Consider the following 101,396-nt stretch of genomic DNA (forward strand, 5'->3'; position numbering starts at 1 on the left):
TTTTAAGCCCCAGCTCATTGGCCGCGCGGAAGACGCGGATGGCGATTTCGGAACGGTTGGCAACAAGGATCTTCGATATGGACAAGTCGGACTCCTCATAGACTTGGAAACGCGGGAATGCTGCACCCGCGAAAAGAACTATTAGCGAGTCAAGGAATGAAGTGCAATTTCAGATGCGACACGAAGCCTAACCCATTGGGTCATGGGTGAGCTCCGGGTCGTCTCGTCTGTTACAGAAGGAGTCTGGCGCGGCGTTTTTTGGGTTAAGCTAGGAAATCAGCCCGAGCCGGAAGGCGATGGCAACCGCGTGATGGCGGTTCTTCGCCTTCAGCTTTTCCTGGATGCCGTTCATGTACCAGTCGACCGTGTGGCTGGAAATGTCGAGCACCTTGCCGATGTCGTTGGAGGTCATGCCATCGGCGAGATAATTGAGCGCCTCCATTTCGCGCCGGGTCATCTGCACTTCGACGCGCGAGACGAGCTCCGCCATGATCTCCGGATCGGTGAGCTCGAGCAGTTTCCAGAACAGCCGCTTGGCGATCGCATCGAAGAGGCTCAATTCCACCGGGCTCAGATCGACCACCCGGCCGCCGACCGTCAGGTTGCCCATCAGTCCGCGCCGGCCGTGTACGGGGAAGATGTAGCCGTCGAAAAGCCCGTGATTGCGCGCCTCGACCATCATGCTTTCCATGCGCTTGCGGTGCGGGTCGGAGCGGAAGGCAACGAGCGTGTCGCGCCAGCGGAAGCCGCGCTGGGCGTGGCCGAGATAGCGGATCGTCGGGTCGATGACGACGTATTTCTTGCGGATGTAGATCTGCGGCCAGCCCTCGGGCCACCGGCCGGCGAGCAGCAACCGCAGCGGGTTCTCGTGCGGTTTGGGCTGGCGCACCACGCCGTAGAAATCGAAGCCGCAGCGATCGAGCAGCCGTTCGAACTCGGGGAGGATTTCCTCGCGTGTCTTCATCTCCTCCAGAAGCGCCAGAAACTGTACGAGCAACGTTATATTCATGGAACACCTTGTGGTCGGATCGGACAGCGAGCGCTTGCGAATTCTTCTATGAACGCGCCGTTCAGAAGCCATTCATGTTGCAACCGCGATAATTCTTCTTATCACGCCCGGTCCTGTACGAAACCTGCAAAAAATCGGAGTCGTGGCAAGAGATTGCGAACGATGGATCGTCCACCAATTCCTCCCTTGGAAGCGGATGATCAAGCCGTCTGAATTGCCCGCTCCGCGTTTTCCGCAGGTTTTTATCAGGGCCGTCTCGCGCGGCTTTGTCGGTCTAACAGGGCAATCCTGCGTTGATCGGCAAGGGCGCAACGCATTGCCGCAGGACTGTTGCGGCAGAAAATCCGATGCCCAGAAGGGGTGAGACAGTGTCTTTATTCCAGGTGTATGCAAGAGCGCTTCAGTATCTTGCTGTCCACAAATTTCGTGTCGGGGCGATTGTCATCGCCAATATCGTCTTGGCTGTCATCACGATCGCCGAACCTATCCTCTTCGGCCGCATCATCGACGCGATCTCCACGCAGAAGGACGTCGCGCCGATGCTGCTCATGTGGGCCGGCTTCGGCGTCTTCAACACGATCGCCTTCGTGCTCGTCTCCCGCGAGGCCGACCGCCTTGCCCATGGCCGCCGGGCGACGCTGCTGACGGAAGCCTTCGGCCGGATCGTCTCCATGCCGCTCTCATGGCATAGCCAGCGCGGCACCTCCAATGCGCTGCACACGCTGCTGCGTGCCTGCGAGACTCTCTTCGGCCTGTGGCTCGAATTCATGCGCCAGCACCTTGCGACCGCGGTGGCGCTCGTCCTGCTGGTGCCGACCGCCTTCGCCATGGACGTCCGCCTGTCGATGGTCCTCGTCGTGCTCGGCGCCGCCTATGTGCTGATCAGCAAGGCCGTGATGAACCGGACGAAGGACGGTCAGGCGTCTGTCGAGAACCACTATCACACCGTCTTCTCGCACGTCTCCGACTCGATCAGCAACGTCTCGGTGGTTCACAGCTACAACCGTATCGAAGCGGAAACGCGCGAACTGAAGAAGTTCGCCGAGCGGCTGCTCTCTGCGCAGTATCCGGTGCTCGACTGGTGGGCGCTGGCAAGTGCGCTCAACCGCATCGCCTCGACCATCTCCATGATGGCGATCCTGGTCATCGGCACCATCCTGGTGCAGCGCGGCGAACTCGGCGTCGGCCAGGTTATTGCCTTCATCGGCTTCGCCAACCTGCTGATCGGCCGTCTCGACCAGATGAAAGCCTTCGTGACGCAGATCTTCGAGGCGCGCGCCAAGCTCGAGGACTTCTACAAGCTCGAAGATTCGGTGCGCGAACGCGATGAACCGGCCGGCGCCAAGGAACTCACCCGCGTCGTCGGCGAAGTCGAGTTCCGCGACATCTCCTTCGACTTCGCCAATTCCGCTCAAGGCGTGCGCAACGTCTCGTTCACGGCCAAGGCCGGCCAGACGGTGGCGATCGTCGGCCCGACCGGTGCCGGCAAGACGACGCTCGTCAACCTGCTGCAGCGGATCCATGAGCCGAAGCACGGTCAGATCCTGATCGACGGCGTCGACATCTCGACGGTGACGCGCAAGTCGCTGCGCCGCTCGATCGCCACCGTCTTCCAGGATGCCGGCCTGATGAACCGCTCGATCGGCGACAACATCCGGCTCGGCCGTGAAGACGCCACGCTGGAAGAGATCATGGCCGCCGCCGAGGCTGCCGCCGCGAGCGACTTCATCGAAGACCGCCTCAACGGCTACGACACGCTCGTCGGCGAGCGCGGCAACCGGCTTTCGGGCGGCGAACGCCAGCGGATCGCCATTGCCCGCGCCATCCTCAAGAACGCACCGATCCTGGTGCTCGACGAGGCGACCAGCGCGCTCGACGTGGAAACCGAGGCGCGCGTCAAGGAAGCGATCGATGCGCTGCGCAAGGACCGCACGACCTTCATCATCGCCCACCGGCTGTCGACGGTGCGCGAGGCCGACCTGGTGATCTTCATGGATCACGGCCGGATCGTCGAGATGGGCGGCTTCAGCGAACTCAGCCAGAGCAACGGCCGTTTCGCCGCCCTGCTGCGCGCCAGCGGCATCCTGACGGACGAGGATGTCCGCAAGAGCCTGACGGCGGCGTGACCTTACTGCCTTCCACGAACAGATGCCCCGGAGCTTTCCGGGGCATTTTCATTTGAGCGTCGCGGGAGGCGACGTGCTTCTCGCCCGCGCGAGGTTAATAGCCGCTCCTGTCGACACTTCGCGGGTCGTCCACCAGCTTTTCCCGGTAAATGTCTCCCTGCCTTGCTTTGGCACGCCAGGGACGGGCCCTTTGAAGCGGAATTTCGTAAGCAGGATCTGCCCGATCGAGCATTGCTACCGCGAGGCTCGGCTCAAGCGCCTCCGAGCCTCGACTGATCCATCGCCCATCGGGGCCGATCACCCCACCGGCGCCCTCGTGGGCAGCTTGCGCTGGCGTCGCCGCTGCTACCCAAACGCAGTTCAGCCCCGCATGCGCCTGCAGCGCGATCTGAAAGTGTGGGGGAATGCCATAGGAGGAAAATAGAACCGCATCGACACCAAGACGCTCGTACTCGGCGAATATCTCCGGAAATTGCGACTCGATGCACACCGCGCAGCCGAAACGATAATCATCGACCTGGAACGTGACCGGCTGCAGTCCTGGCGTATACCAGCCGCCAAGCTCACTGCTCGACAGATATCTCTTATCGTATCTCGTCAGCAGCTTCCCATCGTCCGCAAACACGTAGAGGCTGTTGTGCGGTGGGTAGCTTCCGGAGAGCCGATGCGCAGCACCGACGACAGCAAAGATGCGGACTTGCCTGCAGACTTCGGCGATGCTCCGAAGCTCGATTTCCTGTCGATCCCAATCGAAGTCCCGCCATCGACCCGGACTTCCTATTTGGGCCTTCCCGTAGCCCGACAGCGCGCCTTCGCAGAAGCTGATCAGCCGCGCGCCTTGGAGCGCCGCGCTCCTGATCATCTCGCCTATTGCAGTTGCGTTTAGCGAAATCGCCGCCGACACGGGCGTCTGCGCCGTGGCCACTTTCAAGGAATGAGCCCTCCACATCCGCGAACCGATGAATCCTCGGACGCATCTTAAGTCACATCGAACTCATGCAAATCGGCCCGATCCGGAGGCGCGCTTATGCTGCCCTCAGCGGCTTCGCCACGGCCACCTCCTTCAGCCAGTCGAGGTAGTAGGCATAGACGAAGTGCAGCCCGACGCCGGCGACGACGAAGAGGGAGCCGATGACCGGGTTCTTGCCGGTGACGAAGAGCAGCACCTGTCCCGCCATGGCGAGGATCGTTCCGAAGATGAAGACCGGCAGGGAATTGCGGCCGATCATCACCAGCGGATGATTGGCATCGAGCCGCGTCAGCCGGCTGACGAGCGGAGTGATTGCCAGTAGATAGGCGAGCGCCAGCACGTGCAGCAGCCGCGTCAGCGACAGGAAGGTCTTGTCGAAGCCGGTCAGCACCGCCGGCAAGCCGAAGGAAAAGTCGATGTTCCACCAGGAAAACAGCACCCAGGCGGCCGATATCAGCAGATAGGCGGCGGAAGGCGCGATCAGCCACCAGCTTCGCGGCAGGCTGCCGCCGCGGCGCACATGAGTCATCGCGATGATGCCGATCACGAACAGGAACTGCCAGGACCACGGATTGAGGAACCAGTAGCCCTCGTCGAGGAAATTGTAAGGCACCAGCTTGAAGCAGCCGGCGGCCAGCCAAAGTGTTGCCGAGAGGCCGAACAGCAATCGCGGGCTGACGGCATTCAGCCAGAGCATCCCGGGCAGCATCAGGAACAGCACCGCATACATCGACAGGATGTTGTTGTAGCCGAGCTGGTGGCCGAGCAGCACCATGGCGACGATGCCCTGCTCTGCTTGGTCGACGATCGGACGGATGTTGATCTCGCCGATCAGGTCCTGACGGCCAAAATAAAGGGCGCCACCGGCGAAGATCGCCAGCGTCACCACGCTCGTCATGATATGCGCGACGTAGAGCGTCAGCGCCCGCCGCCACACCTTCAAGGTCAGGGCCAACCGCGCGCCCGCCACGAACCGGCCGCCATAGGCGACATCGACCGAGAGGCCGGAGATCAGAACGAAGGCCTCTGCCGAGTCGGAAAAGCCGATGTTCTTGTGGGTGAGGTATTCGAGATACTGGCCCGGAACGTGGTTGATGAAGATCGTCAACAGGCAGAGCGCTCTAAAGACGTCGAGGCGTGTGTCGCGCCCTGTCGTGACCGGGGCGGTTCCGATCCGGTCTATGCCGCCCCAAGAAGTCTTTTGCAGCATGCGGTCCTTATCCGGAATTTGGCGCCCCGCCCCACCCCTTGTTGAAACCGGACGCCGCCACCCTCAAAGGGTGCTCTGCAGCGTCGATGAAAACCGCGCTCCAAAATTCGGCGCGCGCGCGCGCTTCGAAATTGGCGCAAAGAAAAACCGGCCTCGCACGTTCGGTACAAAGCCGGTTCCTCTTCGATTCAATTCCGGCGCTTACAGCAAAATGCCTTCATGCGCGTTTTTTGTGACACTATTATTGACGCTGACGGTCAACTCACCGGTTTTTTTGTCGCGGCTGACGGAAATCCGGTGCGTGGCGCCATTCAACCGGACCTCGGCGGAATAGCCATCCCACTCAACCGGCAGCACCGGCTGGATCGCCAGCCTTTCGCCGCGCTGGCGAATGCCGAGGATGCCTTCGACGCCGGCGCGGTAGAGCCAGCCGGCAGAACCCGTATACCAGGTCCAGCCGCCGCGGCCGGCAATCGCGCCCTCGCCATAGATGTCGGCGGCGACGACATAGGGTTCGACGCGGTAATGTTCGGCGTCGTCGCGACTGCGCGCATGCGATATCGGGTTCAGCATCTGGAAGGCACGCCAGGCTTCCTCCGGCCGCCCCTGGGCGGCGAAGGCCAGCACGACCCAGGTGGCCGCATGGGTATATTGGCCGCCATTCTCGCGCACGCCGGGTGGATAGGACTTGATGTAGCCGGGATCCTGCTTGGTCTTTTCGAGCGGCGGCGTGAACAGCCGGACGACGCGCTTTTCCGGATCGACGAGTTCCGCCAACACCGCGTCCATGGCGCGCCTGGAGCGCTCCGCATCACCCTCGCCCGAAAGCGTGCTCCACGATTGTGCGATCGAATCGATCCGGCACTCGTTGTTTTCCGCGGAGCCGAGCGGCGTGCCGTCGTCATAATAGCCGCGGCGATAATAGTCGCCGTCCCAGCCGGCCTCCTCCAGCGACCGCTTGACGATCTCGAGATGCGTCTCCCAGCGCGCCATTCGGGCTTCGTCCTTGCGCTCGCGCGCATGGGGCAGGAAGGCGCGCAGGGCGCCCGCGAGGAACCAGCCGAGCCAGACGCTCGTACCCTCGCCGGCCTCGCCGACGCGGTTCATGCCGTCATTCCAGTCGCCGCCAAGGATCAGCGGCAGGCCGTTGGCTCCGGTCCGCTTGATGGCGAGATCGAGCGCGCGAGCGCAATGCTCGTAAATGTCGGCAACCTCGTCGGCGATTTCCGGCGTGTAGAAGCTGTCGTGCTGTCCCTCCTCGAGCGCCGGCCCGACAATGAAGGGCAGTCTCTCGTCGAGAATGTCCTTCGTGCCGGTGACAGTGCAGTAATGCGCGACTGCATAGGCGAGCCAGACGACGTCGTCCGAAATCATCGTGCGGACGCCGGCGCCGGAGCCCGGCAGCCACCAATGCTGCACGTCGCCTTCGACGAACTGCCGGGAGGCGGCGTTCAGCACTTGCGCCCGCGCCAGTTCCGGCCGGTGCGTGAGGAAGGCGAGCGTATCCTGCAATTGATCGCGGAAGCCGAAGGCGCCGCTCGCCTGGTAGAAGGCCGAGCGTGCCATGATCCGGCAGCCGAGGCTCTGGTACGGGAGCCAATAATTGACCATATGGTTGAAGGCCCGGTCAGGTGTCTCCACCTTCACGACGCCGGTGAACTCGCTCCAAAAGGCCTTTGACACCTCCAGCGCCGGGTCGAAGGAACCGGCACGCAATTCTCCGAGAATTCCGTCCACCTGGTCTTTGCTGTCGGCATCGCCGAGGAAGAAGGTGATCTGCCGCTCGGCGCCCGGCTCGATGGTGAGATCCGTCGCAAGCGCGGCGCAGGGATCGCCGTCCACCTCCGTCGCCCCGGAAAGCTCGGCGCCAGAGAGCACGGCCTGCGCGGCAAGGATTGCGCCGCTCCGGCCGAGGAACTCGCGGCGGCTCGCCGTATAGCTCGCCGTCACGCCGTCTATGGCGAAGAATGCCGTTCGACCGGCAAAATCAATGCTGTAGGGATTGGTCGCGAGAAGCGCCTTCGAAGCATCCTGCCATTCGCTGAGCACGAAAGGCGCGGTGCGGCTGCGATTGTTGCCGAGCACCCACTCGGCATAGCCGTAGATGCGCAGCTTGCGGGTTGCCGAACCGCGGTTCACGATCGACAGCCGGACGAGCTTGGCCGGCAGCGACCGGTGCACGGTGTGCGCCGCTTCGATCTCGAGGTCATCCTGCTTGCTTCTGAAGAGCGTATAGCCAAGGCCATGGCGCGCCTCGAAAATCGCCGACTTGCGCCGCGAGAGCGAAGCGTAGGGCGTCAGCACCGAACCGCTGGACATATCGCGGATGAAGATCGCCTCGCCCGGACGGTTGACGACGGCGTCGTTGGTCCAGGGGGTCAGCTGGTAATCGCGCGAGTTTCGGCTCCAGGAGAAGCTTGCCCCTTCGGCCGAGACGTGGAAACCGAAGACCTCGTTGGAAATGACGTTGATCCACGGATGAGGTGTCGCTTCGCCGCCGCGCAGCCGCACGACATATTCGCGGCCGTCGTCCGCAAAGCCGCCGAAGCCGTTCCAGAATTCGAGATCGTCGCCCGAGACGACCGCCTCCCGTTCCCCGACTCCATCCTGAATCACCGGCAGCAGCATGTGCGGCTGCTCCTTCGCCTCTTCCACAGGCCTTGCGTAGAGGGAGGCGGCCCGGGCGATCTGGTCGGTGATCGTGCCGTTTCGGGCGTGGAAGACGGCGCGCGACGCCGAGATCAGCGTCGACCAGGTCTCCGGCTCCATCAGGTCGCGCCTGACCGCGAAGATGTGCTGGCGCGGGCCGTCCGAGAGGCCGCGCAGCCTCAGGTTCTCGCACATCGAATCGAGCGTATGCTGCAGGTCCTGCGCATAGGAGGAGGCGCGCTCGTTGATCACCACCAGATCTGCGGTGATGCCGCGGGCCCGTAAATATTCCTGCGCGCGAAGCGCCTCACGGGCGATGCCGAGGTCACCGTCGTCATTGATCCTCAGGCAGAAGATCGGGAAATCGCCGGAGATCGCCAGCGGCCAGAGCGCCGCCTGGGAGGCGAGGCCGCCCTTGACGCTCGCCGAGTCGGCGCGAAGGTGCATGTCCGGATAGACGAGATAGCGGCCGAGCATCTGGAAGCTCGCCGCCTCCTTCGAGCTGATCCCGACATGGCGCATCTGCACCTGGCTGCGGGTCCAGGCATGGATGAGTTCGTGATTGAAGGTTTCCGGGTGGCGATAGCGGTCGATCGCCCGGTCGACCGCTTCCCGGTCCGGGGCGGCGATCGTCCAGAAGATGACGCTCACCTTCTTGCCGGCCGGAACCCTGACGATGCGCCGGAGCGCCACGATCGGATCGAGCGTATAGCCGTCCGTGCCAGACAGGCTCACGCCCGGGTCGAAGGCAGCGGCCTCCGACAAAGTGCGGCCCTGGCCGAGGAAGCGGCGACGGTCGGTTTCCGCTTGGGTGTGGCGCTCGCTGCCGGCATTGTCGGTGATGAGATGGGCGACCTCGATATCGGGATCGCCGGGACCGCGCTTGTTGCGCGAAATCCGGATGACGTCGCCCTGCCGGCTGATCTCGGTGCGGATGAACATCTTAGAGAAGGCCGGATGCGAGCTGTCGGCGTCGTCAAACGCCAGCACCGGCTCGGCATAGGAGGTGACCTCGATGAACCGGTCTTCCGTGCCGGTGTTGAGCAGGATTACCCGGCGGCCTTCCGCATCGTGTTCGGTGGCGACGATGCATTCCACCTCGCTCGTCAGATCGCCGACGGTCTTGACGAATTCGGCCTTGTCGTCGCCGAAGCGAGTCAGCGTCTTCTCGCCCTCGATGCGGCGCGGCTCGGCAGTGGCCGACCACCACTCCCCGGACACCGTATCGCGCAGGAAAATGAACGTTCCAGTCCTGTCTTCCACCGGATCCGGTCTCCAACGGGTGACGGCCTGGCCGTTCCAGCGTGCATAGCCGGCGCCGTTCGCCGTCAGCATGATCGAATAGTGGCCGTTCGAAAGGAAAACCGTCTCGCGGTCCTGCGACAGCGGGTCCTCGATGACCCGGACTTCCGGACGCAGCAGGTCGGCCTGGCCCTTGCCGAGCGATTCCGGCTCGCGCTTGGCAGCCATCACCGGAATGTCGCGCGGCGCCTTCTCCTGCAGCAGCAGTTCGGCCGCCTCGATGACCGGATCGGCGTGGAACCATTCGCGCAACTGTCCAGTGAAGACGACGTTCGCGACCGCGGCGATCGACATGCCATGGTGGTGGGCATAGTAGTTGCGCACGACGGCGCATTTCTGCCCTTCGGGCACCCGCGTCGGCGTGAAATCCACCGCATCATGGTAGCCATAGGCGCCCAGCGCCCCGACTTCCCGCAGTCTCTGCAGATTGGCGAGCGCCGACTTCGGATCATACATGCAGGCGAGAATCGACGCATAGGGCGCGATCACGGCGTTCTGGCCGAGACCGCGTTTGAGACCAAGCGTCGGCACCCCGAAATTGGTGTACTGGTAGGTCAGCTCGTGGTCGCGCGCGTTGAACGCAGCCTCGGAGATGCCCCAGGGGGTTCCGAGGCGCCGGCCATGGTTGATCTGCTCCTGCACCACCAGATTGTTCGTCTGGTTGAGGATGCCGCCTTGGCGCTCCTGCATGACCAGCGGCGGCATCAGATATTCGAACATCGAGCCGGACCAGGAGACGAGCGCGCCGCGCGCACCAATCGGCACGATCGGGCGTCCGAGCTTGTACCAGTGCTCGGTCGGCAGGTCGCCCTTGGCGATCGCAAACAGGCTGGTCAGCCGCGCTTCCGAGGCCAAAAGGTCGTAGCAGGCCTCGTCGAGCTCGTTGGCGTTCACCCGGTAACCGATCGACAGCAGCCGCCGCTCCGGCCGGAACAGGAAGCTGAAATCCATCGAGAAGGCGATGTCGCGGGCCCGGTCCTTCAGCACCAGCAGGCGCTGGCGCAGCGAATCGATCGCACCGAGATCGAAGACGCCGTCTGCAATGTGCGCCTCACAGGTGGCCACCAGCGAACCCGCCCATTTTGTCACTTCGCCGCTTTGGGCGCTGCGCACCTCATGGTCGAGATTGAGGGTGAGCTTGTGCATGTCGCGGGCAAGCACCGCCAGGTTGATGACCCGGATCGAGGCGAACTCGTGCTCGCGTTTGACCGCGGCAAGCGCGTTCTGGAAACCGGCGATGCGCTCTTCGATCAGCCGCCTGAGGGGACGCACGGTCTTACGGTCGTCCGGCAGCTCGTTCAGCACTTCGGCGAGAATCGCGGCGACGTCGCCGATCCCGTCGAGATTGCCCTGGACATGGGCGGACGGCGCCTCGGCCCACTCGCGGCACATGGACGAGACCGCGATCAGGTGACCGGCGAGATTGCCGCTGTCGACCGACGAGATATAGCGCGGCTCCATCGTTTCGAGTCCGCGCGTCCGGTACCAGTTGAAGAGGTGGCCGCGGTATTTGGGCATGCGATCGATCGTCGCGATCGTCTGCTCAAGCCGGGTGATAGTCTCCTCGAAGCCGATCCAGCCGAAGGAGCGCGCCGACATGGCCGAGAGCAGATAGACGCCGATATTCGTCGGCGAGGTGCGTTCCGCCAGAACCGGTTGCGGTGTTTCCTGGAAATTATCCGGCGGCAAAAAATTCTGCTCGGCGGTGACGAAGCTCTCGAAATAGCGCCAGGTGCGCCGGGCGATCTTGCGCATCTCGTCGATCGCCTCGTCGGAGACGACGAGCTGGTCTTCGGTTTCCGCCGACTGGCTGACGAACCAAGCGACCGCCGGCGACGCCGCCCAGACGAGGGCAAAGGGAATGCCAATGAAGGGCAGCCCGGTGTCGGAAATGGCGGCGAGCGCCAGCGAGACGAGGGAGAGTGCCGGCGCCGTCCACATGGCGCGGAAATAGTCGCCGATCGAGCCATGGCCGGCGCTCTGGACCTGCGCGGCCGTGCGCCACTCGAGCATCAGCTTGCGACTGAGGAAGGTGCGGTAGAGCGAGCGGACGATCGCGTCCGCCATCATCGCCGCATTGTGGGCGATGAAGACGATGCGCAGGGCAACCTGAGCATTGGCGGCACGGATGTCGGAAAGCACCGTGTGGATGTGGGCGCGGGCGACGATATCGTTGCGGCGCGGCATGATGCCGTTGATGAGCGACAGCGTCGGCGCGACGAAAAGGCTGAAGATCAGCACGATCTGCCAGATCAGCGCATCCGCCGGCTCCATGTAGTACCAGCCCATAACGGAGGCGGCGAGCCAGGCGACGGGGATCAGCGACCGGCGCAGGTTGTCGTACATCTTCCAACGGCCGAGCATGGAGAGCCCGTTCGCCAGGCTGAAGATGTAAGGCAGGAGCTGCCAGTCGCCACGTGCCCAGCGGTGCTGGCGCGACATTTCCACCTCGTAACGGGTCGGAAAGTCCTCGACGAGCTCGATATCCGTCACCAGAGCGCAGCGCGCATAGGAACCCTCGAGCAGGTCGTGGCTGAGCACCGCATTTTCCTCGATGCGGCCCTTGAGCGCGGCTTCGAACGCATCAACGTGGTAGAGGCCCTTGCCGGTGAAGCTGCCTTCATCGGTGATGTCCTGGTAGACGTCGGAGACGGTGAAGATATAGGGATCGATGCCGCGGTTGATCGAGTAGATGCGCTGGAAGGCCGAGGCCTCGCTGCCCGTCGTCAGCGACGGCGTCACGCGTGGCTGCAGCAGGCTGTAACCGGCGACGACCTTCTGGCTATGGGGATCCACGACCGGCCGGTTGATCGGGTGGTAGAGTTTGCCGACCAGCTTCGTCACCGCGTCGCGCATCAGGCGTGTGTCGGAATCGAGGGTCATGACATATTGCACGCCCTCCGGCACGGCGTTGGCGCCCTGAAGGAACGAGGTGTCGCGGTCGCCGCGCAATAGCAGGTTGAGCTCGTGCAGCTTGCCGCGCTTGCGCTCCCAGCCCATCCAGGCGCCTTCGGCCCCGTTGTAGAGCCGGCGGCGGTGCAGGAGGAAGAAGCGGGTCCTGCCGTCATAGGCGTAGCGGGCCGAGAGCGCCGCGACCTCGCGCTTGGCATATTCCAGCACGTCCGAATCGGCGGGCGTCTCCTCGAACTTGCTGTCGGCCCAGTCGCTCAACAGCGCGAAATAGATTTCGCCGCGCGGGTTGGCGAGATAGTGGACCTCGAGATTGCGCACCAGTTCATCGACATGGTCGCGCTTGGCAATCAGGCACGGTACCACGACGAGCGTGCGGGCGTCCTCGGGTATGCCGTCGAGGAATTCGTAGCCGACGAGCCGCGACGGTTTGACGAAGAGCGTGACGAGCGTGTTGAACAGGCCCATCGCGCCCTCGGAGGCCGGCAGCGCGAAAAGCAGCAGCATGATCAGCTTGGCGCCGCTCGGAATGTCCATCGGGCTGACAAAGGAATAGACGGCGATCATCGCCAGGATGGTCAGAAGAATGTTCGGGCCGGCGATCGCAAACCAGTCCAGCTTGCGCACCAGACGGATCATCCGCTGCAGCACCGACGGCGAATAGCCGATCCGCCTCTCGAGATCCTTGCGGCGTTTGCCGACCAGGAACGCACCGACATTCGGCTCATGCAGCGGCGCCTCGACCGCGGCGGCGGCCCTCGCCTCCTCGACCATCTCGATCGCGGTCTCGGTGACCTCGTGCTCGCTGTAGCCGGACCGGCGGGCGAGCTTTTCAATCGTATCGCGATACTTGTTGCGCGAGCCGAAATCGAGCGCCGAATAGTCGGAACCTTCGCGCAGCGTCGCGTCGATCTTGCTGACGCTCTCGAACCAGACAGCCCAGTCGGTGTCGTCGATTTCGCGCAGGCCACGAATGATGTTGCTCATCGTCGCATTGCCCGACGAGAGGCGGTTCTGCTCGGCGACCAGCGCCTCCTCGACGTCGGTGCCGCGGCGCTCCAGCCGCTCCTCGATCCAGGCGATGACCGCGCCCGAGGTCTGCGACCCATCGCGCATGCGGTAGAGGAGCTGGGCGATGAACGTATTGTCGGCGGCGAGCGCTTCCGAGTCCGCCAGCAGCGCCCGGCATCGATCCGGATCGCCGAGACGGATGATCTGGTCGGCCACCTCGTTCGCCTTCCGCCGCATGCCGCGTGAGCGTTCGACGCGGATCGCGATGCGTCTGAGGTTTTCGATGAGCACGAAGCGAAGGATCGAGGGCAACGCCCACAACTCGCCGATCTTTAAGGTCTCATGCTCCTGGAAGCCTTCCACCATCGCGGTGACGGTCTCCCGCGAAACCGTGCTGTGCGTGTGGGCTACAAAGAGCCAGGCAAGCGCCATGGTGCGCGGTATGGTCGTGCCGGAAACCGACAGCGTCGGCAATTGGCGGTAGAATTTGCGCGGAAAGTCGCGTCGGACCTCCTGGATCGCTTCCTCGACGACGTGGTGATTGTCGAGCAGCCATTCGGCGGCAGGCGTGATCGAGGCGCCGGCTTCGACATCAGCCGCCGTCGCCCGGTAGACGCGGAAGATTTCCTTTTCATTCTCCCGGTGCCTGGTGCGGAACTCGAAGGGAAAGAACCCCGGCAGGGAGGAAACGCCGCTCAACGCAAGCTCGGCCCCGCATGCCCTGAGGTCGTCGATCGAGAAATAGGTCGAACGGATCGAATCGTTGTAATCGATTTGCTTCGCTTCCGGTTCGCGCGGTGTGTTGGACGACGTGGTTTGTTGCAGCATGGGAATGGATTCTTGTTCCAACCGGGGTTGATGGGCCCGGTTCTCGTTGATCTGCCGAATTGGCTGCGGCCCTGAAGATGCAGGCGGCGCCGGCGCGTTTCTAGACACGGTCATGTGCCCCCCCATCCGCCCTCGTCATCCCGGGGCCGGGTACCCGCGGAAGCAGGCGCCGGCCGGGGCCTGGGGCTTAGAGATCGCGCCGACGGCGCGTTGGATGTCACGGCCGCGTGATGCATGAAAGTGGCATTTTTTAGCCGTAGTACCAGCGGCTTGCAAGGATTGCGAGCACCGCCTCGGACGATTTGCGCGGGACGGCCGCGGCAACAATGCGGCGCGGCGGCGCGCTTCCGCTGGCTCGATGAATACCTCCCTCAAGTCCGGCCCCTTCCTGGTATGTGGCAGCGCGCAATCCCAAGTAGGAGCGACGGAAAGGCTGCCTTCCACCCTCCCGGCTGCGTCAGGCGACCTGCTCGCTGATCCATTCCCGGAAGGCGCGGCTGATCGGGTTTTCCAGTTTGCCTTCCGGCACGACGAGATAATAGCTGTTTTCCGTCTGCATCGGTCGATCGAGTACAATCCGCAGCGTGCCTGCGGCGAGTTCCTGCTCGATCAGATAACGGGGCAAAAGGGCAAAACCGAGACCTGCGGTCGCTGCTTCGATGACCATCGAGAATTGGTCGAAGCGGTTGCCCCGATAGGCACCGTGACTGTCGATGCCGTTCGCATCGAACCATTGCGCCCAGAGCTTCGGCCGTGTCGCCAGATGAAGCAGCGGGCCGCCGCCGATGTCTTCCGGCGCCTCGACCGAATTCGCGGCGAGAAGCGTCGGATTTGCGACCGGCACGATGACCTCGCTGCAGAGATAGCTGCAGGTGGCCCGCGCCCAGACCGGCTGGCCGTAGTGGATCGCCAGGTCGAAATTCTGCTCGTCGAAATCGAACGGCGCCGAGCGCGAGGCGATGTTCAGGACCGTGCCGGGGTAGCGCCTCAGGAAATCGGGCAGGCGCGGCACCAGCCAGCGGCTCCCGAAGGTCGGCAGCGAGGCGACCGAAAGGCTCGAATCGGCCCGCGCCGAGGCCATGGCGCGCACCATCAACTCCTCGGTCTGGTGAAGCAGGCGGCGAACCTCCGGCAGGAATTTCTGGCCTGCATCCGAGAGAATGACCCGCTGGCGGACGCGCTCGAAGAGCAGCACGCCCAGCTGTGTTTCGAGATCCTTGATCTGCCGGCTGACGGCGCTTTGGGTGAGATTGAGCTCGGCCGCGGCCTGGGTGAAGCTGCCGTGGCGCGCGGCGCATTCGAAGGCCTGCAGCGTCGTCACGTCGGGAACCAGTCGTCGGCTTAACTTCATTCCGGCCTCGCATCAACATAGTCGGAAGCAACGCGATCAAAGCCCGTCATCTTCCGATATGATCAGAATTAAGAATGATCTTGTCCGTCACCCTTAGCGCGAGGCGAGCCCCAGTGAAAGAGAATAGTTTCGTGTCCGCCGACGACATCCGCTCGGCCTTTTCCGCCGCGATGTCGGCGATGTACCGCGACGAGGTTCCCGCCTACGGGACGCTGATGGAGCTGGTGGCGAAGGTCAATGCCGACACGCTCTCGGCCGATGCGGTCCTCAAGGAGCGCCTGAAAGTGACCGATACGCTCGACCGCATCTCCGAGGAGCGCCACGGGGCGATCCGCCTCGGGACCTCGGCGGAGCTCTCGATGATGCGCCGCGTCTTCGCAGTGATGGGTATGTATCCGGTCGGTTACTACGACCTTTCCACCGCCGGTGTTCCGGTGCACTCGACCGCCTTCCGCCCGGTCGGCGAGGCATCGTTGAAGCGCAATCCGTTCCGTGTCTTCACCTCGCTGCTGCGGCTGGACCTGATCGCCGACGAGAGGCTGCGCGCCGAGGCGGCCGCGATCCTCAAGGAGCGCCGGATCTTCACACCCACTGCGGTGGAACTCACCGAAAAGGCCGAGCGCGACGGCGGGCTCGACAAGGCGGATGCCGAGCGTTTCGTGGCGCAAGTGCTGGAGACCTTCCGCTGGCACGACAGGGCCAATGTCGGCGCCGACATGTACAAGCGCCTGCATGACGCCCACCGGCTGATTGCCGACGTCGTCTCCTTCAAGGGGCCACATATCAACCACCTGACGCCGCGCACCCTCGACATCGACCGCGTGCAGGCGCTGATGCCGGAATACAGCATTGCCCCGAAGGCCGTCGTCGAAGGGCCGCCGACCCGCCATTGCCCGATCCTGCTCCGCCAGACCTCCTTCAAGGCACTCGAGGAAGCGGTTTCCTTCCGCGACGCCGACGGCGGCTGGAAAGCCGGCTCCCATACCGCCCGCTTCGGCGAGATAGAACAGCGCGGCATCGCCCTGACCCCCAAGGGCCGCGGCCTCTACGACCGGCTGCTCGACGAATCGCGTCGCATCGTGCGCCCCGCCGCTGACGGCTCTAACGCCCGGGATTATGAAGTGGCGCTCGCCAGCGCATTCAAGGGCTTTCCGGACAACTGGGCGGAAATCCGTGAGGCAGGGCTCGGCTATTTCAGCTATTCTCTGACCGAGAAGGGCCGGCGGACGACGCTTCCCGGCCGCCGCGACCTCGACGGACTCATCGCCGACGGCCTCGTCCAGTTCGATCCGATCGTCTACGAGGACTTCCTTCCGGTCAGCGCCGCCGGTATCTTCCAGTCGAACCTCGGCGACGGCGGGCAGCAGGAATTCGTCGCAAGCCCGAACCAGAAGCGCTTCGAGACGGATCTCGGCGCCGCCGTCCTCGATGAGTTCGCTCACTATGCCGGCATTGAAAAGGCATCGATCGAGGCCTGCCTCAAGGCCCTGACCGCCGCCGTGGCCGCCGAATGACGATAGGTCGAGGATGATTGAACGGGACCAGATAGACGCACTCGTGCACCTCCTCGGTGACAAGGGCGTCGTTGCGCGCCAGCAGGACATGCAAGGTTACGAGCTAGGTGCGCGCTACGACCGAGGTCGCGCCGCCGCCGTTTTGCGTCCAACGACGACGGCCGAGGTTTCCGCCGTCGTCTCCTATTGCGTGCGCAACGGCATCGCCCTCGTCCCGCAAGCCGGCAATACCGGCCTCGTCTCCGGCTCGACACCCGACGGTTCCGGCACTGAAATGGTGCTCAGCCTCGATCGGCTGACCCGCCGTTTCGAGCTCGACCTCGACAATCGCTCGGTCCGTGTCGATGCCGGCTTCCGTCTTTCCGATCTCAACAGGAAGCTCGAGGAGCACGACCTGTTCTTCCCGATCGACCTCGGCGCCGATCCGCGTCTCGGCGGCATGATCGCCACCAACACCGGCGGTTCGCGTTTCCTGAAATATGGCGACGTCCGCCGCAACACACTGGGGCTGAAAGTTGTGCTTGCCGACGGGGCCGGCACGGTGCTCGACCTCGACTCGGACCTGCGCAAGAACAATACCGGCGTCGACTGGAAACAGATCTTCATCGGCACCTCCGGCGCCTTCGGCATCGTCACCGAATGCGTGCTCAATCTCGAACGGCTGCCGAAGCAGGCGGCGACCGCCTTCCTGGTGCCGGCGAGCGGCGCGCAGGTGCTGCCGCTCTTGAACGCGATGGAGGAGCGGCTCGGCGCCTACCTCTCGGCATTCGAGGGCATGTCGGAAAACGCCATCGCCGCCGCTTTCGCGCATGTGCCGTCGCTCAAGAATCCGTTCCAGGGCGGCAAAATTCCCGACTACGTCATCCTTGCGGAAATCTCCCGCACCTGGGCGCCGCGCGAGGGCGAGCAACCGCTCGATGCAGTTCTCGAAACTGCGCTGGCGGAAATATGGGAGCTGGAGGAAGCGCCGCTCGCCGACGCCTTGATCGGGCCGCCGCACGAGACCTGGGCTCTGCGCCACGCGCTTTCGGAGGGGGTAAAGCACCTCGGCAAGCTGATCGCCTTCGATCTGTCCTTCCGCCGGGGTGACATCATGGCCTTCTGCGACCATATGAAGGCGGAAATGCCGGAGAAATTTGCCGGCGTGACGGTCTGCGACTTCGGCCATATCGGCGACGGCGGCGTCCACTTCAACCTGGTCGTCGCGAAAGATAGCCCGCTATTGGCTGATCCGAACTTCGAGCAGCGCCTGCGCGAATGGGTCTTCACCGTCGCGGTCGAACAGTACCGAGGCAGCTTCAGCGCAGAGCATGCGATCGGCCGCCGCAACCAGGCAATTTACGATTTCTACACGCCGGAAAAACTGAAAGAGATGGCCGCTGGCCTGAAGACGATCACTTCGCCGGGCAAGCTCGGCAGCGTGCGCTTCGGCTAGGTCGCCGCGCAGCCCGCGCCAACAAGGAAAACACGGGAGTTAGACAGATGAACATTGCAGCAAAGAACACCGACGTCGCAAAGGAGGCAGCCGCCCTCCTCGACAAGATGGGCGTCGCGAAAGAACTGTATACCGGCGGTGACATGCCCTCCTACAGCCCGGTCACCGGCGAGCAGATCGCCAGCCTCAAGACCGTTTCGGCCGCCGAAGCCGCCCGCAAGATCGAGAAGGCCGACGAGGCCTTCCGTGCCTGGCGCCTGGTGCCGGCGCCGAAGCGCGGCGAGCTCGTTCGTCTGCTCGGTGAGGAGCTGCGCGCCTTCAAGGCCGACCTCGGCCGCCTCGTCTCGCTCGAGGCCGGCAAGATCCCGTCGGAAGGTCTCGGCGAAGTGCAGGAGATGATCGACATCTGCGATTTCGCCGTCGGCCTTTCCCGCCAGCTCTACGGCCTGACGATCGCCACCGAGCGTCCGGGCCACCGCATGATGGAAACCTGGCATCCGCTCGGTGTCGTCGGCATCATCTCGGCCTTCAACTTCCCGGTCGCCGTCTGGTCGTGGAATGCCGCACTGGCGCTCGTCTGCGGCAACGCCGTCGTCTGGAAGCCGTCCGAAAAGACGCCACTCACCGCCCTTGCATCGCAAGCTATTCTCGAACGCGCCCTCGCCCGCTTCGGCGATGCGCCGGAGGGCCTCTCGGAGGTGCTGATCGGCGACCGTTCGATCGGCGAGGTACTCGTCGACCATCCGAAGGTGCCGCTGGTCTCGGCAACCGGCTCCACCCGCATGGGCCGTGAGGTCGGTCCGCGGCTTGCCAAGCGCTTCGCCCGCTCGATCCTCGAGCTCGGCGGCAACAATGGCGGCATCGTCTGCCCCTCAGCCGATCTCGACATGGCGCTGCGCGCCATCGCCTTCGGCGCCATGGGCACCGCCGGCCAGCGCTGCACGACACTGCGCCGCCTCTTCGTGCATGAGAGCGTCTATGACGAGCTCGTGCCGCGGCTGAAGAAGGCCTACGCGTCGGTCTCCGTCGGCAACCCGCTGGAATCGACCGCGCTGGTCGGCCCGCTCGTCGACAGGGCCGCCTTCGATAACATGCAGAAGGCGATTGCCGAGGCGAGGGCCGAGGGCGGCGCGGTAACCGGCGGCGAACGCGTCGAGCTTGGCTACGAGAACGGCTACTACGTCAAGCCGGCGCTCGTCGAAATGCCGAAGCAGGCGGGCCCCGTGCTCGAAGAGACCTTCGCGCCGATCCTCTATGTCATGAAGTACAGCGACTTCGACGCGGCGATCGCCGATCACAATTCGGTCGCGGCAGGCCTCTCGTCGTCGGTCTTCACCCGCGACATGCAGGAATCCGAGCGCTTCCTCGCGGCCGACGGCTCCGACTGCGGCATCGCCAATGTGAATATCGGCACGTCCGGCGCGGAAATCGGCGGCGCCTTTGGCGGCGAGAAGGAAACCGGCGGCGGCCGCGAATCCGGCTCCGACGCCTGGAAGGCCTATATGCGCCGCGCCACCAACACGGTGAACTATTCGAAGGCTCTGCCGCTGGCGCAGGGCGTGTCGTTTGACATCGAATAATCATCGCACAGGATCGGTCATGACCATCAATGCAACGGTCAAGGAGGCGGGCTTTCTGCCCGCCTCGCGGATTGCCTCGATCGGCGTTTCGGAAATCCTGAAGATCGGCGCGCGTGCCAGCGCCATGAAACGTGAAGGCAAGCCGGTGATCATCCTCGGCGCCGGCGAGCCCGATTTCGACACGCCGGACCACGTGAAAGAAGCTGCCTCAGAAGCGATCCGGCGCGGCGAGACGAAATACACGGCCCTCGACGGCTCGCCGCAATTGAAGAAGGCGATCCGCGAAAAGTTCCAGCGCGAGAACGGCCTCGTCTACGAGCTCGACGAGATCACGGTTGCGACCGGCGCTAAGCAGATCCTCTTCAACGCCATGATGGCGTCGATCAACCCCGGCGACGAGGTGATCATCCCGACGCCCTACTGGACCTCCTATTCGGACATCGTGCAGATCTGCGAGGGCAAGCCGGTGTCGATCGCCTGCGATCAATCGTCGGGTTTCCGCCTGACAGCGGAAAAGCTCGAAGCGGCGATCACGCCGAAGACCCGCTGGGTACTGCTCAACTCGCCTTCGAACCCGTCCGGTGCCGCTTACAGCGCAGCCGACTACCGGCCGCTGCTCGACGTTCTGCTCAAGCACCCGCATGTCTGGCTGCTCGTCGACGACATGTACGAGCACATCGTCTATGACGGCTTCCGCTTCGTCACCCCCGCCCAACTCGAACCTCGGCTGAAAGACCGCACGCTGACCGTCAACGGGGTGTCAAAGGCCTATGCGATGACCGGCTGGCGGATCGGCTATGCCGGCGGCCCGCCCGCCCTCATCAAGGCGATGGCCGTCGTCCAGAGCCAGGCGACCTCCTGCCCGTCCTCCGTGAGCCAGGCGGCCTCCGTTGCGGCGCTGACCGGTCCACAGGATTTCCTGAAGGAACGCACCGCGAGCTTTCAGCGCCGCCGCGATCTCGTCGTCAGCGGTCTGAACGCCATCGACGGCCTCGATTGCCGCGTGCCGGAAGGCGCCTTCTACACCTTCGCCGGCTGCGCCGGCATGCTCGGCCGGGTGACGCCCTCCGGTAAGCGGATCGAGACCGATGGGGATTTCTGCGCCTATCTGCTCGACGACGCCCACGTCGCCGTGGTCCCCGGCTCGGCCTTCGGCCTCTCGCCCTTCTTCCGCATCTCCTACGCGACCTCGGAGGCGGAGCTGAAGGCGGCACTCACCCGCATTGCCGCTGCCTGTGCGCGGCTTTCTTAAGTCTGGTGAGTACGGGTCGTAAGACCCCTCCCCAACCCCTCCCCACAGGTGGGAGGGGCTTAACCTGCGGCACTCACTTCGCCTCGCTTGCATCGTTGCAGCAGGGTCGAGCTTAGGAAAATGGCAGCCCGGGCGCCGCGCGCACCAAAGCCCCTCCCACCTGTGGGGAGGGGTTGGGGAGGGGCATTCTCGCGCTGTCGTCACCGCGGCCTTCTTTGCTCTCAAAACGTCGGCGGCGTGCAGGCGCTGATCACCTCGCAGGGCACCGGCCCGACGCAGCGGAAGCGGTGCGGGCGCCGGCTTTCGAAATAATAGGCATCTCCCGGCCCGAGGATGCGGCGCTCGTGGTCGACGGTGACCTCCAGACGTCCGGAAAGCACGATCCCGCCCTCCTCGCCTTCATGCACTAGCGGCACCTTGCCGGTGTCTGCCCCCGGCTGATAGCACTCCTTCAGGATCTGCAGGCCGCGGCCGAAGAGATTGTCGCCGATCTGGCGATAGGAAATCGGCCCCTTGCCGATCTCCACCAGCTCGTCGGCCGCATAGAAGGCCTTGCGCGGCTTTTCCGGCTCGAAGGAGAAGAACTCGGCAAGCCCGATCGGAATGCCGTCGAGAATCCGCTTCAGCGCACCGACCGAAGGGTTCGAGGCGTTCGATTCGATCAGCGAAATGGTCGAGTTGGTGACGCCCGCTCGCTTCGCCAATTCGCGCTGGGAGAGATTGTGCATCAGCCGCACATGCCGCAGGCGGCTGCCGATATCGACGTTCACTCGCAGATCCCCTGTTGACGTTGTTCGGAATATCGAAACTCTATCAAACAGAGGCTAGGAAATCCAATGGCTTAGTTCAATGAAGAAAAGGACTTGTTTGCCAATCCAAATCATGGCGTCAATCCCCCACCTGACAGGAGGATGCCATGAACGCCCACAACAAGCCCAATACCCCGGTTCTCGACAGCTACTGGATGCCCTTTACCGCCAATCGCCAGTTCAAGGCGGCGCCGCGCCTGCTCGCCTCGGCCGAGGGCATGCATTACACCAGCGTCGACGGACGCAGGATTCTCGACGGCACCGCCGGCCTCTGGTGCGTCAATGCCGGCCATGGCCGCCGGCAGATCGCCGCCGCCGTCGAGCGGCAGCTTTCGACCATGGACTTCGCCCCGTCCTTCCAGATGGGCCATCCGATCGCCTTCGACTTTGCCGAGCGGCTGGCCGAAATTGCCCCGGGCCCGGCGGGCGCCAAGCTCGATCGGGTGTTCTTCACCGGCTCCGGCTCGGAATCGGTCGACACGGCGCTGAAGATCGCGCTCGCCTATCAGCGCGCGATCGGCCAAGGCACCCGCACCCGTTTGATCGGCCGCGAGCGTGGCTATCACGGGGTCGGCTTCGGCGGCATCTCGGTCGGCGGCATCCTCAACAATCGCCGCGTCTTTCCGCAACTTCCGGGCTCCGACCATCTCCGCCACACCCATGACCTTGCCAGGAACGCCTTCGTCAAGGGCCAGCCGGAACATGGCGCCGACCTTGCCGATGACCTCGAAAGGCTGGTGGCGCTGCATGGCGCCGAGACGATCGCTGCCTGTATCGTCGAGCCCGTCGCCGGCTCGACCGGTGTGCTGATCCCGCCGAAGGGCTATCTCGAGCGGCTCCGCGCCATCTGCGACAAGCACGGCATCCTGTTGATCTTCGACGAGGTGATCACCGGCTTCGGCCGCCTCGGTGCCGCCTTCGCGACCGACTATTTCGGCGTCACGCCAGACCTCGTCACCACTGCCAAGGGGCTGACCAACGGCGCCATTCCGATGGGCGCGGTCTTTGCCAGCCGCAAGGTGCACGACGCGATGATGCAGGGGCCGGAAAGCCAGATCGAACTCTTCCACGGCTACACCTATTCCGGCCACCCGGCCGCCTGCGCCGCCGGCATCGCCACCCTCGACATCTATCGCGACGAGGGGCTAATGACCCGCGCCGCCGAGCTGCAGGAGGACTGGCACGAGGCGATGCATTCGCTGCGGGGCCTGCCGCATGTCATCGACATCCGCACCATCGGCCTCATCGCCGGCATCGAGCTCAAATCCCGCGACGGCGCACCCGGCGCCCGCGCCTACGATGTCTTCGTCGATTGCTTCGAAAAGGGTCTGTTGATCCGCGTCACCGGCGACATCATCGCCTTCTCGCCGCCGCTGATTGTCGAGAAGCAGCAATTCGGCGAGATCGTCTCAATCCTCGGCGATGCCCTGAAACGGGTGCAGTAACGGCCCCGGTGCGCTTGCACACGGCCCCTCCCCCGGAAAAGGAGGGGCCAGCCCCCTTTTCAAGCCGCCTGCTCTACCCCCAGAACTGCCAGCAGTCTGCGCATCCGCGCAGCCGCCAGTTCCGGCCTGTCAAGCACATTGGCCCGGTCGGCGAGGCGGAAGATCTCCGCATAGTGCAGCAACCCACGGGCCGACTGCAGCCCGGCCGGCAGGGTGAAATGGCGCTGGTGGCCGTTCAGCCAGGCAAGAAACACGACGCCGGCCTTGTAATATTGGGTCGGCGCCTCGAATATCTTGCGGGACAGCGGCACCGTGGGCTCGATGACGCCGCGGAAGGTGGCGAGATCGCCGGCCGCGAGTGCCGCAAGCGCCTTCGAGGCGGACGGCGCGACGGCGTCGAAGATGCCAAGCAGCGCATGGCTGTATTTCGTACCGTCGCCCTCGATCAGCTCGGCATAATTGAAGTCGTCGCCGGTGAAGCAGAGCACGCCATCCGGCAGCCGGTCGCGCAACGCCACTTCCTTGGCGTTGTCGAGCAGCGAGATCTTGATGCCTTCGACCTTGGCGCTGTTCTCTTCGATGATCGACAGAACCGTTTCGAGCGCCTCCCCGAAATTCTCGGAGCCCCAGTAGCCTCTCAGCTGCGGGTCGAACATGTCGCCGAGCCAGTGCAGCACGATTTTGTCCTTTGCCTGGGCGAGGATATGGCCGTAGACGCGCCGGTAGTCGTCCCCGGAGCGCGCGACGCGCGCCAGCGCCCGGCTTGCCATCATGATCGCACGCCCGCCCTCCCCCTCGACGAAACCGACCTGCTCCTCATAGGCGGCGATGACATCCTCGATCGACCGCGCGTCCGCGGCAGCGAGATGGTCGGTGCCGGCGCCGCAGGCGAGATCCGCACCCGGCACGCTGCGCGCTTCGGCAAGCGAACGGCGAATCAGTTCCTGGGCGCCCGCCCAGGAAAGCCCCATACCGCGCTGGGCGGTGTCCATCGCCTCGGCGATCTTGAAGCCGAGGCTCCACAGATGATGGCGGAAGGCCATCGTCGCCTCCCAGTCGATCGCCGGATTGCCCCAGGGATCGGCGTCGTGCAGCGGATCGGAAACGACATGTGCGGCCGCATAGGCGATGCGGTTGAAGGTGGGCACCGAAGCCGGCCGGGTATTCGGCGATCCCTGGAGCCGGTATTCTTCGAGCGAGCCGTCCTGGCGCGGCAGCAAAAGGCTGGTCATCGGGCTTGATCCTCCTCAGATTTGTGGCAACGAGTAATTTAGATCGTTCCAAATTGCAAGGCGGAAAATTGTGTCCTTCGCGAGAGGCTATGGCGTGCGGCACGGCGCATCTATCGGTCTAAACCTACAAAAGCCTTGCAATGTAGGTGCATATCGCCTCTCTGCATGGAGGAAGAAGCCTCGCCGCCGCACGCAGAGCCCCCAAAAATGTGAATGAAAGCCTCTTGACGAGATTGGAACGTTCCAATTATTAAGGGCGGGACAGATCAAATGCCAATGGGAGAACGAGATGGCGAAGGAGCGGGTGACGGTCGTCGACATAGCGCGCGCCGCCGGCGTGTCGAAGTCGACCGTGTCTCTCGTCCTGCAGGGAAGCGCGCTCGTCAACGAGGCGACGCGCGCCAAGGTGAATGTGGCGATCCGCGAGCTCGGCTATGTCTATAATCGCAGCGCCGCCAATCTGCGCCAGGCGAAGTCGAAGATCATCGGCATCGTCGTCAACGACCTGACGAACAGCTTCTTCGCGGAGCTCGCCGTCGGAGTCGATGCGGTGGTGCAGTCGGCCGGCTTCGTGCAGTTCCTTGCCAATACGAGCGAGAAGATCGAGCGCCAGCGCGAGGTCATCGCCTCGATGCGCGAACATGGCGTCTCCGGACTGATCATCTCGCCGGCGCGCGGCACGGAAGCCGCCGATCTTGCGCCGCTCGTCGCCAGCGGCATTCCGGTCGTCCTCGTCGTGCGCGACATTGCGGATGCGGGTGTGTCGTCGCTGATCTCCGATAATCATGCCGGGGCCGTGGCTGCCGTGCGGCATCTCGTCGAGCGTGGTCATCGCCGCATCGCCTTTCTCGGTGGTTTCCCGGACACTGCGGTCTTCGAGGCGCGCATGCGCGGCTATCGCGATGCGCTGCGCGAGGCGGGAATGTCGACCCCAGACGAACTCATCATCGGTTCGGCGCCATCGCGTGCGGGCGGCGTCACGGCGATCGAGCAGGCAATGATGCTGAAGGAGAGGCCGACAGCGGCGCTCTGCTTCAACGATGCCGTCGCCTTCGGCGTCTGCGATGGATTGCGTGCGCGGCGGCTGGAGCCGGGGGCAGATTTCGCGGTGATCGGTTTCGACGATGTGATCGAGGCCAAGACCGCGGTGCCGGCGCTGACGACGGTTTCGGTCGATCCGCAGGGCATGGGCGATCGTGCGGCGCAATTGCTGCTGAAGCAGATCAATGCCGGGCGTGCCGAGCCTGAAGCGATCATCAGCCCGGTGCGGCTCGTCGTTCGCCAGAGTTGCGGCGGCCTCGTCGAGCGCAGAGTGAAGGAGATATCGTCATGATCCGATGGGGATTGATCGGCGCGAGCACGATCGCGCGCGAATGGGTGATCGGGGCGATCCGCGCCGCCGGCGGCGAGGTCGTTTCCGTGATGAGCTCGAGCGAGGAGCGTGGGCAGGCCTATGCCGCTGAAAACGGCATCGCCAAGGCCGTTACCAGCATCGACGACCTGGTCGGCGATCCGGAGGTCGATGCCGTCTATATCTCGACGACCAACGAGCTGCATCATGACCAGGCGCTCGCGGCGATTCACGCTGGCAAGCATGTTCTCTGCGAGAAGCCGCTGGCGATGAATCTCAACGACGGCTGCGAAATGGTGCTGAAGGCCTGCGAGGCCGGCGTCCAGCTCGGCACGAACCATCACCTGCGCAACGCCGCCACGCATCGGGCGATGCGCGAGGCGATCGCCGCCGGCCGGATCGGTAGACCGATTGCGGCGCGCGTATTTCACGCCGTCTATCTGCCGCCGCACCTCCAGGGCTGGCGGCTCGACAAGCCGGAAGCGGGCGGCGGCGTCATCCTCGACATCACCGTTCACGATGCCGATACGCTGCGCTTCATCCTCAACGACGATCCGATCGAGGCGGTGGCGATCAGCCACGCCGCCGGCATGGGCAAGGAGGGGCTCGAAGACGGCGTCATGGGGACTTTACGCTTCCGCTCCGGCGTCATCGCGCAGTTCCACGATGCCTTCACGACAAAATATGCCGAGACCGGGCTTGAAGTGCACGGCACCGACGGTTCGCTGATCGGCCGCAACGTCATGACCCAGCGTCCGGTCGGCACCGTGACGCTCAGGAACGAAGAGGGCGAGGTCGAACTGCCGCTCGACCACCGCAATCTCTACGAGACGGCGCTCAACGCCTTCCATGCCGCTATCGAAGGAAACGGCCGGCCGTCGGCGACGGGCGAGGACGGCGTCTGGTCGCTCGCCACCGGTCTTGCCGTCGTCAAGGCGGCGGCCACCGGCGTCGCCGCCCAGATCGAAACGGGACTTTGATGTCGATGAGCAAGCATATTTCGCCGGCAGAAGCGGCTGCAATGATCCCGGACGGAGCCGTCGTTTCGGTCTCCTCCTCCAGCGGTCTCGGCTGCCCGGACCTGATGCTGAAGGCGATCGGCGAGCGCTTCGAGGCGACCGGCCACCCGCGCGATCTGACGACCCTGCACCCGATCGCCGCCGGCGACATGAGCGGCATCAAGGGGGTCGATTACATCGCCAGGAAGGGTCTGCTGAAGAGGATCATCGGCGGCTCCTATCCCTCCGGACCGTCGAGCGCCGAGCCGCCTTTGATCTGGCAGATGATCGGCGCCGATGAAGTCGCGGCCTACAACATCCCCTCCGGGATTCTCTTCGACATGCATCGCGAGGCGGCGGCGAAGCGTCCGGGCGTGATGACCAAGGTCGGGCTTGATACTTTCGTCGACCCGTCGCGCGAAGGCTGCGCCATGAACGCCTCCGCGGCGAGCGAACCGGTGGTGAAGAAGATTTCCTTCGAGGGCGAGGACTGGCTCTATTTCAAGGCGATCGCCCCTGAGGTGGCGATCATCCGGGCGACGACGGCGGACGAGCGCGGCAATCTGACCTACGAGCATGAAGGCGCCTATCTGGGCGGCCTCGACCAGGCGCTCGCCGCCCGCAACAATGGCGGCATCGTCATCGCCCAGGTGAAGCGCATTGCCAAGGAAGGTTCGTTCAAACCCCACGACGTGCGGGTGCCGGGCGTCCTCGTCGATTATGTCATCGTCGATCCGGATCAAAGGCAGACGACCCAGACGCTCTACGATCCGGCGATCTCCGGCGAGATCTTCCGGCCGCTCGACAGTTTCCGCGTCCCGGAATTCAACATCCAGAAGGTGATCGCCCGCCGCGTCGCGCAGGAGCTCGAAGCGGGCAGCGCCGTCAATCTCGGCTTCGGCATTTCCGCCAACGTGCCCCGTATCCTGCTGGAAGAGGGGCTGCATGGTGCCGTCACCTGGGTGATCGAGCAGGGCGCGGTCGGCGGCGTGCCGCTCCTGGACTTCGCCTTCGGGTGTGCCTCCAATGCCGACGCCTTCATGCCGTCGCCCTATCAGTTCACCTATTTCCAGGGTGCAGGCTTCGACGCGTCGCTGCTCTCCTTCCTGGAGATCGACCGCAGCGGCTCGGTCAACGTGTCGAAGCTCAGCTTCCGCCCGCATGTGACGGCCGGCGCCGGCGGCTTCGTCGACATCACCGCGCGGGCTAAGAAGATCGTATTTTCCGGCATGTTCAATGCCGGCGCGAAACTCGGCGTGGCCGACGGCCGGCTGGTCATCGAGAAGGAAGGCAAGCTCAAGAAGCTCGTCAACAAGGTCGAGCACGTCACCTTCTCCGGCCGCCGGGCCATCGAGCAGGGGCAGGACATCACCTATGTCACCGAACGCAGCGTCATGAAGCTGAGGCCGGAGGGCCTCGTGCTCACCGAGATCGCGCCGGGCGTCGACCTTGAGGCGCATATCCTCGACCAATCTGAATTCCCGCTGATGGTCTCCGACAGGCTGAAGGTGATGGACGCGGCGCTGTTTCATGAAGCGCCGATCGGCCTGACGTTGCCGGCGAAGCCGCGGCGCGAGATCACGGGAGGCGTCAATGGCTGACGAACGCATCCGCGTCGAGATCGACGGCGCGATCGCGACGATGACCGTCGCGCGACCGGAAAAACTCAACGCCTTCGACATCGACATGTTGAAGGCGCTGGCCTCGGTCTGTGACACGGTCGAAGCCAATCGGGACGTGCGCGTCGCGATTCTCACCGGCGAGGGCAAGGCCTTTTCCGCCGGCGGCGACATCAAGGCCTGGGGCGGCATGGAGCCTGCCGCCTTCGGCCATGACTGGGTGCGCTTCGGTCACCGCGTCTTCGAACGGCTGGCGACGCTGCGCATGCCGGTGATTGCGGCGCTCAACGGCCATGCGCTCGGTGGCGGTCTCGAACTCGCGGCGGCGGCGGATATCCGCATCGCTGAAAAACAGGTGAAGATCGGCCTGCCCGAAACGAGTCTTGGCATGGTGCCCGGCTGGTCCGGCACGCAGCGCCTCATCTCGCGCTTCGGCGCGCAGATCGTGCGGCGCATGGTGCTCGGCGGCGAGATGTTCACGGCGGAGGAGGCGAGGGCCGAAGGCCTCGTCGATGCCGTGGTCGAGACCGGCACTGTCATGGCCGCGGCGCGGGATTATGCCGCGCGGATCGCAAGTCGCGGTCCGGCGGCGCTCGAAATATCGAAACTGATGATCGCCTCGGCGAACGGCGAGGACAGGGGCGCGGCGGTCGAGGCGCTGGGCTCGATCCTCGTCGCCAAGACCGGCGACCTGAAGGAAGGCGTGGCCGCCTTCAGCGAAAAACGCGAAGCGCGCTTCAAGGGAGAATGGTGATGACGGTTCTGCTGAGGCCGAAGCCGCTTGGCGACTACAAGGTCCGCGAATTCCGCATGCTGATCGACGGCCAATGGGTGGCCGGTGCCGAGGGCCGGACGATCGAGCGGGTCGCACCCGGTCACGGCGTCGTCGTCAGCCGCTACCAGGCTGCGGCGAAGGCGGATGCCGAGCGGGCGATCGCCGCGGCGCGGCGCGCCTTCGACGGCGGCCCCTGGCCGCGCATGACGGCGTCCGAGCGGTCGCTCGTCCTTCTGCGCGCCGCCGACATGATTGCGGCGCGCGCCGACGAGCTCGCCTTTCTCGACGCGATCGAATCGGGCAAGCCGATCAGCCAGGCCAAGGGCGAGCTGGCGGGTGCCGCCGATATCTGGCGCTATGCGGCCGCCCTTGCCCGCGATCTTTCCGGCGATAGCTACAATACGCTCGGCGAGGGCACGCTCGGCGTCGTGCTGCGCGAGGCGATCGGTGTCGTGTCGATCATCACACCCTGGAACTTCCCGTTCCTGATCGTCAGCCAGAAGCTGCCCTTCGCGCTTGCTGCCGGCTGCACGACGGTGGTCAAGCCGTCGGAGCTCACCTCCGCCTCGACGCTCGTCCTCGGCGAGATCCTCGAAGCGGCGGGCGTGCCGGCGGGCGCCGTCAACATCATTGTCGGCACCGGGCCGGAGGCCGGCGCGCCGCTCACCACCCATCCGGATGTCGATATGGTCTCCTTTACCGGCTCGACCGGGGTCGGACGGCTCACCATGGCGAATGCGGCACAGACCCTGAAGAAGGTGTCGCTCGAACTTGGCGGCAAGAACCCACAGATCGTCTTCCCGGACGCCAATCTCGACGAGTTCATCGATGCCGCCGTCTTCGGCGCCTATTTCAATGCCGGCGAATGCTGCAATGCCGGCTCGCGGCTGATCCTGCATCGCGACATCGCCGAGGAAGTGACGGCGCGCATTGCCAGCCTCTCCGCCAAGGTCAAGGTCGGCGATCCGCTCGACCCGGAGACGCAGGTCGGCGCGATCATCACGCCGCAGCATCTCGAAAAGATCGCCGGCTATGTAACTGCTGCCACAGGCGAGGGCGCCGCCGTCAGCCATGGCGGTGCGGCGCTCGATCTCGGCATCGGCCAGTTCATGGCGCCGACCGTTCTTTCGGCCGTGCGGCCGGAGATGGCGGTGGCGCGCGAGGAGGTTTTCGGACCGGTGCTCTCGGTGCTCACCTTCGAAACGGCCGAGGAGGCGATTCGCATCGCCAATTCGATCGACTACGGCCTTTCGGCCGGGGTCTGGAGCCGCGATTTCGATACGTGCCTGACAATCGGGCGGCGCGTGCGCGCCGGCACGATCTGGATGAACACCTTCATGGACGGCGCCTCCGAACTGCCCTTCGGCGGCTATCGGCAGTCGGGGCTGGGCCGCGAGCTCGGGCGGCATGCGGTCGAGGACTATACTGAGACGAAGACGCTCAACATGCATCTCGGCCAGCGCACCAGCTGGTGGATGCCGCGCTGAGATCAGGATCGGGAGGCACTTCGGAGATGGGTTCGTTGGCCGGGTTCGCAGGGACGATGAAGTGGGAGGGGCTGATGCCGTGCCTTCTCGCTTCGGCCGCGCGCGAGTCAGGCCGCGCCGTCTCAGGGCACCTCGGCCGGCTTGAAGCGAAGCTCGGGGTCGAGCAGCAATTGCAACTCGCCGATATCGGTGCTGCCGCCGATGCGGCGCAGCAGGATGCGCCCCATGTGTTCGCCGGTTTCGGTCAGGTCCTCGTAGATCGTGTCGACCCGTGGCTGGATGGCGCCGAGCAGCGGCGACGTCTGCTTGGCGACGATGTCGTATTCGAGCCCGAGCGTCAGGCCGCAATCGCTCATGCCGGTGATCGTCGCCAGGGCGCAGACCTCGCCGCCACAGGTGAAGCCGTCCGGCGGATCCCCGTCGGCCTGGCGCTGGCGGATCCGATCGCGGATCGCGCCGGCCGGGCTGTCGAGATCAATGTCGGAAAGGATCTCGTAGGCGCAACCCGCCTCGCGTACAGCCGTCATGAAGCCGTGCAGGATGTGGCTGCTGAAGGTGAACCCGGCCGGACCGCTGATCAGCGCCGGCTTGCGTCGTCCCTTGGCGATCAACCGCCTCGTCGCCTCGTACGTGAAGGTGAAGTTGTCGTAGTCGACGAAGGGATGCGCCGTAGCGAGCTCGGTGCGGCCATGCGTGACGAAGGGAAAGCCGGTCTCCGAAAGCAGCTTGACGCGCGGGTCGAGCGGTTCGGTGCGCGAGAAGATCAACCCGTCGGCCATGCCGTTGCGGATGATGTAGTTCACCGCCTCGATATTCGCCGTGTCGTGGAAATTCGGCATGACAATCAGGTGGTAGGCGGTGCCCTGCAAGGCCCGGGCGATGCCGGCCATGACGGAAGTGCCGTAGCCGAGGATCTCCTCGTGCGGCTCGAGCAGCACGGCAATCACATTGGTGCGTCCGGTCTTCAGGCGCTGGGCAGCGCGGTCCGGCGAGTAGCCGATGTCGAGCGCCACCTGACGCACCCGCTGGCGCGTCTCGAGCGAGATCTGCGGCGCATCGGCAAGCGCCCGCGAGACCGTGGTGACGGCGAGACCGGTGATGTCGGCGATGGTGCGCAGGGTCGGCTTACCGCGTTTTTCCGTGGCACTTCCGGGGCGGACGAGTTTCGAAGGATCGGCCAAACGGATGCTTTCCTGCAAGCGGTCAAGAGCGGCATTTGTAACGTGACGCGAACCAATAGGCAATCGTATCATGCAAACGTTTTAAATCGCTGTGTCGCTCGCGTGTTGCTGCGGTGCAGCATCGCCGACATGGCCTATAATGCAGGGAAATCAGTCGGTTTTGGTGGGAAGAGGGCGGAACAGGGCCCTCCGCTTGACTTGTGGTGATTTGTAACGTTTTAAATTGTGCGGCGGCGCATGCCGCAAGCCCAGGCTGCCCGAGGGAGTGGGCAGGCAATCCAAAAAGGCGGAAGGAATTTCCGCTTCGGTAACTTGCAAACGGGAGGAAAACGATGCGCAAGTTGATGACGACGACGGCTGTTGCAGCATTGATGTTGGCGGCAACCGCCGCGCGTGCAGCAGAGAATGTGGAAGTGTTGCACTGGTGGACGTCAGGGGCCGAGGCCGGCGCACTTGATGTCCTGAAAAAGGACCTGGAAGGCAAGGGCATCGGCTGGACCGATATGCCGGTCGCCGGCGGCGGCGGCACCGAAGCGATGACGGTGCTTCGCGCCCGCGTCACCTCCGGCAACGCGCCGACGGCGGTGCAGATGCTCGGCTTCGACATCCTCGACTGGGCCAAGGAAGGCGCGCTCGGTAACCTTGACGACATTGCCGCCAAGGAAGGCTGGGACAAGGTGGTTCCGACCGCGCTGCAGCAGTTCTCGAAATATGACGGCCACTGGATCGCCGCGCCGGTCAACGTCCATTCGACCAACTGGGTCTGGATCAACAAGGCCGCTCTCGACAAGGCCGGCGGCAAGGAGCCGGCGAACTGGGATGAACTGATCGCGTTGCTCGATAAGTTCAAGGAGCAGGGAATCACCCCGATCGCCCACGGCGGGCAGGCGTGGCAGGATGCGACGATCTTCGACGCGGTCGTGCTTTCGCTTGGCAACGACGTCTACAAGAAGGCCTTTATCGACCTCGATCCGGCGACGCTCGGCGGCGACAAGATGAAGGAAGCCTTCGACCGGATGACGAAGCTTCGCTCCTATGTCGACGACAACTTCTCCGGCCGCGACTGGAATCTTGCTTCCGCGATGGTCATCGAGAACAAGGCCGGCCTGCAGTTCATGGGCGACTGGGCGAAGGGCGAGTTCCTGAAGGCGAAGAAGGTGCCCGGCACAGATTTCGTCTGCATGCGCTTCCCGGGAACACAGGGCTCCGTCACCTTCAACTCCGACCAGTTCGTCATGTTCAAGGTTTCCGACGACAAGGTTCCGGCGCAGATGCAGATGGCCTCCGCCATCGAAAGCCCGACCTTCCAGTCGGCCTTTAACGTGGTGAAGGGATCCGTTCCGGCCCGCACCGACGTTCCGGACACGGACTTCGACGCCTGCGGCAAGAAGGGCATGAAGGACCTTGCCGAAGCCAATGCCAACGGCACGCTCATGGGTTCCATGGCGCATGGCCACGCCAACCCGGCCGCCGTCAAGAACGCCATCTATGACGTGGTGACCCGCCAGTTCAACGGCGAGCTCAGCTCCGAAGAGGCGGTCAAGGAACTCGCCGCGGCGGTCGAGGCTGCGAAGTAAACGAAAGCAGGGCCTGCCCCTCATCCGGCCTGCCGGCCACCTTCTCCCCGCGCGCGGGGAGAAGGGACAAGTGGCGAAGTCCGGCGCCCTCTGGCCTTTTGTGGTGGGGCGAGCCGCTACGCCCCGTCCCCTCTCCCCGCCTGCGGGGAGAGGGCTAGGGTGAGGGGCAGTCACGCGGCACGAACGAAACGATACGGTGGTAACAAACATGGATAGCCGCACCCGGCTGCAGGAGCTTCTGCCAAAGCTCGTGCTCGCCCCCAGCTTTCTCATAGTTCTGGTGTTCGTCTACGGCTTCATCGTCTATACGGGCTTCCTGTCGCTGACGGACAGCAAGATGCTGCCGTCCTACAATTTCGTCGGCTTCTTGAACTACAGCAGGCTGTGGGCCCTGCCGCACTGGTGGCGGGCGGTCAGCAACCTGGCGATCTTCGCGACGCTCTATATCGTCATCTGCTCGGTGCTCGGCCTGGCGCTGGCGATCCTGCTCGACCAGAAGATCCGCGCCGAAGGGTTTCTCCGGCCGATCTATCTCTATCCGATGGCGCTCTCCTTCATCGTCACCGGCACCGCCTGGAAGTGGTTCCTCGACCCCGGCATCGGGCTTGAAAACACCATGCATCTCTGGGGCTGGGAGAGCTTCTCCTTCAACTGGATCAAGGACCGCAACTACGCCATCTATTGCGTCGTCATCGCCGCCGTCTGGCAGTCGACCGGCTTCATCATGGCGATGTTCCTCGCGGGCCTTCGCGGCGTCGACAACGAGATCATCAAGGCGGCTCAGATCGACGGGGCAACGACGCCGACCATTTACCGGCGGATCATCATTCCGCTGATGCGGCCGGTGTTCCTTTCCGCTTTCGTGGTGCTCGCCCACCTCGCCATCAAGGCCTACGACCTGATCATTGCCTTGACCGGCGGCGGACCGGGGCAGGCGACGGAGCTGCCGGCAACCTTCATGTATTCCTACACCTTCACGCGCAACCAGATGGCGATCGGCGCCTCGTCGGCGATCATCATGCTGGTGATGATCTTCTCGATCATCGTTCCCTATCTCTATTCCGAAATCCGGGGAGGAAAACGCTGATGGGCGCTCCCAGTCCTGAGAACGTCATCTCGCACAACCACCTGACCCGGGCGCTGATCTACCTGGCGCTGATCCTCTTCGCGCTCTACTCGCTGCTGCCGCTCTACGTGATGCTGGTCAACTCGCTAAAACCGCTCGATGAAATTCGCCAGGGCGGCATGCTTAACCTGCCGCAAACCTGGACGATCGAGCCCTGGCTTTCGGCCTGGTCGACGGCGCAGATCGGCGTGCAGCCGACCGGCCTTCGGCCCTTCTTTATCAATTCGATCCTGATGGTCGTTCCAGCCGTCGCGATCTCGACGATCATCGGGGCGCTGAACGGCTACGTGCTGACGAAGTGGCGGTTCCCGGGGGCGAACATCTTCTTCGGCATGCTGCTCCTGTCCTGCTTCATCCCCTTCCAGATCGTGCTGATCCCGATGGCGCGCATTCTGGGCATTCTTGGTATTGCGGGGTCGATCTGGGGGCTGATCCTCGTCCATGTCGTCTACGGCATCGGCTTCACGACGCTCTATTTCCGCAACTACTACGAGGCCTTCCCGACCGAGCTGGTGCGTGCCGCGCAGATCGACGGGGCGAGCTTCTTCCAGATCTTCCGGCGGATTATGCTGCCGTCCTCCGGGCCGATCATCGTCGTCTCGGTGATCTGGCAGTTCACCAATATCTGGAACGACTTCCTGTTCGGCGCCTCGTTCTCCGGCCCCTATTCGACGCCGATGACGGTGGCGCTCAACAACCTGGTGAGCTCGTCGACAGGCGTCAAGGAATACAACGTCCACTTCGCGGGTGCGATCCTCGCCGCCCTGCCAACGCTCATCGTCTATATCGTGTCCGGCCGCTACTTCGTCCGCGGGCTGATGTCCGGCGCCGTGAAAGGATAAGCCCATGTCATTCCTGAAAATCAGCAATCTGCGCAAATCATACGGCTCGCTGGAGATCCTGAAGGACATCAACATCGAGATCGAACAGGGCGGCTTCCTCGTGCTCGTCGGTCCCTCCGGCTGCGGCAAGTCCACGTTGCTCAACACGATCGCCGGGCTAGAGCCGATCACCTCGGGCGACATCGCTATCGATGGCCGCTCGGTTTCGGGGCTTCACCCGTCCAAGCGCGATATCGCCATGGTGTTCCAGTCCTATGCGCTCTATCCGAACATGACGGTCGCCGGGAACATCGCCTTCGGTATGGAAATCCGCGGCGTGCCGAAGGAGGAGCGCGACAAGGCGATCAAGCAGGTTGCCGACATGCTGCAGATCGGCCATCTGCTCGAGCGCAAGCCCGGCCAGCTTTCCGGCGGCCAGCGCCAGCGCGTCGCCATGGGCCGGGCCCTGGTGCGCGACCCGAAACTCTTCCTGTTCGACGAGCCGCTGTCGAACCTCGATGCGAAGCTGCGCGTCGACATGCGGACGGAAATCAAGCGCCTGCACCACCGCATGAAAACGACGATCGTCTATGTGACGCATGACCAGATCGAGGCGATGACGCTTGCCACCAAGATCGCCGTGTTGAAGGACGGCGTGCTGCAGCAGTTCGGAACGCCGGCCGAGATCTACAACAACCCGGCCAACATGTTCGTCGCGGATTTCATGGGCTCGCCGGCGATGAACCTGCTGAAGGCGCGGATCGAAACCGCCGGGGCAGAGGTCGCGGTCACGCTGGAGCGGCCGAATGCCGAGCCGCTGAAGCTCGCGGTACCGCATGACGGTGCGCTCTCGGCCTATGCCGGCAAGGATGTCGTCTTCGGCATCCGTCCGGAGGCGCTGACCGATCCGGACGGCGCCGATCGCAACGCGAAATTCGTCGCCGAGGGCGATTGCCTGATCGAGGTCGTCGAACCGGCCGGCTCCGACACCTTCGCCGTCACCCGGCTCGGTGGCAAGGAAATCGTCGCACGGCTCCGGGCCGACGCCCGCATCGCGCCCGGCCAGACGTCACGGCTCACCTTCAATCTCGACAAGGCGGTATTCTTCGACCCTGAGAGCCAGATGCGGATCGCATGAGCATGGCCAGCCAGCCGGATATCGTCATCATCGGCTCGGGTGTCGGCGGCGCGACGGTCGCCGCCGGACTTGCCGCCTCGGGCGCTGAAATCCTCATCCTCGAGGCCGGCCACCACATAGAAGACCTGCCGGTCAACCGCGACCAACGGGCGATCTTCCAGTGCGGCCATTTCCGGCCGAAGGAGACCTGGTACGAGGCGGGCGGCGCCGGCTTCAACCCAGGCAATTACTACAATGTCGGCGGCAACTCGAAATTCTACGGCGCGGTGCTCACCCGCTACCGCCGCGAAGATTTCGAGGAGATGCGGCATCTCGACGGTATTTCGCCCGCCTGGCCCTTTCCCTATGAAGAGCTCGAGCCCTGGTACGCCAGGGCGGAAGCGCTCTACCAGGTGCGCGGACGCCTCGGCGAAGACCCGACGGAACCGCTGCATTCGAACGACTATCCGCATGCGCCCGTGCCGGACGAACCGGCGATAGCCAAGGTGCGCAAGCGGCTGCGCGAAAACGGCCTGCATCCCTATTCGCTGCCGCTCGGCATCGACATCGATCGCTGGCTCGCCAAGGGCAAGACGCCCTGGGACGCGCATCCGAACAGTTTCGACGGCAAAATGGATGCGGAAACCGCGGCGCTGACGGCGGCGCTGGAATATCCGAATGTCCGGCTGCAGACCGGCTCGCGGGTCACCCGGCTGACGACTGCGCCGGACGGCAAGGCGATCCAGACCGTTCACTATGAGAAGGATGGTGTCGAGCACAGCCTCTCGCCGAAGCTCGTCATCCTGTCCGCCGGCGCCGTGCAATCGGCCGTGCTGCTGCTGCGCTCGGCCGATGACCGCAACCCGGCCGGGCTCGCCAACCGCTCCGACCAGGTCGGCCGCAATTTCATGAATCACAATTCGAGCGCGGTGATTGCCCTCAGCCCCTGGTATCGCAACGACTCCGTCTACCAGAAGACCTTCGGCCTCAACGATTTCTATCTCTCGGACGGTGAGGGCGGGCCGCCGCTTGGCAATATCCAGCTGCTCGGCCGCGTCTCCGGCGCGATCCTGAAGGCCAACATGCGGTCGATGCCGGAATGGCTGCTCGGCCAGGTTTCTTCCCGCGCCATCGACTTCTACGCCATGAGCGAGGATCTGCCCTCGCCCGAGAGCCGCATCATGGTCGACGGCGACCGCATCCTGCTCCAATGGGTACGCACCAATTGGCAGGCGCACCTGAAGCTCGTCGCCAAGCTGAAGGGAGTGCTGAAGCAGGCGGGCTTTCCGGTGGTGCTGGCCAGGGCCTTCGACAAGCGGACGCCGTCGCACCAGTGTGGAACGGTCCGGATCGGCAACGACCCAGGGCAGGCGCCGCTCGACGTCTATTGCCGCACCTTCGATCATCCTAATCTCTTCGTCGTCGATGCCAGTTTCCTGCCGACTTCCGCGGCCGTCAACCCGGCGCTGACGGTCGCGGCCCAGGCGCTGCGCGTCGCCGATCATATCGCTAAAGAGGATCTCCGGTCATGACGGACAAGGCACGTCCCGTCGCGATCGTCACCGGCGGCCGCCGCGGCATCGGTCTCGGCATTGCCCGGGCTCTTGCCGCCGGCGGTTTCGACATCGCCATTACCGGCATCGGCGATGCGGAAGGCGTGGCGCCGGTCATCGCCGAGCTCGAGACGCTTGGGGCACGCGCCATCTTCCTCCGGGCCGACGTCGCGGATCTTTCCGGCCACCAGCCGACCGTCGACGCCGTAATCGCCGCTTTCGGCCGGATCGACTGCCTCGTCAACAATGCCGGCATTGCCTCTGTCGTGCGCGGCGATTTCCTCGAACTGGAGCCGGAGAATTTCGACACGATCGTCGGCATCAACCTGCGCGGCACGGTCTTTTTTACCCAGGCGGTGTTGAAGACCATGCTCGCGGTCGAGGGGGGCGCGTCGCGTTCGATTATCAACATCACCTCGGTTTCCGCGGCGATGACCTCGCCGGAGCGGCTTGACTACTGCATGAGCAAGGCGGGCCTTGCCGCCTTCAGCCAAGGCCTGGCGCTGCGGCTCGCCGAGACTGGCATCGCGGTTTTCGAGGTGCGCCCGGGGATTATCCGCTCCGACATGACCGCCGCCGTCTCCGGCAAATACGATGCGCTGATCGCCGGCGGGCTGGTACCGGTCAAGCGTTGGGGCGAGCCCGACGATATCGGCAATATCGTCTCCGGGCTAGCCAGCGGCAAGTTCGCCTTCGCCACCGGCTCGGTCATCCAGGCCGACGGGGGCCTGTCGATCAGTCGACTTTAAGACAGCAAGGACCGCCCCGCCGGAGGCGCCGTCAGATTTATCACGCCTTGTATTTGGAACGTTCCAATAGGGCGGTGGAGGAACGTACAATGACCTTTGACTATATCATCACCGGTGCCGGCCCGGCCGGCTGCGTGCTTGCCAACCGTCTGAGCGAGGATCCGACAGTCAAGGTGCTGCTGCTGGAAGCCGGCGGCGGCGACTGGAACCCGCTCTTCCACATGCCGGCCGGTTTCGCCAAGATGACCAAGGGCGTGGCGAGCTGGGGCTGGCAGACGGTACCGCAGAAGCACATGAAGGGCAGGGTGCTGCGCTATACCCAGGCGAAGGTGATCGGCGGCGGCTCGTCGATCAATGCGCAGCTCTATACCCGCGGCAATGCCGTCGATTATGATCTCTGGACGAGCGAGGACGGCTGCGCCGGCTGGGACTATCGCAGCGTGCTTCCCTATTTCAAACGCGCCGAGGACAATCAGCGTTTCGCCGATGACTATCATTCCTATGGCGGGCCGCTCGGCGTCTCGATGCCCGTTTCGTCGCTGCCGATCTGCGATGCCTATATCCGCGCCGGCCAGGAGCTCGGCATCCCCTATAATCACGATTTCAACGGCAAGCAGCAGGCGGGCGTCGGCTTTTATCAGCTGACCCAGCGCAACCGCCGGCGCTCGTCCGCTTCGCTCGCCTATCTGTCGCCGATCAAGGATCGCAAGAACCTCACCGTGCGCACCGGCGCCCGCGTCGCCCGCATCCTGCTCGAAGGCAGGCGCGCCGTCGGCGTCGAAGTGGTGACCGCCAAGGGCCGCGAGACGGTCCGCGCCGAACGGGAGGTGCTGGTTTCCTCCGGCGCGATCGGCTCGCCGAAACTGCTCTTGCAGTCCGGCATCGGCCCGGCCGATCACCTGCGCTCGGTCGGCGTCGATGTCCGCCATGACCTCCCCGGCGTCGGCAGCAACCTGCAGGACCATCTCGATCTCTTCGTGATTGCCGAATGCACCGGCGACCACACCTATGACAATGTCGCCAAGCTGCACCGCACGCTCTGGGCCGGCCTGCAATATGTGCTGTTCCGCTCCGGCCCGGTGGCCTCGTCGCTCTTCGAGACCGGCGGCTTCTGGTATGCCGATCCGAATGCCCGCTCGCCCGACATCCAGTTCCACCTCGGCCTCGGCTCGGGCATCGAAGCAGGCGTCGCGCGGCTCAAGAACGCCGGCGTGACGCTCAACTCCGCCTACCTGCATCCGCGCTCGCGCGGCACGGTGCGGCTGTCCTCCGCCGATCCGGCGGCTGCGCCGCTAATCGACCCCAACTATTGGGAGGATCCGCATGACCGGAAGATGTCGCTAGAGGGCCTTGAGATCGCCCGCGAGATCATGCAGCAGCCGGCGCTCGAGCCTTTCGTGCTCGCTGAACGTTTGCCGGGTAAGGATATCAAGTCCGAAGAGCAGCTCTTCGACTATGGCTGCGCCAATGCCAAGACCGATCATCATCCGGTCGGCACCTGCAAGATGGGAACGGATGCGGCGGCTGTGGTCGATCTCGAGCTGAAGGTGCGGGGGCTCGAGGGTCTGCGGGTCTGCGACAGCTCGGTCATGCCGCGGGTGCCGTCGTGCAACACCAACGGGCCGACGATCATGATGGGCGAGAAGGGGGCGGATATCATCCGCGGCCTGCCGCCGCTGCCGCCGGCCGTGTTCGAGCACGAGCGCAACGACACGCGGCCGCGGGCCCGCGCCGATATTCGCTGAGGTGAGGGAAGCATGATCCGCCACTGTGTTTTCATCCGCTTCCGCCCCGAGGTTAGCGAGGCCGAAAAGGCGGCGATCTTCGCCGAGATTTCCGCCTTGAAAGAGCGTCTGCCGGGGTTCCTGGCTGCGCATGTCGGCACCAATGTCAGTCCGGAGACGGGCATGGACAAGGGTTATGGCGAAGGCTTCATCGTCGATTTTGCCGATGCAAGGGCGCGCGACGCCTATCTCGATGACGCAGATCATCGCACGACTGGCGCGAAATTGGTTGCGGCGGCTGAAGGCGGCCTCCAAGGTATTTTCGTCTATGATCTCGAAATCCCGGACTGATTCCATGGCATCGATCGAGCCGCGCTCCTTCCTGACATCCCTCTTCGAGGCCGCCGTCGTGGCGGCCGATCCTTACGCCGCCATTCGCGCGCATCTGCCGGCGCCGCCGAACGGACGCACCATCGTCGTCGGCGCGGGCAAGGCGGCAAGCCAGATGGCCGCTGCCTTTGAGCGGCTCTGGGACGGACCGATCGAAGGGGTGGTGGTCGCCCGCCATGGGCCGATCGAAAATTGCGAGCGAATCAAGGTGCTGCAATCGGCCCATCCGGTGCCGGACGAGGCGGGACTGATCGCCTCCACGGGCCTCCTCGAACGGGTCGAGGGACTGACCGAGGACGACCTCGTCATTGCGCTGGTCTCCGGCGGCGGCTCGGCGCTGCTGCCGGCGCCGCCGAATGGGCTGACGCTTGAAGACGAGATCGCCGTCAACAGGGCCTTGCTTGCCTCCGGCGCGCCGATCTCGGCGATGAACGTGGTGCGCAAGCACGTGTCGCGGATTAAGGGCGGACGGCTGGCCCTCGCCGCCTCGCCGGCGCGCGTCGTCAGCCTGGTCGTCTCGGACGTCCCGGGCGACAATCCCGCCTTCGTCGCCTCCGGCCCGACAGTGCCGGATCGCTCGAGCCTCGAAGAAGCGCGCGACATTGTTTCACGCTATGCCATGACCCTGCCCGAACGGGTGATGGCGCATCTTTCTTCCGATGCGGCGCGCGCGCCGAGCCCGGACGATCAGGCCTTTGCCGGCAACCAAGTCCATGTGATAGCTTCGGCAAGCGTGTCGCTGGAAGCTGCGGCAGCGCGGGCGCGGCAGAGCGGCATCGAAGCAATGATCCTCTCGGACGCGATTGAGGGCGAAGCGCGCGACATCGGCCGCATGCACGCCGCTCTAGCGCGCGAGGTCGCCGCGCGTAACCGCCCGTTTACAAAGCCCGTCGTGCTGCTTTCCGGCGGCGAGACGACGGTGACAATTTCGGGCAAGGACTACGGCAGAGGCGGCCGCAACAGCGAGTTCCTGCTGTCGCTGGCGCTCGATATCGATGGCGTCGCGGGGATCGACGCGCTCGCCGCCGATACGGACGGCATCGACGGTTCCGAAGACAATGCCGGCGCCTTTGCCGACGGGGCGAGTGTCGGCCGCATGCGGGCGGCAGGCGCCGATCCCCGCACCCTTCTCGCCCGCCACGACGCCTGGTCGGCCTTCGCCGCCAGCGGCGATCTTTTCGTACCAGGTCCTACCGGCACGAATGTCAACGACTTCCGCGCGATATTGATACGCTGAGCACAGCGAGACGACCGCGAGAGTGAACGACCCCTCGCCACAAGGGGGGAGGGGTCGGCGATCCACGAGACGCGAAAGGCCGGCGAGGAAACCCTATGCTGCCAGTCCCTTCTTTGCCAGCATCGCCTCCGGGCTCGGCAGCTTGCCGCGGAAGGCCCTGTAGGCATCTTCCGGATCGATCGCCCCTCCGATGGAATAGATGTGGCCCTTGAGCTTGGCCGCCATCGCCGGATCGAAGGGATCGCCGGTCTCCTCAAAGGCAGCGAAGGCGTCGGCATCGAGCACCTCCGACCACATGTAGGAATAATAGCCGGCCGAGTAGCCGTCGCCCGAGAAGACATGCAGGAAATGCGGGCTGCGATGCCGCATGACGATCGCGTTCGGCAGGCCGATTTTCTCGAGCGTCGCCGCTTCAAGCGCCATCGGATCGCTGATGTTTTCCGCCGTATGATAGGTCATGTCCACGAGCGCCGACGCGGTGAACTCGACGGTGGCGAAGCCGGAATTGAAGGTCCGCGCCGCCAGCACCTTGTCGAGCAGGGCCTGCGGCATCGGTTCGCTGGTCCGGTAGTGCACGGCGTATTTCCTCAGGATCTCCGGCACCGTCAGCCAATGTTCGTAAAGCTGCGACGGCAGTTCGACGAAGTCGCGCGAAACGCCGGTACCCGACACCGAGGGATAGGTGACGTTCGACAGCATGCCGTGCAAAGCGTGGCCGAACTCGTGGAACAGCGTGCGGGCATCGTCGATGGAAAGCAGCGCCGGCTTGCCGTCGGCGGGCTTGGCGAAGTTGCAGACATTGTAGACGATCGGGATCTCGCCGACCGCGCCGTTTCTCAGCTTCAGCTTGTGCTGCGACTGGAAGGAGCTCATCCAGGCGCCGGAGCGCTTGGATGAGCGGGCGAAGTAGTCGCCGAGGAAGAGCGCCACGAGCTTGCCCGAAGCGTCGCGGATCTCGAAGACGCGGACGTCCGGATGGTAGGCGGCGATGCCGCTCTTTTCCGTCGCCGTAATGCCGAAGAGACGATGGGCGACGTCGAAGCACGCGTCGATGATCTTTTCAAGCTGCAGATAGGGTTTTAGCTCGCTTTCCGAGAAGCTGAATTTTTCCGCTCTCTGTTTTTCGGCATAGTGGCGCCAGTCCCAGGGCATGACGTCGTGATTGCGGCCTTCAGCGGCAATCAGCTTGGCGAGCTCCGCCTCCTCCTCCCGAGCGCGTGCCACCGCCTTTTCCCAGACGTGCAGCAACAGGCCGTTCACCGCTTCGGGTGTCTTCGCCATGGTGTCGTCGAGCTTGAGAGCGGCGTAGTTCGGATAGCCGAGCAGCTTCGCCTTTTCCGCCCGAAGCGAAAGCGTCTCGGCGATGATGTCGCGATTGTCGGTCTCGCCGCCATTTTCTCCGCGCGCGGTCCAGGCACGGAAGGCCTGCTCGCGAAGCTCGCGGTTTTCAGAAAAGGTCAGGAACGGCTCGATGATCGAGCGCGACAGCGTCACCGCATATTTGCCGTCCTCGCCCCGGTCGCGTGCCGCTTCGGCCATCGCGTCCTTGAGGAAATCCGGAAGCCCGGCCAGCTCCTCCTCGCTCGCGAGCATGAGCGCCCAGTTCTTCTCGTCGGCCAGCACGTTCTGGCCGAATTTCGCGCCAAGGCCGGCAAGCGTTTCGTTGATTGTCGCCAGCCGCTCCTGCTCTGGCTTATCGAGCTTGGCGCCGGACTTGACGAAACCCTTCCAATGGCGCTCGAGCACGCGCGTCGCCTCGAGATCGAGACCAAGCGCCGCCCGCGTCTCCCACAGCGTGTCGATGCGGCTGAAGAGCGCCGGATTCGTGCCGACCTTCGAATAATGGCGCGACATCTTCGGTGCGATGTCGCGCTCCAGCGCCTGGATCACCTCATTGGTGTGGGCACCGGTCTTGGTCCAGAACAGCGCCGAAACACGCGACAGCTCGTCGCCGGCGATCTCCAGAGCGACGACAGTATTGTCGAAGCTCGGCGGCTCGGGATTGTTGGCGATCGCCTCGATCTCCGCCTCGTGGCTCGCGAAGGCGGCAACGAAGGCGGGCGCGAAGTTCTCGTCGTTTATCGCCTCGAAGCGCGGCAGGCCCTCATGGCCGGTCCAATTTGTGAGGGCGGGGTTGAGCGAAGCGTCGACGGTCATGAGATTCCTTTCGCATGCAGATCAGACCGGGCGTGGGATTGGGGAGCCGGTCGAATGTGAAGTGGTTGGCGGGCGCGGACTGTTCAAGCCCTGCGCATGCCGAAGAGCCCGGGCGCGGCGTGCCAGATCGCCTGCGCGGCAAAGCCGATGAACAGGAGCCCGGAGAGCCGGACGATGGTGAGCTCATGGCGCCGGTAGAAGCGCCGGACGACCGAGGCACCGATAATGGCGATCAGGATCACGTCGGCGATCAGGAAGCCGATCAGCGACACGGCGAGCAGCATCGGCAGGGCCTCGAATTCCAAGGCGTTGGCGGAGCTGGCGAGGAGCGCGGTGAAGGTCGCGAGCGCCACCGGGTAACCCTTGGGGTTGGTGAGCCCGAAGATCAGCCCGCGCCTGAGCGGCCGCTCGACCGTCATCAGTGCGCGATTGTCGCCCCTTGGCCGGGCCTTCAGCGCCGTCCAGCCGATCCAGGCAAGATAGGCGCCGCAGATGAGCCCGAGAGTATCGAAGATCGCCGTTCCGATCGAGCGGGCGCCGACGATGGCGACAAGTGCCAGCGTCGACCAGAGGATATCGCCGGCGAGGTGGCCGCCCATGAACAGCGCGCCGGCTTTCCGGCCCTGGCCGGCGCCGATGCCAAGCAGTGCCAGAAAGGCGGGGCCGGGGATCAGGGTGTAGGAAAGGGCCGCAAGGAAGGCACCGACTAAAAGCGTCTCGGACATCTTGGAAACCCCGGTTGTGGAATTCGGTCATTCGAGCGCCCGGCGCCGATTCCGTCAAGCGGAAACGGCAGTGGCGGCGAACCGGCTTGCCCGACCTGCTTGCCAGGGATCAGCCTCGGCGCGAGGGCTTTCGGAAGGTGAGAATGTCCATCGTGTCGCGGACCAAGGCCGCGATGGCTCTGATGAGCTTGCGCATGGTCTTCCCTCGCGCTGTGTGGGAACGGTGATCGCTCGCACAGGGCTATTTTCCCCCTGCCAGGCGCGCGCGACTGTTTCCAAGGGAACGCGTTCGGCGGCGCACAAATCTTTCGCCAACGCGATTTCCCTCGATACGAAGTTGCGTTAAGAACCGCCCGAGTTTTCCCCTCGAGAAGGACTATCCATGACTGTGCGCAATCTCTTCCTTCTGCCCGGCGACGGCATCGGCCCGGAAGCCATGGCGGAAGTCCGTAAAATCATCGCTTACATGAACTCCGAGCAGGACGCCGGTTTCGTCACGGAGGAGGGGCTCGTGGGTGGATCCGCCTATGACGCCCACGGCGCGGCGATCTCGGAAGAGGACATGGCCAAGGCCCTTGCCGCCGACGCGGTGCTTTTCGGCGCCGTCGGCGGACCGAAATGGGACGCGGTTCCCTATGAAGTGCGCCCGGAAGCCGGACTTCTCCGCCTGCGCAAGGATCTGGAACTCTTTGCGAACCTGCGCCCGGCCATCTGCTATCCGGCGCTTGCCAACGCGTCCTCGCTGAAGCCGGAGCTGGTCGAAGGCCTCGACATCCTGATCGTCCGCGAGCTGACCGGCGGCGTCTATTTCGGCGAGCCGAAGGAAATCATCGATCTCGGCAACGGCCAGAAGCGCGGCATCGACACCCAGGTTTACGACACCTACGAGATCGAGCGCATCGCCGGCGTCGCCTTCGAGCTGGCGCGCACCCGCAACAACCGCGTCTGCTCGATGGAAAAGCGCAACGTCATGAAGTCGGGCGTGCTCTGGAACCAGGTTGTTACCGAGACGCACAAGGCAAAGTATTCCGACGTTCAGCTCGAGCACATGCTGGCCGACGCAGGTGGCATGCAGCTGGTGCGGCAACCGAAGCAGTTCGACGTGATCGTCACGGACAACCTGTTCGGCGACATGCTGTCGGACGTCGCCGCGATGCTGACCGGTTCGCTCGGCATGCTGCCTTCGGCCTCGCTCGGGGCACCGGACGCCAAGACCGGCAAGCGCAAGGCGCTCTACGAGCCGGTGCATGGCTCGGCGCCGGACATTGCCGGCCAGGGCATCGCCAACCCGATTGCGATGATCGCCTCCTTCGCCATGTGCCTGCGCTACTCCTTCAACCTCGTGAAGGAAGCCGATAATCTCGAAAAGGCAATCGCCAACGTGCTCGACAAGGGCATTCGCACCGGCGACATCATGGCGGATGGCTGCCGGAAGGTCGGCACCGTCGAAATGGGCGACGCCATTCTCGCCGAGTTCAAGGCGCTCTCGGCCTGATCGGCCGTTACTCTCGCCTACCTATACGAACACACCTCCGGACACGGTCCGGAGGTGTTTTGATTTGAATCCCTTGATTTTTCCGCGCTCGACTTCACATGCAGGGAACCGATCCGGGAAACACGACATGAACCAACCGCTTGCCTCCTCCGGCTGGATCCTGCTGACGACGATCATTCTCGTCGTGGCCCTCGTTCCCTTCGATCCGCACCTGTCGCAATGGGCGCAGGGCCTGCCGCAAGAGATCATCGGCTTCAACCGGGCAATCACCGATTTCGGCACCTTCGCCTGGATGATCTATACCTCCGCGACCCTGCTCCTGATCGCCTTCATCGTCAGGCGATCGTCGCGACGCGACACCGTCCGGCAGCGGGCCCGCACGGCACGCCGCCTCGGGGCCTACTTCCTGCTGACGATCGGCACGGCAAGCGTGCTGGTGCACGGGTTGAAGCTGCTGATCGGCCGCGCCCGCCCGGAGCTCTTCGCCGAATACGGGGCCTACAGCCTGACGCCCTTTACCGGCAGCGGCGCTTTCGAGAGCTTCCCCTCGGGCCACTCGACGGCCGCCGGCGCCTTCTTCGGTGCCTTCGCCATGCTGACGCCGGGGCTAAGGCCGCTCTTCCTAATCTTGGCGCTGCTGATTGGCGTGTCGCGCGTTATCGTCGGCGCCCACTATCCGAGCGATGTGGCGGCCGGCCTGCTGCTCGGCCTCTGGACCGCGATGATGGTCGCCTTTCTCTTCGCCCGCCGGGACTGGCTCTTCCGGCTCGACGCCGGCGGCTGGCCGGCACCGAAGACCGCGCGTTCTCGGCTCAAATAAAAAGCCGGCGCGGAGGCCGCGCCGGAGTCTAGGAGAGCTTGTTGGAAATCGAGGAAAAGCTGCCTACCCTTGCGGCTCAGTCCATCGCGTCGATATTGCGGTCCTTGGTTTCCGGCAGGAACAGAAGGCCGATCACCAGGGTGATGCCGGCGAAGACGATCGGGTACCAGAGACCATAGTAGATATCGCCCTTTGCCGCGCTCATGGCGAAGGCCGTTGCCGGAAGCAGGCCGCCGAACCAGCCGTTGCCGATGTGATAGGGCAGCGACATGCCGGTGTAGCGGATGCGGGTCGGGAAGAGTTCGACGAGCAGAGCGGCGATCGGTCCGTAGACCATCGTCACATAGATGACGAGGACGGTCAGCACGGCAATGATCACCGTCCAGTTGACGCGAGCCGGATCGGCCACCATCGTGAATGCGCCGCCTTTGTCGATCGAATAGACCGCCATTTCGGTCGCGTTGCCGACTTCTTCCTTGGTCAGCAGTTTGTCGGCAGTCAGCTTGTCGGCCGGAACCATGGTCTTGTCGCCGGCGCGGATCGCAGCCGCGTCGAGGGCGAGCTCCGGATTGGCCGCGACGAAAGCGTCGAGCTTCGATTCCGGCACCTTTGCGGCACCACGCACCAGCGGGTAGCCGGAGGCTTGCAGCGCCATGTTGACCTGCTTGCTGAACGCAGCATCCTCGGCTTTCGCCTTGTCGCCGGCGGCGACCGCGTCATAGCTGGTGATCGTCGTCTCGCCGACCTTCACGGTCGCCGGCGTCCCCGCGGCCGCCGTGGTCACCACGTCATAAGGCACCGAGTTCTTTGTCAGGAAGGCCGTTGCGATGTCGCACGAAGTCGTGAACTTCGCCGTGCCGGTCGGATTGAACTGGAATTTGCAGTCCCCGGGTGCGGCGGCGACGGTGGCGCGAACACTCTGCTGTGCCTCGGCCAAAGCCGGGTTTCCGGCCCAGGTCAAGGTCTTGAACAGCGGGAAGTAGGTCAGCATGGCGAGCAGCAGGCCGGCCATGATGATCGGCTTGCGGCCGATCTTGTCGGAAAGCCAGCCGAAGAAGACGAAGAAGCCGGTGCCGAGCACGAGCGAGGCGGCAACCATCAGGTTCGCCGACTGGCCGTCGATCTTCAGGATGCTCTGCAGGAAAAACAAGGCGTAGAACTGGCCGGAATACCAGACGACGGCCTGACCGACGACGGCACCGAAGAGCGCCAGCAGCGCGACCTTGGCATTCCGCCACTGGCCGAAGGCCTCCGTCAGCGGCGCCTTCGAACCCTTGCCCTCTTCCTTCATCTTCTTGAAGGCCGGCGATTCGTTCATCTTCAGCCGAATCCAGACGGAGACGCCAAGAAGCACGCAGGACAGCAGGAAGGGTATGCGCCAGCCCCACGCGGCGAAGGCCTCCTTGCCGAGTATGAACTGCACGAACAGGATCACCACCAGCGACAGGAACAGGCCGAGCGTCGCCGTCGTCTGAATCCACGAGGTGAAATAGCCGCGACGGCCATGCGGCGCATGTTCGGCGACATAGGTGGCGGCGCCGCCATACTCACCGCCGAGCGCCAGACCCTGCAGCAGGCGCAGGACGATCAGGATGATCGGCGCGGCTATGCCGATCGAAGCGGCACCGGGCAGAACGCCGACCAGGAAGGTCGACAGACCCATGATCAGGATCGTGACGAGGAACGTATATTTGCGGCCGACAAGGTCCCCAATCCGGCCGAAGACGAGGGCGCCGAAGGGGCGCACCAGGAAGCCTGCGGCAAAGGCAAGCAGCGCGAAGATGTTGCGGGTCGTCTCCGGATACTGGCTGAAGAAGGTCGCGCCGATATAGACGGCGAGCGATCCATAAAGATAGAAATCATACCATTCGAAGACGGTACCGAGCGACGAGGCGAAGATGACCTTCTTCTCCTCGGCGGTCATAGGGCCGGCTTTCTTGACGCCGTCCGCTGTTGCGACATTTGCCATTTGATGATCCTCCACTTCAAAAGGCATTCCTTGAGCGCCCGTTCGATCGATCCGGCTCCTCCCCGAAGTCCGGAACGCGGTGCGCCTGAGTCGAGAGGATGTCAGAAAAGCCCTTCCCGAGGCAGGGATGCTTTCGTCCTATGACTTTCGTCTAATGCGGTGATCGGGCGCAAAGCGGAATGAGCGCGGCCGCCAATTCAAGGCGCGGACGCGCCGGCGGCTTGACTCTTGTGGAAAAGCCGGTAAGAGCAGCGGCGAACGAGGAAACGAGATGCGACCGAACAGTTCGTCCATCGCTGCGCTGCGCTTGCCGGCCCATGCCGGGCAGGCTCGCCCTTTCTCGCTCGTTAGCAAAACAACGGCCAAAACCACGACGAAAACCGTCTGACGTCTCTGGCCTCCGCTCTCTCCCCGGTCCGGCCGGGGACAGGACCCTCGCGGACGATCCGCGCGGCTCCGCCTCCACCAGACGAGGAGAGACAGAAAGAGAGCTTAGAACATGGGTTTCAAGATTGCAGTCGCAGGCGCCACCGGCAATGTTGGCCGGGAGATGCTGAACATCCTCTCCGAACGGGGATTTCCTGCGGACGAGGTTGTGGCGCTCGCCTCCTCGCGCTCCGTCGGCACTGAAGTATCCTACGGTGACAAGACGCTGAAGGTCTCCAACCTCGAAACCTATGACTTCTCCGACACGGATATTTGCCTGATGTCGGCCGGCGGCGCGGTATCGCTCAAGTACTCGCCGAAGATCGGCCAGCAGGGCTGCGTCGTCATCGACAATTCGTCGGCCTGGCGCTACGACGCCGAGGTGCCGCTGATCGTGCCGGAAGTGAACGCGGACGCGGTTGCCGGATTCACCAAGAAGAACATCATCGCCAATCCGAATTGCTCGACGGCGCAGCTCGTCGTCGCCCTGAAGCCGCTGCACGACCACGCGAAGATCAAGCGCGTCGTCGTCTCCACCTACCAGTCGGTCTCCGGCGCCGGCAAGGACGGCATGGACGAGCTCTTCAACCAGACGCGCGCGGTCTTCGTCGCCGACCCGATCGAGAGCAAGAAGTTCACCAAGCGCATCGCCTTCAACGTCATTCCGCATATCGACGTCTTCATGGAGGACGGCTACACCAAGGAAGAGTGGAAGGTTCTCGCCGAGACCAAGAAGATGCTCGATCCGAAAATCAAGGTGACCTGCACCGCGGTGCGCGTGCCGGTGTTCATCGGCCATTCGGAATCGGTCAATATCGAATTCGAGAACGAGATCACCGCCGACGAGGCGCGCGAGATCCTGCGCGAGGCGCCGGGTTGCCTCGTCGTCGACAAGCATGAGAACGGCGGCTACGTGACGCCCTATGAATGCGCCGGCGAAGACGCGACCTATATTTCGCGCATCCGCGAGGACGCGACCGTCGAAAACGGTCTCAACATGTGGGTGGTCTCCGACAACCTGCGCAAGGGTGCGGCGCTGAATGCCGTTCAGATTGCCGAACTGCTTGTCAATCGCGGCCTGATCAAGCCGCGCAAGCAGGCGGCTTGAAGAGGCGGCGATCACGCATAATCCGAAGCCCCGCTCGGCGACATCGACCTTGCGGGGTTTCGCGTTGACTTTAGAGCGGTGGATTCACGTGAAACATCGCCGGGGGACGAGAGAGCAAACGAGAGGGCCCGAGCGGGGCGGGCTTTCAAGTCAACTATTCGGGCTTTGACGGGGTATACCATGCACATGGCTAGGTGCGCAGTAACGGGGCTTGCAGCCCTCATCTCAACGGCATTTCTTCCCGCAGCCGCATCGGCGGCGCAATGCGGTAATAGCGCCGGCGGCTTTTCCGCCTGGGTCGCCGAGTTCAAGCGCGAGGCGGCCGGCAGCGGCATCAGCCCATCGGTGCTTGATCAGGCGCTCGCCAATGTTTCCTACAACCGGGCGACGATCCGCGCCGACCGTGGCCAGAAAAGCTTCAAGCTGTCGCTCGAACAGTTCATGCAGAAGCGCGGCGGCCAGGCGATCATTTCGCGCGGCCGGAAGATGCGCGCCCAGAACGCCGCGCTTTTCGACAGCATCGAGCAGCATTACGGCGTGCCGGCCGGCCCGCTGATCGCCATCTGGGGCATGGAAACCGGCTTCGGCTCCTTCATGGGCAAGGAGCACACGCTCTCCGCCGTCTCGACGCTCGCCTATGATTGCCGCCGCTCCGCCTATTTCACCGACCAGCTCTATGCCGCGCTTCAGCTTGTCGAACGGGGCGATCTGAGCCCAACCGCCCGCGGCGCTGCCCATGGCGAAATCGGCCAGACGCAGTTCCTGCCGCTGAATGTCTTGAAATTCGGCGTGGACGGCGACGGCAACGGCCATATCGACATGGTCCGCTCGAGGGCCGACGCGCTGGCCTCGACCGCAAACTTCCTGCGCGGCCACGGCTGGCAGCCGGGTGGCGGCTACCAGCCGGGCGAGGTGAACTATGCGGCGATCCAGGGCTGGAACGCCGCCAGCGTCTACCAGCAGGCGATCGCCATCATCGGCGCCGAAATCGACGGCGACTGATCAAGCGGACAATGGATGGAATGAAGGCCCGCTTCGAGAGGAGCGGGCCTTCGCGCATTACATTCCCGGCCGTGCGAAATCGCCGGTTTTCGCGTCCATGACCCAAAGCTCGCCTGTAGAGATGTCGAACCAGGCGCCGTGAAGACAGAGCTTTCCCTTCGCCTCGAGTATCTGGACGCAGGGGAAAGTCCTCAGGTTGGCGATCGAATTGCGGATGGACACGCGCTCAAGCGCGCGCTGGCGTTCGGCCTGCGTCATCATCTCGTTGCTCTGGATCTGTTCCGCGGCGGGCTTCAAAAGGTTCATCCAGCGGCCGATGAAATCGCCGGGCGAGAGCGGTTCCGCATCCGGATCGAGGGCCGCCTTGATGCCGCCGCAGCGACCGTGACCCATGACGACGATATCGCTGACACGCAGCGACTGGACCGCGAATTCCAGCGCCGCCGAGGTCGAATGATAGTGCCCGTCCGGCTCATAGGGCGGCATCATATTGGCGACGTTGCGGATAACGAAGAGCTCGCCGGGGCCGCAGTCGAAGATCGTCTCGGGGGCGGCACGCGAATCGCAGCAGGCGATGAGCATCGTGCGCGGCTTCTGGCCCGTATCCGCGAGTGTCTTGTAGCGTTGCTGCTGTTCGCTGAACCGGCCGTTCATGAAATTGCGATAGCCGTTCAGAAGATGTTCCGGGAAGCGCTCCATATCCATCGGTTACCTCGCTGCGATCGTCAGATCAATCCATTATGAGCAGTTTCTTTATTTCGGCCGCAGCTGGCTGGGATGCATTAGCCGGCGCATCTGCACCATCGCCATCGGCGTCGCCAGGCTCGAAGCATCCTGCTCGAGCGTCAATTCGTCGGCGCCGCGTTTGCGGCTGCGCGCGATGATCTCGAACACGCTGGCGGTCGCCATCTGCAGCGCCCGTTCTTCGGAAAGCCCCTGGAGGAGCCGCGCCAGAAAGACGGCGGAAAGCAGGTCCCCCGTGCCGTTCGGCGGATTGTCGATCAGCCGATGTTCTGCAAGCAGCGCATGTCGGCCGGAGAGATAGAGATTGCCGGTGCCGCCGCTCATCATCGGGATCGCCGAGGTCACCAGCACCCGGGACGGCCCGAGACCAAGGGCTGCATCGAGGATCGCCGCATTGGTTTCAAGCGTGGCGCCTGCAAGCCAGGCGAGCTCGAACCGGTTGGGCGTCGCGAGCGTCGCCAGCGGCAGCAGCCGGTCACGGATGGCGGCGGCGACCTCGACCGGCACGTAAAGGCCGCTCGCGTCACCGATCACCGGGTCGCAGGCGTAGAAGAGGTCTGGATTACGGTTCCTGAGCATCGTCACGAGCCGGCCGACGCCTTCGGCCTGGGCAGCCGAGCCCAGATAGCCGGAAAGGACCGCGCGCACCTCGCCCGTCCAGGGGGCACTGGCGAGATCGTTGATGACGGACTGGAAATCCGCGTCCGGCATCACCACCCGCGTCGAACGGCCATGGCCGGGATGCCAGGGAAGAATGACGGTCGGCAGCGCCCACACACGATGCCCGAGCGTCTCCAGCGCGAACACGGCGGCCCGATTGCCGACGGTACCGCGAACCACGTGGCTGGAGATGACAATAACGGCGCCGGGCACGGTGGGCATTTCGGACATCGGGGCGAGACCATCCTGCGATTCGCAGCGTGATCGCCCGACGGTCGCCGCCTGTCAACAGGCAGTCACTCCGGACGTCTATGGGGACTTGCGGTGTTTTCGTTCGATTTCATGGTTTTTTGAGAAATTTTCGCAAAAACACCCCCGATTTAAATGGATTTAGGTCCATTCTACGTGAATTTCTCCAGAAACAGGCCCGATTTCGCCCAAATTCGTCTAAAAAACGATCGCCATTGACCATGGTTCTGATAGGGTCAACTATCATTTTGGGGGAGCAAATTCATGGGTGTGAAGCATAATCCGAAACGGGACCGTCACATTGATGCGGCCCGTGCGGCAGTGACCAAGATCGGTGCCGACACTCTGCCGCCGGAAATCCTCTTCAGCGGCGCGAGCAATGACGACCTCGATCTTTATTCGCCGGACATGCTGGCGCTGACCGCCGCCCATGCGCGCAAGGAACTGGCCCGCTGGGACGGCGGCAAACCGCAGGTGTCGGTCGAAACGGTGCCGGGCGTAGCGCCCGGTGGAACGGAAGTCTCGATCATCGCCGTCACCGAACACAACATGCCTTTCCTTTACGACTCGGTCATGGGCGAGGTGACGAGCACCCACCGCGACATTCATCTGGCAATCCACCCCATTCTCGTCATGAAACCGGGCCAGCCCGCCAAGTTGCTCGACCCGGACGAGGAAAGCGACCCGGCGCACCGCGTCAGCCACATCCAGATCCATCTGAGCAAGCTGACGCCGCTCGAGGAGCGGTCGCTGAGCAAGCGCATCACCGACGTGCTGGAACAGGTTCACCAGGCGGTTCACGACTGGCCGGCGATGACCGCCCTGCTTGATCAGGCCATGCGGGAACTGGAAGACTACAACGCCTCACGCAAGAAGAGCGACCGCGACGAGGCCCTCTCCTTTCTTCGCTGGCTAAGGGACAACAATTTCACCTTCCTCGGAATGCGCGAATACACCTATTCCGGCAAGGGCGAGAAAGCCGCTGTCGAACGCGGCAAGGGCCGGGGCCTCGGCATTCTCTCCAATCCCGATGTCCGCGTGCTGCGCCAGGGCAAGGACGCGGTGCTGACGACGCCGGAGATCCTCGCCTTCCTCGAAGGACCCGACTTCCTGATCGTCACCAAGGCCAACGTGAAGTCGATCGTGCACCGCCGCGCCTATATGGACTACATCGGCGTCAAGCGCTTCGACTCCTCCGGCAACGTCGTGGGCGAGCTGCGCATCGTCGGCCTGTTCACCTCGACCGCCTATACACGTCAGGCAGCGGAAATTCCGCTGTTGCGCCACAAGATCGAGAAGATCATCGATCATTTCGGCTACGATCCGCAGAGCCACTCCGGCAAAATGCTGGCCAATACGCTTGAAGCCTATCCGCGCGACGATCTCTTCCAGATCGATATCGGCCTGCTCGCCGCCTTCTCGGAACAGATCAACGAACTCGGAGACCGGCCGCGCATCCGCGTGCTGCCGCGCATCGACCACTTCGACCGCTTCGTCTCGGTCATCGTCTTCGTGCCGCGCGAGCAATATGATTCGGCTGTCCGCGAGAAGATCGGCGACTACCTGAAGACCGTCTATGACGGCCGTGTCTCCGCCTACTACCCCGCCTTCCCCGAAGGCGGCCTGGCCCGCGTCCATTTCATCATTGGGCGTTCGGGCGGCAAGACGCCGCGCGTCCCGCAGACCAAGCTCGAGGAAGCCGTCCGCGCCATCGTCACCCGCTGGACCGATCGCTTCAACCTGTTGGCCCGCAAGGACGGCATCGAGCTAGTGGTCGGCGAGGCCTATCAGGCCGCTTTTGCGCCGGCCGAGGCCTATGCCGACCTCACTGGCATAGCCGCCTGCAAGGCGGACGATCCGATTCGCATCTCCTTCTACCACCGGGACCGGGAAAGCCCCGACGCGCTGGAATTGAAGATCTTCCACGCCGAGACGCCGGTCTCGCTTTCCCGCCGTGTGCCGCTCCTCGAAAATCTCGGTTTCCGCGTCATCAGCGAGCAGACCCACGACATTGGCGTGCGCGCCCCTGGCCAGGAGCCGCGCGAGGTCGTGCTGCACGACATGGAGCTCATTCACCGCGACGGCCATTCGGTCCACCTCGCCAAGACCGGCGCCGCCCTGGAGGAGGCCTTCCTCGCCGCCTGGAACGGCACGATCGAGGACGACAACTTCAACCGGCTGGTTCTGCTCGCCGGGCTCACCGCCCGTGAAGTCACGGTGCTGCGCGCCTTTTCGCGCTATTTGCGCCAGGCCGGGATCACCTATTCGCAGGGCTATATCGCCGACACGCTGAACAAATATCCGGCGATCGCCGCCGATATCTTCCGGCTGTTCTCGACCCGGCTCGATCCGAAGATCGACGCCAAGGCGCGCTCAAAGAGGGCGAGCGCCCTGCTCGCGTCGATCGAGGAAGCGCTCGCGGCCGTGCCGAGCCTCGACGAAGACCGGATCCTGCGCCGCTATGTCAACGTCATCCAGTCGACGCTCCGGACCAATTATTTCCAGAAGGACGCCGAGGGCAGACCGCGCCCGGTGCTTGCCTTCAAGCTTGATCCGAAACAGCTCGAGGGCCTTCCGGAACCGCGCCCCTTCCGCGAAATTTTCGTCTACGGCACCGAAGTGGAAGGCGTGCACCTCAGGTTCGGAAAGGTGGCGCGCGGCGGGCTGCGCTGGTCCGACCGGGCCCAGGACTACCGCACCGAGGTGCTCGGCCTCGTCAAGGCGCAGCAGGTCAAGAACGCCGTCATCGTTCCGGTCGGCGCCAAGGGCGGCTTCTATCCGAAGCAGCTCCCCATTGGCGGCAGCCGCGACGAGATCTTCAAGGCCGGCACCGAAGCCTACAAGACCTATATCCGCACGCTGCTCTCGGTGACCGACAACATCGTCGGCCAGGAGGTCGTGCCGCCCAAGGACACGCTTCGCCTCGACGGCGACGACCCCTATTTCGTCGTCGCGGCCGACAAGGGTACCGCCACCTTCTCGGACACCGCGAACGGGCTGGCGCAAGAGGCCGGCTTCTGGCTCGACGACGCCTTCGCTTCCGGCGGTTCGGCCGGTTACGACCACAAGAAGATGGGCATCACGGCGCGCGGCGCCTGGGAGGCCGTCAAGCGGCATTTCCGCGAGATGAACACCGACATCCAGACGACGCCTTTCACGGTTGCCGGCGTCGGCGACATGTCGGGCGACGTCTTCGGCAACGGCATGCTGCTTTCGGAGAAGATCCGGCTGATCGCCGCCTTCGACCACCGCGACATCTTCATCGATCCGAATCCGGATATCGATCTCTCCTTCGCCGAGCGCCAGCGCATGTTCGCGCTGCCGCGTTCGAGTTGGCAGGACTATGACCGCAAGACGCTTTCGCCCGGGGCGATGATCATCTCGCGCGCCGAGAAGCTGGTGGCGCTGACGCCGGAAGCGATGGCGGCGATCGGCATCGACAAGCAGAAGGCGACGCCGTTCGAGATCATGAACGCCATCCTGAAGAGCGAGGTCGACCTCCTGTGGTTCGGCGGTATCGGCACTTATGTGCGCGGCAGCAACGAGACGGACGCCGAAGTCGGCGACCGCGCCAATGACCCGATCCGCGTCACGGCGGAAGAAGTGCGCGCCCGGGTCATCGGCGAGGGCGCCAATCTCGGCGTTACCCAAAGGGGGCGCATCGGCTTCTCGCTCGCCGGCGGGCGCTGCAATTCCGATGCGATCGACAATTCGGCCGGCGTCAATTCCTCCGACGTCGAGGTCAACATCAAGATCGCGCTCGCCTCGGCCATGCGCGACGGACGCCTGACCCGACCGAAGCGCAATACGCTGCTCGCCGCGATGACGGACGAAGTCGGCCATCTCGTGCTGCGCAACAACTACCAGCAGTCGCTGGCGATCTCGCTCACCGAAATGCAGGGCCTCGCCAACCGCACGCCGCTGGCGCGGCTGATGGCGCGGCTCGAGACCGACGGCCATCTCAACCGCAAGGTGGAAACCCTGCCGACGGAAGTGGCGATGGCCGAGCGCTACCAGGCGGGCAAGCCGCTGACCCGGCCGGAGATCGGCGTGCTGCTCTCCTATGCGAAGCTGGTGCTGTTCGAAGAGCTGATCCAGAGCGAACTGCCGGACGACCCCTATTTCACCGCGACGCTCGAACGCTACTTCCCGGCGAAGATGCGCAAGACCTATACCGGGGACATCCGCGGTCACCGGCTGCGCCGCGAGATCATCGCGACGGTGCTCGCCAACGAAACGATCAATCGCGGCGGCCCCGCCTTCGTCTCCACCCTGACGGACGCGACCGGCTTCCTTTCCGCCGATGTCGTCAAGGCCGCGGTGCTAGCGCTTGACGGTTTCGACCTGCCGCGGATCTATGGCGAGATCGACGCGCTCGACAACAGGATCAGCGGGCAGGTGCAGAACCGGCTCTATCAGGAAGTCGGGCGCATTTTCGCGCTTGTCTCCGAACGGGCCTTGCGCACACGAGCGTCAGATGGGCCCGTTGCCGACGCCGTTCAGCGGCTGCGCGAGGGGCTGCAGAAGCTGCGCGGCACGATGCGCGCGGCGATTTCGAGCGGAAGCTCCGAGGAGGCCCGCCTGAAGGCGGCGGGCTTCATCGAAAGCGGCGTGCCGGCAAAGCTTGCCGAAGAGATCACCGAACTGTCTCTGATGACCCTGGTCCCCGAGATCATGCAGATCGCCACGGTAACCGGCGAGCCGCTCAACCGCACGGCTCAGGGCTACTTCGCCGTGACCGAGACGTTCCGGGTCAACCGGCTGCTGGCGGCGGCCGACCGTGTGCCCGCCACCGAGCAGTTCGAGGCGATGGCGCTGACACGGGCCGTTGCCGACATCGCCACTGCCCGGCGCGACATAACAGTGGCCGCCCTCGTCGAACAGAAGAAGGAACGCAATCCGGTTCTCGCCTGGCAGGACCAGGACCGTGAGCGCGTGTCTCGCGCTGGCGACCAGTTGAAGGTGCTGACGGAAAAGGGCGAGACGACGCTTGCCAAGATCACCGTCGCCGCGGGTCTCCTCAGCGACCTTGCACGTGGCAGGGCGAAATGACACAGTCCTCCTGGCCGCTGGCTAGGAGGACTGATTCCGTTCCCGGTTCGAGCGTGTTTTCAACGCCTTGGCACCCCTGCTCCGCTTAAGGGCGCGGGGTCAATTCCGGGAGGGGAGCTTGGACATCGCAGTCGCACAGGCGCAGCAACAGCCGAAAACCACCCGTCTCGGCATTGCCGGCTGGATGCTGTTCGACTGGGCCGCCCAACCCTTCTTCACCGTCATCACCACCTTCATCTTTGCGCCCTATTTCGTTTCCCGGCTAACAACGGATCACATCGCGGGCCAGGCGGTCTGGGGCTATACGCTCACCGTCTCCGGCATCGTCATCGCCATGCTGTCGCCGGTCCTCGGTGCCATCGCCGATGCGACCGGACCTCGCAAGCCGTGGATCGCCTTCTTTGCTGCTATCAAGATCGCCGCGCTCGCCATGCTCTGGTTCGCGGTGCCCGGTTCGCCGCTCATCTATCCTGCGCTCTTCCTGGCGCTGGCAACGGTCGCCGCCGAGTTTTCGATCGTCTTCAATGATTCGATGATGCCGCGCCTCGTCGGCGAGAAGGACGTGGGTAGAATCTCCAACATCGCCTGGGGAATGGGCTATCTCGGCGGCATGATCGTGCTGATCGGCGTCGTCGCGCTCCTGGCCGGGAATCAGGCTACCGGCAAGACCGCGCTCGGGCTCGATCCGCTTTTCGGGCTCGACCCTGCAAAGGGCGAGGATGCGCGCATCACCGGCCCGATCTCGGCGCTCTGGTATCTCATCTTCATCCTGCCGATGTTCCTCTTCACCCCGGATGCGGGCAAGGCAACGACCTCCCTGAAGGAGGCGACGGTTCGCGGCCTCGCGGAACTCAGAGGCACGCTTGGCGAACTCAAAGAGAGGGCCGGGATCCTGCGCTTCCTGATCGCCCGCATGATCTTCCAGGATGGCGTCAACGGTCTACTGGCGCTCGGCGGCACCTTCGCCGCCGGCATGTTCGGCTGGCAGACGATGGAACTCGGCCTCTACGGCATTATCCTCAACGTCGTCGCGATCGGCGGCTGCCTCTATGCGAGCCGGCTCGACACGCGGCTCGGCTCGAAGAGGATCGTCGTCGCCAGCCTCGTCTGCCTGACCATCGCGACGCTCGGCATCGTCTCGACCGGTCCCGGCTTCACGTTGTTCGGGCTTTTCCCGCTGCCGACCGCGGATTCGAACGGCCTTTTCGGTACGGCTGCCGAGAAAGCTTATATTCTCTACGGCCTGCTGGTGGGCATCGCCTTCGGCCCGGTTCAGGCCTCATCGCGATCCTATCTCGCCCGCAGCGTCTCGCCCGATGAGGCAGGACGCTATTTCGGGCTTTACGCGCTGTCCGGCCGCGCCACTTCGTTCCTGGCGCCGGCCTCGGTGGCGACGATCACCGTGATGACCGGTTCGGCGCGGATCGGCATGATGGCGCTGGTCGCATTCCTCGCCGTCGGGCTCATCATCCTGCTGCGCACGCCCTACCCGGCCCATCGGCCGGGGTGAACGGGTCGTCGTGGGGCACGGCAGTTTGCCAAAAGCACGCCCTGAAGCTCCGTTGCTATCGACCGTGTTTCCTTGCTGGCACAGCCTTTTGCGGCCGTCATCCTCGGGCTCGACCCAGGGTCAAGCCCGAGGATGACAAAGAGAGAGGACTTGGCTTTCCGCCTAACCACTAAAGCGCGTCGCCTTCAAACGTATTCACGCGGCGCGCTTCGGCGACAGGCATTAATGCCGGAAGTGCCGCATCCCGGTAAACACCATCGCAACATCGTGCTCGTTCGCCGCGGCGATCACCTCGTCATCGCGCATCGAGCCGCCCGGCTGGATCACGGCGGTGGCGCCGGCGGCGATCGCCGACAGCAGTCCGTCGGCGAAAGGCAGGAAGGCCTCCGAGGCGACCGCCGAACCGCGCGTCAGAGGGGCGGCGAGGCCGAGCGCCTTGGCGGCTTCCTCGGCCTTTATGGCGGCGATGCGGGCCGAATCGACGCGGCTCATCTGGCCGGCGCCGATACCGGCGGTCTGGCCGTCCTTGGCATAGACGACGGCGTTCGACTTGACGTGCTTCGCCACCTTGAAGGCGAACTTCATGTCCTCGAGCTCCTGTGCCGACGGGGCGCGCTTGGTAACGACCCTGAGCTCGAGATCCTCGACCATGCCGTTGTCGCGCGTCTGGACGAGCAGCCCGCCGGCAACCGTCTTGGCAGTCAATCCGGGGGTGCGCGGATCCGGCAGGCCGCCTGCCGCCAGCAGCCTGAGGTTCGGCTTGCGGGCGATGATCGCCTTGGCCTCGTCGCTGACCGACGGCGCGATGATCACTTCGGTGAAGAGCTTGACTATCTCTTCGGCGGTTTCAGCGTCGAGCTGCTGGTTGAGCGCTATGATGCCGCCAAAGGCCGAGGTCGAATCGCAGGCGAGCGCCCGGCGATAGGCTTCGGCGAGCGACGGCGCGGTGGCGACACCGCAAGGGTTGGCGTGCTTGATGATCGCGCAGGCCGGCGCCTTATCCGGCAGGAACTCCGCCACCAACTCGAAGGCCGCGTCCGTATCGTTGATGTTGTTGTAGGAAAGCTGCTTGCCTTGCAGCAGCGTCGCGGTCGCGACCCCCGGCCGCTTCTCACCGGTGACGTAGAAGCCCGCCTTCTGATGCGGGTTCTCGCCGTAGCGCATCTCTTCCTTGAGCACGCCGCCGATCACCCGATGGCGCGGCATGGCCAAATCGAGCGCCTCGGAGAACCAGTTGGAGATCGCCGCGTCGTAGGCAGCCGTCCGGGCATAGGCCTTGGCGGCCATTTTCTGGCGGAAGGCGTAGCGCGTCGTGCCGTTGGCGATTTCATCGAGCAGCGTGGAATAGTCGCCCGGATCGGTGACGATCGTCACATAGGCATGGTTCTTCGCCGAGGCCCGGATCATCGCCGGCCCGCCGATGTCGATATTCTCGACCGTGGTCGGATAGTCGCCGCCCTCGGCGCGGACTTCCTCGAACGGATAGAGATTAATGACGACGAGGTCGATCGCCGTGATGCCATGCGTCTCCATCGCCGCCTTGTGGTCGGCATCGTCGCGAATGGCGAGCAGGCCGCCATGCACGCCCGGATGAAGCGTCTTAACGCGGCCATCCATGACCTCCGGAAAGCCGGTCAATTCGGATACGTCGCTGACGGGAAGCCCGGCCGCCATGAGCGCCCTGTGCGTGCCGCCGGTCGAAACCAGCCTTACGCCCTTCGCGTCGAGGGCGCGGGCGAGCTCGACGATGCCCGCCTTATCGGACACGGAGAGGAGGGCGGTTTGGATCCGGACCTCGTCCGGGGCCGGGATTTTCTTGGAGGCGACAGCCATCAACCATGCTCCTTTGGCAGCGCCGGACGCTTGGAGGAGGGGTGCCGGCGATTGGAATCGCTGCCCGTTAGCACAGCTTGCCAACGGAAGGAACCTTCGCCGCGGCGGAGGTCGAAAATAGGCTTGCCCCTACCCTTCGCTAGTCAGCGTCCACTGGATCTCCGGCTGCGCCGCCACCGCGAAGGTGACGGTGATCTGCGACGAGGCGCGCACGCCGGAGGGGTCGGCGAAGAAAACGTCCTCCTCGATCGCCAGGTCTCCATCCCGGCAGGCAAAAAGCCAGGCCTCGCCATCCGGCGCGCTCAGATAGATCTCGCTCTTGCTGCTTTGCCGGAGCCCGATCGCCGGATGAATGTGAAAGCGGGCGACAGCGATCGCGCTGTCGGACGCCTCCGGATCGCTGCCATTTTCCTGCGAAAGCCGGTCGCGCCCGCGGATCAGCCGGCCACCGTTCAGAATGCCCACGTCGCGCTCGTGGATGAGGCCGAAAGCGGCGAGATAGCCGTCATGGCTCGCCTTGACGGATTCGATGCGGCCCGGCTCGTCGCTTCGCTCCGCCTCAACCTGCGACACACCGCTCACCATGATCGGGCCGAGAAAGCGCGATTGCGAAAAGCGCGAGGAGGAGGTGTCGTTCACCGTCACCGTCGAGTGCGCGGCGGTGGCGCGGGCCATCTGCCGGAATCGTTCGCCGGCGAATTTCGGCGCGCCGGAATTGACGATGAGACGGTTTCGCCCCGAAGACATTTCGAAGGACAGGCAGCCGGCATGGGCGCTGCGCGACAGATGGGCCGACAGCGGACGGCCGGTGTCGACGATAACGACCGTCTCGCCGAGCGAAAGTCGCTCGAAACTGATATGCGGCAGCGATCGGAACGGCTCGCCCGCCGTTTCGTCGTAGCGCAGCACCGAAGCCAGCTCGTGCGCCGGCACCGAGGTTGCGCCGTTGAAGAGCGCCAATTCGCCGCTCTGATGCCGGAAGAACCGAAGCGCCGGGTACATTCGGTCGATGCCAGAGATCAGCCGCGACGGCACGTCGTGACCGAGATTGACATAGGTCTGCCTGAGCGGCAGCAGGTCGAGCAGCAGTTCGAGGCCGGCGCGCGGATTGCGGGAGAAATGGCCGCCATCGGGCAGGATCTGCCGGTCGAGTTCGAGATCCAGAGCGCGCGCGGCCCGGCGCAGCACCGAAGACGAGACCGGCATCGACACGGAAGCCATTGCCAGCGCGATGCGAACCCTGAGCCGCGCCTCACCCTCCGGCACGGTCCCGGCGATGTGTCGGAGATAGCGGACCTGATAGGCGAGGCTTCTCAGGAACCGCCGATAGAAACCATGCTCGGCATTGCGCAGAACAACCGGCGAATGCGACAGCCAGGCGATGACCCGCTGCGCGGTCACATCTGCTTCCCAGGAGATGCCGCCGGTGTTGCGGCCATGCGTACCCATCCAATCGTCGACGATCTGACGCAGCCTGGTGAAGCCCGCCTCATCGCGAACGGCGCGCATATGGCGCAGCCAGTCGAAGGCATGCAGCCGATTGGCAAATTCGTGCGACGGCAGGTCGATCTCGAAGGGCGATTCGCCTTCGGTATCGAGCACCCGGCCAGCCAGCGGATAGCGGCCCTGAAGAATTTCCTCCGCCACGAAGGGATCGATGGCTCTGAGATCGGTCGGCGCAACTATAAGCCGGTCCGGGGTCGACCCGGAGAAACGCAGTGCCGCCAGCCGCGCGAGCGAAAGCCGGCGCGCGAAGCGGCGCCAGCCTTCGCGCAGATACAGGTAAAGCAGCCTTCGTCTAGCGGAAAACAGCATCGGCGCCTGCAGGTTTCTTGATTGCCGCGACGGAACCTTCGAAGCGCTTGAGCAGCACCTGTCGGAATTGCGCCAGAATCGCTTTCATGGGCCGGAATGGTGCCGGAAGGATGATTAAATTTCTATCAATTTGCCACCATTGATAGGCAGGTGGTACTGAAGCGTCAATCGCCACCGGCCCCCGAGCGGCGCAGCACAGCCGCGTAGAAGCCATCGAGCCCGCCGGAAAAAGGAGGCTCGAGCGGCAGCATTGCCGGCGTCGTGCGGAACTCGCCAAGAGTGGTGATCGCCGCCTCGAGCCCGGGCCAGTCGGACGGGGCGATCGGCAGGCGCTCGCAAAGTCCGTCGCCAAGAACGCGTTCGACGACCTCCTCGCCTTCGCGCGGGTCCAGCGAGCAATTGGAAAAGACCACGAGGCCGCCGGGCTTGACGACGCTCAACGCATGCCGCAGCAGACGCTCCTGCAGCCGGGCCAGCTTTTCCACGTCCTCCGGCCCTTTCGTCCAGAGCACATCCGGGTGACGCCGGGTGGTGCCGGTAGACGAGCAGGGGGCATCGAGAAGGGCGGCGTCGAAGAGCTCCTCCGGGCGGAAATCCGCCATGTCGGTCTCTTTCGTGCGGGCCTCGAGGCCGAGCCGCTGAAGGTTACTCTTGAGCCGCCGCAACCGACTGGATGACTGGTCAAGCGCCGTCACCGTCGCACCGGCGAGAATGAGCTGGGCCGTCTTGCCGCCCGGCGCCGCGCAGAGATCGACTACCGTTTTGCCCCAAAGGTCGCCGAAGAGGCGCGCCGGAATCGAGGCGGCCGCGTCCTGCACCCACCAGGCACCTTCCGCAAAGCCCGGCAAAGACGGGATTGTGCCGGAGAAATCGCCGAGCCGGACCGAGCCGGTCGGCAGCACCGTGCCGCTGAGACGCACGGCCCACAAAGCCGGGTCGGACTTCACCGTGAGGTCGATCGCCGCGGGAACGAGCTGCGCTTCCGACATGGCTTCCGCCTGGGGGCGGCCATAATGGGCGACGAGCCGGTCATGGAACCAGGCCGGAATGGCCGGCACGGCCTGCACCTTCGCGACGATCGCCTCCTTCTCGCGCGACAGCCGCCTCAGCACCGCATTGACGAGACTGGCGAAGCGGCGATTGCGCGGATCCGACTGCGCCTGCTCGACCGCAAGGTCGACGGCGGAATGATCCGGAATGTCGAGATAGAGGATCTGCGCCGCAGCGACCGTCAGCACATGCTCGAGCGCACGCGCGCCCTCGGGGAGCGGGGTCTGCAGCAGAGAATCGATGGCGGCGCGGATCCGTGGCAAGTGGCGAAGCGCGGAATTGAGAATGGCGCGCACCAGCGCCCGGTCGGCGTCATTGAGCTCGCGATAGGCCGGATTGCCGTGCTCCTGGTCGAGCATGCCGTCGAGCGACGTCTTGCGATCGATCACCGCTGCCAGGATCTTGGCGGCCGCCTGGCGGCTCTTCAGCCCCGGCTTGAAAAGGGCGTCGGCAACGCCCGACCGCTGGCCGGCCTTCTGGGGCGGCTTGCTTCGGCGAGTTCGTTTCGGATGTGAATCGTTTTGTCTGTCTTCGGGCATCAGGACCAGGGGCCTTTCGGCGGTTCGGAACCACCGCGACCCCAGCCGGTTCTCGGGACAGAGCGCGATTTGCGCACCGCATTATCAGGGCGAGCCGGCGGCGTCGAGCCCACCGACATCTCACCTGCCATCCGCTCGAGCGCGGCGACCCGGTTTTCGGTATTCGGATGGGTCGAAAAGAGGTTGTCCATGCGCTCGCCCGAAAGCGGATTGATGATGAACATGTGCGCCGTCGCCGGATTGCGCTCCGCGTCCTGGTTGTGAATGACATGGGCAGCACCGGCGATTTTCCGAAGTGCCGAGGCGAGCCAGAGTGGATTACCGCAGATCTCGGCGCCGCGCCGGTCGGCGGAATATTCGCGCGTGCGGCTGATCGCCATCTGCACCAGCATGGCCGCAAGCGGAGCGACGATCATCGCGATCAGCACGCCGATAAAGCCGAGCGGATTGTTGTTCTCACGGTTGCCGCCGAAGAAGAAGGCGAAATTGCCGAGCATGGAAATCGCACCGGCGAGCGTCGCCGTCAGCGTCATCGTCAAAGTGTCGCGATACTGGATATGCGCGAGCTCATGCGCCATGACCCCGGCCACCTCCTCATAGGAAAGCGACTGCAGCAGGCCAGTGGACGCGGCGACCGCCGCATTCTGAGGGTTGCGGCCTGTGGCGAAGGCGTTCGGCTGCGGGCTGTCGATGACGTAGACACGCGGCATCGGCAGACCGGCATTCTGCGCCAGGTCACGCACGATGCCGTAATATTCCGGCGCACTGCGCTCGTCGACCTCCTGGGCCCGGTACATCCTCAGGACCATCCGGTCGGAATTCCAGTAGGAGAAGAAGTTCATGCCCGCAGCCATGACCAGGGCGATCATCATGCCGCCCCGGCCACCAATGACATAGCCGACGGCCATGAACAGGACGGTCATGAAGGCAAGCAGCATTGCGGTGCGCACAAGATTCATGGATCAGGCTCCAGGCATATCAGGTCGTTTCCGTTCAACCTCCGGGCATCCGGCCCCCGAACTCCTCAAACGTTTCACGTGAATCAGGGTTCCCGCCTCGACGGAAGCGACTTATATGATGGGGACGAAGCCCCCGTTCTTCAATATCTTAAGGCTGATCCGGCTCGCACATGCAGAACGACAACGACAATTCACCCGATCGGCCGAAGCGGCCGCTGTCACCGGCGGCCCTCCGCGCGCTCCAGGAAGCGAAGGAGCGGCGCCGCGCCGAAGAGCAAAGGCACGCGCCCACCGAAATCGGCGGCCGCGGCGGCCTCGATCCGGCCCGTTTCGGCGACTGGGAAATCAAGGGCCGGGCGATCGATTTCTGAGTGCCTTGGCTAGGGAATCATTATCGTTTCGCGGGCGAATCGAAAATGCTTTCCCCGGGATGAGCCGGCGGCGCTGGCCACTCGAGGTTCCGGCGCAACCTGCCCCTCACCCTAGCCCTTTCGCCGCAGGCGGGGAGGACCGAAGCGGCGCGGCATACCCCTTCTCCCCGCATGCGGGGAGAAGGTCGCGGCAGCGGGATGAGGGGCTTTGCTCATCGCCTCGCGCCGCCATCACCCCTAGGCTCACCTCATGCCCGGTTCTGCCGATTGGCGATCAGGTCGTCGACCACCGCCGGATCGGCAAGCGTCGAGGTATCGCCGAGCGAGCCGAAATCGTCCTCGGCGATCTTGCGCAGAATCCGGCGCATGATCTTGCCGGAGCGCGTCTTCGGCAGGCCGGGCGCGAATTGGATCTTGTCCGGCGTGGCGATCGGCCCGATCTCCGCGCGGACATGTTTCACCAGCTCCTGGCGCAGCTCGTCGCTGCCGGTCTCGCCCGCCATCAGCGAGACGTAGCAATAGATGCCCTGGCCCTTGATCGAATGCGGATAGCCGACGACGGCCGCCTCGGAGACGAGGTGGTGCGAGACGAGCGCCGATTCGACTTCCGCCGTGCCGAGACGGTGGCCGGAGACGTTCAGCACGTCGTCAACGCGGCCGGTGATCCAGTAGTAGCCATCCTCGTCGCGACGGCAGCCGTCGCCGGTGAAGTACTTGCCCTTGTAGGTGTAGAAGTATGTCTGGATGAAGCGCTCGTGATCGCCATAGACGGTGCGCATCTGTCCGGGCCAGCTATCGGTGATGCAGAGATTGCCGTCGGCAGGCCCGTCGATCACATTGCCCTCATTGTCGACGATCTGCGGTTTGACGCCGAAGAAAGGCCGTGTCGCCGAGCCGGGCTTGAGATCGGTGGCGCCCGGCAGCGGCGTGATCAGGATGCCGCCGGTCTCCGTCTGCCACCAGGTGTCGACGATCGGCGAACGCTCGTCGCCGACGACGTGGTAGTACCACTCCCAGGCTTCCGGATTAATCGGTTCGCCGACCGTGCCGAGCAGCCGCAACGACGAGCGCGACGAGCGTTTGACGAAATCGTCGCCGGCGCCCATCAGCGAGCGGATCGCCGTCGGCGCCGTATAGAAGATGTTGACCTTGTGCTTGTCGATCACCTCCCAGAAGCGCCCGGCATCCGGGAAGTTCGGCACGCCTTCGAACATCAGCGTCGTCGCGGCGTTGGCGAGCGGCCCGTAGACGATATAGGAATGGCCGGTCACCCAGCCGACATCGGCCGTGCACCAGTAGATATCGCCGTCGTGATAATCGAAGACATATTGGTGCGTCATCGAGGCGTAGACGAGATAGCCGCCGGTGGTGTGCAGCACGCCCTTGGGCTTGCCCGTTGAGCCGGAGGTGTAGAGGATGAACAGCGGGTCCTCGGCGCTCATCTTCTCCGGCGGGCAATGCGGCTCGGCCGTTGCGGTTTCCTGGTGGTACCAGAGGTCGCGGCCCGGCGCCCAGCCCACCTTGCCGCCGGTGCGGCGCACGACCAGCACCTTGCTGACCATGACGTGCTGGCGGGCAGCGATGTCGATCGCCTTGTCGGTGTTTTCCTTGAGCGGCACCGGCTTGCCGCCGCGCAGGCCCTCGTCGCAGGTGATGACGAAGGTCGACTCGCAATCGACGATGCGGCCGGCGAGCGCTTCCGGCGAGAAGCCGCCAAAAACGACCGAGTGGATGGCGCCGATGCGGGTGCAGGCGAGCATCGCAAAGGCCGCTTCCGGGATCATCGGCATATAGATGGTGACCCGGTCGCCCTTCTGGACGCCATGCTTTTTCAGTACGTTGGCAAGCCGGCAAACCCTGTCGTAAAGCTCGTTATAGGTGATCTTCTTGTCGATATAGGGATTGTCGCCTTCCCAGATGATCGCCGTCTTGTCGCCATGCGACTTCAAATGGCGGTCGATGCAATTATAGGAGACATTGGTGAGCCCGTCTTCGAACCACTTGATCGAAACGTCGCCCTCGAATGACGTATTCTTGACCTTGGTATAGGGCTGGAACCAGTCGATCCGCTTGCCATGCTCGCCCCAGAACGTCTCCGGATCGGCAATGCTCTGCTTATACCATTTCAAATAGGTCGCGTTGTCGATGAGCGTGCGGTTCTTGGCCGCTTCTAGGACCGGATGGGTCTTGACGTCCATGTTTTCCTCCCTGCGCATTGCTGCTGGATCATGGTGCTTGGGGCCGGGGCCGCCCAGACCGCCAGCATGATCGTTTTTTGACGTTGGAGCGGGATTGCACCGCTCGCGGCGGCACTCCCACCGCCCGTTCGGACGATTCATAGCAGGTCAAAGCTTGGCCGCAATTAGACAAAAGCACATTCGGAAGTGAAGAATTGCAATTTCGAGACAACAACGATATAGAACGCTCAATTCCCGGAAATCAGTGGTAGACTCCACGGCCCGCGACACCGGCGCGGACGGACGAAAGGACTATATCCATGGCTCAGCAACTGCTTATGCCCAAGGCAACGGCCGTCTGGCTCGTTGATAACACCGCGCTGTCGTTCGACCAGATCGCGCAGTTCTGCAAACTGCACCCGCTCGAAGTCAAAGCGATTGCCGACGGTGAATCGGCGCAGGGCATCAAGGGCCTCGATCCGATTGCCACCGGTCAGCTTTCGCGCGACGAGATCGCCCGCGGCGAGGGAAATCCGAACCATAAGCTCAAGCTTTCCGAACCGAAGGTCCGCGTTCCGGATTCGAAGCGCAAGGGCCCGCGCTATACGCCGGTCTCCAAGCGCCAGGATCGTCCGAACGCCATTCTCTGGCTGGTCCGCAACCATCCGGAGCTGAAGGACGCGCAGATCTCGCGCCTCGTCGGCACGACCAAGTCGACGATCGAACAGATTCGCGAACGCACCCATTGGAACTCGGCCAACCTGACGCCGATGGATCCGGTCACCCTCGGCCTCTGCTCGCAGATCGATCTCGACCTCGAGGTCGAACGCGCCGCCAAGGGCCGCCCGCTGCCGACGGCAGCCGAATTGGGCGCGACGCTCGAAGCGGCACGGGAAACCGAGAAACTCGACTACGGCTACGAACGCGAGGAAGAGAAGGAAATCGATGCCGACGCCGTCTTCGCCAAACTGAAGTCGCTGAAGTCGGACCGCAAGGACGAAGACGAGGACGACAACTACTGATCGCCTCGTCGCCGGTGATGAGATGCAGAACCCGGGTCGCAGGATCCGGGTTTTTTATTGGCTTAATTGCAAGCGTAAGCGCGTAATTTGCTCCTTAATAAGCCGAGCCCGACGGATCATCGAGGTTGTGGCGTTCGGTGCCCTTGAGCGGCGGATTGAAGATGCTGACGAGGATCAGGTCCTTGTCGCTACCGCCACGCAGATAATGCCTGTCATGCTTGTCGAGCACATAGATGTCACCCTGGCGGATGGGAAAGACATTGCCTTCCATGTCCTCGACCTCACCCTCTCCGGCGATGCAGTAGCAGGCTTCGAGATGGTTGCGGTATTGGAGCAGCGATACGGTTTTCGCCCGCACCACCGTGTGGCAGACGGCAAATCCCATCCCATCCCTTTCCGTCAGCAGACGGTGGCTGGTCCCGCTTCCCCACTCGACGAAGTGGTCGGTGGTTTCGACATCTTGCAGGCTGCGCACGAACATGCTGTTCTCCAATGTGTAAGAGCGTTTGACAAATTGGGGAGAACCGGCTCTCGTCGGTCACCTTGAAGTCCTTTATTCCCGGGAATGCCGGTTCGTACAAACGACGATTCCTCATCGGATAGTTGAGGAGAATTTACATATGCTGCCTCCCCTCGGCGCACTTCGCGTCTTCGAAGCCGCCGCCCGACTTGCGAGCTTCTCGCGGGCCGCCGACGAGTTGCATGTCACCCATGCCGCCGTGAGCCATCAGATGCGGCAGTTGGAGGACTGGTTCGGCCGCCCGCTGTTCCTGCGTGAAAAGCGTGGCGTCAGTCTCGCGCCCGACGCCGAAAGGCTCGCGGAAGCCCTGTCGGCCAGCTTCGAACGAATTGCCGCGGAAGCGGAAGCCTTGAAACTCAGGACGAAGTCGGAAATCACCGTCGCCTGCATTCCATCGATCGCGACGCGCTGGCTAATCCCGGCACTCGGCGATTTCCTGGCCGCCCATCCCGACATCACCGTCAAGGTGATCTATGCCACGGCCGCGCAACGCCTGCGCGAAACCGGCTGCGATGTGCTGATTACGCTCGGCGCCGACAAGTCGGATGGAGTCCTCTGTGAACGACTCTTTTCCCGCGTCAACAGGCCCCTCGCCAGTCCGCGCTACTTGGAGCGGAAGGATGGCCTCAACAACGCCGAAGCCATTGCCGGCGCCGACCTTCTACACGACGAGACGACGCGCCATTGGCAAGACTGGTTCGCCAAGGCCGGTTTGCAGTTGGCCGCCCCGAGAGGTCCGGTGTTCCAGGACTTCAATCTGCTCGCGACGGCGGCGATCGCCGGGCACGGCGTGGCGCTCTGTCCGGTGGAGGTGTGCCGACGGGAGATCGCCAACGGCGACCTTGTTGTGCTTTCGGAAATATCCGTTCTCGAAGGGGAGGGCTATTTTCTCATCAGCAAAGCGTCCCGGCAGAAAGCGGTGTCCGCCTTCTGTGCGTGGTTCAAGGACGTCGTCGACCCGAGGTCGGGGTTCTAGAGGGGTCCTCGCATGCTGACCCTCTCCCCGCGAAATCGTCCGGATTGCGCTAAATCCCGATCCCTTTGGCATGCAGCGCTTCAGCGATCTCGTCGAGGATCGCCGGATCGTCGATCGTCGCCGGCATCTTCCAGGGCTGCCGGTCGGCGATCTTCTGGATCGTCGCGCGCAGGATCTTGCCGGACCGGGTCTTTGGTAGCCGTTTGACGCAGATCGCAGTTCGAAAGGCGGCGACCGGGCCGATGCGCTCGCGGACGAGGGCGATCACCTCCTTCTCGATCTCCGCTGTTTCACGGGAAACATTCGCGTTGATCACCAGGAAGCCGGCCGGAACCTGCCCCTTCATCGGATCGGCGATGCCGATCACCGCACATTCGGCAACATCGGGATGGCTGGCGCAGACCTCCTCCATGGCACCTGTCGAAAGCCGGTGACCGGCGACATTGATGATGTCGTCAGTGCGCGCCATGATGAAGACATAGCCCTCCTCGTCGATATAGCCGGCGTCGGCCGTCTTGTAGTAGCCGGGATATTCGGCGAGATAGGCCGCCCGAAAGCGGTCGTCGGCCTTCCAGAGCGTCGGCAGGCACCCGGGCGGGAGCGGCAGCTTGACGACCACATTGCCGAGCGTGCCGGCCCCGACCGGATGGCCGGCATCATCAAGGACCTGCACGTCATAGCCGGGGAGGGGCACGGCGGGCGATCCGTATTTCACCGGCAGCAGGCCGAGGCCGAGCGGATTGCCGGCGACCGGCCAGCCGGTCTCCGTCTGCCACCAGTGGTCTATGACAGGCACGCCGAGCGCCCGCTCGGCCCAGCGGATCGTGTCCGGATCGGCGCGTTCGCCGGCGAGATAGAGCGCCCGGAAACGCGACAGGTCATAGCGCGCCACATGGGAGGCTTCCGGATCCTCCTTGCGGATCGCTCTGAGCGCCGTCGGGGCCGTGAACATGACCGTGACGCCGTGCTCGGCGATGATCCGCCAATAGGTGCCCGGATCGGGCGTGCCGACCGGCTTGCCTTCGAAGAGCACCGAAGTGCTGCCGTTGAGGAGCGGCCCGTACACGATATAGGAGTGGCCGACCACCCAGCCGATATCGGATGCCGCCCAGAACACCTCGCCGGGCTGGACGCCGAAGAAGTTCTCCATCGACCATTTGAGCGCGACCATGTGGCCGCCATTATCGCGCAAGACGCCCTTCGGCTGGCCGGTGGTTCCGGACGTGTAGAGGACGTAAAGCGGATCGGTGGAGGCGACCGCCGCACAGGGCGTCTCCTCGCCGGCCTGCTTTGCCGCGGCAAGGGCGGCGGCGAAATCGATGTCGCGGCCGGGTACCATATCGGCGGAAAGCATGTCGCGCTGAAAGATCAGACAATGGCCGGGCTTGTTGTTGGCGATCTCGATCGCCTGATCGAGCAGCGGCTTGTAGGCGACGGTGCGGCCGGGCTCCAGTCCGCAGCTTGCCGAAACGACGAGCTTGGGCCGGCAATCGTCGATCCGCACGGCAAGCTCGTTGGCAGCGAAACCGCCGAAGACGACCGAGTGCACGGCGCCGATCCTCGCCGCCGCCAGCATGGCGATCGCGGCCTCCGGGATCATCGGCATATAGATGATGATCCGGTCGCCCTTGCCGATGCCCAGCTTGCCATAGACCGCGGCCATCGCCTTCACGTCGGCGAGCAGCGCCGCATAGGAAATCTTCTCGATCCGCCCCGTGACAGGACTGTCATAGATGAAGGCCGTCTGTTCGGCACGACCGGCCTTCACGTGGCGGTCGAGACAGTTGTAGCAGGTGTTGGTTACGCCATCCGGAAACCAATGACCGTAAGTTCCGAGTTCGGCGTCGAAGATGCGGCGGGGCCTTTCGAACCAGTCGATTGCCTCTGCGGCCTCGGACCAGAACCCACTCGGATCGGCTTTCCATGCGGCATACACGTCGGAATAGCGGCTTGCCATTTCCGGTCTCCTCCACTGACCTTCCGGACGGACTGGCCCGGCTCCTCAGTCGAAAGGATAGGCCTGTGGAGGGAAAGATGAAGCCCGACGAAAGAGTAATGGAGCGGAACCGCGGGTTCCAGGCTTCATCTCAAGATCCAAGAAATCAGCGCGCGCCGAAAATCGCCGATCCGACCCGCACGCTGGTGGCGCCGAAGCTGACGGCCGTTTCAAAATCGCCGGACATGCCCATGGACAGCCGGGTCAGACCGCACTTGTCGGCCAGCTTGGCAAGCAAGGCGAAATGCGGACCCGGATTTTCGTCGGCCGGCGGAATGCACATCAGCCCTTCTACCTCGAGGCCGAGTTGCGAACGGCAGAAATCGACGAAGGCAACCGTGTCCTCCGGCGCTATTCCGGCCTTCTGCGGTTCGAGCCCGGTATTGACCTGCACATAAAGCCGGGGTCGGCGGCCCTGTCGCTCCATCTCCGCAGCGACGGCGCGGGCGATCTTCTCGCGGTCGATCGTCTCGATCACGTCGAAGAGGGCGACGGCGTCGGCCGCCTTGTTGGATTGCAGCGGACCGATCAGGTGCAATTCGGTGTCGGGCGTCTCGGCCTTCAGCTCCGGCCATTTGCCTTGTGCTTCCTGGACGCGGTTCTCGCCGAACACCCGCTGCCCGGCGGCAATCACCGGCCGGATAATGTCCGCATCGAAAGTCTTCGAGACGGCGACGAGCATGACGACGCCTTCAGCCCGTTTCGCCGCCTTTTCGCTCACGCGAATCCGGCTCAGGACATCGTCCAGTCGTTCCTCTACGTCCATGCTTGTGCTCCTTGCCATTCGAGGCCCGCCAGCCGGATTATTGAAACTTGCCGTGCTTGCCAAGCCCGGCCAAGCCGAGGGCGGCCAATTCCGCCAAAGTACGGCGCGCAGGGCCTTCAAAACTTGACGGTCAGGCGGTTTCATGATGAAGGTCAGGCCAACTATCACGAGGGCGCTTTGAGCCCCGCAGATTTTCCGGAACATCGACAGAGACATGGCTACCGAACGATATAATCCGCGTGACGCCGAACCGCGCTGGCAGCAGGAATGGGATGCGCGCAAGGTCTTCGAGACGAAGAACGACGATCCGCGTGAAAAATACTACGTGCTCGAGATGTTCCCCTATCCGTCCGGCCGCATCCACATGGGCCATGTGCGCAACTACACGATGGGCGACGTCGTCGCTCGCTACAAGCGCGCCCGCGGCTTCAACGTGCTGCATCCGATGGGCTGGGACGCCTTCGGCATGCCGGCCGAGAACGCCGCCATGGAGCGCGGCGTCCATCCGGCCGGCTGGACTTACCAGAACATCGCCGCGATGAAGGCGCAGCTCAAGGTCATGGGGCTGTCGCTCGACTGGAGCCGCGAATTCGCCACCTGCGATCCGGCCTATTACCAGCGCCAGCAATATCTCTTCCTCGACTTCCTGGAAAAGGGCCTGGTCTACCGCAAGCAGTCGAAGGTCAACTGGGATCCGATCGACAACACCGTGCTCGCCAACGAGCAGGTGATCGACGGTCGCGGCTGGCGCTCCGGCGCGCTCGTCGAGCAGCGCGAGCTGACCCAATGGTTCTTCCGCATCACCGATTTCAGCCAGGACCTGCTCGACTCGCTCGACACGCTGGACCAGTGGCCGGAAAAAGTGCGGCTGATGCAGAAGAACTGGATCGGCCGCTCCGAGGGGCTGTTGCTCCGCTGGGAGCTCGATCCGGTGACCGTTCCCGGCGAGAGCAGCGAATTGACCGTCTACACGACGCGGCCCGACACGCTCTTCGGCGCCTCCTTCCTGGCGATTTCCGCCGACCACCCGCTCGCCAGGGAAGCCGCCGCCAAGGATGCGGCGATCGACGCCTTCTGCGAGGAATGCCGGCGCGCCGGCACCTCGCTCGCGGTCCTGGAAACGACTGAGAAAAAGGGCATCGATACCGGCGTTCGCGCCCGCCACCCGTTCGATTCGAACTGGGAACTGCCCGTCTATGTCGCCAATTTCGTGCTGATGGACTATGGCACGGGCGCTATCTTCGGCTGCCCATCCGGCGACCAGCGCGACCTGGATTTCGCCCGCACCTACGGCCTGCCGGTCGTGCCGGTGGTGATGCCGAAGGACGCCGATGCCGCGACCTTCGCGATCGGCGACGAAGCCTATGTCGGCGACGGCGTGATGATCAATTCGCGCTTCCTGGATGGGCTCTCCACGGAAGAGGCCTTCGAGGCGGTCGCCTCGAAGCTCGAAAATGAGACGCTGAACGGCGCTCCGCGCGCGGAGCGCAAGGTGAATTTCCGCCTGCGCGACTGGGGCATCTCCCGGCAGCGTTATTGGGGCTGCCCCATCCCGGTCATCCATTGCGAGGCTTGCGGCGTCGTTCCGGTGCCGAAGGCGGATCTGCCGGTCACCCTGCCGCCGGATGTCACCTTCGACAAGCCCGGCAACCCGCTCGACCGGCACCCGACCTGGCGGCATGTCGCCTGCCCTGAATGCGGCAAGGATGCCCGCCGGGAAACCGACACGATGGACACTTTCGTCGATTCCTCCTGGTACTTCACGCGCTTCACCGCGCCCTGGGAAGACACGCCGACCGATCCGAAGGTCGCCAATCACTGGCTGCCGGTCGATCAGTATATCGGCGGCATCGAGCACGCCATCCTGCACCTGCTCTATTCGCGCTTCTTCACCCGGGCGATGAAGGCGACCGGCCATGTGGCGCTGGACGAACCGTTCAAGGGGCTGTTCACGCAAGGGATGGTCGTGCACGAGACCTATAGCCGCGGCGAAGGCGCGCAGCGCGAGTGGGTCACGCCGGCCGAAATCCGCATCGAGGAAATCGACGGCCGCCGCCGCGCGCTCTTGATCGAGACCGGCGAAGAGATCGCCATCGGCTCGATCGAGAAGATGTCGAAATCCAAGAAGAACGTCGTCGATCCGGACGACATCATCGGCTCCTACGGCGCCGACACGGCACGCTTCTTCGTGCTCTCCGATTCGCCGCCGGACCGCGACGTGATCTGGTCCGAGGCGGGCGTCGAAGGCGCTCACCGCTTTGTGCAGCGCGTCTGGCGGCTGGTCGGAGAGGCTGCGGAAAGCCTGCGCGGCGTAAGTGCTTCGCCGGCTAAAGAAGGGCAAGGGGTCACCATTTCGCAGGCCGCCCATCGTACCCTCCGCTCCGTCGAAGCCGACTACGACAAGCTTGCCTTCAACAAGGCGGTGGCCCGCATCTACGAACTCGTCAATGTTCTCGCTGCACCGCTGACCCAGGTCGCGTCCGGCAAGGCCGACGAGTCTGTCACCGCTGCGGTCAAGGATGCAACGACGATCCTGATCGACCTGATCGCGCCGATGATGCCGCATCTGGCGGAAGAGTGCTGGCGCGAGATTGGCGGCGAGGGGCTGATCGCCGAACGCCCATGGCCGGCCTTCGACCCGGCGCTCGTCGTCGAGAACGAAATCACCCTGCCGGTGCAGATCAACGGCAAGAAACGCGCCGATTTGACAATCGCGCGCGACGCAGATCAGAGTACGATCGAAAGCGCCGTCCTCGCACTTGACGCCGTCCAGGCGGCGCTAAACGGTGGCAAACCGAAAAAAATCATCGTCGTGCCGCAAAGGATCGTCAATGTCGTTGTCTGAGAAAGCTGGCCTTCGTTCCCGCTACCTTGGCGTGCTTGCCGGCACCTTACTGCTGGCGGCGCTGGCCGGCTGCCAGGTGCGTCCGCTCTATTCCGACGGCCCGACCGGCGCCACTTCCGCGGCGCTTGCCTCGATCGAGATCGCGGAAGCCGACGACCGCGTCGAGCAGGAAGTGCGTAATGCATTGATCTTCCTGGCCGCCGGCGGCCAAGGCGAGCCCGTCAACCCGCAATTCCATCTCGCCCTCAATGTTTCGCACCGCACGATGGGTGTGCTTTACGACGATGCCGAGGATCGCGCAGCCGCGGGCCGCATTGTCGTCAAGGCGGACTACAATCTGACACGGACGGCGACCGGCGAGACCGTGAAGGCCGGCTATCGCTCGGCCGTCGCGCTCGCCGATTTCCCGGAACAGGAATTCGCCAAGGTCCGGGCCGTGCGCGACGCCGAAAGCCGCGCTGCAAAGGAGCTGGCGGAACTCATCAGGGCCGATATCGCCGCCGCCCTCGGCCGCTGAAGACCGGTGGTCGGATGAGCGAGGTCAAGTCGCACGAATTCGACAGTTTCTTGAACAGAGGCGCGTCGAACTACCGCCTTTTCCTGCTCTACGGTCCCGATCGCGGCCTTGTTTCTGAGCGCGCCACGCAGCTTGCCGGCCGCTCCGGCGTTGCTCTCGACGATCCGTTTGCCCTCGTCAAGCTCGACGCTTCGGAGCTACAGCAGGGCGCCGGCCGGGTTCTGGACGAGGTCAACGCCATCGGTCTGTTCGGCGGCGAGAAACTCGTCTGGATCCGCGGCGCCTCGGGCGAGAAGGCGGTCGTCGAGGCCCTGCAAGTCCTCGCCGACAGCCCCTCCGTTGGCAGCACGCTCATCATCGAGGCCGGCGATCTCAAGAAGGGGGCGGCGCTCAGGAAGATCGGCGAATCCTCGCGAGCCATCGCCTCGGTCGCCTGCTACAGCGATGATGCTCGCAGCCTGCATGCCCTGATCGACAAGGAACTCGCCGAGGCGGGTTTGCGCATAAGCCCGGCGGCGCGCGAGCATCTTGTTGACGCGCTCGGCGGCGACCGTATCGCCTCGCGCAACGAGCTGCGCAAGCTCGCGCTCTACTGCCTCGGCAAGGATATGGTCGACGAGGAGGATGTCCTCGCCATCATCGGCGATGCCAGCGCCATTTCTGTCGACGACGCGGTGGATGCGGTGCTCCAAGGTGACGTCGATGCGCTGCTGCACGCCATGAAAAAGATCACCACGTCGAAAACGCCGCCCTTCCTCGTGCTGCAGGCCTGCCTCCGGCAGTTTCAGCAACTGGACGTGATGCGCGCCGAAATGGACGCGAACGGGCAACAGGCGAGCCAAGTGGTCGCAAGCCTCGGCCGCGGCCTGCATTTCCGGCGCAAGCCGATCGTCGAGGCGGCGCTGAAACATTGGACCACGCCGGCGATTCGGCGGGAACTCGGCCGGCTTCAGGCGACCATTTACCAGAGCCGTGCCCGCCAGAGCCTTGAAGAAAGCCTTGTGCTGCAAAACCTGCTGGCAATTGCTATTCAATCGGCACGGCGTTGAAGCCGCCGACCGGGATGGTGGGCGCGGCTCTCTATGAACTGAGGGCTACTCTTCAATAAAGCGCAACGCAGTTGCCGTCGCGTCAAGGCAGAGTCGTGCCCGCCCGCTCAGACAAAGAATGGTCCGGCGTAGGAATGCTCTTGCAGGACGGCCGCTCTCCGGCGAGGAGCGCCGTCTTCAGCGCCGCTCCAGTAACCGGCAGATTTCTTCGAGCTGATCGAGCGTCTTGTAGGCGATCCTGAGGTGGCCGCCGGAGGCCTTGTGGCTGACGGTAACTTCCAATCCCAGGCTGTCCGACAAGGTACGCTCGAGCGCCAGCGTATCGGCGTCTTTTTCCTCGCGATGCCGCCCCTTGGCGAAATTGGGGTCGTTCTGCGCCTTGATGTCGTTTTGGGCGAGGCGCTCCGCTTCGCGCACCGAGAGCCCCTTGGCAACGATCGAACGCGCCAGCGCCACCGGATCGGAGGTCGGCACCAGGGCGCGGGCGTGCCCCGCCGAGAGGCTGCCATCGGAAAGCATGTCGCGCACCGGCTCCGGCAATTTGAGCAGCCGCAGGCTGTTGGCGACGTGGCTGCGGCTCTTGCCGATGATATCGCCGAGATCGTTCTGTGTGTAGCCGTGCTCAGCGATCAGCTGCTCGTAACCAAGCGCCTCTTCCAGCGGATTGAGATCGGAGCGCTGGACGTTCTCGACGATGGCGATTTCCAGCGCCGTCCGATCGTCGACGTCGCGAACGATCACCGGAATCTCGGTGAAACCGGCAAGCTGAGCAGCGCGCCAGCGGCGCTCGCCGGCGATGATCTCGTAGCGCTCATGACCGACTGTGCGGACGACGACCGGTTGAACGATGCCATGCTGGCGGATCGAGCTCGCCAGATCCTGCAGTTCCGCCTCGTCGAATTGGCGGCGCGGATTGCGCGGGTTGCGGGAGACGAACTCGATCGGTACGCGCCGGTCGGGATTAACCGGGGTCGTCGGCGCCGTTCCGCTCTGCAACGGCTGATCCATCTCGCCGATCAAGGCGGCCAAGCCGCGGCCGAGGCGTCTCTTGGAGCTGTCGTCGTTCATACTACACCCGATAATTACGAATCCGAAACAATCACGCAGCCTTGCGCTGCCGCTCACGCTGGATGACTTCCGAGGCCAACTGCAGATAGGCTTGGCTCCCGGCGCATTTGAGATCATAAAGAATCGCCGGCTTGCCGTAAGATGGCGCCTCCGAAACGCGGACGTTCCGGGGAATCAAAGTGTGATAGACCTTTTCGCCAAGATGCGTTCTGACGTCGCTGACGACCTGCTGGGCGAGGTTGTTCCGAGAGTCGAACATTGTCAGCACGATGCCCTGAATATCCAGGCTCGGATTGACGGTACGGCGAACCTGGTCGACCGTCTCTAGAAGCTGGCTCAAACCCTCAAGCGCGAAGAACTCGCATTGAAGCGGCACAAGCACCGAATGCGCCGCCGCCATGGCATTCATCGTTAGGAGGTTGAAGGAGGGCGGACAATCCACCAGAACGTATGAATAGTTGAGTGCCTCAGGCGCCGCAAGCGCCTTGCGCAGTCGGAACACCCGATCGGACTCCCGCGAAATCTCCATTTCTACGCCGAGAAGATCCATGGTCGACGGGACAATGGCGAGATTCGGCACGGCCGTCCCCTGAGCGATCTCCCCGATCGAATGGCTCCCCATCATCAACTCGTAGGAGGACAAATGCCTGTCGCGCCGCTGGATGCCCAGTCCGGTGCTGGCGTTTCCCTGCGGATCGAGATCGACGATCAAGACTCTTTCGCCGATAGCCGCCAGTGCGGTCGCGAGGTTGATTGCGGTGGTCGTCTTGCCGACGCCGCCCTTCTGATTGGCAATGGTGATAATCCGATTCTTTGGGCCAAACATGCTTCGCTCGCCTATCACTTCGTCCGACGTGAAAGATTTGCAACCTCGAGCACCACCGAATCCGGCTCGACGACACTTGCATGTTTTACCAGATCGAATTGAAAGCGGCTAATCGCTTTATCAACTTCCGTTTGATAATCCCGGCCTTTGTGAAAGAAAGCGACAGCTTTGGCGTCCTCTTGAAGCATCCACGGTGCGCAATAGTCCAGCAGTTGGGTCAAATCGGCAAGCGCACGTGCGGAAATTGCGTCGCAGCGGGGAATGAGGGAGGGGGCTTGCTCGATCCTAATCGGATGAACCGAACCTCGCGCGCCCGTTTCGTTGAGAGCGACGCGCAGAAAGGCCGCTTTCTTGTTGTTGCTTTCGACGAGATGGACCCAGCCTTCGGGGAATTCCGACAGGCAAATGGCGGTGATCACACCCGGGAAGCCGCCGCCACTGCCAAGATCCACCCACGTCTTGGGCGAAGGAGACAGCTGAAAGACCTGCAGACTGTCGAGGACATGGCGCTGCCAAAGATCCTCAATCGTAGACGGAGCCACGAGGTTAATCGACTTCGCCCACTTCTGAAAAAGCCCGGCGAAATGCTCCAGTTTTTCGAGCGTTTCACGTGAAACACGCAACGCTTTCATGCGCTCGGCAGGACTCGCGTTCATTGTGCCGCACGCCCCGCAGCCAACACGCAGCGCTCCTGCCGCCGCAGCCAGGACAGCAGCAACGACACGGCCGCGGGCGTCATGCCATCGACCTTCATCGCCTGCGCCAAATTGCGCGGCCGCTGCTGCGCCAGCTTCTGCTTCAGCTCGTTGGAGAGCCCCGGCAAGTGGCTATAGTCAAAGTCCTCCGGAATCGATGCACTCTCTTCTCGCCGAATTCCGGCGATGTCTGCCGCCTGGCGCTCCATATAGACGGCGTAAGCGGCATCGATCTCCAGCGCTTCGGTGACGCGCCGATCAATGTCTTCCAGCTGCGGCCACAGGAGTTTCAGCCCGTCGATCGTCTGATCGGGATAGGAAAGGACGTCAAAGGCCGAGCGCCGCTGGCCGTCCTGATTGAGATTGAGGCCGAACCGCTTTCCCTCGGTCGGCGTCACCGACAGCGATTGCAGGAGTGCGCGGCCGTTCTCATAGGCGTGCCTCCAGGACTCGAACCGGGCTCGCCGCGCGTGCCCGACGCAACCGAGTCCGATGCCGACGGGCGTCAGGCGCATGTCGGCATTGTCGGCCCTGAGCGACAGTCTATACTCGGCCCGAGAGGTGAACATCCGATAGGGCTCGGTGATTCCGCGCGACGTCAGATCATCGATCATCACGCCGATATAAGAGTCTGTCCGACTGAAGACGACGGGTTCTCGGCCCATTGCCGCCAACGCAGCGTTGACGCCAGCGACAAGGCCCTGCGCCCCGGCTTCTTCATAGCCGGTCGTGCCATTGATCTGACCCGCCAGGAAGAGACCGGGCATTTTGCGGACCGCCAGCGACAACCTGAGCTCGCGCGGATCCACATGATCATACTCGATGGCGTAGCCGGGCTGAAGGATTGCCACATCCTCAAGACCGGGTATCGTCCGGATGAAGGCGTCCTGAACATCCTCCGGCAAGGAGGTCGAGATACCATTGGGATAGACGGTGTCATCGTCCAGGCCTTCGGGTTCGAGGAAGATCTGGTGACCGTCCCGTTCGCCGAAGCGGACGATCTTATCTTCGATCGACGGGCAGTAGCGCGGGCCGACCCCCTCGATCTGGCCGGAATACATGGCCGAGCGGTGAATGTTTTCGGCAATGATCTTGTGCGTCGCATCGGTCGTGCGAGTGACGCCGCAATCGATCTGGTGATTGACGATCGCGTCGGTCATGAAGGAGAAGGGCACCGGCTGCTCGTCCGGGCCCTGCCGGCCGATGCGGTCCCAGTCGATCGTCCGGCCATCCAGCCGCGCCGGCGTGCCCGTCTTCAACCGTCCGAGCTTCAGGCCAAAGCGGGAGAGCGTTTCCGACAGGCCAAGCGATGGCTCTTCGCCAACACGCCCCGCCGGAATCTTGCGATCACCAATATGAATGAGGCCCTTCAGGAACGTACCGGTGGTCAGCACCACCGAGGCAGCCCGAAAACCTCTTCCATCCTTCATGATCACGCCGGTAACGGCGTCACCTTCGGTCAGGAGATCAAAAGCGTCACCTTCAATAACGGTGAGATTGCCAATCGCGCTAATCTCCCGCTGCATCGCCTCGCGATAGAGCCGGCGATCCGCCTGAGTGCGCGGGCCCCTGACCGCGGGCCCCTTGCGCCGGTTGAGCAGCCGGAACTGGATGCCGGCCGCATCGGCGACGCGCCCCATCAGCCCGTCGAGGGCGTCGATCTCCCGAACCAGGTGCCCCTTGCCGAGGCCGCCGATCGCCGGGTTACAGGACATCACCCCGATCGTCTCGATTTTATGGGTGACCAGAGCCGTCCGGGCGCCAAGCCGCGCCGCCGCCGAAGCGGCTTCACAGCCGGCATGACCGCCGCCAATCACGATGACATCATAGCTCGTCATAGACACTCCCGTGCGATCGGGTTTTGATTGTTAATTCGCCGCATCTGTCAAGGAGGTTTCACGTGAAACGAGATTGAACTCGCTGCGCCCCCGCCTCACTTGCCGATACAGAACTCCGAGAATATCACGTCGAGCAGGTTCTCGACATCGACGCGACCGGTGACCCTTCCGAGCGCGTCGCCGGCGACGCGCAATTGCTCCGCCTGCAGATCGAGGCCCGTGGTGGCCAAGGCGCGCGCCAGCGCGACACTTGCCTGCTTTAGGCAGTCCACATGACGCTTTCTTGACGGAATGGCAAGTGACGTGCGCCCGGCGAGATCCGGCAGGTGCTCTGTGACCCTATCCAGCAAATCGCCGATGCCGTCGCCGGTCTTCGTCGACAGTAACACATCCGCCTGTCCCGCCTGCCAACTCGCCGCGTTTCGGTCGATCTTGGTAGCGACCCGGATAATCGGAACATCGGCAGCAATCGCCTCGTTCCAAACAAAACCATCCGGTTTTTCCGATAGCAACAGGAGCAAATCGGCGTGTCCGATAACTTCCCGTGCCCGGCGGATGCCCTCGCGCTCGACGACCTCGTCCGTCTCTCTGAGCCCGGCCGTATCGAATAGCTTAACTGAGAATCCGGCTAAGGAAAGATCGACCGAGATGACGTCGCGGGTCGTGCCGGCGATTTCCGTTACGATGGCAATGTCCCGTTTCGCCAGCGCGTTGAGCAGGCTGGACTTGCCGGCATTCGGCTCGCCGGCAATGACGATCTTCAGCCCGTCGCGAATGATCTCGGCCAGGCCGGCCTGTCCTATATGGGCGTCGATCTCCGTCTGAAGCTTCTCGACATCCCTCCAGATCGTGACGCTGACGGAGCCCGGGACATCCTCTTCATCGGCAAAGTCGAGTTCCGCCTCGATCATCGCGCGCGCATGGGTCAGGCGTCGCGCCCAGCCCTGGTAGAGAGCCGATTGACCGCCACTCGCCTGTTCGATCGCCAGGCGACGCTGCATTTCGGTTTCGGCCGAGATCAGGTCGGCCAGTCCCTCGACCTCGACGAGGTCCAGCTTGCCGTTCTGAAAAGCGCGCCGCGAGAATTCGCCGGCGTCGGCGTGCCGCAATCCATCGAGCTCGGCAAGCGCCTCGAGGACGGCATGCACGACGGCACGCCCGCCATGCAACTGCAGTTCGCAGCAATCTTCGCCGGTAAATGAGGCCGGTCCGGGAAAATAGATCACCAGGCCGGTATCGAGCATCTCACCGTTTCGAGTCCGAATCGTTCGCAGCGAAGCTGTGCGCGGTTTCGGCAGGGCGCCGCAAAGCTGCGCGATCGTACCGGCCGTCGCCGGTCCGCTGATACGGATGACGGCAACCCCGGCGGGCAGGGCGCCGCTGGAGAGCGCGTAAATGGTATCCGTGAGCTGCATCGGTTTGTTCAATCCAGTGAGCGCACAGGTCGAAACCGCGCGCCGCCTCGGCGTCATCTATCTGTGTAGAGGTTGTCGAGCCGCCTCTGGGCGAGCTCTATCTCCCGACGCTGGAACAGATTGCGGCTGTCGGCATAGGGGTTGCGCAGACTTATGCATGTCTGCGCGCCGGAATGCAAGCATGGTGGGGTGCTGCGGCGTCCCCGCGGAAGCGGCCGCACTGTTTCACGTGAATCACCGCCGTGTCACGGAAGCCGAAGGTGGTCACTCGTTGCTCACACGAGTCCAGCTGAAGATTGGATAGAAAAAGGCGGGATCCGCAAATCCCGCCTCATGAAAAAGAGTCGTCGCAGAGTCGATCAGGTGTTCATCGAATCGAAGAAGTCGCCGTTGGTCTTCGTCTGCTTGAGCTTGTCAATCAGGAATTCGATCGCGTCGGTCGTGCCCATCGGCGCCAGGATACGGCGCAGCACGAAGATCTTCTGCAGGTCCTGACGCGGCACCAGCAGGTCTTCCTTGCGCGTGCCGGACTTCAGGATATCCATGGCCGGGAAGATGCGCTTGTCGGCGACCTTGCGGTCGAGCACGATTTCCGAGTTGCCGGTGCCCTTGAATTCTTCGAAGATGACTTCGTCCATACGGCTGCCGGTGTCGATCAGTGCCGTTGCGATGATCGTCAGCGAGCCGCCTTCCTCGATGTTGCGCGCCGCGCCGAAGAAGCGCTTCGGCCGCTGCAGTGCGTTGGCGTCGACACCGCCGGTCAGCACCTTGCCGGATGACGGAACGACGGTGTTGTAGGCACGTCCGAGGCGCGTGATCGAATCGAGCAGAATGACCACATCGCGGCCGTGCTCAACGAGGCGCTTGGCCTTTTCGATAACCATCTCGGCCACCTGCACGTGCCGCGTCGCCGGTTCGTCGAAGGTCGAGGAGACGACTTCGCCCTTCACCGAACGCTGCATGTCGGTCACTTCTTCGGGCCGCTCGTCGATTAAGAGGACGATCAGATAGCATTCCGGGTGGTTGGCGGTGATCGAGTGGGCGATGTTCTGCAGGAGAACCGTCTTACCGGTACGCGGCGGGGCGACGATCAGGCCGCGCTGACCCTTGCCGAGCGGCGCTACCAGGTCAATAACCCGGGCGGACAGGTCCTTGGAGGTCGGAACTTCGAGTTCCATCTTGAAGCGCTCATTCGGATAGAGCGGCGTCAGGTTGTCGAAGTGGACCTTATGGCGGATCTTCTCCGGGTCGTCGAAATTGATCGTATTGACCTTGAGCAGCGCGAAGTAGCGCTCGCCTTCCTTTGGTCCGCGGATCGGTCCCTCGACCGTGTCGCCCGTCTTCAACGAGAAGCGGCGGATCTGCGACGGCGAAATGTAGATGTCATCCGGACCGGGCAGGTAATTTGCATTTGCCGACCGAAGAAAGCCGAAGCCGTCCTGAAGGACCTCGACAACACCTTCACCGATGATTTCTATCTCTTGCGTGGCCAAATTTTTGAGGATGGCGAACATCAGCTCTTGCTTACGCATAGTGCTGGCGTTCTCGACCTCGAGCTCTTCGGCAAAGGCGAGGAGATCCGTCGGCGTCTTGTTCTTGAGGTCTTGAAGCTTCATTTCAGCCATGAAGAGTCCATGTCTTGTAGGGGGAATGGGAGAGGCGTGATTTTCGTAAGGGAGCTGCGAGGGGGAAGGGGGCAGGCTCTAAACTTCGTCACAGGCCTTGGGGATGAAGGAGATGCGCGAAAATAGCGATTCACGTGGAACGCCGCAAGGGGGCGCAGCAATTTAGCGGCAACTATTGCAGCTGCGAATCGTTTGAATTCAAAATGGTTTCACGACGGCAAGGATAACGATGACGATCATCAACAGGGTCGGCGCCTCGTTCATCAGCCTCCAGTAGCGCGCGCTCCTTCGATTCGCGTCCCGCTGAAAGTCGGAGACCGCCCGGCTGAAATGCACATGCACCAGCGTCAACAGAAAAACGCAGAAGAGCTTCGCGTGAAGCCAGCCGCCGGTAAACCCGTAGATGCTCCAGGCGAGATAAAGGCCGAGCAGCCAGGCGATCATCATCGCCGGGTTCATGATGACCTTCAGAAGCCGTCGCTCCATCGTCTTGAAGGTCTCGGATTGCGCCGAACCGGGCAACGCGTCGGTGTGATAGATGAAGAGCCGCGGCATGTAGAGCAGCGCCGCCATCCAGGAGATCACTGCGATGATGTGAAACGTCTTGATCCAGAGATAGAGGTCGTCCGGCTGCCCTATGAACAGCGCTACCAGTAGCGCGACGAAGATGGAAAGGGCCGCGATCGCGCGCAATTGCGCCCGCCTTCCGGGCGCTCTATCGGTTTGCCGCTCGATCATCGCTTGATCCCACGAACGCGCGCCACCAGGGCCGAGACGTTCTCGGGGTCCGCCTCCGGCGTGATGCCGTGGCCGAGATTGAAGATCAACGGCCCGTTGCCGAGCGCATCGAGAATGCGGTCGATGCCGTTTTCCATGGCCGATCCGCCGGCAACGACCCGCATCGGATCGAGATTGCCCTGGACCGGTCCGTCCTTCTGCAATTCCGCGGCGAAGGACAGCGGCACCGTCCAGTCGAGGCCGATCGCATCGGCCCCCGTCAAGCGGCGATATTCCCTGAGCAGCAGTCCAGCACCCTTTGCGAAGGCAATGATCTTCGCGGAAGGCCGGCGGGCCCGCACCGATGATATCATTCGCCGCACCGGCTCCACGGCAAAGCGGGCGAACTCGTCCTCCCCAAGCACGCCCGCCCAGGAATCGAAGATCTGCACCGCATCGGCGCCGGCATCGATCTGCTCGACGAGATAGTCGGCCGAGATATCGGCAAGGAGTGCCAGAAGCTGCTCGAATGCCTCCGGATGGCGATAGGCGAAAAGGCGCGCCGGCGCCTGGTCGGGCGTGCCGCGGCCGGCGATCATATAGGTCGCAACCGTCCACGGGGCTCCGCAGAAGCCGAGCAGCGTCGTCTCCGCCGGCAATTCCCGCCGAAGCCGCGACACCGTTTCAAAGACGGGAGCGAGATGGTCCGAAACGCCATCGGCCTTTAGCCTCGCTATGCCGTCGGCGTCGATCGGATCCATCCGCGGCCCATGGCCCTCTTCGAAACGGACGTTTCGGTGCAGCGCGTCGGGAATGACGAGAATGTCGGAGAAGAGGATCGCAGCGTCGAAGGCATAGCGGCGGATCGGTTGCAGCGTCACCTCGACGGCCAAATCCGGCGTGTAACAGAGATCGAGGAAGCTCCCGGCCTTCACGCGTGTCGCCCGGTATTCGGGCAGGTAGCGGCCGGCCTGGCGCATCAGCCATACGGGCGGAGGCGTAAGGCATTTGCCGTTCAACACCTCAAGGACTTTGCGACGTGTCTCGGCCACTCGCCATTTCCCAATCTAAAATCAAACCTATTTGAAATTGTTTCTATTTCTTAGAGTCGGTGGCTATCAAGGATTAAAATCAATCCTCAGCTCATCCAACTGGCACGGATCTCGATGCGGATCATTGGAGAAAGTTCGGCTGGATTGCCAATGGATCGGGAAAAGTTGGGAAAAGACAGGAAAGTCAGCATCTTGCCCAGGCGCTCGGATTTGCGATTCCTGTGGACAAGGAGTCGATCCGCGTGACAATTTGTCGTCGCCTTGAGTCTTGTCCACAACTGCGCCCGGGCGTTTTTCGTCCGGGCTTCGGATGTGAATAACGCGACCCTTTTCCACGGGCCTAAGCGGCGGCCGCGATTTTGGCCGCCGGTGTCCCGGCTTATCAACAGCCTCCGGAGAATTGCGTGGAGAACCGAAAAAATTATTTCCACCTGCATCTCGTCTCCGATTCGACGGGCGAGACGCTGATAGCCGCCGGCCGCGCCGCAGCCGCGCAATTCCAGTCCTCGCACGCGCTTGAACATGTCTATCCGCTGATCCGCAACAGGAAGCAGTTGATGCAGGTCCTAGATGCGATCGACGGCGCACCGGGCATCGTGCTTTATACGATCGTCGATCGGGAGCTAGCCGGCATGATCGACCAGCGCTGCCGCGAGATTGGCGTTCCCTGCGTCTCCGTCCTCGACCCGATTATCGAGCTGTTTCAATCCTATCTCGGTTCGCCGTCGCGGCGCCGCTCGGGCGCACAGCACGTCATGGATGCGGACTATTTCGCGCGGATCGAAGCGCTGAACTTCACCATGGATCACGACGACGGGCAGATGCCGGCCGATTTCAACGAGGCGGATGTCGTGCTCGTTGGCGTGAGCCGGACCTCCAAGACGCCGACGAGCATCTATCTCGCCAATCGCGGCATCAAGACCGCCAACATTCCGATCGTCCCCGGCGTGCCCTTGCCGGAGGGCCTGGTCAAGGCGACGAAGCCGCTGGTGGTAGGGCTGATCGCCAGCGCCGACCGGCTCTCCCAGGTCCGCCAGCATCGCCTGCTCGGTACGACCCAGAGCTTTCACGGCGAGGACTATACGGATCGGGCGGCGATCTCCGAGGAGTTGAAATATGCGCGCACGCTCTGCGCCCGCAACAACTGGCCGCTGATCGACGTGACGCGCCGTTCGATCGAGGAAACCGCCGCGGCGATCGTTGCCCTTCGTCCCCGGCTCAGATAGAGCGGATCGCAGGAACCGGCCGGGTGCACAGCATCCGTTCGGTTCCGGTTCATGCGGAATCGATCATGATGGTCCCATGCGACCGTTCCACCGACCATCGTGATCTCGGACTGCGGATTGAGAAGATGACATCCTCGCTCGTGCTCGCCTCTGCCAGCCCCTTTCGGCGGGCGCTCTTGGAAAACGCCGGGCTGGCATTTACGGCCCGCGCGGCCCAGGTGGACGAGCGTGCCCTCGAACGACCGCTGGAAGAGGCGGGTGTGTCCCCTTCCGACGTGGCGCTTACACTTGCGGAAGCCAAGGCGAAGGATGTGTCGCGGCAGTTCGAAGGCGCGCTGGTGATCGGCAGCGACCAGACGATGTCGCTTGGCAGTCGCGTCTATCACAAGCCGAAGGATATGGCGGATGCCGCCGAGCATCTCCTGTCGCTCTCCGGCAGGACGCACAGCCTGAACAGCGCCGTCGTGCTCGTCCGTGACGGTGACGTGCTCTGGCGGCATGTGTCGACGGCGCATATGACGGTCAGGCCGTTGGAACGCGCCTTTGTCGAAAGGCATCTGACAAGGGTCGGCGAGAAGGCGCTTTCGAGCGTCGGCGCCTATCAGCTCGAAGGTGAGGGGATCCAGCTTTTCGAGAAGATCGACGGCGATTATTTCACGATCCTCGGCCTGCCGATGCTGCCGCTCCTTGGGAAACTCCGCGAACTGGGATCGATCGATGCGTGATTCACGTGAAACATTTGTTAACCACGCCTTCGTCACCGGCTATCCGATCAAGCATTCGCGCTCGCCGCTGATCCACGGCTATTGGCTGAAGCAGTTCGGTATTGCCGGAAGCTACCGGGCCCACGAGGTGACCCCGGCGGCCTTCCCGGACTTCATGCGCCAGCTACGGGAGGGCAGCGCCGGCTTCTGCGGCGGCAATGTCACCATCCCCCACAAGGAGATGGCATTCGAGCTCTCCGACCGGCCTGATGAGCTCAGCGAGGAGCTCGGCGCGGCCAATACGCTCTGGCTCGAGGACGGAAAAATCTGCGCAACGAATACGGACGGGCGGGGCTTCGTCGCCAATCTCGACGAGCGGGCAAGCGGCTGGGATCGTATCTCCACGGCCGTCATCCTCGGCGCCGGCGGCGCCAGCCGCGCCGTAATCCAGGCGGTCCGCGATCGCGGCGTCAAGACGATCCATGTGGTGAACCGGACGACCGCCAGGGCGCAGGAACTGGCCGACCGGTTTGGCGATGCCGTTGAGGCTCATCCGCTCGCGGCGCTTTCCGAGGTCATGACCGGTGCCGGCCTGTTCGTGAATACGACGTCGCTCGGCATGGACGGTGAGGCGGCGCCCGAGATCGATTTTTCCCCCTTGGCAGCCGGCGCGGTGGTCACCGACATCGTCTATGTCCCGCTGAAGACGCCGCTGCTTCGCCAGGCCGAAGAGCAGGGTTTTCGGATCGTCGACGGCCTTGGCATGCTCCTGCACCAGGCCGTACCGGGTTTCGAGAAATGGTTTGGCCGGAGACCCAAAGTCGATGAAACGCTTCGCCAGATCATCATCGAAGATATGGACGTTCACGCATGATCATCGTCGGGCTCACCGGCTCCATCGGCATGGGAAAAACGACGGCGGCTCAGATGTTCCGGGAGCTCGGCGTCCCGGTGAACGATGCGGATGAGGTGGTTCACGATCTCTATCGCGGGGAAGCGGTGGCGCTGGTCGAAGCGGCCTTTCCGGGCGTTGCCAAGGACGGCATCATCGATCGGGCGGAACTTTCCCGGCAGCTGCTGGCGGAACCGGAGCGCCTCGGCGAATTGGAGCGGATCGTCCACCCGCTTGTCCGGGCGAGGGAAGAGGCGTTCGTTGCAAGGCACAGGGCGGCAGGGCCGGCTTTCGTGCTTCTCGATATTCCGCTGCTTTTCGAGACCAGGGCCGAGAAGCGCGTGGACCGGGTTGTCGTCGTCAGCTGCGATGCGGAGACCCAGAGAGAGCGTGTCATGAAGCGCCCGGGCATGACCGCCGAGAAATTCGCGATGATTCTCGCGCGGCAAGTGCCCGACAGTGAAAAGCGCGCCCGGGCGGATTACGTCATCGACACGAGCGACAGTTTCGACGTTACCCGGGAGCAGGTCCGCGCCATTGTCGATCGTTTGACCTTGGACAGCCTCTGACCCGCGGCCATCAGCAGGCTTCAACTGGACATGCAACGTCATTAGAATCACTGCAGCACGAACGGCCCAACTGATTCGCAAAGCGCCCGTCCTAGGAAAATTCATGCGTGAGATCATTTTCGATACGGAAACGACCGGTCTCGACAGCCGCGAGGACCGGGTGATCGAGATCGGCGGCGTCGAGCTCGAGAACCAGTTTCCGACCGGGCGGACGCTCCATCTCTATATCAATCCGGGCGACCGCAAGGTGCATCCCGACGCGCTCGCGGTGCACGGCATCACCGATGATTTCCTGAAGGACAAGCCTTCCTTCGCCGACGTGGTCGAGCAGATCGTCGACTTCTTCGGGGAAGCGCGTTGGGTCGCCCACAATGCGACCTTCGATATCGGCTTCATCAATGCCGAGTTCGATCGTTTGGGGCTGCCGCCGATCGCCATTGATCGGGTGACCGACACGCTGGCCATGGCACGGCGCAAGCACCCGATGGGTCCGAATTCGCTCGATGCGCTGTGCCGCCGCTACGGCATCGACAACTCGCATCGCGCCAAGCACGGTGCCCTTCTCGACTCCGAACTGCTGGCCGAAGTCTATATCGAGATGATCGGCGGTCGCCAGGCGGCGCTGGGGCTGGTGACGAGCGAAATCAGCGGTCTTGCCGTACAGGCGGACGATGGGCCGATCATCGTCATGCAAAGGGAGCGGATGCTGATGCCGCGTCTGACGGAAACCGAAATCGCCGCCCATGCGGCGCTCGTCTCGAAGATCGGTGCGAAGGCGATCTGGGTAAAGTACAACGGCTGAAAGCAGCCTCAAAAACAAAAAACCCGGCCTTCAGAGCCGGGTTTTTTGTTGCTATGCGAGAGTGCGTCAGTTGGTAGTGTTGCTGTTGGCGACCTGGGCGCGGACCTTTTCCTCCGCCATACGCTGGGCGAACATCTGTGCGAAATCGATCGGGTCGATCATCAGCGGCGGGAAGCCGCCGTTGCGGGTCGCGTCGGAGACGATCTGGCGGGCAAAGGGGAAGAGCAGGCGCGGGCACTCGATGAAGAGCAGCGGCAGCATGTGCTCCTGCGGGAAGCCCGAGACGCGGAAGACGCCGCCATAGGCGAGCTCGACGTTGAACAGCACCTTGTCGCCATCCTGGGCCTGGGCATTCAGCGAGAGAACGACGTCGAAATCATTCTCCGCGAGCGGATTGGCGTTGACGTTGACATTGATGTTGATCGACGGCGCGCGCTCGCGGGCCTGGAGCGAACGCGGCGCGCCGGGGTTCTCAAAGGAGAGGTCCTTGACGTACTGGGCCAGAATGTTGAGCGACGGGCTCTGCTGGGCCTCGCCATTGCCGTTGGATGCGGTATCAGTCGTCATAAGAGTTTCCTCGGACTTCGAATTGGTGAGGCCATCTAGCACTTCGGTCCTGGGCTTACAACCCTCGAAGCCGGGACCGGTTCCCCGGACTGAAAGGCGTTGCGGCCCCCTTCGTCGACCGGATTCACTATCACCCTGATCTACCCGGAAATCCGGTTGCTGGGTGGCGAGGGACCGTTTTCGTCGTCGTTCCTCCTGGAGAACTCGTCAGTGTCGAGGTCGATGATCGTCGGGCCGCGCGGCCGGTCGCTGCCGCGGCCGCCGGAGTAGAAGCCGCTTCCGGTCGTCAGGATCGTCAGCCGCGTCTGCAGGAAGGCGGAGATGGCGCGTCTCACCGGCGGCAGGAAGACAATGAGGCCGGCGATGTCGGTGATGAAGCCCGGAACGATCAGCAGGATTGCTGCCACGAGTATGAGCGCGCCGCCGAGAAGTTCGGGACCGGGATCCTTTCCGGCTCGGGCCGCTTCCTGCACGCGCCGCAAGGTGCCGAGACCCTGAATGCGTAAGAGCAGGACGCCGGCAACCCCGCTCACTAGGACGAGCAGCAGCGTCATCGCCAGGCCGAGTTCCCGGCCGACGACGACAAAGCCGGCAATCTCTGCGATCGGCAGGCCGAGAATGACGAGAGGAACGATCAGCGAACGCATCGATCGTGCTCGCAAGAAGATGAGTGCAATTGACCGGTCTCCGGTTTATGGGTGCGACATCGCCATTTGAATGGTTTATCCTTGCGGACTATATGGAACACCAAGAGAAATTCTAACAGCGGTTCCGGGTAGAAATGGGCTCTTTCGACTTCATCACGTTTTTTTTCCTGATCGCAGCTGTGGTCATCTTCTTGCAATTGCGCAGCGTCCTTGGCCGCAGGACAGGAAATGAACGACCGCCTTTCGACCCCTATTCGCCGCGCGAGGCACCGGGTCCGGAGGCAAGGGACAATGGCAAGGTGGTGCAGCTCCCCCGCCGCGAGAGCACGGCGGAGGACGAGTCCCGCTACGCCGCCATCGACGGCTTTTCCAAGCCCGGCACGCCGTTGAATGCGCAACTGCGGGCGCTCAGCGATGCAGACCCCAGCTTCCAACCCGGCGAATTCCTCAACGGCGCGAAGATGGCCTACGAGATGATCGTCATGGCCTTCGCCGACGGCGACCGCAAGACACTGAAAGGCCTACTGTCCCGCGAGGTCTATGAAGGCTTCGAAGCGGCGATCGCCGATCGCGAGGCCAAGGGCGAGGTGGTCAAGTCGACCTTCGTCGGCATCGAAAAGGCCGAGATCGTCCATGCGGAGCTCAAGGACACTGAAGAGAACGTCACGGTTCGCATCATCAGCCAACTCATCTCCGCCACCTATGACAAACAGGGCAAGCTGATCGACGGCGACGCCGATTCGGTTGCCGAAGTGAATGACCTCTGGACCTTTGCGCGCGACATCCGCTCGCGCGACCCGAACTGGAAGCTGATCGCCACCGAATCGGAAAATTGACCGCAAGGGGCGATAATGGCTTTTGATCTCGAACCGGTATCCTTTTCGGAATTGCCGGGGTGGCAGCAGGATGACCCGACTCCCGTCATCGAAGCGCTTCGCCGCTGCCATCATCATGTGACGGCGATCAAACCGTACAGGACAGGTTCTCTCGGAGTAACCGTCGCCGACCTACTGCCCGCCTGCGAGGCGGCCAATGCCGGTTTTTCGGGAGCTGCCGCGGCGCGCGCTTTCTTCGAGGACCGCTTCGTGCCGTTCCATATCCGTCCCGACGACGGAGGGAAAGGCTTCGTCACTGCCTTCTACGAACCGGAAGTCGAGGTTCGCGCCACCGCCGACGAGGAGTTCCGCTTTCCCTTCTACCGGCGGCCCGCCGACCTCATCGATCTCGATGAGGCGAACCGGCCCCAGGGCATGGATCCCTATTTTGCCTTTGGCCGGCTGAGCGACGGCACGATCGAGGAATATCCCGACCGCCGGGCGATCGATCAGGGGTTTCTCGCCGGCCGCGGCCTTGAGATCGCCTTTGCCCGCTCGAAGGTCGACGTCTTCTTCATCCATGTCCAGGGCGCCGCCCGGCTCGTCTATCCAGACGGATCGCGCCGCCGCGTCACCTATGCGGGGAAGACCGGGCACCGTTTTTCCGCCATCGGCAAGCTGCTGATCGAGCGCGGCGAAATCGACCCGGCGACCGTCTCGATGGCGAGCATCCGTGCATGGCTCGCGGCCCATCCGGAGAAGGTCGACGAGGTCCTTTGGCACAATCGTTCCTTCATCTTTTTCCGCGAAGCCCCCGTCGAAGACGAAAGCCTCGGACCGGTCGCCGCCGCCAAGGTGCCGCTCGAGCCGGGCCGGTCGCTCGCGGTGGACCGCCTCATCCATACCTTCGGAGTTCCCTTCTACATTGCCAGCGAAACCCTCACCCATCTTGACGGCGGCCGTCCGTTCGCACGGCTGATGTTGGCGCTCGATACCGGCTCGGCGATTGTCGGACCGGCGCGCGGCGACATCTTCACGGGCTCCGGCGAGGCGGCCGGCGAGCTAGCCGGCTCGGTGCGCGCCGCCGCTGATTTCTTCATCCTCGTGCCCCGCGCGGCCGCCGCCAGATATTGCCATGGCTAGGGAGAAGAAGCTGTCGCCGGAGGATCGCATCCTGTGGGGCAAGGTCGCGCGCTCGACCAAGCCGATGCCGGGGCGGCTGCAGGACCTCGAGGACCTGCTCGACGAGATCGAGCAGCGGCCGGCGCCGTCCGCTCCGCCGCCGCCCGACACCGGCTTGTCCGGGTCGGCGAAGCCGGAGCAGGGATTTACCTTAAGCGGCAAGGCCGAGCACCGCCACCATCCGATCGAGAGACCGGTGAAGCGGAAGCTGGCGAAGGGGCGGCTGGCGCTCGAGGCGCGTATCGACCTGCACGGAATGATCCAGAGCGAGGCGCATGGTTTCCTGCTGCAGTTTCTCCTGAAGGCGCACGAGCGCGGCCTGCGCCATGTCCTTGTCATCACCGGCAAGGGGACGTCGTTCGGCAGTGACGGAGCCTTGAAGCGTGCGGTGCCGCTCTGGTTTGCCCTTCCCGAGTTTCGTCCGCTGATCTCGTCCTACGAGCCGGCGGCGCGGAATCATGGCGGCGAGGGAGCCCTCTATGTCCGCCTGGCGCGTGCCAGGGGGCGTGCGCCATGACGCCCTTCGGCGAGGCCATGCGCGACCTGCGCCGCCGCAAGGGTGTCTCGCAAAAGGAGATGGCGGCGGCGATCGGCGTTTCGCCGGCCTATCTCTCGGCCCTCGAACACGGCAAGCGAGGCGCACCGAGCTTCGATTTCCTGCAGCGCGTCGCCGGCTACTTCAATGTGATCTGGGATGAGGCGGACGAGCTCTTCGGCATCGCCCGGCTCTCCGACCCGAAGGTCGTGCTCGACACTTCGGGCCTGCCGCCCGGCCACACCGCCTTTGCCAACCGTCTGAGCGAGCGGATCCGCGGCCTTTCGGGCGAAGCGATCGAGGCGATGGAAGATATTTTGGAAAAAGCCACATTTCCTGATAATGACAGGGGATGAAGCCTTGCCCCGGCCGCGCTCGCGATGCCCGGGATTTGGAACCGTGGACAAATTTCCTATAGTCCGCGAGGCATCCGCGCTGTGATTCGCAACGAATCGCTGCGTCCGAAAACTGGAAAGACCTGAAGCCGAATGACTGATATCTCTGAGACCGAAGCCGGCGCGATCGCCGAATATGGTGCCGATTCCATCAAGGTGCTGAAGGGCCTCGACGCCGTGCGCAAGCGGCCGGGCATGTATATCGGCGATACCGATGATGGTTCCGGTCTGCACCACATGGTCTATGAGGTCGTCGACAACGCGATCGACGAGGCGCTGGCCGGCCACGCCGACATCGTCACCGTTACGCTCAACCCGGACGGCTCCTGCACCGTGACGGACAACGGCCGCGGCATTCCGACCGACATCCATCGGGAGGAGGGCGTCTCGGCGGCCGAGGTCATCATGACCCAGCTCCATGCCGGCGGCAAATTCGACCAGAACTCCTACAAGGTTTCGGGCGGTCTGCACGGCGTCGGCGTTTCGGTCGTCAATGCGCTCTCGGTGTCGCTGAAGCTGAAGATCCGCCGTAGCGGCAAGATCCACGAGATGAGCTTCACCCACGGCGTTGCCGATGGGCCGCTGACGATTACCGGCGACGCCGGCAGCGAAACCGGCACCGAAGTCACCTTCCTGCCGAGCGAGCAGACCTTCTCGAAGACCGAATTCGACTTTGCGACGCTCGAACATCGTTTGCGGGAGCTCGCCTTCCTGAATTCCGGCGTCCGCATTGTCTTGACCGACAAGCGCCACTCGGACATCCGCCGCGACGAGATGATGTATGACGGCGGGCTCGAGGCCTTCGTCGCCTATCTCGACCGGGCGAAGAAGCCGCTCGTGCACAAGCCGGTTTCGATCCGCGGCGAGAAGGACGGCATCACCGTCGAAGTGGCGATGTGGTGGAACGACAGCTACCACGAGAACGTGCTCTGCTTCACCAACAATATCCCCCAGCGCGACGGCGGCACGCATATGGCCGGCTTCCGCGGCGCCCTCACCCGGCAGATCACCTCCTATGCCGATACCTCCGGCATCACCAAGAAGGAAAAGGTGTCGCTGACCGGCGACGATTGCCGCGAGGGCCTGACGGCGGTCCTGTCGGTCAAGGTGCCGGATCCGAAGTTTTCCTCGCAGACCAAGGACAAGCTGGTATCGTCCGAAGTGCGGCCGGTGGTCGAAAGCCTCGTCAACGAGGCGCTCAGCGTCTGGCTCGAGGAAAATCCGTCCGAGGCGAAAATCCTTGTCGGCAAGGTCGTCGAAGCGGCGGCCGCCCGCGAGGCGGCCCGCAAGGCCCGCGAGCTGACGCGTCGTAAGGGCGCGCTCGACATCTCGTCGCTGCCGGGCAAGCTCGCCGATTGCTCCGAGCGCGATCCGGCCAAGTCGGAAGTGTTCCTGGTGGAGGGCGATTCGGCAGGCGGTTCGGCCAAGCAGGGCCGCTCGCGCGAGAATCAGGCCATCCTGCCGCTCCGCGGCAAGATCCTGAATGTCGAGCGGGCGCGTTTCGACAAGATGCTGTCGAGCCAGGAAATCGGCACGCTGATCACCGCACTCGGGACCTCGATCGGCAAGGACGAGTTCAATGCTGACAAGCTGCGCTATCACAAGATCATCATCATGACGGATGCCGACGTCGACGGCGCCCATATCCGTACGCTGCTGCTCACCTTCTTCTTCCGGCAGATGCCGGAGCTGATCGAGCGCGGCCACCTCTATATCGCCCAGCCGCCGCTCTACAAGGTGACCCGCGGAAAGTCCGCCCAGTACCTGAAGGACGAAAAGGCGCTTGAGGATTATCTGATCACGACGGGCCTCGATGAGGCGTCGCTGACGCTCGGCTCCGGTGAAGTGAGGGCCGGTCAGGATCTCCGCGAGGTGATCAACGACGCCTTGCGCCTGCGCTCGCTGATGGACGGACTGCATTCGCGCTACAACCGGGCGATCGTCGAGCAGGCTGCGATTGCCGGCGCGCTGAATACCGAGCTCAACAGCCATCAGGACGACTACCAGAAGGTCGCCGTCGAAGTGGCGCGCCGTCTCGACGTCATTGCCGAGGAGACCGAACGCGGCTGGACCGGGTCGGTGACGGCCGAAGGCGGCCTGAAGCTCGAGCGGATGGTGCGCGGCGTCAAGGAAGTGGCCGTGCTCGACATGGCGCTGATCGGCTCCTCCGATGCCCGCCATATCGACCAGCTGACGGCGAAGCTCAAGGAAGTCTATGCCGAGCCGCCGGTGCTGCGCCGCCGCGACGGCACGCAGGAGATCAGCGGGCCGCGGGCTCTCCTGGACGCGATTTTCGCAGCCGGCCGCAAGGGCCTGACGATGCAGCGCTACAAGGGCCTCGGCGAAATGAACGCCGAGCAATTGTGGGAAACGACGCTCGACCCGAACGTCCGCTCGCTGCTGCAGGTCAAGGTTTCCGACGCGACAGATGCGGATGGGTTGTTCTCGCGTCTGATGGGCGACGAGGTGGAGCCGCGCCGCGACTTCATCCAAGAAAATGCCTTGAGCGTCGCCAACCTCGACATCTGATCAGGAAAGACTCGGCGGTGCTGTAATGAAAGCGTGGGGCTCACTCGGCTCCACGCTTTTTCATTTGCGCTGCGGGGCGGAAGGCTTTGCGCCTCAATCGCCCCTGAACTGACCTTCGAAGACAAACTCGTTGATTGGTTTGCGCTGGCTCGGCTTTTCCCGCTCCCTGAGATCGTCCGGAAGCGTGGCCGGATCCGCGAGCCTGCCGATCGCGACGGCCGCCTCGACCCGATAGTGCTCCGGCACGCCGACGACGCGCATTGCCTTGTCGCGGTCGATTCCGGCCATGGCATGGGCATGCCATCCGGCAAGCTGGGTCTGGAGCGCGAAGGCAAACCAGGCGGCGCCGGTGTCGAAGGCATGCGTATAAGCCGGCCTGATTTCACCGCTCGAGGTCTGCCTGTGGGTTTTCGAAAGAATGATGACGAGTGCAGAGGCATTCTTCGCCCAGCGCTGATTTCCCTCGTCCAGCGTCTCCAGCAGGGAGGCGAAATAGTCGGTGCCGCGGCGGGCATAGACGAAGCGCCACGGCTGGATATTGCTGGCGGAGGGCGCCCAGCGCGCCGCTTCGAAGAGCGCCAGCAATTCCTTTTCGATGATTTCCTCGCCGGTGAAGGCACGCGGCGACCAGCGCTCGAGGAAGATGGAGTGTATCGGATGATCGGCTGTTCTGTGGTTGAGTTCCGTCACGGGAGGATCCTTCTCTATGAATCCCTTGGGAAGCCCTTCAACTTTGATGTTGCGCTTGCGAAGAGCCGGATTCGCCGCGACGCTACAGAACATGAGGGCGCATTGAAACGTGCTTCGCAAAAAATCATCAAAGCCGGCTCGCTGGCGCGCGCGAGCTTTCCGGGAGCGGAACGAAGCCAGGTGGGCGGCGTTTTCCGAGAAAGCCGCTCTCGTCGAGCTGAACAGCAAAAGGCGATTGCCGAAACCAAAAAAAGTTGTATAAGTTCTGTAACTTTTTCTGAGGGAAGGACCAGCCATGAACTTGAAGGACCCGTCGCTGTTTCGCCAGGCCGCGCTCGTCGGCGAGAACTGGATCGAAGCCGACCCGCAGAACGCCATCGATGTCAACAATCCGGCGACGGGCGAGATCATCGGCCGCGTCCCGAAGCTCGGCGCGGTCGAGACCAGGGCCGCGATCGAAACCGCCGCTCGGGTCCAGAAGGAATGGGCGGCAAGGACCGCCAAGGAGCGCGCCGGAATCTTGCGCCGCTGGTTCGAACTGATGATCGAGAACAAGGACGATCTCGGCCAGATCCTGACCATCGAACAGGGCAAGCCGCTCGCCGAGGCGACCGGCGAGATCGTCTATGGGGCGAGCTTCATCGAGTGGTTCGCCGAGGAAGGGCGGCGTGTCTATGGCGATCTCGTCCCCGGCCACCAGAAGGACAAGCGCATCCTGGTGATGAAGCAGCCGATCGGCGTCGTCGCGGCGATCACCCCGTGGAACTTCCCGAATGCGATGATCACCCGCAAGGCCGGCCCCGCCTTTGCCGCCGGCTGCGCCATGGTGTTGAAGCCGGCCGCGCAGACGCCGTTTTCGGCGATCGCCATCGCCGTGCTTGCCGAGCGGGCCGGCATGCCGAAGGGCCTCTTCTCCGTGATCACCGGTTCTGCCCGCGAAATCGGCGCCGAGATGACCTCGAACCCGACAGTGCGCAAGCTGACCTTCACCGGCTCCACCGAAGTCGGCGCCGAGCTCTATCGCCAGAGCGCCGCAACGATCAAGAAGCTCGGCCTCGAGCTCGGCGGCAACGCGCCCTTCATCGTCTTCGATGATGCCGACCTCGACGCCGCGGTCGAAGGCGCTTTGATCGCTAAGTTCCGCAACAACGGCCAGACCTGCGTCTGCGCCAACCGCCTCTATGTCCAGGACGGTGTCTACGAAGCCTTTTCGGAAAAACTCGCTGCCGCCGTCGCCAAGCTGAAGACCGGCAACGGTATGGAGGAAGGCATCATCCTTGGCCCGCTGATCGACAAGGCGGCAATCGACAAGGTCGAGGAGCATGTCGCCGACGCGGTTTCGAAGGGCGCTCGTGTCATCCAGGGCGGCCAGCGCCATGCGCTTGGCGGCACCTTCTACGAGGCAACGGTGCTCGCCGACGTCACCCAGGCAATGGCGGTGGCGCGCGAGGAGACCTTCGGTCCGGTAGCGCCGCTGTTCCGCTTCAAGGACGAGGCCGATGTCATCCACCAGGCGAACGACACCGAATTCGGTCTTGCCTCCTATTTCTATGCGAAGGACCTGGCCCGCGTTTTCCGGGTCGCCGAAGCCCTAGAATACGGCATGGTCGGCGTCAATACCGGGCTGATCTCCACGGCGGAGGCGCCTTTCGGCGGCGTCAAGCTCTCCGGCCTCGGTCGCGAGGGTTCGAAGTACGGCATCGAGGAATTCATGGAAATCAAATATGTCTGCCTGGGAGGCATTGCCTAAATCAGACGAGGCACTGAGATGCACAGAACCGGCCGGAAAATTCTGGCCGGTTTTCTCTTTTATCGGTAAGACGTTGGTCTTCGTCAGAGGAGGTGGCATGAAAGAGGCCGCGCCCGCTGAGAGAACGGATCACTGAGATGCAATCGATGATCGAGGGACAGTCACGC

The 101,396-nt window shown here is 63.6% G+C and carries 77 protein-coding genes; 43 read left to right on the forward strand and 34 right to left on the reverse strand.

The window, feature by feature from the left end; all coding sequences use genetic code 11:
* Both ATC00_RS34010 and ATC00_RS02390 read right to left on the reverse strand, forming a co-directional pair.
* A partial coding sequence (locus ATC00_RS34010) for a biotin carboxylase N-terminal domain-containing protein (protein ID WP_412458376.1) occupies window positions 1-85 on the reverse strand: 85 nt, incomplete at its 3' end.
* Between the two features lie 183 nt (window positions 86-268).
* Window positions 269-1,009, reverse strand: coding sequence for a helix-turn-helix transcriptional regulator (locus tag ATC00_RS02390; RefSeq protein WP_037390409.1), 741 nt, complete (start codon window positions 1,007-1,009; stop codon window positions 269-271).
* 368 nt (window positions 1,010-1,377) lie between these two features.
* On the opposite strand from ATC00_RS02390, the gene ATC00_RS02395 reads away from it, so the two are divergent.
* Window positions 1,378-3,135, forward strand: a complete 1,758-nt coding sequence (locus ATC00_RS02395) for a glucan ABC transporter ATP-binding protein/ permease (protein WP_064251850.1) — start codon at window positions 1,378-1,380, stop codon at window positions 3,133-3,135.
* Window positions 3,136-3,229: 94 nt separating this feature from the next.
* On the opposite strand, the gene ATC00_RS02400 is transcribed toward ATC00_RS02395, so the two are convergent.
* From ATC00_RS02400 to ATC00_RS02415, 4 genes are all read right to left on the reverse strand, one after another.
* Window positions 3,230-4,060, reverse strand: coding sequence for a carbon-nitrogen hydrolase family protein (locus ATC00_RS02400; RefSeq protein ID WP_327289284.1), 831 nt, complete (start codon window positions 4,058-4,060; stop codon window positions 3,230-3,232).
* 100 nt (window positions 4,061-4,160) lie between these two features.
* On the reverse strand, window positions 4,161-5,315 hold the full coding sequence (locus ATC00_RS02405; protein ID WP_064251851.1) for an OpgC family protein: 1,155 nt from the start codon (window positions 5,313-5,315) through the stop codon (window positions 4,161-4,163).
* 201 nt (window positions 5,316-5,516) lie between these two features.
* Window positions 5,517-14,015: a cyclic beta-(1,2)-glucan synthase gene (gene ndvB, locus ATC00_RS02410; RefSeq protein WP_412458375.1), complete on the reverse strand. Its 8,499-nt coding sequence runs from the start codon at window positions 14,013-14,015 to the stop codon at window positions 5,517-5,519.
* A 457-nt stretch (window positions 14,016-14,472) separates the two neighbouring features.
* Window positions 14,473-15,366, reverse strand: a complete 894-nt coding sequence (locus ATC00_RS02415) for a LysR family transcriptional regulator (protein ID WP_064251853.1) — start codon at window positions 15,364-15,366, stop codon at window positions 14,473-14,475.
* A 113-nt stretch (window positions 15,367-15,479) separates the two neighbouring features.
* Between ATC00_RS02415 and hglS the strand changes: the two genes are divergently transcribed.
* The 4 genes from hglS to ATC00_RS02435 are packed head-to-tail and all read left to right on the forward strand — an operon-like array spanning window position 15,480 to window position 21,147.
* Complete coding sequence (gene hglS / locus ATC00_RS02420; RefSeq protein ID WP_064251854.1) at window positions 15,480-16,880, forward strand: 2-oxoadipate dioxygenase/decarboxylase HglS; 1,401 nt, start codon at window positions 15,480-15,482, stop codon at window positions 16,878-16,880.
* Window positions 16,881-16,893: 13 nt separating this feature from the next.
* Window positions 16,894-18,315 (forward strand): FAD-binding oxidoreductase, encoded by a 1,422-nt coding sequence (locus ATC00_RS02425; protein WP_064251855.1) that lies wholly within the window; start codon window positions 16,894-16,896, stop codon window positions 18,313-18,315.
* Window positions 18,316-18,362: 47 nt separating this feature from the next.
* Window positions 18,363-19,895 carry an L-piperidine-6-carboxylate dehydrogenase gene (gene amaB / locus ATC00_RS02430; protein ID WP_064251856.1) on the forward strand — a complete coding sequence of 511 codons (1,533 nt, stop codon included), beginning with the start codon at window positions 18,363-18,365 and terminating at the stop codon, window positions 19,893-19,895.
* A gap of 19 nt (window positions 19,896-19,914) precedes the next feature.
* The gene (locus ATC00_RS02435) at window positions 19,915-21,147 is read left to right on the forward strand and encodes a pyridoxal phosphate-dependent aminotransferase (RefSeq protein ID WP_064251857.1); all 1,233 of its coding nucleotides are present in this window, start codon (window positions 19,915-19,917) and stop codon (window positions 21,145-21,147) included.
* A 221-nt stretch (window positions 21,148-21,368) separates the two neighbouring features.
* Here the strand turns inward: ATC00_RS02435 and ATC00_RS02440 are convergent, their stop codons facing one another.
* Complete coding sequence (locus ATC00_RS02440; RefSeq protein WP_064251858.1) at window positions 21,369-21,917, reverse strand: cupin domain-containing protein; 549 nt, start codon at window positions 21,915-21,917, stop codon at window positions 21,369-21,371.
* A 146-nt stretch (window positions 21,918-22,063) separates the two neighbouring features.
* Between ATC00_RS02440 and aptA the strand changes: the two genes are divergently transcribed.
* On the forward strand, window positions 22,064-23,401 hold the full coding sequence (aptA, locus tag ATC00_RS02445; RefSeq protein ID WP_064251859.1) for an omega-aminotransferase AptA: 1,338 nt from the start codon (window positions 22,064-22,066) through the stop codon (window positions 23,399-23,401).
* A 59-nt stretch (window positions 23,402-23,460) separates the two neighbouring features.
* Here aptA and ATC00_RS02450 read toward each other — a convergent pair whose 3' ends face one another.
* Window positions 23,461-24,633: a dihydrodipicolinate synthase family protein gene (locus ATC00_RS02450; protein WP_064251860.1), complete on the reverse strand. Its 1,173-nt coding sequence runs from the start codon at window positions 24,631-24,633 to the stop codon at window positions 23,461-23,463.
* Window positions 24,634-24,922: 289 nt separating this feature from the next.
* Here ATC00_RS02450 and ATC00_RS02455 point away from each other — a divergent pair, with 289 nt between their 5' ends.
* Genes ATC00_RS02455 through ATC00_RS02475 form a run of 5 tightly spaced genes read left to right on the forward strand, consistent with a single transcriptional unit; the run spans window position 24,923 to window position 30,863 of the window.
* Complete coding sequence (locus ATC00_RS02455; protein ID WP_064251861.1) at window positions 24,923-25,966, forward strand: LacI family DNA-binding transcriptional regulator; 1,044 nt, start codon at window positions 24,923-24,925, stop codon at window positions 25,964-25,966.
* Entirely contained in the window at window positions 25,963-26,964 is a 1,002-nt protein-coding gene (locus tag ATC00_RS02460; RefSeq protein WP_064251862.1) for a Gfo/Idh/MocA family protein, read from the forward strand. Before ATC00_RS02455 ends, ATC00_RS02460 begins: the two co-directional genes overlap by 4 nt.
* Window positions 26,964-28,583, forward strand: coding sequence for an acyl CoA:acetate/3-ketoacid CoA transferase (locus ATC00_RS02465; protein WP_064251863.1), 1,620 nt, complete (start codon window positions 26,964-26,966; stop codon window positions 28,581-28,583). The genes ATC00_RS02460 and ATC00_RS02465 overlap by 1 nt, the downstream gene beginning before the upstream one ends.
* Window positions 28,576-29,355, forward strand: coding sequence for an enoyl-CoA hydratase/isomerase family protein (locus ATC00_RS02470; RefSeq protein ID WP_064251864.1), 780 nt, complete (start codon window positions 28,576-28,578; stop codon window positions 29,353-29,355). Before ATC00_RS02465 ends, ATC00_RS02470 begins: the two co-directional genes overlap by 8 nt.
* The gene (locus tag ATC00_RS02475) at window positions 29,355-30,863 is read left to right on the forward strand and encodes an aldehyde dehydrogenase family protein (RefSeq protein WP_064251865.1); all 1,509 of its coding nucleotides are present in this window, start codon (window positions 29,355-29,357) and stop codon (window positions 30,861-30,863) included. Before ATC00_RS02470 ends, ATC00_RS02475 begins: the two co-directional genes overlap by 1 nt.
* Window positions 30,864-30,985: 122 nt before the next feature.
* On the opposite strand, the gene ATC00_RS02480 is transcribed toward ATC00_RS02475, so the two are convergent.
* Window positions 30,986-32,044, reverse strand: a complete 1,059-nt coding sequence (locus tag ATC00_RS02480) for a LacI family transcriptional regulator (protein WP_064251866.1) — start codon at window positions 32,042-32,044, stop codon at window positions 30,986-30,988.
* A gap of 332 nt (window positions 32,045-32,376) precedes the next feature.
* Between ATC00_RS02480 and ATC00_RS02485 the strand changes: the two genes are divergently transcribed.
* The 9 genes from ATC00_RS02485 (at window position 32,377) to ATC00_RS02525 (ending at window position 42,338) form a co-directional block, all read left to right on the forward strand.
* The gene (locus ATC00_RS02485) at window positions 32,377-33,621 is read left to right on the forward strand and encodes an ABC transporter substrate-binding protein (protein ID WP_064251867.1); all 1,245 of its coding nucleotides are present in this window, start codon (window positions 32,377-32,379) and stop codon (window positions 33,619-33,621) included.
* Window positions 33,622-33,829: 208 nt separating this feature from the next.
* On the forward strand, window positions 33,830-34,708 hold the full coding sequence (locus tag ATC00_RS02490; RefSeq protein WP_064251868.1) for a carbohydrate ABC transporter permease: 879 nt from the start codon (window positions 33,830-33,832) through the stop codon (window positions 34,706-34,708).
* The gene (locus ATC00_RS02495) at window positions 34,708-35,589 is read left to right on the forward strand and encodes a carbohydrate ABC transporter permease (RefSeq protein WP_064251869.1); all 882 of its coding nucleotides are present in this window, start codon (window positions 34,708-34,710) and stop codon (window positions 35,587-35,589) included. The genes ATC00_RS02490 and ATC00_RS02495 overlap by 1 nt, the downstream gene beginning before the upstream one ends.
* Window positions 35,590-35,593: 4 nt before the next feature.
* Window positions 35,594-36,706 (forward strand): ABC transporter ATP-binding protein, encoded by a 1,113-nt coding sequence (locus ATC00_RS02500; protein WP_064251870.1) that lies wholly within the window; start codon window positions 35,594-35,596, stop codon window positions 36,704-36,706.
* A 2-nt stretch (window positions 36,707-36,708) separates the two neighbouring features.
* A complete protein-coding gene (locus tag ATC00_RS02505; protein WP_064251871.1) occupies window positions 36,709-38,217 on the forward strand; it encodes a GMC oxidoreductase in 1,509 nt (502 codons plus the stop codon).
* A complete protein-coding gene (locus ATC00_RS02510) occupies window positions 38,214-38,987 on the forward strand; it encodes a 3-ketoacyl-ACP reductase (RefSeq protein ID WP_037390432.1) in 774 nt (257 codons plus the stop codon). The genes ATC00_RS02505 and ATC00_RS02510 overlap by 4 nt, the downstream gene beginning before the upstream one ends.
* A gap of 89 nt (window positions 38,988-39,076) precedes the next feature.
* Complete coding sequence (locus ATC00_RS02515) at window positions 39,077-40,732, forward strand: GMC family oxidoreductase (protein WP_037390434.1); 1,656 nt, start codon at window positions 39,077-39,079, stop codon at window positions 40,730-40,732.
* Between the two features lie 12 nt (window positions 40,733-40,744).
* Window positions 40,745-41,062 (forward strand): Dabb family protein, encoded by a 318-nt coding sequence (locus tag ATC00_RS02520; protein WP_037390435.1) that lies wholly within the window; start codon window positions 40,745-40,747, stop codon window positions 41,060-41,062.
* Window positions 41,063-41,066: 4 nt separating this feature from the next.
* Window positions 41,067-42,338: a glycerate kinase type-2 family protein gene (locus ATC00_RS02525; RefSeq protein ID WP_064251872.1), complete on the forward strand. Its 1,272-nt coding sequence runs from the start codon at window positions 41,067-41,069 to the stop codon at window positions 42,336-42,338.
* Between the two features lie 93 nt (window positions 42,339-42,431).
* Here ATC00_RS02525 and ATC00_RS02530 read toward each other — a convergent pair whose 3' ends face one another.
* Together ATC00_RS02530 and ATC00_RS02535 are read right to left on the reverse strand one after the other, a co-directional pair.
* Window positions 42,432-44,495, reverse strand: a complete 2,064-nt coding sequence (locus tag ATC00_RS02530; RefSeq protein WP_064251873.1) for a M3 family metallopeptidase — start codon at window positions 44,493-44,495, stop codon at window positions 42,432-42,434.
* Between the two features lie 83 nt (window positions 44,496-44,578).
* A complete protein-coding gene (locus ATC00_RS02535; protein ID WP_064251874.1) occupies window positions 44,579-45,220 on the reverse strand; it encodes a LysE family translocator in 642 nt (213 codons plus the stop codon).
* 382 nt (window positions 45,221-45,602) lie between these two features.
* Here ATC00_RS02535 and leuB point away from each other — a divergent pair, with 382 nt between their 5' ends.
* Entirely contained in the window at window positions 45,603-46,715 is a 1,113-nt protein-coding gene (gene leuB, locus ATC00_RS02545) for a 3-isopropylmalate dehydrogenase (protein ID WP_037390438.1), read from the forward strand.
* A 127-nt stretch (window positions 46,716-46,842) separates the two neighbouring features.
* A complete protein-coding gene (locus ATC00_RS02550; RefSeq protein ID WP_064251876.1) occupies window positions 46,843-47,535 on the forward strand; it encodes a phosphatase PAP2 family protein in 693 nt (230 codons plus the stop codon).
* 76 nt (window positions 47,536-47,611) lie between these two features.
* On the opposite strand, the gene ATC00_RS02555 is transcribed toward ATC00_RS02550, so the two are convergent.
* A complete protein-coding gene (locus ATC00_RS02555) occupies window positions 47,612-49,504 on the reverse strand; it encodes an MFS transporter (RefSeq protein WP_064251877.1) in 1,893 nt (630 codons plus the stop codon).
* Between the two features lie 499 nt (window positions 49,505-50,003).
* Between ATC00_RS02555 and ATC00_RS02560 the strand changes: the two genes are divergently transcribed.
* Together ATC00_RS02560 and ATC00_RS02565 are read left to right on the forward strand one after the other, a co-directional pair.
* A complete protein-coding gene (locus tag ATC00_RS02560) occupies window positions 50,004-51,038 on the forward strand; it encodes an aspartate-semialdehyde dehydrogenase (RefSeq protein ID WP_037390441.1) in 1,035 nt (344 codons plus the stop codon).
* Between the two features lie 180 nt (window positions 51,039-51,218).
* Window positions 51,219-52,040 carry a lytic murein transglycosylase gene (locus ATC00_RS02565; protein ID WP_064251878.1) on the forward strand — a complete coding sequence of 274 codons (822 nt, stop codon included), beginning with the start codon at window positions 51,219-51,221 and terminating at the stop codon, window positions 52,038-52,040.
* Between the two features lie 57 nt (window positions 52,041-52,097).
* On the opposite strand, the gene ATC00_RS02570 is transcribed toward ATC00_RS02565, so the two are convergent.
* Complete coding sequence (locus ATC00_RS02570) at window positions 52,098-52,739, reverse strand: carbonic anhydrase (RefSeq protein WP_064251906.1); 642 nt, start codon at window positions 52,737-52,739, stop codon at window positions 52,098-52,100.
* A 54-nt stretch (window positions 52,740-52,793) separates the two neighbouring features.
* Complete coding sequence (gene pdxY / locus ATC00_RS02575; RefSeq protein WP_064251879.1) at window positions 52,794-53,675, reverse strand: pyridoxal kinase PdxY; 882 nt, start codon at window positions 53,673-53,675, stop codon at window positions 52,794-52,796.
* 282 nt (window positions 53,676-53,957) lie between these two features.
* On the opposite strand from pdxY, the gene ATC00_RS02580 reads away from it, so the two are divergent.
* On the forward strand, window positions 53,958-58,745 hold the full coding sequence (locus ATC00_RS02580) for an NAD-glutamate dehydrogenase (protein WP_064251880.1): 4,788 nt from the start codon (window positions 53,958-53,960) through the stop codon (window positions 58,743-58,745).
* Between the two features lie 184 nt (window positions 58,746-58,929).
* A complete protein-coding gene (locus ATC00_RS02585; protein WP_412458377.1) occupies window positions 58,930-60,255 on the forward strand; it encodes an MFS transporter in 1,326 nt (441 codons plus the stop codon).
* 222 nt (window positions 60,256-60,477) lie between these two features.
* Here the strand turns inward: ATC00_RS02585 and purH are convergent, their stop codons facing one another.
* The 5 genes from purH to htpX all read right to left on the reverse strand — a co-directional run bounded on the left by purH (window position 60,478) and on the right by htpX (window position 66,451).
* Window positions 60,478-62,088: a bifunctional phosphoribosylaminoimidazolecarboxamide formyltransferase/IMP cyclohydrolase gene (gene purH, locus ATC00_RS02590; RefSeq protein ID WP_064251882.1), complete on the reverse strand. Its 1,611-nt coding sequence runs from the start codon at window positions 62,086-62,088 to the stop codon at window positions 60,478-60,480.
* 129 nt (window positions 62,089-62,217) lie between these two features.
* Window positions 62,218-63,903 carry a heparinase II/III family protein gene (locus ATC00_RS02595; protein WP_037390447.1) on the reverse strand — a complete coding sequence of 562 codons (1,686 nt, stop codon included), beginning with the start codon at window positions 63,901-63,903 and terminating at the stop codon, window positions 62,218-62,220.
* Window positions 63,887-64,078 carry a hypothetical protein gene (locus tag ATC00_RS31890; RefSeq protein WP_132073832.1) on the reverse strand — a complete coding sequence of 64 codons (192 nt, stop codon included), beginning with the start codon at window positions 64,076-64,078 and terminating at the stop codon, window positions 63,887-63,889. The genes ATC00_RS02595 and ATC00_RS31890 overlap by 17 nt, the downstream gene beginning before the upstream one ends.
* Window positions 64,068-65,492 carry an RsmB/NOP family class I SAM-dependent RNA methyltransferase gene (locus ATC00_RS02600; protein ID WP_064251883.1) on the reverse strand — a complete coding sequence of 475 codons (1,425 nt, stop codon included), beginning with the start codon at window positions 65,490-65,492 and terminating at the stop codon, window positions 64,068-64,070. Before ATC00_RS02600 ends, ATC00_RS31890 begins: the two co-directional genes overlap by 11 nt.
* A complete protein-coding gene (gene htpX, locus ATC00_RS02605) occupies window positions 65,492-66,451 on the reverse strand; it encodes a zinc metalloprotease HtpX (RefSeq protein WP_064251884.1) in 960 nt (319 codons plus the stop codon). The genes ATC00_RS02600 and htpX overlap by 1 nt, the downstream gene beginning before the upstream one ends.
* 170 nt (window positions 66,452-66,621) lie before the next feature.
* Here htpX and ATC00_RS02610 point away from each other — a divergent pair, with 170 nt between their 5' ends.
* Complete coding sequence (locus ATC00_RS02610) at window positions 66,622-66,822, forward strand: DUF1674 domain-containing protein (RefSeq protein ID WP_037390450.1); 201 nt, start codon at window positions 66,622-66,624, stop codon at window positions 66,820-66,822.
* A gap of 248 nt (window positions 66,823-67,070) precedes the next feature.
* Here ATC00_RS02610 and acs read toward each other — a convergent pair whose 3' ends face one another.
* Entirely contained in the window at window positions 67,071-69,020 is a 1,950-nt protein-coding gene (gene acs / locus ATC00_RS02615; RefSeq protein WP_064251885.1) for an acetate--CoA ligase, read from the reverse strand.
* A gap of 299 nt (window positions 69,021-69,319) precedes the next feature.
* Here acs and ATC00_RS02620 point away from each other — a divergent pair, with 299 nt between their 5' ends.
* Entirely contained in the window at window positions 69,320-70,021 is a 702-nt protein-coding gene (locus ATC00_RS02620) for a DUF1013 domain-containing protein (RefSeq protein ID WP_037390453.1), read from the forward strand.
* Between the two features lie 94 nt (window positions 70,022-70,115).
* Here ATC00_RS02620 and ATC00_RS02625 read toward each other — a convergent pair whose 3' ends face one another.
* Window positions 70,116-70,502, reverse strand: a complete 387-nt coding sequence (locus ATC00_RS02625; RefSeq protein WP_064251886.1) for an ectoine synthase — start codon at window positions 70,500-70,502, stop codon at window positions 70,116-70,118.
* Between the two features lie 139 nt (window positions 70,503-70,641).
* Between ATC00_RS02625 and ATC00_RS02630 the strand changes: the two genes are divergently transcribed.
* Window positions 70,642-71,517: a LysR substrate-binding domain-containing protein gene (locus ATC00_RS02630; RefSeq protein ID WP_064251887.1), complete on the forward strand. Its 876-nt coding sequence runs from the start codon at window positions 70,642-70,644 to the stop codon at window positions 71,515-71,517.
* 49 nt (window positions 71,518-71,566) lie between these two features.
* Here the strand turns inward: ATC00_RS02630 and ATC00_RS02635 are convergent, their stop codons facing one another.
* A complete protein-coding gene (locus tag ATC00_RS02635) occupies window positions 71,567-73,474 on the reverse strand; it encodes an AMP-binding protein (RefSeq protein ID WP_064251888.1) in 1,908 nt (635 codons plus the stop codon).
* Window positions 73,475-73,619: 145 nt separating this feature from the next.
* Window positions 73,620-74,279 (reverse strand): YggS family pyridoxal phosphate-dependent enzyme, encoded by a 660-nt coding sequence (locus ATC00_RS02640; RefSeq protein ID WP_037390457.1) that lies wholly within the window; start codon window positions 74,277-74,279, stop codon window positions 73,620-73,622.
* A gap of 214 nt (window positions 74,280-74,493) precedes the next feature.
* Between ATC00_RS02640 and leuS the strand changes: the two genes are divergently transcribed.
* Genes leuS through holA form a run of 3 tightly spaced genes read left to right on the forward strand, consistent with a single transcriptional unit; the run spans window position 74,494 to window position 78,690 of the window.
* Window positions 74,494-77,124, forward strand: coding sequence for a leucine--tRNA ligase (gene leuS / locus ATC00_RS02645; RefSeq protein WP_064251889.1), 2,631 nt, complete (start codon window positions 74,494-74,496; stop codon window positions 77,122-77,124).
* Window positions 77,111-77,641 carry an LPS assembly lipoprotein LptE gene (gene lptE / locus ATC00_RS02650; RefSeq protein WP_064251890.1) on the forward strand — a complete coding sequence of 177 codons (531 nt, stop codon included), beginning with the start codon at window positions 77,111-77,113 and terminating at the stop codon, window positions 77,639-77,641. Before leuS ends, lptE begins: the two co-directional genes overlap by 14 nt.
* 14 nt (window positions 77,642-77,655) lie before the next feature.
* The gene (holA, locus tag ATC00_RS02655; RefSeq protein WP_064251891.1) at window positions 77,656-78,690 is read left to right on the forward strand and encodes a DNA polymerase III subunit delta; all 1,035 of its coding nucleotides are present in this window, start codon (window positions 77,656-77,658) and stop codon (window positions 78,688-78,690) included.
* A gap of 177 nt (window positions 78,691-78,867) precedes the next feature.
* Here holA and ATC00_RS02660 read toward each other — a convergent pair whose 3' ends face one another.
* The 8 genes from ATC00_RS02660 to hemE form a co-directional block, all read right to left on the reverse strand.
* On the reverse strand, window positions 78,868-79,758 hold the full coding sequence (locus ATC00_RS02660; protein WP_064251892.1) for a ParB/RepB/Spo0J family partition protein: 891 nt from the start codon (window positions 79,756-79,758) through the stop codon (window positions 78,868-78,870).
* Window positions 79,759-79,789: 31 nt separating this feature from the next.
* Window positions 79,790-80,584: a ParA family protein gene (locus ATC00_RS02665; protein WP_064251893.1), complete on the reverse strand. Its 795-nt coding sequence runs from the start codon at window positions 80,582-80,584 to the stop codon at window positions 79,790-79,792.
* A 14-nt stretch (window positions 80,585-80,598) separates the two neighbouring features.
* Window positions 80,599-81,240 carry a 16S rRNA (guanine(527)-N(7))-methyltransferase RsmG gene (rsmG, locus tag ATC00_RS02670; RefSeq protein ID WP_064251894.1) on the reverse strand — a complete coding sequence of 214 codons (642 nt, stop codon included), beginning with the start codon at window positions 81,238-81,240 and terminating at the stop codon, window positions 80,599-80,601.
* Window positions 81,237-83,117: a tRNA uridine-5-carboxymethylaminomethyl(34) synthesis enzyme MnmG gene (gene mnmG / locus ATC00_RS02675; RefSeq protein ID WP_064251895.1), complete on the reverse strand. Its 1,881-nt coding sequence runs from the start codon at window positions 83,115-83,117 to the stop codon at window positions 81,237-81,239. The genes rsmG and mnmG overlap by 4 nt, the downstream gene beginning before the upstream one ends.
* A gap of 95 nt (window positions 83,118-83,212) precedes the next feature.
* On the reverse strand, window positions 83,213-84,532 hold the full coding sequence (gene mnmE / locus ATC00_RS02680; protein WP_064251896.1) for a tRNA uridine-5-carboxymethylaminomethyl(34) synthesis GTPase MnmE: 1,320 nt from the start codon (window positions 84,530-84,532) through the stop codon (window positions 83,213-83,215).
* A 359-nt stretch (window positions 84,533-84,891) separates the two neighbouring features.
* Entirely contained in the window at window positions 84,892-86,157 is a 1,266-nt protein-coding gene (gene rho / locus ATC00_RS02685) for a transcription termination factor Rho (protein WP_082911953.1), read from the reverse strand.
* A gap of 198 nt (window positions 86,158-86,355) precedes the next feature.
* Complete coding sequence (hemJ, locus tag ATC00_RS02690; RefSeq protein ID WP_082911954.1) at window positions 86,356-86,895, reverse strand: protoporphyrinogen oxidase HemJ; 540 nt, start codon at window positions 86,893-86,895, stop codon at window positions 86,356-86,358.
* Window positions 86,892-87,926: a uroporphyrinogen decarboxylase gene (gene hemE / locus ATC00_RS02695; RefSeq protein WP_064251897.1), complete on the reverse strand. Its 1,035-nt coding sequence runs from the start codon at window positions 87,924-87,926 to the stop codon at window positions 86,892-86,894. The genes hemJ and hemE overlap by 4 nt, the downstream gene beginning before the upstream one ends.
* A gap of 404 nt (window positions 87,927-88,330) precedes the next feature.
* Here hemE and ATC00_RS02700 point away from each other — a divergent pair, with 404 nt between their 5' ends.
* The 5 genes from ATC00_RS02700 (at window position 88,331) to dnaQ (ending at window position 92,119) form a co-directional block, all read left to right on the forward strand.
* Window positions 88,331-89,152, forward strand: coding sequence for a pyruvate, water dikinase regulatory protein (locus ATC00_RS02700; RefSeq protein WP_037390469.1), 822 nt, complete (start codon window positions 88,331-88,333; stop codon window positions 89,150-89,152).
* A 125-nt stretch (window positions 89,153-89,277) separates the two neighbouring features.
* Complete coding sequence (locus ATC00_RS02705; RefSeq protein ID WP_064251908.1) at window positions 89,278-89,877, forward strand: Maf-like protein; 600 nt, start codon at window positions 89,278-89,280, stop codon at window positions 89,875-89,877.
* Entirely contained in the window at window positions 89,870-90,730 is an 861-nt protein-coding gene (locus tag ATC00_RS02710) for a shikimate dehydrogenase (protein WP_064251898.1), read from the forward strand. Before ATC00_RS02705 ends, ATC00_RS02710 begins: the two co-directional genes overlap by 8 nt.
* Entirely contained in the window at window positions 90,727-91,317 is a 591-nt protein-coding gene (coaE, locus tag ATC00_RS02715) for a dephospho-CoA kinase (RefSeq protein WP_064251899.1), read from the forward strand. Before ATC00_RS02710 ends, coaE begins: the two co-directional genes overlap by 4 nt.
* A gap of 103 nt (window positions 91,318-91,420) precedes the next feature.
* Window positions 91,421-92,119 (forward strand): DNA polymerase III subunit epsilon, encoded by a 699-nt coding sequence (gene dnaQ, locus ATC00_RS02720; protein WP_064251900.1) that lies wholly within the window; start codon window positions 91,421-91,423, stop codon window positions 92,117-92,119.
* Window positions 92,120-92,185: 66 nt separating this feature from the next.
* On the opposite strand, the gene secB is transcribed toward dnaQ, so the two are convergent.
* Together secB and ATC00_RS02730 are read right to left on the reverse strand one after the other, a co-directional pair.
* Window positions 92,186-92,686, reverse strand: coding sequence for a protein-export chaperone SecB (gene secB, locus ATC00_RS02725; protein WP_037390474.1), 501 nt, complete (start codon window positions 92,684-92,686; stop codon window positions 92,186-92,188).
* 140 nt (window positions 92,687-92,826) lie between these two features.
* Window positions 92,827-93,333, reverse strand: a complete 507-nt coding sequence (locus tag ATC00_RS02730) for an FxsA family protein (protein ID WP_064251901.1) — start codon at window positions 93,331-93,333, stop codon at window positions 92,827-92,829.
* 134 nt (window positions 93,334-93,467) lie between these two features.
* Between ATC00_RS02730 and ATC00_RS02735 the strand changes: the two genes are divergently transcribed.
* The 5 genes from ATC00_RS02735 (at window position 93,468) to gyrB (ending at window position 98,789) form a co-directional block, all read left to right on the forward strand.
* Complete coding sequence (locus ATC00_RS02735; RefSeq protein ID WP_064251902.1) at window positions 93,468-94,169, forward strand: Tim44/TimA family putative adaptor protein; 702 nt, start codon at window positions 93,468-93,470, stop codon at window positions 94,167-94,169.
* 15 nt (window positions 94,170-94,184) lie between these two features.
* A complete protein-coding gene (gene mltA / locus ATC00_RS02740; RefSeq protein ID WP_064251903.1) occupies window positions 94,185-95,291 on the forward strand; it encodes a murein transglycosylase A in 1,107 nt (368 codons plus the stop codon).
* On the forward strand, window positions 95,284-95,847 hold the full coding sequence (locus tag ATC00_RS02745) for a Smr/MutS family protein (RefSeq protein WP_037390479.1): 564 nt from the start codon (window positions 95,284-95,286) through the stop codon (window positions 95,845-95,847). Before mltA ends, ATC00_RS02745 begins: the two co-directional genes overlap by 8 nt.
* Complete coding sequence (locus ATC00_RS02750) at window positions 95,844-96,221, forward strand: helix-turn-helix domain-containing protein (protein WP_064251904.1); 378 nt, start codon at window positions 95,844-95,846, stop codon at window positions 96,219-96,221. Before ATC00_RS02745 ends, ATC00_RS02750 begins: the two co-directional genes overlap by 4 nt.
* Window positions 96,222-96,353: 132 nt before the next feature.
* Window positions 96,354-98,789, forward strand: coding sequence for a DNA topoisomerase (ATP-hydrolyzing) subunit B (gene gyrB, locus ATC00_RS02755; RefSeq protein ID WP_037390482.1), 2,436 nt, complete (start codon window positions 96,354-96,356; stop codon window positions 98,787-98,789).
* 93 nt (window positions 98,790-98,882) lie between these two features.
* Here the strand turns inward: gyrB and ATC00_RS02760 are convergent, their stop codons facing one another.
* Window positions 98,883-99,479 carry a nitroreductase family protein gene (locus ATC00_RS02760; protein ID WP_064251909.1) on the reverse strand — a complete coding sequence of 199 codons (597 nt, stop codon included), beginning with the start codon at window positions 99,477-99,479 and terminating at the stop codon, window positions 98,883-98,885.
* A 295-nt stretch (window positions 99,480-99,774) separates the two neighbouring features.
* Between ATC00_RS02760 and gabD the strand changes: the two genes are divergently transcribed.
* Window positions 99,775-101,229, forward strand: a complete 1,455-nt coding sequence (gene gabD / locus ATC00_RS02765; RefSeq protein ID WP_064251905.1) for an NADP-dependent succinate-semialdehyde dehydrogenase — start codon at window positions 99,775-99,777, stop codon at window positions 101,227-101,229.
* Window positions 101,230-101,396 lie beyond the last annotated feature (167 nt).

Origin of the sequence: Sinorhizobium americanum, from assembly GCF_001651855.1 — a bacterium.
Lineage (GTDB): Bacteria > Pseudomonadota > Alphaproteobacteria > Rhizobiales > Rhizobiaceae > Sinorhizobium > Sinorhizobium americanum.

Coding starts and splice junctions, on each gene's coding strand:
- ATC00_RS02390 (WP_037390409.1), bottom strand. CDS start 1,009: ATGAATATAACGTTGCTCGTACAGTTTCTGGCGCTTCTGGAGGAGATG.
- ATC00_RS02405 (WP_064251851.1), bottom strand. CDS start 5,315: ATGCTGCAAAAGACTTCTTGGGGCGGCATAGACCGGATCGGAACCGCC.
- ndvB (WP_412458375.1), bottom strand. CDS start 14,015: ATGCTGCAACAAACCACGTCGTCCAACACACCGCGCGAACCGGAAGCG.
- ATC00_RS02415 (WP_064251853.1), bottom strand. CDS start 15,366: ATGAAGTTAAGCCGACGACTGGTTCCCGACGTGACGACGCTGCAGGCC.
- ATC00_RS02425 (WP_064251855.1), top strand. CDS start 16,894: ATGATTGAACGGGACCAGATAGACGCACTCGTGCACCTCCTCGGTGAC.
- amaB (WP_064251856.1), top strand. CDS start 18,363: ATGAACATTGCAGCAAAGAACACCGACGTCGCAAAGGAGGCAGCCGCC.
- ATC00_RS02435 (WP_064251857.1), top strand. CDS start 19,915: ATGACCATCAATGCAACGGTCAAGGAGGCGGGCTTTCTGCCCGCCTCG.
- aptA (WP_064251859.1), top strand. CDS start 22,064: ATGAACGCCCACAACAAGCCCAATACCCCGGTTCTCGACAGCTACTGG.
- ATC00_RS02450 (WP_064251860.1), bottom strand. CDS start 24,633: ATGACCAGCCTTTTGCTGCCGCGCCAGGACGGCTCGCTCGAAGAATAC.
- ATC00_RS02455 (WP_064251861.1), top strand. CDS start 24,923: ATGGCGAAGGAGCGGGTGACGGTCGTCGACATAGCGCGCGCCGCCGGC.
- ATC00_RS02460 (WP_064251862.1), top strand. CDS start 25,963: ATGATCCGATGGGGATTGATCGGCGCGAGCACGATCGCGCGCGAATGG.
- ATC00_RS02465 (WP_064251863.1), top strand. CDS start 26,964: ATGTCGATGAGCAAGCATATTTCGCCGGCAGAAGCGGCTGCAATGATC.
- ATC00_RS02470 (WP_064251864.1), top strand. CDS start 28,576: ATGGCTGACGAACGCATCCGCGTCGAGATCGACGGCGCGATCGCGACG.
- ATC00_RS02475 (WP_064251865.1), top strand. CDS start 29,355: ATGACGGTTCTGCTGAGGCCGAAGCCGCTTGGCGACTACAAGGTCCGC.
- ATC00_RS02485 (WP_064251867.1), top strand. CDS start 32,377: ATGCGCAAGTTGATGACGACGACGGCTGTTGCAGCATTGATGTTGGCG.
- ATC00_RS02490 (WP_064251868.1), top strand. CDS start 33,830: ATGGATAGCCGCACCCGGCTGCAGGAGCTTCTGCCAAAGCTCGTGCTC.
- ATC00_RS02495 (WP_064251869.1), top strand. CDS start 34,708: ATGGGCGCTCCCAGTCCTGAGAACGTCATCTCGCACAACCACCTGACC.
- ATC00_RS02500 (WP_064251870.1), top strand. CDS start 35,594: ATGTCATTCCTGAAAATCAGCAATCTGCGCAAATCATACGGCTCGCTG.
- ATC00_RS02505 (WP_064251871.1), top strand. CDS start 36,709: ATGGCCAGCCAGCCGGATATCGTCATCATCGGCTCGGGTGTCGGCGGC.
- ATC00_RS02510 (WP_037390432.1), top strand. CDS start 38,214: ATGACGGACAAGGCACGTCCCGTCGCGATCGTCACCGGCGGCCGCCGC.
- ATC00_RS02515 (WP_037390434.1), top strand. CDS start 39,077: ATGACCTTTGACTATATCATCACCGGTGCCGGCCCGGCCGGCTGCGTG.
- ATC00_RS02520 (WP_037390435.1), top strand. CDS start 40,745: ATGATCCGCCACTGTGTTTTCATCCGCTTCCGCCCCGAGGTTAGCGAG.
- ATC00_RS02525 (WP_064251872.1), top strand. CDS start 41,067: ATGGCATCGATCGAGCCGCGCTCCTTCCTGACATCCCTCTTCGAGGCC.
- ATC00_RS02530 (WP_064251873.1), bottom strand. CDS start 44,495: ATGACCGTCGACGCTTCGCTCAACCCCGCCCTCACAAATTGGACCGGC.
- ATC00_RS02535 (WP_064251874.1), bottom strand. CDS start 45,220: ATGTCCGAGACGCTTTTAGTCGGTGCCTTCCTTGCGGCCCTTTCCTAC.
- leuB (WP_037390438.1), top strand. CDS start 45,603: ATGACTGTGCGCAATCTCTTCCTTCTGCCCGGCGACGGCATCGGCCCG.
- ATC00_RS02550 (WP_064251876.1), top strand. CDS start 46,843: ATGAACCAACCGCTTGCCTCCTCCGGCTGGATCCTGCTGACGACGATC.
- ATC00_RS02555 (WP_064251877.1), bottom strand. CDS start 49,504: ATGGCAAATGTCGCAACAGCGGACGGCGTCAAGAAAGCCGGCCCTATG.
- ATC00_RS02560 (WP_037390441.1), top strand. CDS start 50,004: ATGGGTTTCAAGATTGCAGTCGCAGGCGCCACCGGCAATGTTGGCCGG.
- ATC00_RS02565 (WP_064251878.1), top strand. CDS start 51,219: ATGCACATGGCTAGGTGCGCAGTAACGGGGCTTGCAGCCCTCATCTCA.
- ATC00_RS02570 (WP_064251906.1), bottom strand. CDS start 52,739: ATGGAGCGCTTCCCGGAACATCTTCTGAACGGCTATCGCAATTTCATG.
- pdxY (WP_064251879.1), bottom strand. CDS start 53,675: ATGTCCGAAATGCCCACCGTGCCCGGCGCCGTTATTGTCATCTCCAGC.
- ATC00_RS02580 (WP_064251880.1), top strand. CDS start 53,958: ATGGGTGTGAAGCATAATCCGAAACGGGACCGTCACATTGATGCGGCC.
- ATC00_RS02585 (WP_412458377.1), top strand. CDS start 58,930: ATGCTGTTCGACTGGGCCGCCCAACCCTTCTTCACCGTCATCACCACC.
- purH (WP_064251882.1), bottom strand. CDS start 62,088: ATGGCTGTCGCCTCCAAGAAAATCCCGGCCCCGGACGAGGTCCGGATC.
- ATC00_RS02595 (WP_037390447.1), bottom strand. CDS start 63,903: ATGCTGTTTTCCGCTAGACGAAGGCTGCTTTACCTGTATCTGCGCGAA.
- ATC00_RS02600 (WP_064251883.1), bottom strand. CDS start 65,492: ATGCCCGAAGACAGACAAAACGATTCACATCCGAAACGAACTCGCCGA.
- htpX (WP_064251884.1), bottom strand. CDS start 66,451: ATGAATCTTGTGCGCACCGCAATGCTGCTTGCCTTCATGACCGTCCTG.
- ATC00_RS02610 (WP_037390450.1), top strand. CDS start 66,622: ATGCAGAACGACAACGACAATTCACCCGATCGGCCGAAGCGGCCGCTG.
- acs (WP_064251885.1), bottom strand. CDS start 69,020: ATGGACGTCAAGACCCATCCGGTCCTAGAAGCGGCCAAGAACCGCACG.
- ATC00_RS02620 (WP_037390453.1), top strand. CDS start 69,320: ATGGCTCAGCAACTGCTTATGCCCAAGGCAACGGCCGTCTGGCTCGTT.
- ATC00_RS02625 (WP_064251886.1), bottom strand. CDS start 70,502: ATGTTCGTGCGCAGCCTGCAAGATGTCGAAACCACCGACCACTTCGTC.
- ATC00_RS02630 (WP_064251887.1), top strand. CDS start 70,642: ATGCTGCCTCCCCTCGGCGCACTTCGCGTCTTCGAAGCCGCCGCCCGA.
- ATC00_RS02635 (WP_064251888.1), bottom strand. CDS start 73,474: ATGGCAAGCCGCTATTCCGACGTGTATGCCGCATGGAAAGCCGATCCG.
- ATC00_RS02640 (WP_037390457.1), bottom strand. CDS start 74,279: ATGGACGTAGAGGAACGACTGGACGATGTCCTGAGCCGGATTCGCGTG.
- leuS (WP_064251889.1), top strand. CDS start 74,494: ATGGCTACCGAACGATATAATCCGCGTGACGCCGAACCGCGCTGGCAG.
- lptE (WP_064251890.1), top strand. CDS start 77,111: ATGTCGTTGTCTGAGAAAGCTGGCCTTCGTTCCCGCTACCTTGGCGTG.
- holA (WP_064251891.1), top strand. CDS start 77,656: ATGAGCGAGGTCAAGTCGCACGAATTCGACAGTTTCTTGAACAGAGGC.
- ATC00_RS02660 (WP_064251892.1), bottom strand. CDS start 79,758: ATGAACGACGACAGCTCCAAGAGACGCCTCGGCCGCGGCTTGGCCGCC.
- ATC00_RS02665 (WP_064251893.1), bottom strand. CDS start 80,584: ATGTTTGGCCCAAAGAATCGGATTATCACCATTGCCAATCAGAAGGGC.
- rsmG (WP_064251894.1), bottom strand. CDS start 81,240: ATGAACGCGAGTCCTGCCGAGCGCATGAAAGCGTTGCGTGTTTCACGT.
- mnmG (WP_064251895.1), bottom strand. CDS start 83,117: ATGACGAGCTATGATGTCATCGTGATTGGCGGCGGTCATGCCGGCTGT.
- mnmE (WP_064251896.1), bottom strand. CDS start 84,532: ATGCAGCTCACGGATACCATTTACGCGCTCTCCAGCGGCGCCCTGCCC.
- rho (WP_082911953.1), bottom strand. CDS start 86,157: ATGGCTGAAATGAAGCTTCAAGACCTCAAGAACAAGACGCCGACGGAT.
- hemJ (WP_082911954.1), bottom strand. CDS start 86,895: ATGATCGAGCGGCAAACCGATAGAGCGCCCGGAAGGCGGGCGCAATTG.
- ATC00_RS02705 (WP_064251908.1), top strand. CDS start 89,278: ATGACATCCTCGCTCGTGCTCGCCTCTGCCAGCCCCTTTCGGCGGGCG.
- ATC00_RS02710 (WP_064251898.1), top strand. CDS start 89,870: ATGCGTGATTCACGTGAAACATTTGTTAACCACGCCTTCGTCACCGGC.
- coaE (WP_064251899.1), top strand. CDS start 90,727: ATGATCATCGTCGGGCTCACCGGCTCCATCGGCATGGGAAAAACGACG.
- dnaQ (WP_064251900.1), top strand. CDS start 91,421: ATGCGTGAGATCATTTTCGATACGGAAACGACCGGTCTCGACAGCCGC.
- secB (WP_037390474.1), bottom strand. CDS start 92,686: ATGACGACTGATACCGCATCCAACGGCAATGGCGAGGCCCAGCAGAGC.
- ATC00_RS02730 (WP_064251901.1), bottom strand. CDS start 93,333: ATGCGTTCGCTGATCGTTCCTCTCGTCATTCTCGGCCTGCCGATCGCA.
- ATC00_RS02735 (WP_064251902.1), top strand. CDS start 93,468: ATGGGCTCTTTCGACTTCATCACGTTTTTTTTCCTGATCGCAGCTGTG.
- mltA (WP_064251903.1), top strand. CDS start 94,185: ATGGCTTTTGATCTCGAACCGGTATCCTTTTCGGAATTGCCGGGGTGG.
- ATC00_RS02745 (WP_037390479.1), top strand. CDS start 95,284: ATGGCTAGGGAGAAGAAGCTGTCGCCGGAGGATCGCATCCTGTGGGGC.
- ATC00_RS02750 (WP_064251904.1), top strand. CDS start 95,844: ATGACGCCCTTCGGCGAGGCCATGCGCGACCTGCGCCGCCGCAAGGGT.
- gyrB (WP_037390482.1), top strand. CDS start 96,354: ATGACTGATATCTCTGAGACCGAAGCCGGCGCGATCGCCGAATATGGT.
- gabD (WP_064251905.1), top strand. CDS start 99,775: ATGAACTTGAAGGACCCGTCGCTGTTTCGCCAGGCCGCGCTCGTCGGC.